This window comes from Streptomyces sp. SA15 (assembly GCF_002291145.1).
Classification (GTDB): Bacteria; Actinomycetota; Actinomycetes; order Streptomycetales; family Streptomycetaceae; genus Streptomyces.
In genome coordinates this window covers 115,344-218,395 of the sequence record NZ_NTGE01000058.1, presented here as the reverse complement: position 1 = coordinate 218,395, position 103,052 = coordinate 115,344, and the positions used below count along the sequence as shown (strand labels likewise).

At 70.1% G+C, this 103,052-nt stretch carries 86 protein-coding genes and 6 pseudogenes (1 of these 92 only partly in view); 37 read left to right on the top strand and 55 right to left on the bottom strand.

What is annotated here, in order from left to right:
* The 7 genes from CLM62_RS49930 to CLM62_RS10690 form a co-directional block, all read right to left on the bottom strand.
* The coding region (locus CLM62_RS49930; protein ID WP_179382039.1) for a hypothetical protein at window positions 1-329 on the bottom strand (329 nt) is incomplete at its 3' end.
* A 245-nt stretch (window positions 330-574) separates the two neighbouring features.
* Entirely contained in the window at window positions 575-1,153 is a 579-nt protein-coding gene (locus CLM62_RS10715) for a hypothetical protein (RefSeq protein WP_095749602.1), read from the bottom strand.
* Between the two features lie 102 nt (window positions 1,154-1,255).
* The gene (locus CLM62_RS10710; protein WP_095749601.1) at window positions 1,256-2,530 is read right to left on the bottom strand and encodes an MFS transporter; all 1,275 of its coding nucleotides are present in this window, start codon (window positions 2,528-2,530) and stop codon (window positions 1,256-1,258) included.
* Between the two features lie 58 nt (window positions 2,531-2,588).
* Complete coding sequence (locus CLM62_RS10705) at window positions 2,589-3,998, bottom strand: CitMHS family transporter (RefSeq protein WP_095749600.1); 1,410 nt, start codon at window positions 3,996-3,998, stop codon at window positions 2,589-2,591.
* 133 nt (window positions 3,999-4,131) lie between these two features.
* Complete coding sequence (locus tag CLM62_RS10700; protein ID WP_095749599.1) at window positions 4,132-6,420, bottom strand: molybdopterin oxidoreductase family protein; 2,289 nt, start codon at window positions 6,418-6,420, stop codon at window positions 4,132-4,134.
* A gap of 242 nt (window positions 6,421-6,662) precedes the next feature.
* A complete protein-coding gene (locus CLM62_RS10695) occupies window positions 6,663-7,280 on the bottom strand; it encodes a TetR/AcrR family transcriptional regulator (RefSeq protein WP_095749598.1) in 618 nt (205 codons plus the stop codon).
* A complete protein-coding gene (locus tag CLM62_RS10690; RefSeq protein ID WP_095749597.1) occupies window positions 7,277-7,885 on the bottom strand; it encodes a hypothetical protein in 609 nt (202 codons plus the stop codon). The genes CLM62_RS10695 and CLM62_RS10690 overlap by 4 nt, the downstream gene beginning before the upstream one ends.
* Before the next feature lie 294 nt (window positions 7,886-8,179).
* On the opposite strand from CLM62_RS10690, the gene hmgA reads away from it, so the two are divergent.
* The 5 genes and pseudogenes from hmgA to CLM62_RS49925 all read left to right on the top strand — a co-directional run bounded on the left by hmgA (window position 8,180) and on the right by CLM62_RS49925 (window position 12,030).
* Window positions 8,180-9,523, top strand: coding sequence for a homogentisate 1,2-dioxygenase (gene hmgA, locus CLM62_RS10685; RefSeq protein ID WP_095749596.1), 1,344 nt, complete (start codon window positions 8,180-8,182; stop codon window positions 9,521-9,523).
* A gap of 88 nt (window positions 9,524-9,611) precedes the next feature.
* Complete coding sequence (locus CLM62_RS10680) at window positions 9,612-10,361, top strand: GntR family transcriptional regulator (protein ID WP_095749595.1); 750 nt, start codon at window positions 9,612-9,614, stop codon at window positions 10,359-10,361.
* Between the two features lie 26 nt (window positions 10,362-10,387).
* Window positions 10,388-11,563, top strand: coding sequence for a type ISP restriction/modification enzyme (locus CLM62_RS10675; RefSeq protein ID WP_179382038.1), 1,176 nt, complete (start codon window positions 10,388-10,390; stop codon window positions 11,561-11,563).
* A gap of 112 nt (window positions 11,564-11,675) precedes the next feature.
* Window positions 11,676-11,786: pseudogene (locus CLM62_RS51350) on the top strand (ABC transporter permease); the annotation flags it as partial.
* 91 nt (window positions 11,787-11,877) lie between these two features.
* On the top strand, window positions 11,878-12,030 hold the full coding sequence (locus CLM62_RS49925) for a hypothetical protein (protein WP_179382037.1): 153 nt from the start codon (window positions 11,878-11,880) through the stop codon (window positions 12,028-12,030).
* A 16-nt stretch (window positions 12,031-12,046) separates the two neighbouring features.
* On the opposite strand, the gene CLM62_RS10665 is transcribed toward CLM62_RS49925, so the two are convergent.
* The 3 genes from CLM62_RS10665 to CLM62_RS10655 form a co-directional block, all read right to left on the bottom strand.
* Entirely contained in the window at window positions 12,047-12,316 is a 270-nt protein-coding gene (locus CLM62_RS10665) for a hypothetical protein (RefSeq protein ID WP_095749593.1), read from the bottom strand.
* A 137-nt stretch (window positions 12,317-12,453) separates the two neighbouring features.
* On the bottom strand, window positions 12,454-13,263 hold the full coding sequence (locus CLM62_RS10660) for an anti-sigma factor domain-containing protein (RefSeq protein WP_095749592.1): 810 nt from the start codon (window positions 13,261-13,263) through the stop codon (window positions 12,454-12,456).
* Window positions 13,260-13,802, bottom strand: a complete 543-nt coding sequence (locus CLM62_RS10655) for a sigma-70 family RNA polymerase sigma factor (protein WP_095749591.1) — start codon at window positions 13,800-13,802, stop codon at window positions 13,260-13,262. The genes CLM62_RS10660 and CLM62_RS10655 overlap by 4 nt, the downstream gene beginning before the upstream one ends.
* Window positions 13,803-14,011: 209 nt before the next feature.
* On the opposite strand from CLM62_RS10655, the gene CLM62_RS10650 reads away from it, so the two are divergent.
* The 4 genes from CLM62_RS10650 to CLM62_RS10635 all read left to right on the top strand — a co-directional run bounded on the left by CLM62_RS10650 (window position 14,012) and on the right by CLM62_RS10635 (window position 21,216).
* Window positions 14,012-15,547 (top strand): DUF4331 domain-containing protein, encoded by a 1,536-nt coding sequence (locus CLM62_RS10650; protein WP_095749590.1) that lies wholly within the window; start codon window positions 14,012-14,014, stop codon window positions 15,545-15,547.
* A gap of 171 nt (window positions 15,548-15,718) precedes the next feature.
* Window positions 15,719-17,818, top strand: a complete 2,100-nt coding sequence (locus CLM62_RS10645) for a tetratricopeptide repeat protein (RefSeq protein WP_306457898.1) — start codon at window positions 15,719-15,721, stop codon at window positions 17,816-17,818.
* Complete coding sequence (locus CLM62_RS10640; protein ID WP_095749589.1) at window positions 17,815-19,533, top strand: sulfite exporter TauE/SafE family protein; 1,719 nt, start codon at window positions 17,815-17,817, stop codon at window positions 19,531-19,533. Before CLM62_RS10645 ends, CLM62_RS10640 begins: the two co-directional genes overlap by 4 nt.
* A gap of 45 nt (window positions 19,534-19,578) precedes the next feature.
* Complete coding sequence (locus CLM62_RS10635; protein ID WP_095749588.1) at window positions 19,579-21,216, top strand: serine/threonine-protein kinase; 1,638 nt, start codon at window positions 19,579-19,581, stop codon at window positions 21,214-21,216.
* A gap of 3 nt (window positions 21,217-21,219) precedes the next feature.
* Here the strand turns inward: CLM62_RS10635 and CLM62_RS10630 are convergent, their stop codons facing one another.
* Window positions 21,220-22,026: an SGNH/GDSL hydrolase family protein gene (locus CLM62_RS10630; RefSeq protein ID WP_095749587.1), complete on the bottom strand. Its 807-nt coding sequence runs from the start codon at window positions 22,024-22,026 to the stop codon at window positions 21,220-21,222.
* Window positions 22,027-22,326: 300 nt separating this feature from the next.
* Here CLM62_RS10630 and CLM62_RS10625 point away from each other — a divergent pair, with 300 nt between their 5' ends.
* From CLM62_RS10625 to CLM62_RS10595, 7 genes are all read left to right on the top strand, one after another.
* Window positions 22,327-23,535: a S8 family peptidase gene (locus CLM62_RS10625; RefSeq protein WP_095749586.1), complete on the top strand. Its 1,209-nt coding sequence runs from the start codon at window positions 22,327-22,329 to the stop codon at window positions 23,533-23,535.
* 178 nt (window positions 23,536-23,713) lie between these two features.
* Complete coding sequence (locus tag CLM62_RS10620; RefSeq protein ID WP_257003791.1) at window positions 23,714-24,148, top strand: hypothetical protein; 435 nt, start codon at window positions 23,714-23,716, stop codon at window positions 24,146-24,148.
* 1 nt (window position 24,149) lies between these two features.
* Entirely contained in the window at window positions 24,150-25,247 is a 1,098-nt protein-coding gene (locus CLM62_RS10615) for a GNAT family N-acetyltransferase (RefSeq protein ID WP_095749585.1), read from the top strand.
* A gap of 393 nt (window positions 25,248-25,640) precedes the next feature.
* Window positions 25,641-26,462: a glycosyltransferase family 2 protein gene (locus tag CLM62_RS10610; RefSeq protein ID WP_095749584.1), complete on the top strand. Its 822-nt coding sequence runs from the start codon at window positions 25,641-25,643 to the stop codon at window positions 26,460-26,462.
* Window positions 26,459-27,454, top strand: a complete 996-nt coding sequence (locus CLM62_RS10605) for a glycosyltransferase family 2 protein (protein WP_095749583.1) — start codon at window positions 26,459-26,461, stop codon at window positions 27,452-27,454. The genes CLM62_RS10610 and CLM62_RS10605 overlap by 4 nt, the downstream gene beginning before the upstream one ends.
* Entirely contained in the window at window positions 27,451-28,251 is an 801-nt protein-coding gene (locus CLM62_RS10600; protein ID WP_095749582.1) for a polysaccharide deacetylase family protein, read from the top strand. The genes CLM62_RS10605 and CLM62_RS10600 overlap by 4 nt, the downstream gene beginning before the upstream one ends.
* Window positions 28,244-32,002, top strand: coding sequence for a hypothetical protein (locus CLM62_RS10595; protein WP_095749581.1), 3,759 nt, complete (start codon window positions 28,244-28,246; stop codon window positions 32,000-32,002). The genes CLM62_RS10600 and CLM62_RS10595 overlap by 8 nt, the downstream gene beginning before the upstream one ends.
* A gap of 15 nt (window positions 32,003-32,017) precedes the next feature.
* Here the strand turns inward: CLM62_RS10595 and CLM62_RS10590 are convergent, their stop codons facing one another.
* Window positions 32,018-33,439: a xylan 1,4-beta-xylosidase gene (locus CLM62_RS10590; RefSeq protein WP_095749580.1), complete on the bottom strand. Its 1,422-nt coding sequence runs from the start codon at window positions 33,437-33,439 to the stop codon at window positions 32,018-32,020.
* Between the two features lie 207 nt (window positions 33,440-33,646).
* Between CLM62_RS10590 and CLM62_RS10585 the strand changes: the two genes are divergently transcribed.
* Together CLM62_RS10585 and CLM62_RS10580 are read left to right on the top strand one after the other, a co-directional pair.
* Window positions 33,647-34,741, top strand: coding sequence for a DUF5925 domain-containing protein (locus CLM62_RS10585; RefSeq protein WP_095749579.1), 1,095 nt, complete (start codon window positions 33,647-33,649; stop codon window positions 34,739-34,741).
* Between the two features lie 45 nt (window positions 34,742-34,786).
* A complete protein-coding gene (locus CLM62_RS10580) occupies window positions 34,787-35,539 on the top strand; it encodes a DUF72 domain-containing protein (RefSeq protein WP_095749578.1) in 753 nt (250 codons plus the stop codon).
* A 58-nt stretch (window positions 35,540-35,597) separates the two neighbouring features.
* Here the strand turns inward: CLM62_RS10580 and CLM62_RS10575 are convergent, their stop codons facing one another.
* Window positions 35,598-35,969 (bottom strand): GntR family transcriptional regulator, encoded by a 372-nt coding sequence (locus CLM62_RS10575; RefSeq protein ID WP_179382036.1) that lies wholly within the window; start codon window positions 35,967-35,969, stop codon window positions 35,598-35,600.
* A gap of 70 nt (window positions 35,970-36,039) precedes the next feature.
* Here CLM62_RS10575 and CLM62_RS10570 point away from each other — a divergent pair, with 70 nt between their 5' ends.
* Complete coding sequence (locus CLM62_RS10570) at window positions 36,040-36,969, top strand: GNAT family N-acetyltransferase (RefSeq protein WP_095749576.1); 930 nt, start codon at window positions 36,040-36,042, stop codon at window positions 36,967-36,969.
* A complete protein-coding gene (locus CLM62_RS10565) occupies window positions 36,950-37,450 on the top strand; it encodes a DUF402 domain-containing protein (RefSeq protein WP_095749575.1) in 501 nt (166 codons plus the stop codon). The genes CLM62_RS10570 and CLM62_RS10565 overlap by 20 nt, the downstream gene beginning before the upstream one ends.
* Window positions 37,451-37,489: 39 nt before the next feature.
* Here CLM62_RS10565 and CLM62_RS10560 read toward each other — a convergent pair whose 3' ends face one another.
* The gene (locus CLM62_RS10560; protein WP_095749574.1) at window positions 37,490-38,131 is read right to left on the bottom strand and encodes a bifunctional 2-polyprenyl-6-hydroxyphenol methylase/3-demethylubiquinol 3-O-methyltransferase UbiG; all 642 of its coding nucleotides are present in this window, start codon (window positions 38,129-38,131) and stop codon (window positions 37,490-37,492) included.
* A 140-nt stretch (window positions 38,132-38,271) separates the two neighbouring features.
* Between CLM62_RS10560 and CLM62_RS51345 the strand changes: the two genes are divergently transcribed.
* On the top strand, window positions 38,272-38,406 hold the full coding sequence (locus tag CLM62_RS51345) for a hypothetical protein (RefSeq protein ID WP_095749573.1): 135 nt from the start codon (window positions 38,272-38,274) through the stop codon (window positions 38,404-38,406).
* Between the two features lie 13 nt (window positions 38,407-38,419).
* Here the strand turns inward: CLM62_RS51345 and CLM62_RS10550 are convergent.
* The 3 genes and pseudogenes from CLM62_RS10550 to CLM62_RS10530 all read right to left on the bottom strand — a co-directional run.
* A pseudogene (locus CLM62_RS10550) lies at window positions 38,420-38,764 on the bottom strand (GNAT family N-acetyltransferase); the annotation flags it as partial.
* A 222-nt stretch (window positions 38,765-38,986) separates the two neighbouring features.
* Window positions 38,987-39,847 carry a triacylglycerol lipase gene (locus CLM62_RS10540; RefSeq protein ID WP_095749571.1) on the bottom strand — a complete coding sequence of 287 codons (861 nt, stop codon included), beginning with the start codon at window positions 39,845-39,847 and terminating at the stop codon, window positions 38,987-38,989.
* A 485-nt stretch (window positions 39,848-40,332) separates the two neighbouring features.
* Entirely contained in the window at window positions 40,333-41,985 is a 1,653-nt protein-coding gene (locus CLM62_RS10530; protein ID WP_257003790.1) for an RICIN domain-containing protein, read from the bottom strand.
* Window positions 41,986-42,009: 24 nt separating this feature from the next.
* Here CLM62_RS10530 and CLM62_RS10525 point away from each other — a divergent pair, with 24 nt between their 5' ends.
* Entirely contained in the window at window positions 42,010-43,992 is a 1,983-nt protein-coding gene (locus CLM62_RS10525) for a beta-galactosidase (protein ID WP_095749614.1), read from the top strand.
* A gap of 27 nt (window positions 43,993-44,019) precedes the next feature.
* Here the strand turns inward: CLM62_RS10525 and CLM62_RS10520 are convergent, their stop codons facing one another.
* From CLM62_RS10520 to CLM62_RS10510, 3 genes are all read right to left on the bottom strand, one after another.
* On the bottom strand, window positions 44,020-44,298 hold the full coding sequence (locus tag CLM62_RS10520; RefSeq protein WP_257003789.1) for an SMP-30/gluconolactonase/LRE family protein: 279 nt from the start codon (window positions 44,296-44,298) through the stop codon (window positions 44,020-44,022).
* 179 nt (window positions 44,299-44,477) lie between these two features.
* On the bottom strand, window positions 44,478-45,281 hold the full coding sequence (locus tag CLM62_RS10515; protein ID WP_095749569.1) for a GntR family transcriptional regulator: 804 nt from the start codon (window positions 45,279-45,281) through the stop codon (window positions 44,478-44,480).
* Window positions 45,282-45,713: 432 nt separating this feature from the next.
* Complete coding sequence (locus CLM62_RS10510) at window positions 45,714-46,016, bottom strand: hypothetical protein (RefSeq protein WP_143659005.1); 303 nt, start codon at window positions 46,014-46,016, stop codon at window positions 45,714-45,716.
* Between the two features lie 115 nt (window positions 46,017-46,131).
* On the opposite strand from CLM62_RS10510, the gene CLM62_RS10505 reads away from it, so the two are divergent.
* The gene (locus CLM62_RS10505; protein WP_143659003.1) at window positions 46,132-46,377 is read left to right on the top strand and encodes an aromatic acid/H+ symport family MFS transporter; all 246 of its coding nucleotides are present in this window, start codon (window positions 46,132-46,134) and stop codon (window positions 46,375-46,377) included.
* 250 nt (window positions 46,378-46,627) lie between these two features.
* On the opposite strand, the gene CLM62_RS10495 is transcribed toward CLM62_RS10505, so the two are convergent.
* From CLM62_RS10495 to CLM62_RS10460, 8 genes are all read right to left on the bottom strand, one after another.
* The gene (locus tag CLM62_RS10495) at window positions 46,628-48,193 is read right to left on the bottom strand and encodes a hypothetical protein (RefSeq protein WP_095749566.1); all 1,566 of its coding nucleotides are present in this window, start codon (window positions 48,191-48,193) and stop codon (window positions 46,628-46,630) included.
* A gap of 165 nt (window positions 48,194-48,358) precedes the next feature.
* Window positions 48,359-49,339 carry an ImpB/MucB/SamB family protein gene (locus CLM62_RS10490; protein ID WP_095749565.1) on the bottom strand — a complete coding sequence of 327 codons (981 nt, stop codon included), beginning with the start codon at window positions 49,337-49,339 and terminating at the stop codon, window positions 48,359-48,361.
* Window positions 49,336-51,039 carry a hypothetical protein gene (locus CLM62_RS10485; protein WP_257003793.1) on the bottom strand — a complete coding sequence of 568 codons (1,704 nt, stop codon included), beginning with the start codon at window positions 51,037-51,039 and terminating at the stop codon, window positions 49,336-49,338. The genes CLM62_RS10490 and CLM62_RS10485 overlap by 4 nt, the downstream gene beginning before the upstream one ends.
* A gap of 352 nt (window positions 51,040-51,391) precedes the next feature.
* On the bottom strand, window positions 51,392-52,315 hold the full coding sequence (locus tag CLM62_RS10480) for an S-4TM family putative pore-forming effector (RefSeq protein ID WP_143659001.1): 924 nt from the start codon (window positions 52,313-52,315) through the stop codon (window positions 51,392-51,394).
* Window positions 52,312-53,199 carry a CBASS oligonucleotide cyclase gene (locus CLM62_RS10475; protein ID WP_095749563.1) on the bottom strand — a complete coding sequence of 296 codons (888 nt, stop codon included), beginning with the start codon at window positions 53,197-53,199 and terminating at the stop codon, window positions 52,312-52,314. Before CLM62_RS10475 ends, CLM62_RS10480 begins: the two co-directional genes overlap by 4 nt.
* Window positions 53,196-53,717: an HORMA domain containing protein gene (locus CLM62_RS10470; protein WP_095749562.1), complete on the bottom strand. Its 522-nt coding sequence runs from the start codon at window positions 53,715-53,717 to the stop codon at window positions 53,196-53,198. The genes CLM62_RS10475 and CLM62_RS10470 overlap by 4 nt, the downstream gene beginning before the upstream one ends.
* Window positions 53,714-54,181, bottom strand: coding sequence for a hypothetical protein (locus tag CLM62_RS10465; protein ID WP_095749561.1), 468 nt, complete (start codon window positions 54,179-54,181; stop codon window positions 53,714-53,716). Before CLM62_RS10465 ends, CLM62_RS10470 begins: the two co-directional genes overlap by 4 nt.
* A complete protein-coding gene (locus CLM62_RS10460; RefSeq protein ID WP_095749560.1) occupies window positions 54,178-55,095 on the bottom strand; it encodes an AAA family ATPase in 918 nt (305 codons plus the stop codon). The genes CLM62_RS10465 and CLM62_RS10460 overlap by 4 nt, the downstream gene beginning before the upstream one ends.
* A gap of 239 nt (window positions 55,096-55,334) precedes the next feature.
* On the opposite strand from CLM62_RS10460, the gene CLM62_RS10455 reads away from it, so the two are divergent.
* The gene (locus tag CLM62_RS10455) at window positions 55,335-55,817 is read left to right on the top strand and encodes a helix-turn-helix transcriptional regulator (protein WP_095749559.1); all 483 of its coding nucleotides are present in this window, start codon (window positions 55,335-55,337) and stop codon (window positions 55,815-55,817) included.
* A gap of 150 nt (window positions 55,818-55,967) precedes the next feature.
* Window positions 55,968-56,396: an ImmA/IrrE family metallo-endopeptidase gene (locus tag CLM62_RS52995; RefSeq protein ID WP_373559131.1), complete on the top strand. Its 429-nt coding sequence runs from the start codon at window positions 55,968-55,970 to the stop codon at window positions 56,394-56,396.
* 66 nt (window positions 56,397-56,462) lie between these two features.
* On the opposite strand, the pseudogene CLM62_RS52665 reads toward CLM62_RS52995, so the two are convergent.
* The 6 genes and pseudogenes from CLM62_RS52665 to CLM62_RS10425 all read right to left on the bottom strand — a co-directional run.
* A pseudogene (locus tag CLM62_RS52665) lies at window positions 56,463-56,620 on the bottom strand (alpha-hydroxy-acid oxidizing protein); the annotation flags it as partial.
* A gap of 91 nt (window positions 56,621-56,711) precedes the next feature.
* Window positions 56,712-56,972 (bottom strand): annotated as a pseudogene (locus CLM62_RS10445) (XdhC family protein); the annotation flags it as partial.
* Between the two features lie 259 nt (window positions 56,973-57,231).
* Window positions 57,232-59,423: pseudogene (locus CLM62_RS10440) on the bottom strand (xanthine dehydrogenase family protein molybdopterin-binding subunit).
* Complete coding sequence (locus tag CLM62_RS10435) at window positions 59,420-60,400, bottom strand: xanthine dehydrogenase family protein subunit M (protein ID WP_095749557.1); 981 nt, start codon at window positions 60,398-60,400, stop codon at window positions 59,420-59,422. The pseudogene CLM62_RS10440 and the gene CLM62_RS10435 overlap by 4 nt, the downstream one beginning before the upstream one ends.
* 12 nt (window positions 60,401-60,412) lie before the next feature.
* Complete coding sequence (locus CLM62_RS10430; protein ID WP_095749556.1) at window positions 60,413-61,066, bottom strand: (2Fe-2S)-binding protein; 654 nt, start codon at window positions 61,064-61,066, stop codon at window positions 60,413-60,415.
* A 297-nt stretch (window positions 61,067-61,363) separates the two neighbouring features.
* Entirely contained in the window at window positions 61,364-62,230 is an 867-nt protein-coding gene (locus CLM62_RS10425; protein ID WP_095749555.1) for a helix-turn-helix domain-containing protein, read from the bottom strand.
* Window positions 62,231-62,471: 241 nt separating this feature from the next.
* On the opposite strand from CLM62_RS10425, the gene CLM62_RS10420 reads away from it, so the two are divergent.
* From CLM62_RS10420 to CLM62_RS10385, 9 genes are all read left to right on the top strand, one after another.
* Entirely contained in the window at window positions 62,472-62,657 is a 186-nt protein-coding gene (locus CLM62_RS10420; protein ID WP_095749554.1) for a hypothetical protein, read from the top strand.
* Between the two features lie 221 nt (window positions 62,658-62,878).
* Window positions 62,879-63,517, top strand: coding sequence for a (2Fe-2S)-binding protein (locus CLM62_RS10415; protein WP_095749553.1), 639 nt, complete (start codon window positions 62,879-62,881; stop codon window positions 63,515-63,517).
* A gap of 12 nt (window positions 63,518-63,529) precedes the next feature.
* Entirely contained in the window at window positions 63,530-64,510 is a 981-nt protein-coding gene (locus CLM62_RS10410; protein WP_095749552.1) for a xanthine dehydrogenase family protein subunit M, read from the top strand.
* Window positions 64,507-66,699, top strand: coding sequence for a xanthine dehydrogenase family protein molybdopterin-binding subunit (locus CLM62_RS10405; RefSeq protein ID WP_095749551.1), 2,193 nt, complete (start codon window positions 64,507-64,509; stop codon window positions 66,697-66,699). The genes CLM62_RS10410 and CLM62_RS10405 overlap by 4 nt, the downstream gene beginning before the upstream one ends.
* 148 nt (window positions 66,700-66,847) lie before the next feature.
* Window positions 66,848-68,014 carry an XdhC family protein gene (locus CLM62_RS10400; RefSeq protein ID WP_095749550.1) on the top strand — a complete coding sequence of 389 codons (1,167 nt, stop codon included), beginning with the start codon at window positions 66,848-66,850 and terminating at the stop codon, window positions 68,012-68,014.
* Entirely contained in the window at window positions 68,008-68,997 is a 990-nt protein-coding gene (moaA, locus tag CLM62_RS10395; RefSeq protein ID WP_095749549.1) for a GTP 3',8-cyclase MoaA, read from the top strand. The genes CLM62_RS10400 and moaA overlap by 7 nt, the downstream gene beginning before the upstream one ends.
* A gap of 546 nt (window positions 68,998-69,543) precedes the next feature.
* The gene (locus tag CLM62_RS52990; protein WP_107483773.1) at window positions 69,544-70,320 is read left to right on the top strand and encodes a transposase; all 777 of its coding nucleotides are present in this window, start codon (window positions 69,544-69,546) and stop codon (window positions 70,318-70,320) included.
* A 269-nt stretch (window positions 70,321-70,589) separates the two neighbouring features.
* Complete coding sequence (locus tag CLM62_RS10390) at window positions 70,590-71,219, top strand: hypothetical protein (protein ID WP_143658999.1); 630 nt, start codon at window positions 70,590-70,592, stop codon at window positions 71,217-71,219.
* A gap of 205 nt (window positions 71,220-71,424) precedes the next feature.
* A complete protein-coding gene (locus CLM62_RS10385; RefSeq protein WP_373559129.1) occupies window positions 71,425-72,600 on the top strand; it encodes an MFS transporter in 1,176 nt (391 codons plus the stop codon).
* Window positions 72,601-73,468: 868 nt separating this feature from the next.
* Here the strand turns inward: CLM62_RS10385 and CLM62_RS10380 are convergent.
* The 7 genes and pseudogenes from CLM62_RS10380 to CLM62_RS10345 all read right to left on the bottom strand — a co-directional run bounded on the left by CLM62_RS10380 (window position 73,469) and on the right by CLM62_RS10345 (window position 79,352).
* Entirely contained in the window at window positions 73,469-73,882 is a 414-nt protein-coding gene (locus CLM62_RS10380; RefSeq protein ID WP_095749546.1) for a cupin domain-containing protein, read from the bottom strand.
* Window positions 73,883-73,918: 36 nt separating this feature from the next.
* A complete protein-coding gene (locus CLM62_RS10375) occupies window positions 73,919-74,686 on the bottom strand; it encodes a glucose 1-dehydrogenase (protein WP_095749545.1) in 768 nt (255 codons plus the stop codon).
* Window positions 74,687-74,782: 96 nt separating this feature from the next.
* Window positions 74,783-75,549 (bottom strand): annotated as a pseudogene (locus tag CLM62_RS51335) (glucose 1-dehydrogenase).
* Window positions 75,550-75,607: 58 nt separating this feature from the next.
* The gene (locus CLM62_RS10360; protein WP_095749542.1) at window positions 75,608-76,864 is read right to left on the bottom strand and encodes an MFS transporter; all 1,257 of its coding nucleotides are present in this window, start codon (window positions 76,862-76,864) and stop codon (window positions 75,608-75,610) included.
* 168 nt (window positions 76,865-77,032) lie between these two features.
* Entirely contained in the window at window positions 77,033-77,569 is a 537-nt protein-coding gene (locus CLM62_RS10355; protein WP_257003786.1) for a cyclophilin-like fold protein, read from the bottom strand.
* Between the two features lie 15 nt (window positions 77,570-77,584).
* On the bottom strand, window positions 77,585-78,250 hold the full coding sequence (locus CLM62_RS10350) for an SDR family oxidoreductase (RefSeq protein WP_095749541.1): 666 nt from the start codon (window positions 78,248-78,250) through the stop codon (window positions 77,585-77,587).
* 85 nt (window positions 78,251-78,335) lie between these two features.
* Window positions 78,336-79,352, bottom strand: coding sequence for a zinc-dependent alcohol dehydrogenase family protein (locus tag CLM62_RS10345; RefSeq protein WP_095749540.1), 1,017 nt, complete (start codon window positions 79,350-79,352; stop codon window positions 78,336-78,338).
* A gap of 182 nt (window positions 79,353-79,534) precedes the next feature.
* On the opposite strand from CLM62_RS10345, the gene CLM62_RS10340 reads away from it, so the two are divergent.
* Window positions 79,535-80,404, top strand: a complete 870-nt coding sequence (locus tag CLM62_RS10340; RefSeq protein ID WP_179382035.1) for a helix-turn-helix transcriptional regulator — start codon at window positions 79,535-79,537, stop codon at window positions 80,402-80,404.
* A 296-nt stretch (window positions 80,405-80,700) separates the two neighbouring features.
* Here the strand turns inward: CLM62_RS10340 and CLM62_RS10335 are convergent, their stop codons facing one another.
* From CLM62_RS10335 to CLM62_RS10305, 7 genes are all read right to left on the bottom strand, one after another.
* Window positions 80,701-81,438 (bottom strand): HAD family hydrolase, encoded by a 738-nt coding sequence (locus CLM62_RS10335; RefSeq protein WP_095749538.1) that lies wholly within the window; start codon window positions 81,436-81,438, stop codon window positions 80,701-80,703.
* A complete protein-coding gene (locus CLM62_RS10330) occupies window positions 81,435-82,244 on the bottom strand; it encodes a DeoR/GlpR family DNA-binding transcription regulator (protein WP_257003785.1) in 810 nt (269 codons plus the stop codon). The genes CLM62_RS10335 and CLM62_RS10330 overlap by 4 nt, the downstream gene beginning before the upstream one ends.
* 167 nt (window positions 82,245-82,411) lie before the next feature.
* The gene (locus CLM62_RS10325; protein ID WP_095749536.1) at window positions 82,412-83,446 is read right to left on the bottom strand and encodes a zinc-binding dehydrogenase; all 1,035 of its coding nucleotides are present in this window, start codon (window positions 83,444-83,446) and stop codon (window positions 82,412-82,414) included.
* 26 nt (window positions 83,447-83,472) lie between these two features.
* Complete coding sequence (locus CLM62_RS10320) at window positions 83,473-84,480, bottom strand: zinc-dependent alcohol dehydrogenase family protein (protein ID WP_095749535.1); 1,008 nt, start codon at window positions 84,478-84,480, stop codon at window positions 83,473-83,475.
* Window positions 84,477-85,361 (bottom strand): carbohydrate ABC transporter permease, encoded by an 885-nt coding sequence (locus CLM62_RS10315; protein ID WP_095749534.1) that lies wholly within the window; start codon window positions 85,359-85,361, stop codon window positions 84,477-84,479. The genes CLM62_RS10320 and CLM62_RS10315 overlap by 4 nt, the downstream gene beginning before the upstream one ends.
* Window positions 85,358-86,320, bottom strand: coding sequence for a carbohydrate ABC transporter permease (locus CLM62_RS10310; RefSeq protein WP_095749533.1), 963 nt, complete (start codon window positions 86,318-86,320; stop codon window positions 85,358-85,360). The genes CLM62_RS10315 and CLM62_RS10310 overlap by 4 nt, the downstream gene beginning before the upstream one ends.
* Window positions 86,321-86,399: 79 nt before the next feature.
* On the bottom strand, window positions 86,400-87,752 hold the full coding sequence (locus CLM62_RS10305) for a sugar ABC transporter substrate-binding protein (protein WP_095749532.1): 1,353 nt from the start codon (window positions 87,750-87,752) through the stop codon (window positions 86,400-86,402).
* A gap of 280 nt (window positions 87,753-88,032) precedes the next feature.
* Between CLM62_RS10305 and CLM62_RS10300 the strand changes: the two genes are divergently transcribed.
* A complete protein-coding gene (locus CLM62_RS10300) occupies window positions 88,033-89,034 on the top strand; it encodes a carbohydrate kinase (RefSeq protein ID WP_095749531.1) in 1,002 nt (333 codons plus the stop codon).
* Between the two features lie 58 nt (window positions 89,035-89,092).
* On the opposite strand, the gene CLM62_RS10295 is transcribed toward CLM62_RS10300, so the two are convergent.
* From CLM62_RS10295 to CLM62_RS10265, 7 genes are all read right to left on the bottom strand, one after another.
* Window positions 89,093-90,610: an FGGY-family carbohydrate kinase gene (locus CLM62_RS10295; RefSeq protein ID WP_095749530.1), complete on the bottom strand. Its 1,518-nt coding sequence runs from the start codon at window positions 90,608-90,610 to the stop codon at window positions 89,093-89,095.
* A gap of 578 nt (window positions 90,611-91,188) precedes the next feature.
* Complete coding sequence (locus CLM62_RS10290; protein ID WP_095749529.1) at window positions 91,189-92,826, bottom strand: carboxylesterase/lipase family protein; 1,638 nt, start codon at window positions 92,824-92,826, stop codon at window positions 91,189-91,191.
* A 138-nt stretch (window positions 92,827-92,964) separates the two neighbouring features.
* The gene (locus CLM62_RS10285; RefSeq protein ID WP_095749612.1) at window positions 92,965-96,006 is read right to left on the bottom strand and encodes an alpha-L-rhamnosidase; all 3,042 of its coding nucleotides are present in this window, start codon (window positions 96,004-96,006) and stop codon (window positions 92,965-92,967) included.
* A gap of 110 nt (window positions 96,007-96,116) precedes the next feature.
* Complete coding sequence (locus CLM62_RS10280; protein WP_095749528.1) at window positions 96,117-99,284, bottom strand: family 78 glycoside hydrolase catalytic domain; 3,168 nt, start codon at window positions 99,282-99,284, stop codon at window positions 96,117-96,119.
* 84 nt (window positions 99,285-99,368) lie between these two features.
* On the bottom strand, window positions 99,369-100,640 hold the full coding sequence (locus CLM62_RS10275; RefSeq protein ID WP_095749527.1) for an ABC transporter substrate-binding protein: 1,272 nt from the start codon (window positions 100,638-100,640) through the stop codon (window positions 99,369-99,371).
* Between the two features lie 55 nt (window positions 100,641-100,695).
* Window positions 100,696-101,517, bottom strand: coding sequence for a carbohydrate ABC transporter permease (locus tag CLM62_RS10270; RefSeq protein WP_095749526.1), 822 nt, complete (start codon window positions 101,515-101,517; stop codon window positions 100,696-100,698).
* Complete coding sequence (locus CLM62_RS10265; RefSeq protein WP_257003784.1) at window positions 101,514-102,461, bottom strand: carbohydrate ABC transporter permease; 948 nt, start codon at window positions 102,459-102,461, stop codon at window positions 101,514-101,516. Before CLM62_RS10265 ends, CLM62_RS10270 begins: the two co-directional genes overlap by 4 nt.
* Window positions 102,462-102,787: 326 nt before the next feature.
* On the opposite strand from CLM62_RS10265, the gene CLM62_RS10260 reads away from it, so the two are divergent.
* Window positions 102,788-103,052, top strand: partial view of a LacI family DNA-binding transcriptional regulator gene (locus CLM62_RS10260; protein WP_095749525.1) — the 5' end (the start) only. The gene runs 773 nt beyond the window's last position; only the first 265 of its 1,038 coding nucleotides appear in the window; the start codon lies at window positions 102,788-102,790; the stop codon falls past the right edge of the window.

Sequence of the window (103,052 nt, the reverse complement as noted above, 5' to 3'; positions counted from 1 at the left end):
TGCCACAGCGCCGGATCCGGGACGCGCCGGGACCGCCCCACCGCCCGTCTGAGTCCCTGCCGGATCGCGCCGGGCACCGCCCGCACCAGCACCAGGCCGCGCGCCGCCCGCACCAGGCCGGACACCCCCAGCCACAGCATCGGATCCGGGCTGCACCTGCGCCGCCCCACCGCCCGCACGGGTACCACCAGCGTCACGCCGAACACCACCCGCACCCGCCCCCGCACCGGCACCGGCACCGGCACCGGCACCAGGCCTTCCACCACCCGTGTCCGCGCCGGACCGGACATCCCCCGCGCCGCCCCGACTTCCGGAAGGCTTCGCCTCACCTCCGCCGCTCCCTTCGGGCGGAGCCCCTTGCCCCCCGGTGCCGTTCACCGGTAGTTCCGGTGCTGCCCCTCGTGCGTCGACGCGGGTGTCCGACGTCCCGGAGAGGCCCGGCGGAGCGGTCGTGGTCGCTGCGCCGGGCTCCTCGTCCTGGGACAACCACACGCTGCCCGCCACCAGGGAGACGGCCAGTACGGCCGTTCTCGTCAGGCGGTAGGCGCGCGTCCGGTACCAGGGCCTGCGGCGTCTACGCCGCGCCATTGGTGCGACGGCGCCGGAACCAGACCGTCCCGCCGACCGCGGCCACCCCCACCGCGGCCGCACCGGCGACCGGCGTGAAGGCGTCGGCCCGGGCGAGGCCGCCGCCGCCGGCGGGCGGACCGCCGTTGGGGGCGATGGCGCCCGCCACTCGGTTCGCGCAGTCCACGTTGAACAGCTTGGTCTTGCGCGGGACCGCCGGCTGGTCGACGACCGTCCAGTTCAGCCTGTATCGGCCGACGGGCAACATCAGGTTGCCTGAGACGCCGGCTCCGTTGGCGAGCGTGACGACGCCGGAGAGCGTGGCGTTGGCGGGGGCCTGCGCGGTCTGCGGCTCGATGGTCCAGTTGATGCCCTCAGCGATGTCGAAGTTGAAGGCATCGAGGTAGAACCTGCAGATCCTGGGCTGGTTGAGCCGGGCGGCGACGGCAGTGCCCGCCATGTGGACGTTGACGTCTCCGTTGTGCCCGGGTTGGGCGACGGCGTTCGGCGCGCTGAGGAGCACGGCTCCGCCGACGGTGAGCGCCGTCAGTACGGCGGCTCTGCGCGGACGGGACGAGGTCGGCATACGGGACCCTCCGAATCAGATGCTTTTCATACGAATCTCACTGTCATCTGACTCAATGTCATATTTGCCGCGAAGACGGTGGGAGCAGCGCCCTACGCCCTGTCAGATATCGCTCTTCCGGCTCAACGACGGACGGAAGCGACGCCCCCGGCCCGGTGCCTCGCCGTGCCCCGTCTCGCCTTGCCCCGTCTCGCCGTCCCCCACCGCGGCCCGCCCCGGTGACCGCAGCGCGATCCCCGCGGACACCAGCAGCAGCGCGCCCAGCATCACGAACGGCGCGGCCACGCCCGCGACCCCCGCGACCAGGCCCGCCGAGGCGGGCGCGGCGACCTGGCCGAGGCGGTTGCCGGTCAGGCGCAGCGCGAGGGCCGTGGAACGGGCGCCGTCGGGGGCCGCCTGGACGACCGTCGTCATGGACAGCGGCTGCCCGACACCGAGGCAGAAGCCGAGGACGGTGAGGATCAGGGCCAGCGCCCAAACCGGAACCGGCAGCGCGATGCCCGCGCACAGCACGGCCGCCAGCAGACAGGTCACGGTGAGGAGAAGGGCCCGGCCGAGCAGCCGCAGCAGGGGCGTGAGCACCAGCCGGCAGGCGATCGTGGCCGCCGCGCGCAGGCTCAGCAGGACGCCGATCACGGACGGGGCGATGCCCCGGTGTTCGCCGACCACCGGGAGGTAGGCGGTGAGGATGTCGGTCGCGGACAGCACGGAGAGGCTGATGAAGATACCCGCGGGCACACCCCGGGCGCGCAGGATGCGCTGGACGGGGACACGTCCGCCTTGTTCCGTACGGGACTTGGCCGCCGTATCGCGATGCTCTATGCGCCACAGCGACGTGCACGCGACCGCCGCGACCGCGCCCGCCACGACGAGGGCGAGCGCGCTGGTGCCCGCCATGTCGGGGCCGCCGATCAGCGCGCCCGCCGCGATCGGGCCGACCAACTGGCCGAGGGAGGCGCCGATGGTGAAGTGGCCGAAGTTGCGGTCCTGTTCGTTCGGGGCGGACTGGCGGGCGACGAGAGACTGGGCGCCGATCACGAAGCAGAGATGGCCGAGGCCCATCACACCGCTCCAGATCGCCATCGCCCAGAGGGAGTTCGCGATACCGCTCAGGGCGCAGCCGCCGGCTATCAGGACCACGCCGACGGGCAGCAGGGGCGCGCAGCGGCCGTGATCGGTACGGCGGCCCAACGGTACGGCGGCGAACAGCGGTAGTAGCGCGTACACACCCGCGATCACACCGATCGCCCGCTCGTCCGCGCCCAGCGCGAGGGCCCGGTAGGAGACGGCGGGCCGGGCCATCGACACCGCCCCCTGCGCGAAGCTGAAGGCGATGACGAGGCGGAGCAGCCAGCCGCGGTTCCCACCGGGCCCCATGTTCGAATCCTCCGTCGAGTGTGCCGAGTACGCGGACGACCGTTCTTCGGGCGAGCGTTCAGATGATCCCGAAGAGCATCCCTGCCCCGAGGATGATGAGGCATGTGAGGGCCGCCCACTTGACCACGAACCGCGTGTGGTCGCCGAACTCGACCTTGGCCATGCCGACCAGGACGTACACGGCCGGGACGAGCGGGCTCGACATGTGCAGCGGCTGGCCGACCAGCGAGGCGCGGGCGATCTCCAGCGAGGACACGCCGTGCGCCTGACCGGCCTCGGCGAGGACCGGCAGGACGCCGAAGTAGAAGCCGTCGTTCGACATGAAGTACGTCAGGGGCAGGCTCAGTACGCCGGTGACGAGGGCCATGTGCGGGCCCATGCCCTCGGGGATGACGTCCACCATCCACTTGGCCATGTGCTCGACCATGCCGGTGCCCTGGAGGACGCCGGTGAAGACGGCGGCGGCGAAGACCATGCCGGACACGTTGAGGACGTTCTCGGCGTGGGCGGCGATTCGGGCCTTCTGGTCGGGGATGTGCGGGAAGTTCACGGTGAGCACCAGCGCGGCGCCGAGCAGGAACAGCACCGGGATCGGCAGCCACTCCATGATCATGGCTGTCAGCAGGACGACCGTGAGCAGCGCGTTGAACCAGTAGAGCTTGGGGCGCAGCGTGGCCCGGTTGGGGTCGAGGGCCTTGAAGCCGTCGTCCTCGCCCTCCTCGGCGTCGGCGTCGGCATCGGTACCGGAGCCGGCGCCACCGGTGCGCACGGGGGTCTTCTCGTCGCCCGAGCCACCCGCGCCCACGAGAACCGTCTCGGCTTCCTCGGGCTCCAGCACCTCGTCCAGCGTCAGCACGCCCAGCCGCTTGCGCTCGCGCAGACCGAGTGCGTACGACAGGACGAAGACACCGAGGAGGCCGACGGCGAGGGCCGGGATCATCGGGACGAAGATGTCGCTGGCGTCCAGCTTGAGGGCGGTGGCGGCGCGGGCCGTGGGGCCACCCCAGGGCAGGGTGTTCATCACGCCGTTGGCCATGGCGGCAACGCCGGTCAGCACGACCAGGCTCATCTTCAGGCGCTTGTACAGCGGGTACATGGCCGAGACGGTGATCATGAAGGTGGTCGAGCCGTCGCCGTCCAGCGAGACGATCGCGGCGAGCACGGCGGTGCCCACGACGATCCGCATCGGGTCGGCCTTGCAGAACTTCAGGATCCCGCGCACGATCGGGTCGAAGAGGCCGACGTCGATCATCACACCGAAGTAGACGATCGCGAACATGAGCATCGCCGCGGTGGGGGCGAGGCTGGTGACGCCGTCGATGACGTAGTCACCGAGGTTGGCGCCCTTGCCGACGAACACACAGAACAGTGCGGGGATCAGTACGAGCGCCGCGATCGGCGACATCTTCTTCATCATGATCAGGACCAGGAAGGTCGCGATCATGGTGAAGCCGAGGATGGTCAGCATGAGTGGATACCTAACGTTCGCCCTTGAACTCCCACCAGGGCCGGCGGTGCGATGACGTTAGGTCCCGTCAAGCAGCGTTAACAAGACGTTGACACGCGAGCAATAAGCGCAAAACTCCAGGTCAGCGCTTTGCTCAGGTCAGAGGGCTGAGCTTTTCGGCCACGGGGGCGGCTTCGGCGGCGGGTACGGCGGCCAGTTCGACGGGCACGCCGTTGAGGACCGCGTTGCCCGACAGCGGGTCGAGCAGGGTCCCGTCGAGGAGTTGGTTGACGTTGACGCCGGGGTCTGCGGAGGCGTGGCTGAGGCGGGTGCCGGGCCGGTCGTGGCCCCAGCCGTGCGGCAGGCTGACCACGCCCCGGCGTACCCCGTCGGTGACTTCGGCCGGGGCGGTCACCTCTCCCCCCGCGCCCTTGACGCGCACGGGTTCCCCGTCCCGCACACCCAGCCGTTCGGCGTCCTCGGGGTGGATGTGGAGCGTGCAGCGGTTGGTGCCGCCGGTGAGGGCGGGCACGTTGTGCATCCAGCTGTTGTTGGAGCGCAGATGGCGGCGGCCGACGAGGACGAGCCCGGCGGGGCGCTCGTACAGGGCCTGCCGGAGGCGGGGCAGGTCGTCGGCGATCGGCTGCGGCAGCAGCTCCACCTTGCCGCTTCGCGTCTTCAGCGGCTGCGGCAGGCGCGGCCGCAGCGGCCCGAGGTCGATGCCGTGCGGGTGGGCCAGCAGTTTCTCCAGGCTCAGCCCGTCCGGTCGTACGCCGAAGCCGTCGCCGTAGGGGCCGAGGCGCAGCATCATGTCCAGCCGCCGCTCGGGGCCGTTGTCGCCGGTGAGTTGTGCGGCGAGTTCACGCGGGTCGCGGCCGTGCACCGGGGAGTGCGGTTCCTCGACCGCCTTGCCGAGGGTCTGGTCGATCACCATCGCGTCGACGGCGGCCGGGTCGGCGCCGTGCATGCCGGTGGCGGCCAGGATCAACCGGGCGAGAATCTCGGTCTCGGCCATGCGGCCGGGTTCCAGGGGGACGGCGGGGCGGGTGTAGCGGACCTGGTTGTGGACGGCGAGGGTGTTGAAGGCGAAGTCGTGGTGCGGGCTCTGGGCGGGCGGCGGCGGGGGCAGGACGACATGGGCGTGGCGCGAGGTCTCGTTCAGGTACGGGTCGACGCTGACCATGAAGTCGAGCGAGTCGAGGGCCTTGTCGAGCCGGTCGCCGTCGGGGGCGGACAGGACGGGGTTGGCGGCGACGGCGACGAGCGCCCGGACCGGCTCGCCCTCCTCTGTCGCGGTGTCGATCTCCTCGGCAAGGGCGGAGAGCGGCAACTCCCCCTTGGCCTCCGGGTGTTGACTGACGCGTGAGCGCCAGCGCCCGAGCGCGAACCCGCGGCCGGGGCCCGGGGGGCGGGGCGTCTTGTCGGTGGCGGCCTGGGGGAAGAGGGCGCCGCCGGGGCGGTCGAGGTTGCCGGTGAGGATGTTGAGGACGTCGACGAGCCAGCTGGCGAGGGTGCCGTGGGGAACCGTGCAGCTGCCGATGCGGCCGTATACGGCGGCGGTGGGAGCGGCGGCGAGTTCGCGGGCGAGGGTGCGGGTCACGGAGGCGTCCACGTCACAGGCCGGCGCGACGGCTTCCGGGGTGAAGTCCCGCACGGATGCCCTGAGTTCGTGGAGGCCCTGGACATGCGGGGTCAACTCGCCGAGATCCACGAGGCCTTCCTCGAAGAGGACGTGGGCCATCGCCGCGAGCAGCAGGGCGTCGGTGCCGGGGCGGATCGCGATATGGCGGTCGGCCAGCTTGGCGGTGCGGGTGCGGCGGGGGTCGATGACGGTGAGGGTGCCGCCGCGGGCCTTGAGCGCCTTGAGCTTGCCGGGGAAGTCGGGGGCGGTGCACAGACTCCCGTTGGATTCCAGGGGGTTGGCGCCGATGAGCAGCAGGTGGTCCGTGCGGTCGAGGTCCGGTACGGGGATGGCGTTGGCGTCGCCGTAGAGCAGCCCGCTGGAGACGTGTTTGGGCATCTGGTCGACCGTGGAGGCGGTGAAGACGCTGCGCGTGCCGAGTCCGGCGAGGAGCACCGGCGGATAGAGGGCGCCGGCCATGGTGTGCACGTTGGGGTTGCCGAGGACGACGCCGACGGAGTGCGGGCCGTGCCGCTCGACGACGGGCCGGATCCCGGCGGCGACCGCGTCGAAGGCCTCCTCCCAGGTGGCCTCGCGCAACTCCCCGTCCTTGCGCACGAGCGGGGTGCGCAGCCGGTCGGGGTCACCGTCGACGGCCCCGAAGGAGGCGCCCTTCGGGCAGATGAACCCACGGCTGAACACGTCGTCCCGGTCACCGCGGGCGCCGGTCACACGGCTCCCCTCGATGGTGAGGGTCAGGCCGCAGGTGGCCTCGCAGAGGGGGCAGATGCGCAGGGCTGTGCGGGAGTCGGTGGTGGGCACGGGTCCTCCCGGAGGGTGGCGGCTACGGTGACGCACGGGCTCGGGGGCGAGCATACCGACCGGTATGCACGGGCGCGAGGGGTCGCGGGGCACGGATACCGAAAGTTACGTACCCCAAGCACGTAACCGCACGTCATGCACCGCAGGTCGCGCGCCGAAAGCCACGCACCGCATGTCACGTAACCGCATGTCACGTAACCGCATGTCCCGCACCGAAATCCACGCACCGGACGTCGCGGCCGTCAGTCCAGGACCCGTGCCAGATAAGCCCGCAGCATCTGCCGCGTCTCCTCGATGATCTTCTCGTCGCCCTCCGGAGCCATCCGGAAGGCGAGATGGACAAGGGTGTCGGCGGTTTCCACGGCGATGAGGAAGACGCGGCGCAGGTCCTCGTCCGGTGCGCGGTCGAGGTAGCCGGAGAGGAGGTCGGTGAGGCGGTCGGCGACGCGGTGGTTGGGTTCGGCGTGGCGGGTGCCGACCGGGATCTGGTTGCCGAAGTCGACGAGGGAGAAGCCGGGCGCGGTGCGCTTCATGGCGAGGTACTCGTCGAGCACGGCGTCCACCGCCGCGCGCCAGCCCGCGTCGCCGGTCTCCTTGAGGCGCTCGGTGACGCGCGCGGTGTAGCGCTCCAGGTTGCGTTGGGCGAGGGCGTCGGCCATCTGGCGCTTGTTGCCGAAGAAGCGGTAGACGGAGCCGATGGGGACGCCGGCGCGCGTGGCGACGGCCCGGGTGCTCAGGGCGTCGTAGCCGACCTCGTCGAGGAGGTCGGCGCAGGCGTCGAGGATCCTGGTCAGCCGTTCGGCGCTGCGCCGCTGCACGGGCGCTCGACGAAGCGATGTCGCTGGGGGCACGGGCTTCATGATGCCTCTCCGCCGGGGCCCGGGGAACCCGGCCCTCCGGTACGCGGACCGGTGCCTGATGCACCCGTCGCGGGGGTCGCCGTCTCGTTCGCCGTCCCGGCCGGTTCCGGCTCCGAGGCCGTGATGTCCGCCGTGCTCTCGACCGGCTCGCCGTCCACAGCCCACACCGTGCCGTCGTCGGCGTACAGACGCACGGTGACCTGGTGCGTGCCGTGCGGGACATAGCGGCCCGAGAGGCGGTACTCGGAGGTGCGCAGGCCGGTGACGGAGCGGTCGTCCACGAAGAGGCGGGCGACGCCGCGTCCGGGTGCGGCCTTGGCCTGCGCGCCGGCGGGCGTGAAGCGGAAGTTGCGGACGGTCAGCCGGACGTTCCAGCTGTCGCCGGCGCCGGGCTGCACCTCGATGCCGACGTCGGGCGCGTCCTCTTCCTTCACCTCACGGAGTTGGCGCCCCTCGTGGTCCGTGTCGTCGAGGACCTTCCCCACCGGCGAGGGCGAGGCGTCCTCTTCCTGCTTGGGCGCATCACCGGAACCGCAGCTCGCGGATCCGGTCAACAGCAGGACACAGACCGCGAGCGCGGCAAGCAGTCCCCGCGTCCACGACATACCGGGGAGCGTAGAACACCGGTGCGACACCTCGAATCCCCCTGGAGTCTGGTTCCGGCCGCCTCCGGTCGTCCTCCGAGAGGAGGTCCTCCCGGCCAGGCCACCCTCGTCAGGAGGATGTTCCGCCTGCCCGGGCCCGTCGCAGTTCCGCGTCGCCGGTCGCCGTGGCCACGTCGGCGGCACCGGCGAGGAGGTAACGCCGGCGCACCGCGTGACCACCTTTCGCTACCTCTTGCGCCCGGGAAAACGCAATCCTACGGTGGAGCATAGGAATAGGACCGCAAGGGAGCGATCATGAGCGGGGACGCGCGCAAGACGGCCGAGGCCTTGACCTACCTCTCCGGTTTCGGCAACGAGCACAGTTCCGAGGCCGTTCCGGGCGCACTGCCCGTCGGCCGCAACTCGCCGCAGCGCGCGCCCCTCGGCCTGTACGCGGAGCAGCTCAGCGGTACGGCGTTCACCGAGCCCCGGGCGTACAACCGCCGCTCGTGGCTGTACCGGATCCGGCCGTCGGCCGCGCATCCGGCGTTCACCCACACGCACAACGGCTGGATCCGTACGGCCCCCTTCGCGGAGTCCGTGCCGGACCCGAACCGGCTGCGCTGGGACCCCCTGCCGGAACCGGTGGAAGGCACCGACTTCCTCGCCGGCCTGTGGACCCTCGGCGGCAACGGCGACGTGACGCAGCGCACCGGCATGGCCGTGCACCTCTATCACGCCAACTCCTCCATGGACCGGGTCTTCAGCGACGCCGACGGCGAGCTGCTGATCGTGCCGGAGCGCGGCGGGCTGCTGCTGCGCACGGAGTTCGGGCTGCTGCATGTGGAGCCGGGACATGTGGCGCTGGTTCCGCGTGGGGTGCGCTTCCGTGTGGAGCTGCTGGATACCGCGTCCGACGGCGGACAGAGCCCGACTGCGCGCGGCTATGTGTGCGAGAACTACGGCGCCCCCTTCCGCCTCCCCGACCTCGGCCCCATCGGCGCCAACGGCCTCGCCGGCGCCCGCGACTTCCGGGCGCCGGTCGCCGCGTACGAGGACGTCGAGGGTCCGGTGGAGGTGGTGAACAAGTTCTGCGGCAACCTCTGGACAGCCGTCTACGACCACTCACCGCTCGACGTGGTCGCCTGGCACGGCAACCATGTGCCGTACATCTACGACCTGCGCCGGTTCAACGTGATCGGGAGCATCTCGTACGACCACCCCGACCCGTCGATCTTCACGGTACTGACGTCCCCCTCGGACACCCCGGGCCTGGCAGGCGTCGACTTCGTGGTCTTCGCGCCGCGCTGGCTGGTGGGCGAGGACACCTTCCGGCCGCCGTACTTCCACCGGAACGTGATGAGCGAGTACATGGGCCTGATCGAGGGCGCCTACGACGCCAAGACGTCCGGTCCGGGGGGCTTCGTCCCCGGTGGCGGCTCGCTGCACAACATGATGTCGGCGCACGGACCGGACCGGGAGACGTTCGATCGCGCGAGCGCCGCCGAGCTGAAGCCGCAGAAGGTCGACGACGGCCTTGCCTTCATGTTCGAGACGCGCTGGCCGATGACGCTCACACCGCACGCGGCCCGGGCGGAGCACCTTCAACAGCACTACGACGACGTGTGGAAGGGCCTTCAGCGCCACTTCCGCCCCTAGGCCCTTCGGAACCTGAGGAGTCCGCCCCGGATTCCGACCCGGATCCCGCCCCTTGCACGGAAGATTCCCTACCGGTACGGATGGCCCCGTGACCTCCTTCGCCCCGGACTCGATCGTCCTGAACCGCAAGCTGCCGCTCTGGTACCAGGTGTCGCAGTCACTGCGCGCCTCGATCCTCGGCCGCTCGCCCCAGGACCCGCTGCGCCTGCCCACCGAGGAACAGCTGGCGGGGCACTACGGAGTCAGCGTGCTGACCATGCGGCAGGCACTGAAGGAGCTGGAGGACGAAGGCCTGATCACGCGCCACCGCCGGCGCGGCACCTTCATCGAGCCGGACGCCCGCAGGGGCGCCCCCGTGCGGCTGCTCGGCTCGGTGGACGCGATCGTGGCCCAGCAGTCCGGCATGGCGACCCAGCTGCTCGACCACGGCAAGGGACCGGTGCCCGTCGAACTCGCCGAGTACTTCCCGGATCTCGACGAGGTGGCGACGTACCACCGCCTGCGCGGCGACGAGAAAACCGGCGAGCCCACCAACCACGCCCGCAACTACGTCCGCCCCGAACTGGCCGCCCTCATCGACCTGGACGACCTGCTCCGCCGGCCGATGACCAAGGTGCTCAGGGACATCGTCGGGGTGGACATCAGCCGCATCACGGACACCGTGGAGGCCCGGCTGGCGGACCCGGAGACGTCCCGGCTCCTCCAAGTCCCGCTGCTCAGCCCGATCCTGCACTACACGGGCGTCACCTACGACACTCAGGGGCGCGTGCTGGACGCGGCGGTCATCCACTACCGGGGCGACCGCTTCTCCTTCACGGTGACCCTCGACGCCACCTGACCCGGCTGTCACTGACAGGTCGTACGATGCCCAGCGTGACGCACGACGACGCTCCGCTGCTGGCGGACCTCATGCCGTGGTCCGTCGCACCGCCGCGGCTCGGCCGGGGGTGGCCGACGGGCCCCGACCCGGCATCCCTGAAGGCCCGCTGGGACGCCCTGATGAAGGCGGAGGGTCCGGACCGGGAGGCCCTGTTCGAGCCCACGCGCTCACGCACCCTGCGCTCCGCGGTGGGGCAACTGCCGGGCCGTTCCGGCGGCACGGAGAAGCTGGTCCGTGCGACGGGCCCCTGCCCCGAGCCCGTACGGGTCCTGCACGCGCCCTTCGACGAGCAGTGGCTGATCGCGGACCACCGGCTGATCGACGCGGCCCGGCCCGAGCTGTGGCGGGTGGCGGACGAGCAACAGATCTTCGTGGTGGAGGCGACGGCGGTTCCGGACGCGACCGGCCCCCTCCTGCTCGCGACGTCCCTGCTGCCGCTCCTGCGCCCCGGCCGCATCCGCCCGCTGTACCGCCGCCCCGGCGGCGAGGAACCGAACCTGGCGCCGGGTCTGCTGGAGCACCTGGGCACGCGACTCGGCCGCTCCCTGACACCCGTGGACGTCCTGGCCTGGGCTCTGGCGACCGTCCGATACGCTCCCGCCGGCCACGCGGTCCCCCTCACCCAGGAGCCCGAACTCTGGTCGCAGGGCGTCGAGTTGGGCCACGGCCTCTTGCGGCTGCTCCGCCGCAACGGCGACCGCCCCAAGCTGCCGGGAGGCCGCCGCCCGTACGTCCGCGCTCCGCTGCCCGCACGGCCACTGACCTTGCACTACGACCGCGAGGAGGAGACCCTGCACCTGGACGAGGGCCGCATTTCCCCGGTGCCGCCGGAGGCGTGGGACTTCGAGGTGAGCGGGGCGCGTGTGCTGGAACAGTGGTTCGCCGCACGCACGGCCGAGGTGGAACCGGGCACGCTGTCGGCGATCCGCCCGACGACATGGCCGCAGACGTGGACGTCGGAACTGCTGGAACTGATCACGGTGCTGGCGTTGCTGGCGGAACTTCGGCCGCAGCAGGAGGAGTTGACCGTTACGGCGCCGATCACCGCGGCGGATCTCAAGAAGGCAGGCGTCCTGCCGGTGCAAGACGCGGCACGTCGACCGGCGTCGGTCTTGGACCACCACGAGGAAGGCCCAGAAGGCCAGTTCGCGTTGCTCTAGCCGACCTCAAGCAGGATCACCCCTGCGGCGAAAAGGCGTCCAGCACCCGCCCCAACATCCGCTCGAAAAATCGCCTCAAGATCAATCGGCCCCGAATCCTCCATGAACGCCAGCGCCGGTGCCGGAGGGGGCGGCCTGGCCGGTGGCGCATCCGGTCGCCGGATCGCTGGCCTGGTGTGCGGTGCTGCTCGCCGTGTTCGTTCCTTCGGCCGTGCGCCGGTAGGCGCACGGTGAGCGGTGAACCGGCACCGACGAACGGTCGTCAAGGGCCGTAGAGCGCGGTGTCGTCGGGCACGTGGGGTGGGGTGTGCCGAATGAGCCGGTTGAAGGGGGACGTGCCCGCGCTCGGGGTGTCGCGCGCCGGTGCGTCGCTGCGTGCCGTGGGGATGACGGACGGCGAGAGCGCAGCGCCGCACCGGAACGGCATGGCGACCGACCCGGGCGCGGGCCCTTGGGGACTGCTCTGAGGAACGCCGGTGTCGCTCAGCGTCCGCCGAACAGCGAACGGCGCAGCCGGCGCAGCGGCGCGAAGAGCGAGACCCGCCTCACGCGCTTGCCCCTGTCACTGCGGTTCTGCGTGGTGTCACGTGCGGTCAGCTCCCGCATCAGCGACGTCGCCTCGGCCGTCTCTCCCTGTGGGACGGCGGGACCCGCCAGCACCGAGAGATGGCGGTCGAGGCGCGAACTGGTCGCGCTGCTCCCGCAGGTGATCGCAGGGACCCTCGCCCTGCTGCGCACTGTTATCTGTTCCATGTCACTCCCCACCCGTACGAGTCCACCCGGCCCGGGCAGGGTAACCCTATCGCCCCCTTGGGGCACTCGTGTATCGCGGTCACAGGATTCACCTTCCCCGTAAGGCGGTTGACGACTCCTCGCCACCCCTTCGCCGGTCACTCTCCGAATCCAACCGATTCCAGGGCGAGTTGGACAACCGGCTGGGTAGTGGGCTGCGGCGATCCACCGTCGGGTTCGACGGTCACAGCGAGTGACGTGGCCGACTTGTTCAGGTCGGACGCCACCAAGGGCGTGTCGCCGTCGAAGAGCCCCAGGGAGCGCGGTTGTGCGTCGGGGCGCATGAGCCACAATTGGTGCACTTGGCCGCTCGGCAGGTCGCCGTATCCGCTCAGGGTGACCACCGCGCTCCCCTCGGATGCGGAGGCGATCACTCCGATACTGCGGCCCCGGTTGTCCTGGCCGTTCGTCGCCCGAGCGTCGGGAGCTGCGAGAACGTGGGCGATCTCACGTGCCTGGGCCCGCTGCGCGTCCAGCTCGTCCTGCGTCTGGCCCGCCTGGACGGCGAACAGGGAGGCGACGACGAGGGCCGCGGCGGCGGTGGCGGTCGCGAAGGGCACGAAGAGGGGGATCCGCCGCCGCTCACGAGTGCGCGGCGGCGGCTCGGCACCCCAGACATGGGGCGGCAGTTGGGGTGTACGCGCGCGTGCCGGTTCCTGCCGCGGGCCGGGCTCCTGCGGAATCGTGCGTACGGCGGACAGCACCCGGTCGCGCAGCGCGGCCGGCGGCGGCGCGGCCGTCGACCAGGCGAGCCGTACGGCGTCCTCGGACAGGGCCCGTACCTCGGCGGCGCAGACGGCGCAGCCCCCCAGGTGCTTCTCGAAGCGGACCCGCTCGGCGGGTTCCAGGGCGTCGAGGGCGTAGGGCGCGGCGAGGGAGTGGAGGTCCTCGCGGCGGAAGAGGCTCATGCGACACCTCCCAGGCACTCACGCATCCGGGTCAGCCCGTCGCGCATCCGCGTCTTGACCGTGCCCAGCGGCAGGGACAGCCGCTCGGCCACCTCACGGTACGTGTAGCCCTCGTAATAGGCGAGCGTGACCGACTGGCGCTGCAGGTCCGTGAGCCGGTCGAGGCAGCGGCGCACCCATTCGCGTTCGAGGCCGGCCTCGACCTCCTCGGTGACCTGGTCGAAGGCCGGCTGGTTGGCGCGCAGCGCCTCCCGCTGCTCGCGCTCGCCGGCCGCGCGGGCGCTGCGCACCCGGTCGACGGCCCGGCGGTGGGCGAGGGTGAGGATCCACGACATGGCGCTGCCCCGCGCCGGATCGAACCGCGCGGCGGACCGCCAGAGTTCCAGCAGCACCTCCTGCGCCACCTCCTCCGACTGCGCCGGATCTCGTACGACCCGTCTGACGAGCCCGAACACCGGCCCGGACACCAGGCCGTACAGCTCCTCGAATGCCTTCTGGTCGCCGCCTGCCACAAGCACCAGAAGCTCGTCCGCCTCCAAGCCGTCTCCCCCTCTGCGCAAGCCGCACCCGGCCCGTCCCGTCCCACGAGGTATTCGCAACGAACACACCTCCGGATGGGGTTACGGATCAGCTTGCCGAAAACGCGGGTCCAGCAGGGAGAAAAAGAGTTTTGAGATTCGACCAATCCGGCCCGGCCCCCGTTCCGAATCCCCCGGCGTCAGGCAATTTGGCACGGAGGACGGACGGCATGACACCTATCTCCAGGAGCGGCGCGGGGCGCAGGAGCGTTGCGACCCTCATATGTGGTGCGCTGGCCGCAGGCGGGCTCGCAGCCGCCGGCGTGACCGCGCTGCAACCGGGGGCGGCCAACGCCTCCAGCCACCGGGAGGCCCCGCTGATCTCGGGGCAGCCCCAGTACGACAACACGGACGTGTACGCGTTCGTCAGCCCGGACAAGCCGGACACGACGACGATCGTGGCCAACTGGATCCCGATGGAGGAACCTGCGGGCGGGCCCAACTTCTTCACGTTCGCCGAGGACGCGCAGTACGACATCCACATCGACAACAACGGTGACGCGCAGGGCGAGCTGCTGTACCGCTTCACCTTCGAGACGCACGTCAAGAACGACAAGACGTTCCTCTACAACACCGGGCCGGTCGAGAGCCTGGACGACCCGGACCTGAACATCACGCAGACGTACGACATCGAGCTGCTGCGGCTGAAGAACCAGCACCTGGAGTCGAAGACGAAGGTCGCGGACGACGTGCCGGTGGCGCCGTCGAACGTCGGCAAGGCGTCGATGCCGGACTACGCCAAGCTGCGCGACCAGGCGGTGCACGAGTTGCCGGGCGGCTCGACGACGTTCGCCGGCCAGGCCGACGACCCCTTCTTCCTGGACCTGCGGGTCTTCGACCTGCTGTACGGCGGGAACCTCACCGAGGTCGGCAACGACACGCTCAAGGGCTACAACGTCAACTCGATCGCCCTTCAGGTGCCGACCCACATGATCACCGAGTCGGCCGAGCAGCCGATCGTCGGCATCTGGTCGACCACGCAGCGCAAGAACGCGCAGGGGCACTTCAGGCAGGTGTCGCGGCTGGGTATGCCGTTGGTCAACGAGGTCGTCAACCCGCTGAAGGACAAGGACAAGTTCAACGCGTCCGCGCCCTGGGACGACGCGCAGTTCCTTCAGAACGTGACCAATCCGGAGCTGCCGAAGCTGATCGAGGCGATCTACAAGATCCCGGCGCCGGACGAGCCGCGCAACGACCTCGTCGACGTCTTCCTCAAGGGCGTCGAGGGCCTCAACCAGCCGCCGCACGTGCGCCCGGCGGAGGAACTGCGCCTGAACACCTCCATCAAGCCGGTCGCCGACCCCAAGCGTCTCGGCGTCCTCGACGGCGACAACGCGGGCTTCCCGAACGGCCGCCGGCTCACCGATGACGTGATCGACGCCTCGCTCCAGGTCGTCGAGGGTGAACTGCTCGGCGCGAAGAACGACCTGGGCGACGCGGTTGACAAGAACGACAAGGACTTCGAGAAGGCCTTTCCGTACGTCGCGCTGCCGACGGAGGGCTCGCGCGGCCCGCTCGCCAAGGGCACGACCGGCGGCAACGACGTCCGCAACGAGATCGGCGACGCCCTCCAGCCGGCCGGCGGCGCCTCCGGCTCCGACGACACCACCCTGATCGCCGCGTCCGCGGGCGCCGGCGCGGCCGGCATCCTCCTGATCGGCGCGGGCCTGACGTGGTGGCGCCGGATGCGGGACCGGGCGTACTAGACCCTGCCGGGCGTCCGACCGAGGCCGGCATAGCGGCTCCGGTCAGGCGCCGGGCCTACGGCCCCGGCCCACCCCACTGACTGGCGCGGCCCGCACATACATCCCCCACGGTGCGGGCCGCGCCGCCCCGCGCGAGAACTTCCGTCCCCGGCAAGCCCATTGAGGAGAGGCATGGCCCCGCGTACGAACGACAGCGCCCCGGAGAGCGAGCACGGCGGCACGAGCCCTGCGGCCACGAAGCGCGAGCGCGGCACGACACCGACCGCCGAGCTGGGCGCCGAGGCCGCGCCGGGTGCTGCGGGGTCGGGGACCGAGGCTGAGCCAGGGACCGCCATACCGGAGACCACCGAGGTGGGACAGAGGGCCGCAGCTCCGAAGGTCGCCCAGCCGGGCCCCGCCGCGCGGGACGGGGACGAGACAAGCGCCGCTTGGCTGGAGGTCTTCGGGGCTGAGGACGAGTTCATGTGGGGGGCTTTCGGGGCTGAGGCGGAAGCTGCCGGGCTCAAGGCCGACAGCGTGGCCGCAGCCGAGTCCGAATCCGAGGCCCAAATCTCGTCCGAGTCCGAGTCCGAATCCGAATCCGAGGCCCAAATCTCTTCCGAGTACGGAACCGGGGCGGGGGCCGCAGCCAAGTCCGGGGGCGAAGCCCCACCCGCGAAGTCTGGGAGCCGAGCCCCGCACCGGATCGAAGCCAAGCCGGAGGCCGAAGCCGAGCCCGGCGGCGAAGTCCCACCCGAAACCGGGCCCCGGATCGAAGCCCGGCCCCAGGCCGGCGTGCCGGACGGCGTCGAGTCGCGAGTCGACGCCGCGGCGGATGACCCGGGGGCGAAGAGCGGAGACGTTCTGGAGAGCTCCGGGCCGGAGATCCGCAGTCGTGGGGCGCGGGCCGTCGACCCTCGGGTAGCTGCCGTGCGGCGGGTCTCCGCTGCTGGGCGGCGTTGGCGTGGGGCCCAATTGGTCGGGTGTGCGGTGCTGTTGGCTGTCGCACTCACCGCAGGTGCCGTCGCCGTCGGGTCCGTGCGGGACGGGGGGAGCGGCGCGGCGGTCGCGTCCGCGCCGGGGGCCCTCTCGCCGGAGCTGCTGACCGGCGGCGACCTCGACGCGAACATCACCGCACTGCAGACCCAGCTCCGCGCCCAGCCGAAGGACTTCGGCGGCTGGGCCACCCTCGGTCTCGCCTACGTCGAGCAGGCGCGGACCAAGGGCGACCCCTCGCGCTATCCGCAGGCCGAACGTGCCCTGAAGCGCTCCCTGGACCTGAAGCCGGGCAACGACCGCGCGCTGGCCGGCCGCGCCGCCCTCGCCGCCGCCCGGCATGACTTCGAGGACGCCCTGAGGTACGCGGACCAGGCCCTGGAACAGAACCCCTACAGCGAACGCGCCCTGTCCTCCCGTATCGACGCCCTCGTGGAACTCGGCCGTTACGACGACGCGTTGAAGGCCGCGGAGCTCGCGGACACCCGGCGGCCCGGGATCCCCGTCTTCACCCGGTACGCGTACGTGCACGAACTGCGCGGCGACGTCAGCACCGCGCGACGCGTGCTGGAGCAGGCGCTCGCCTCCGCCACCGCCCCGGGAGACGTGGCGTACGTCGCCACCGCGCTCGGCCAACTCGCCTGGAACCAGGGCGACCACACCACCGCCCTGCACCACTACGCACGCGCCCTCGCCGCCGACGACACCTACGTCCCGGCCCTGGAGGGCCGCGCCCGCGCCCAGGCCGCGAGCGGCGACCGCGCCGCCGCGATCAAGGGCATGGAGGACGTGGTCGCCCGCTACCCCCTGCCCGGCCCGCTCGTCGAACTCGGCGAGCTGTACGAGGAGCGTGACGGCGAGGGCGATCGCGCCAAGGCCCGCGACCAGTACGCCCTCGTCAACGCCTGGACCTCCCTCGCCCGCGCGGCCGGCGTCAACGCCGACCTCGACACCGCACTCGCCGCCGCCGACCACGGCGACGCCGCCTCCGCCCTGCGCGCGGCCCGCGCCGAATGGGACCGCCGCCACACCGTGCACACCGCGGACGCCCTCGCCTGGGCACTGCACGTCAACGGCCGCAGCGAGGAAGCCCTGCCGTACGCCCGCCGGGCGACGGCAACCGGCTACCGCAACGCCGCGTTCCTCCACCACCGCGGCATGATCGAGGTCGCCGCGGGCCACAAGCAGGAAGGCCGCGCCCACTTGAAGGCAGCGCTGAAGCTGAACCCCGGCTTCTCACCGACCGGCGCCCGCGAGGCCCGTAAGGCGCTCAAGGCACTGGAGGCGGCCAAGTGAGGCCCCGTCGCCTGTTCGCCTCCGCCGCGGCCGTGCTCACCGCCGCCGGCGCGCTCACCCTGCTCCCCGCCACCACCGCCGGCGCGCACCCCCTCGGCAACTTCACCGTCAACCGCTACGACGGTCTCGTCGCCGCCCCGGGCGAACTGCGCGTCGACCACGTCGAGGACCTCGCCGAGATCCCCGCGACCCAGGCCCAGCCGGACATCAAGAGGCTGGGCATGACCGAGTGGGCCCGACAGCGGTGCGCGCAGGCCGCCGAGGACAGTGAACTCACCGTCGACGGACGTGCGGTCGTCCTCACCCCGGGACGCAGCGACGCGCGCGTGCGGCCCGGTCAGGCCGGGCTCGACACCCTCCGCGTGGAGTGCCGGCTGACCGCACCGCTCCCCGAGGGCGACACGACGACCCTCGGCTTCCGCGGCGCGGGCGCGGACGCCGGCCCCGGCTGGCGGGAGATCACCGCGCGCGGCGACCGTACGACGCTCACCGCGTCGGACGTACCGAAAGAGTCGCTGTCGCGTGAACTGACCAGCTACCCGGAGGAGTTGCTCTCCTCCCCCGCCGACACCGCGACCGCGTCGCTCCGGGTGCGCCCCGGCGGCCCCGCCCTGGCCGAGACGGAAGCGGACGCCCCCGCCGCGTCCATCCTGCCGCGCGGCGTCGACCGCTGGACCCGGGCCCTGGACGACCTGGTCGCCCGCCACGACCTCACCCCCGCGTTCGCCGCCTTGGCCCTCCTCATCGCCATCGCCCTCGGCGCGATGCACGCCCTCGCACCGGGCCACGGCAAGACCCTGATGGCCGCCGTGGCCGCCGCCCGGGGAGGCAGGGCCCGCATGAAGGACGTCCTGCCCCTGGCCGCGTCGGTGACGGTCACCCACACGCTCGGCGTGGTCGCCGTCGGCCTCCTGGTCACGGCCGGTTCGGCGGCGGCGCCCTCGGTGATCACCTGGCTCGGCATCGCGAGCGGCGCACTGGTGACGGCGGCGGGGCTGACCCTCGTACGACGGGCCTGGCGCAACCGAAGCCACACGCATGGGCACGGCCACGGGCATGCACGCGGGCACAGCCACGATCACGATCACGATCACCCGCACGCTCATGACCATAACCACGACCACGACCACGGGTCCGGGCACGACCACGGGCACGACCACGGGCACGGGCACGGGCACGGGCACGAGACCGTCGAAGTCCCCGAGCGTGCGCTCGTCCTGGCGGCCGCGCACAGCCATGCCGCCGCTTCGGAAGAGCACACCCACCACGCCACGCCCGCCTCCACGCAAACGCCGCGCTACCACCCCCACCCCGACCCCCACACCATCGAACACACCCACAACGGCTTCACCCACACCCATCCCACCGCCCCCACCGTCCGCGGCACGATCCTCCTCGGCTTCGCCGGTGGCCTCGTGCCCAGCCCCTCCGCCGTGGTGGTGCTGGTGGGGTCGGCAGCGCTGGGGCAGGCCTGGTTCGGGCTGCTGCTCGTCGTCGCGTACGGCGTCGGGCTCGCTCTCACCCTCACCGCGGCCGGCTTCGCGGTCGTGAAGCTGGGCACCGGCGTCACCCGGGTGCTCGACAAACGCCCGCGCTGGGCGACCAGCCCCGTGACGGCCCTGGTCCGCCGGACCGCCCCCCTGGGGTCCGCGCTCGTCGTCGTGGCGCTCGGCGCCGGACTTGTACTCAAGGGGGCGGCATCCGCACTCGGCTGAGCTACTTTTGGGGAGAAATCACGCGGATGCGAAGAGGGGGCGCCCGTGTCCGAAGTACCGGGCAGTGAACGTCTGATCGCGGGCCGCTACCGTCTGTTGTCCCCGCTCGGCGAGGGCGGCATGGGCACGGTGTGGCGCGCCCGCGACGAGCTGCTGCACCGCGAGGTCGCCGTCAAGGAGGTGCGCGCGCCCGCCGGGCTGCAGGGACCCGAGGTCGAGCGGATGTACGCCCGGCTGGAGCGCGAGGCATGGGCGGCGGCGCGGGTCGCCAACCGCAACGTGGTGACGGTGTACGACGTGGCCACCCAGGACGGCCGCCCCTGGATCGTCATGGAGATCGTCCGCGGCATCTCGCTCGCCGAACTCCTGGACGCCGAGGGCCCGCTCACGCCGCAGCGCACCGCGCACATCGGCGCCGAGGTGCTGGCCGCGCTGCGGGCCGCCCACGCTGCCGGGGTACTGCACCGGGACGTGAAGCCGGCCAATGTGCTGATGTCGAACGACGGGCGGGTCGTGCTCACCGACTTCGGCATCGCCATGGTCGAGGGCAGTTCCGCGCTGACCATGACCGGCGAGGTCATCGGCTCGCCCGAGTTCCTGGCTCCGGAGCGGGCCCTGGGCCGTACGCCGGGCCCGGAGTCCGACCTGTGGTCGCTCGGCGTGCTGCTGTACGCGGCGGTCGAGGGCAACTCCCCCTTCCGGCAGAACACCCCGCTCAGCACCCTGCGCGCGATCGTGGACGAGGAGCTGCCGCCGCCGCGCCGGGCCGGTCCGCTCACGCCCGTGATCGAGGGGCTGCTGCGCAAGGACCCGGCCGAGCGGCTGTCGGCGGAGCGGGCCGAGCAGGACCTGCGGGTGATCGGCGCGGGCGGCACGCCTCGCGCGGACGCCGCGCAGGCGTCCCCTCATACGCCCTACACGCCCTATGCGCCGACGATCGCCGCCCCTCCCCAGCAGCCCCAGCAGCCTCCACCGACCGCACCGGGCCCGCAACCGTGGACACAGCCGAGCCCGACGGCAGGGCCGACGACCGCCACGGCCGGAGAGCCGAACCGCAACCGCCGCGCCGCCATCGCACTGATCGCGGGCCTCGCCGCCCTCGCGCTGGCGATCGCCGGGCTGACGTACGCGCTGCTGAACCGCGACGACGGGGACCAGGCCGGAGGCGGCGGCACCAAGAACGAGACGCCCGGGCTGAGTTCGCCCGCGCCCACCGACAACCCCACCGGGACACAGGACACCGCAGGCCCCGAGCCCACTCCCAGCCGGAGCGGCAGCGCCACGACCGCTCCCCCGCCGCAGTCGGTGCAGGTCGCGCTGGCCGGCTCCAACACCGACTACACCGGCAGCTGTCCGCCGCCGCAGGGCGAGGCGCCCGCCTTCACGGCGACGTTCACGGTCGGCAACCTGCCTGCGGAGGTGAGGTATCGCTGGGTGTCGCGGGACGGCGAGGTCATGGACGAGGGGTGGAAGACCCTCTCGTTCCCGGAGGGCGGCGGCCGGACCAAGCAGGACACGGCGTTCGTGACCACGAACGACGACAGCGGCAGCTTCGAGAACGAGATCAGTGTCGAGGTCCGCGATCCGGTGCGCACGACGTCCAACTCGGTGCCGTTCTCGGTGACCTGCGAGACGGAGACCCCGTCGGACGGGGCCTCCGCTTCTGGCTCACCCTCTGATTAGGACTCAGGCAGCGCTGTTCAGCACCGGCAGATACCCGCCGGACTGACCCGCCGCCGTCGGGTGGTACGACTCACCGACGTTGAGCCAGTTGAGGCTGTGCAGCCAGGAGCTGCCCGAGCAGATCTCGTGGCCGGTGAAGGTGGGGCGGACGTCGCCGAAGACGAAGCCGTGGTCTGCGGCTCGCTTGGCGATGGCGGTGTCGAGGTGGTCCGCGGCGTCGTTGATCGCCTTCCGCTTGGTCTCGGAGAGGCCGAGGCACGAGGTGCCCAGCTTGTAGAAGCGGGGGTAGCCGAGCACGACCACGCGGGCGTGCGGGGCCTTGGCGCGGATCGCTGAGTAGACGCCGTCCAGTTGGCCGGGCAGCGTCGTGTCGACGTACGCCTTCGCGGTGTTGATCCGGGACACGCAGGAGCTGTCGGACTGGAGCACACAGGTCGTCATGACGTCGGCGAAGCCCGCGTCGTTGCCGCCGACGCTGATCGAGACGAGGGCGGTGGCGGCGCTGAGCGGGGTGAGTTGATTCGCCAGAACGTCACCCGTTCGGGCGCCCGAGCAGGCGGTGAAGTCGAAGGACGAGGGTGAGTGGGCGGCGGCCCAGAGGTAGGGGTAGGCCTTCGTGCTGCGCTTGCAGTCGCCGCTCGCGGAGAGGTAGCTACCCGCGCCGAGTCCGGAGGAGTAGGAGTCGCCGAGCGCCACGTAGCCGCCGGGTGCGGCGAGTTGGGACGCCTGTGCCGTGGCGGCCCCGGTGAGGGCGGCACAGGCGGCGAGGAGCAGCGAGCTGACGTATACGGCAAGTCGGGAACGTCTCATGGAACCTCCCTTTAGCAGGATCTCTGCCATAACCGTCGTAGCAACTACGCGTGTTGACCGGAAGTGTCCATGCCAATACTTGTCTCAGTGGCGCTTTGGCGACCCTGCTGAATTACGCGGGCATGACAAATGCGTGACAGGGCGTCAAGTCCCTTGATCTACACGGGTGGACCACTGATTCTTTACTCAGCCGTAGGGCGGAACGCGACGCTCCATGGCCGTGCGCGCGACGACGCGCGCACCCCCCACAGACGCGCGCCCCACCCAGGCGTGCGCCGCCAAGAGGAGGACTCCCTCGTAATGGCACAACTGCGTAGCAAGAAGGTCCGGATCGCCGCGATAACCAGCCTGGCGACCGCCGCCCTCGTGGGCGGGCTCACCGCTCTCCCCGCCCAGGCCGCACCGGCCGAGGGCAAGGTCCTGGCCGCCGGTTCTCCTACGGCGGTCAAGGACAGCTACATCGTCACGCTCAAGCAGGGCGCCGGTCTCAAGGCGTCCTCGAGCGCGGGCAAGAGTCTGGTCAAGGAGTACGGCGGCACGGTCAAGAAGACGTTCGGCGCGGCGCTGAACGGCTACTCCGCCACCCTCTCCGCGGCCGAGGCCAGGAGACTCGCCGCCGACCCGGCGGTGGCCTCGGTCGAGCAGGACCAGCGCGTCCAGCTCGCCGACACCACGCAGTCCAACGCCCCCTGGGGCCTGGACCGTGTCGACCAGACCTCCCTGCCGCTGTCCGGCACCTACACCTACCCGGACAGCGCGGGCACCGGCGTGACGGCCTACGTCATCGACACCGGCGTGCGCATCACCCACCAGCAGATCAGCGGCCGCGCCACCAACGGCTACGACGCCGTCGACGGCGACAACGTCGCCCAGGACGGCAACGGCCACGGCACCCACGTGGCCACGACGATCGCGGGCACGACGTACGGCGTCGCCAAGAAGGCGAAGATCGTGGCGGTCCGGGTGCTGAACAACGCCGGCTCCGGCACCACGGCCGGCGTGATCGCGGGAATCGACTGGGTGACGGCCAACCACTCCGGACCCTCGGTCGCCAACATGTCCCTGGGCGGCGGTGTGTCCACCACCCTGGACGCGGCCGTGCGCCGCTCCATCGCGAGCGGCGTGACCTACGCCGTCGCGGCGGGCAACAGCAGCACCACCGCCTCCTCGTCCTCCCCGGCCCGGGTCACCGAGGCGATCACCGTCGGCGCCACCACCAACACCGACGCCAAGGCGAGCTACTCCAACTACGGTTCGGTCCTGGACATCTTCGCCCCCGGATCCTCCATCACGGCGGGCTGGTACACCAGCGACACCGCGACGAACACCATCTCCGGTACGTCGATGGCGACCCCGCATGTCGCGGGCGCGGCCGCGGTCTACCTGGCGGGCCACACCTCGGCCACCCCGGCCCAGGTCGCCACGGCCCTGGTGAACGGCGCCACCACCGGCAAGGTCACCAGCGCGGGCACCGGTTCCCCGAACCGGCTGCTGAAGATCGTGCCGTGAGCGCGCAGCGACTGGCTTGACCTGAACGACAGTTCCCCGGAGGCGCACCCGCCTCCGGGGAATGCCCGTACCAAGTCGGCCACCAATCGGTGTGACCGTCTTCCGCATCTTGACGGCCCCCGCGCGGCTGAGCGACATTGAAGCCCGGCATCCGGCGCTTCGGGGGGCAAAGTCGCCAATGCAGACCATACGCATCAAGACATCTTCAACAGCGTCATCGGACGGCGCCGAGCGGGCGCGGCCAGGGCCGGGGAGGGACCTGTCGCCACTGCTCGCGGGCGCCGCGACGGCGGTCGGGGGATGCGGCGCGGTACTCGCGCTCGCCGACTCGGACTCACCGCTGCGCGGTCCGCTCACGCTGTTCTTCCTGATCGCGGCGCCCACCGCGGCCATCGCGGCGGCCCTGCGCGGGCTGGAACCGTTCGGCCGTCTGGTCGCCGCGGTTGCGGGCTCGGTCGTCGTCAACATGCTGGTCGCCCAGGGCATGCTGGCCGTGCACCGCTGGTCCGTGCGCGGTGGGATCGTGGCGGTGACCGCGATCAGCGCCCTCGTTCTCCTGCTGGTTCTGGTACGGCGGCTGCGCGGCCGTACGGCGAGAAGACAGGGCATCTGACGTGGACATCAGCGTGTACCGCCCCGGCGAGCTGAGCGCCGCCGACCGGGCGGCGTGGACGGCGATGCAGTCCAAGGCCCATCTGCACGGGTCGCCCGAGCTGGCGAACCCTTTCCTCGCACCGGAGTTCGCGCTCGCGGTGGGCCGGTGCAGACGCGGGGTGCGGATCGCGGTCGTACGGGAGGACGGCGAGCCCGCCGCGTTCTTCCCCTACCAGAGATCGGCCGCCGGCGTCGGCCGGGCCATCGGCCTCGGTGTCTCGGACGCCCAGGGCGTGGTGCACCGGCCCGGGTTCACCTGGGACGCCCGTGAGCTGATGCGGGCCTGCGGGCTCGCGGTCTGGGAGTTCGACCACCTGGTTCAGGGCCAGCGGCCGTTCGAGGCGGAGGCCTCCGGCACCTTCCCGTCCCCGGTGATGGACGTCGACCGGGGCTACGAGGCCTATCTGGCCCAACTGCGGGCGCAGTCACCGAAGTTCACCCGCACCACCCTCGCCAAGGAGCGCAAGCTGGCCCGGGACGCGGGCGAGGTGACGTACGTCCACGACGAGCGCGACCCGGCCGCGCTGCGCACCCTGATGGACTGGAAGTCCGCGCAGTACCGCAGGACCGGGCGCAGCGACCGCTTCGCGCACGACTGGATCACCCGGCTCGTGCAGCAGCTGTTCCACAGCCGCTCCGAGCCGTTCGCGGGGATCCTGTCGGTGCTGTACGCGGACGGCAAGCCGATCGCCGCGCACTTCGGGCTGCGCACCGAGCGGGTGCTCGCGTGCTGGTTCCCGGCGTACGACCCGGCGTACTCGAAGTACTCCCCGGGCCTGGTGCTGCATCTGCGCATGGCCGAGGCGGCCGCCGCCGACGGGATCGCGTATCTCGATCTCGGCCGGGGCCAGAAGGAATACAAGGACTCCCTGAAGACACGCGAGCTCCAAGTGTCCGAGGGGTGGGTGACACGACGTCACCCGGTGGCGCTCGGGCATCGGGCCCGCCGCGCTCCGGTACGGGCTCTGCGCAATGCCGTGGTGTCCCGGCCGGAGCTGTTCGAACCGGCCGACAAACTGCTCAAACGGGTGGGGAAGATCCGCTCGGGTCGTTCGTGACAAGCGATCCGCACACGTGACAAGCGATCTGTAACGGTCAAACCAACAAAAACGTGAGGCCTCGTTCCAGGTCTTGCCATACAGGTTCAATCATCAATACCGTCGTACATCTCACCCGCATCGGTCCGTCAGCCAGCGGTTTTAGGGGAGGGCTCAAGGACCGCGACGGCCCGGCGCGGGGCGCGGTAGGGGGGTGCCGTGCTCGGTGACCGCACTGTGTGACCGAGTCGTGCCGCGCGACCGGCTGCCGTTTTGCGGAGCCGGCCAGCTTTGCCAGCTCACCCGGTGGGTGCGGAGATTCATTCCGTCCTGCCGTGCGTGAGATACCCCCCTTTCGAACCGAACCGGACCACCCAGGGGCGGGCGGTCCACCGGACGAGAGGGACCAGACTCATGAGCTCAGCTCTGCGCCCGGCGACATCGGGCCAGGATCCTGTGAAGGCCGGCACCTACCGGCCGATATCCTCTCACCTGGCCATAGCGCCGCCGGTGAGCGTGGTGATCCCCGCCATGAACGAGGCGGAGAATCTCCCTTACGTCTTCAAGACCCTTCCGAACTGGATCCATGAAGTGGTTCTCGTGGACGGCAATTCCACCGACAACACCGTCGAAGTCGCCCGCGAGCTGTGGCCGGACGTCAAGGTCGTCGAGCAGCGCGGCAAGGGCAAGGGCGACGCGCTGATCACCGGCTTCCACGCCTGCACCGGCGACATCATCGTGATGGTCGACGCGGACGGCTCGGCCGACGGCAACGAGATCGTGTCGTACGTCTCCGCCCTGGTCTCGGGCGCGGACTTCGCCAAGGGCTCCCGCTTCGCCAACGGCGGCGGCACCGACGACATGACCTTCATCCGCAAGCTCGGCAACTGGGCGCTGTGCACGGCCGTCAACCGCAAGTTCGGCGCCCGCTACACGGACCTGTGCTACGGCTACAACGCGTTCTGGAGGTACTGCCTGGACAAGATCGACCTCGACTGCACCGGCTTCGAGGTCGAGACCCTGATGAACATCCGGGTGGTGAAGGCCGGGCTGAAGGTGCAGGAGATACCGAGCCACGAGTATCTCCGCATCCACGGCACCAGCAATCTGCGGGCGGTACGGGACGGGCTCAGGGTGCTCAGAGTGATCCTGAAGGAGCGCTCCAACCGGCGCGCCCTGCGCAGCCGTCCGCAGCACTCCCCGATGCTCGACACGGTCCGGGGAGAGGTGTCTTGACCGATCTCGACATCTCCGTCGTGATCTGCGTCTACACCGAGGACCGCTGGGAGGACATCCTCGCGGCGGTCTCCTCGGTGCGGGCGCAGTCACGGCCGGCCCTGGAAACACTGCTTGTCGTCGACCACAACGCGGTGCTCCTGGACCGGCTGTCCAGGGAGTACAAGGACGCCGAGGGGGCCGACGAGGTGCGGGTGCTCGCCAACGCGGGCCCCCGCGGCCTGTCCGCCGGCCGCAACACCGGGATCGCCGCCTCGCGCGGCGACGTCGTCGCGTTCCTGGACGACGACGCCGTCGCCGAGCGGGACTGGCTCAGGCACTTCGCCGAGGGCTACGCCGATCCGCGGGTGATGGCCGTCGGCGGCCGTACGGAGCCCATCTGGGCGTCGGGCCGCCGACCGGCCTGGTTTCCCGAGGAGTTCGACTGGGTGGTGGGCTGCACGTACAAGGGCCTGCCCTCCGGGCTGGTGCGGGTGCGCAACGTACTCGGCGGCAATGCCTCCTTCCGTCGTACGGCGTTCGACGCTGCGGGGGGTTTCGCCACCGGCATCGGGCGCGACGGCGACAAGCGTCCGCTGGGCTGCGAGGAGACGGAACTGTGCATCCGCCTCACCCGCGCCCGGCCCGACGCCGTCCTGCTGATCGACGACCGCGCGGTGATCCACCACCGGGTGCCCGAGGCGCGCGAGCACTTCGGGTACTTCCGCACGCGTACGTACGCCGAGGGCCTGTCGAAGGCGCTGGTGGCCCGAAGTGTCGGTTCCGACAAGGGACTCGAGTCCGAACGCCGGTACGCCACACGCGTGCTGCCCGCCGGGGTGGCGCGCGGGCTGCGGGACGCCCTGCTGGCCCGGCCGGGGGGCGCCTCTCGCGCGGGGGCGATCGTCGCCGGGGTGCTGACGGCGGCCGGTGGGTACGTCGTGGGAAGCGTCCGGGCGCGCCGGGGCGGGACGACCTTCGTGGTGAGGGAGATCGAAGGGGGAAGCAGATGACCGAGGCGCCCGTGCCGATCCTCATGTACCACGCGATCGCGACCGACCCGAACGAGGCCACACGGGAGTTGTCGGTGGCTCCGGAGGCCTTCGCCCAGCAGATGGCGGTGATCGCGGAACTCGGTTTCACCCCCGTCACCACGGCCGCACTCGCCGCCCGTTGGCGCTCCGGCCGGCCGCTGCCCGAACGGCCGGTCCTGATCACCTTCGACGACGGCTACGAGGGCGTGCACCGGCACGCCCTCCCCGTCCTCGCGGAGCACGGCTTCGCCGCCACGCTGTTCGTCTCCACCGGGTGGATCCGGGGCGCGTACGACACCGGGGGCGGCCTGGACACCATGCTCGACTGGGACCAGGTCCGCGAACTCGCGGCGGCGGACGTGGAGATCGGCGGGCACAGCCACACGCACCCGCAGCTCGACCAGCTCGACGACGCCGGCCTGCGCCAGGAGCTGATCCACTGCAAGGAGATCGTCTCGGACGAACTCGGTGCCGTCCCGGTCTCGTTCGCCTACCCCTACGGCTACTCCAGCCGCCGGGTGCGGCAGGCCGTCCGCGAGACGGGGTACGGCCAGGCGCTCGCCGTCGGCAACGGCCTGGCGCGCCGACGCCAGGGGCCGTACGCCCTGCGACGCGTGACCGTGCGCCGCGCCACGGGCGTCGAGGAGTTCGAGCGGCTCGTCGAGGGCCGTGCGATCGCCCGGAACTTCGCCAGAGACCGTGCACTCACCCAGGGGTACGCCCTGGTCCGCAGAGCACGACAGGTCCGCCGGAAGGCCATCCGTTCCCGTGTCTGACACGACCACGACCACGACCGAGGAAGAGTCGCCCGCGACCGAGGCGCCCGAGCGGCCGGGGCGCCGGCTCCGGCTGCCCGGAATGGGCGCGGGGGGCAGCCAGCTGTTCCGCAACGCCTACGCCCTGATGCTCAACACCGGCATCTCCGCGGTGCTCGGCCTCGGGTTCTGGCTGGCCGCGGCCCGCTACTACTCCGAGTCGGCCGTGGGCCAGGGCTCGGCCGCGATCGCCGCGATGAAGCTCCTCGCCGGCCTGACCGCACTCACCCTGACCGGGGCGCTGGCCCGCTTCATCCCGATCGCGGGGCGGGCCACCGGGCGGCTCATCTTGCGTACGTACGCGGGCAGTTCGGTGATCGTGGCGCTGGCCGCGCTGGTCTTCCTGCTCACCCTGGACGCGTGGGGGCCGTCGTACCGCTTCCTGCACGGGCCGGTGCACGGGCTCGGCTTCGTCGTGGCGGTCGTCGCCTGGTCGCTGCTGACCCTCCAGGACGGGGTGCTGACCGGGCTGCGCAGCGCGCTGTGGGTGCCGGTCGGCAACACCGTGTTCTCGGCCGTCAAGCTGGGGCTGCTGGTCGCCTTCGCGGTGGCCATCCCCACCACCGGCGTCTTCGTGTCCTGGGTCGCGGCGATCGCCTTCTCCGTACTGCCACTGGGCTGGCTGGTGTTCCGGCGGCTGGTGCCGCGGCATGTGAAGGCCACCGCGGACCATGCCCGGCCGCCGACGCTGAAGGAGGTCGGGCGGTTCCTGGCGGGCGACTACACCGGCTCGCTGTTCTCGCTCGCCGTGGTGTACCTGGTCCCCGTGATCATCGCCTCGCAGGTCAGCTCCGAGGACAACGCGTACTTCTACATCACCACCACGATCGGCGGCACGGTCAATCTGCTCGCCATCAACATGGGCGCGTCCCTCACCGTCGAGGGCTCGCACGACCCGCGCCGGCTGGCCGCCAACACCCGGGCCGCGCTGAAGCGGATGGCGCGGATCATGCTGCCGGTGGCCGGGGTGCTGTTCTTCGGCGCCCCGTGGATCCTCGGCGTCTTCGGCGCGGGCTACGCGGACGCGGCCACACCGCTGCTGCGCTGGTTCGCGGTCGGGGCGGTTCTGCGGGTCGTCATGGAGACGTACTTCGCGGTGCTGCGCGCGCAGAGCCGCACCGCCGGGCTGGCCTGGCTGCAGGGCCTGCTCTGCGTCATGGTGCTCGGGCTGACGCTGCTGCTGCTCCCCCGCATGGGCCTGACCGGCGCGGGCGTCGCGGAGATCTCCTCGCTCGCGGTGATCGTCGCGATCGCCGCGCCCAAGCTGTACAAGATCGTCCGTGCCTCGGGTGCCCACATCCCCGAGAGCGCGGCGCCCGACGGGGACCTCGCCGACCTGGGGGCGCGCGAGGTCCCCGCCCAGGCGGCACCGCACAGGCGCGGACCCGCCTGGGCGCTCGACCAGGAAACGCTCGCCCTCGGCATCCACGTCGACTTCGACCATCTGGAACGCCGGCCCGACGTGCGGCCGGGGCCGGGGACGCCGCCCGCGGGCACGCCGGTGCTTCCGGACGACCAGCGGCCGGCCTGGGTGCGGAAGCCGGGGCTCGGGTTGCCGGTCGAGGAGAGGGAACCGGGCTCCGAGGCGTCCCTCGGGCCGGCGGAGGTGGACGCGCCGTTCGAGGCGGAGGCCCCCGTAGAGCCCGTGGAGGACGTCCTACGGGAAGAGGCACCGGTGCGCGAAGAGGTGCCCTCGCGTGCACCCACGCGCCTTGGAGTGATCCTCGGCTGTCTCCTGACCGCCGCACTCTTGCTGTATTGGGTGCCCGCGCTGCGCCTCGGCGAGGCCGACCTCGACGAGATGGGCGGGCTCGGGCTGATCTCCGTGCTGCCCCTGCCCACCCTCGTCGGCGCGGCGCTGCTGGTCGTGGTGTTCGCCTCCCTGCTGTGGCTGGGCCGCGAACACCGGGCACTTCTCCTGGTCACGCTGCTCGCGACCGTGGTCTCGCTGCACGCGCTGCCCGCCCTGATCGAGACCGAGCCGCGGTTCGCGACGGCCTGGCAGCACCTCGGCTTCCTCGACTACATCGACCGGACCGGGTCGGCCGTCCCCGACCTGGACGCACGCTGGAGCTGGCCGGGCTTCTTCGCGGTGGCCGCGTTCGCCCTGAAGGCCTGCGGGGTCAGCGACCTCACCGAGGTCATCCGCTGGTGGCCGCTGGCCATCCAGCTGCTGTATCTAGCGCCGATGTTCCTCCTTGTGCGCTCGATGCGGGCGAGCTGGCGGGCGAAGTGGACCGGCATCTGGATCTTCGTGCTCAGCGGCTGGGTCGGCCAGGACTACTTCTCCCCGCAGGGCTTCACGTATCTCCTCTACCTGGTGTTCGTGGCGATCCTGCTCGTCTGGTTCCGGGCGCCGGGCGTGATCTGGACGAAGCGGCGGCCGGGCGAGATCGAGGTCGAGCCGACGAACCGGCGGCAGCGGGCCGTGCTGCTCATGGTCCTGATCGGCCTGTTCGCGGCGAGCGTCCCGGCGCACCAGCTCACCCCGTTCGTGATGCTGGGCGTGCTGGCGGCGCTCGTCCTGATCGGCCGCAGCGAACTGCGCGGTCTGCCCATCCTGTTCGGCGTCCTGGTGGCCGTCTGGATCGGCTTCATGGCCGAGCCGTACTGGTCCGGGCACTTCGACGAGCTGTTCGGCGGGGTCGGCGGGGTCGGCGGCAATGTGTCGTCGTCCGTGTCCGGCCGTATAGAGGGCGGCAGTTCGACGCACAAGCTCGTGCTCTACGCGCGCGTGCTCCTGGCCGGCGGGGTGATGGCCTTCGCCTGCTGGGGCTGGTGGCGGCGGCGCTGGCACAAGTACCGCGAGCGGTCCCTGCTGGTGCTGACCTTTGTGCCGTTCCTGGGCTTCGGCATGCAGTCGTACGGCGGCGAAATGGCGCTGCGGGTCTTCATGTTCGCCCTGCCGGGCGCGGCCCTGCTCGCCGCTCTCGCCTTGTTCCCGCGTACCGGAGTCACGGTCGAGGAGCGCGACAAGGACCGGGCGAGCCTGGCCCCGCTGGCCGCGCTGATGGCGGGTCTGGTGCTCATGGGCGGCTTCCTGGTGGCCCGTTGGGGCAACGAGCCGTTCGAGCGGATCCGGCCCGGCGAGGTCGCCGCCATGGACTACCTGTACGCCCACGACGAGCCGACGGCACGCCTGCTGTGGCTGAGCGAAGACCCGGTGAACACGGTGACGCCGGCGATGCCGTGGGGCGCGAAGGACATGGAGAAGGTCGAGTACCTGCCGACGCTCGCGCCGACCGACCCGGTGCTGGTGTCGGGGCTGGTCAAGGCGTTGAAGGACGCGGGTCCGAACTCGTATCTGATGATCAACCGCAGTCAGGTGATCTATCTCCAGCTGGACGTGGGCTATGCGAAGACCTGGGAGCCGCGGCTGGTCCAGAACCTGGACGCCCGTGAGGAACTGAAGAAGGTCTTCGTCAACGACGACGTGACGATGTACACGCTGCGCAGGCAGCCCGAGGGCAAGGTCCCGGCCGCGGACCCGGGTCCGATCGGGCCGCAGGTGACGTGGACGCCCTGGTCGGTCGTCGGGGCTCTCGCGGCGCTCGCGCTGATCGTGCTGCTGACGACACGGGAGGTCGTGCGGGTCGCGGTTCGGCCGAGCGTGCGGCAACTGCGGTGGCTGCAGAGCAGCTTCTGGTTCGCGCTGCCGCTGCTGGCGGTGCTGCTCGCCTCGCTGGTGCAGCGGTTCCTGACGATGAAGTGAAGTGGCTTCTACGGCTTACCGGTTGAGCCACTTCACCTCGTACGCCTGCATGTCGAACCGCTTGGTGTCGATCCTCGCGTTGATCGGCCGGTCGAGGGTGTTGACGACCAGGATCACCTTGTCGGTCGCCAGGACGCGGACATTGGGTACGTCGTCCGGGGCGACGGACACGGTCTCGTACTCGGTGGCCGGCGGGAACTCCGCGCCGAAGCGGGACACGAGGTCGTACATGGGCAGCCTCTCGCCGCCGCTGCCCTTGTCGGTCGGTGTCCACAGGCAGCCCGCGCACTCGGTGCCCTGCTCCTTCTCCGGGTTCCAGTAGAAGCCGGAGGTGGCGCCGCCCTTGGCCATGGCGATCATTCCGGTGGCCTGGACGGCGACGCGACGGGTCTCGGACCAGCCCTTGCGGTCGTCGTTGCCGTCGGCGGGCTCGACGTAGTACTCGGCCCACCACAGCGGCAGGTCACCGGTCCGCGCGCGCACCCATTCGCTCACCGCCGTGAACTTGTCGGTGGCGGCGAACTCGTCGGGCAGCAGTTCGTCGTCCTTGGTGTAGCTGGAGCCGTCCACGACCACGAAGTCGGCGCCGACCTTGTTCTTGTTCCAGTGGGCGAAGGCGTCGAGGACGCGCTGGTCCATGGCGCCCCAAGGTCCCTTGAAGGTCGGGGAGGCGTCCTGAGACCGTGGGTCGAGGCTGTCCATCACCAGGTAGGGCCCGCCGACCATGATGTCCTTGTCGACCTTCTTCAGGGCCTTGTACACCAGGTTGTAGAGCCTGGTGTACCCCTCGTAGTCCCAGCGGGCCTTCGCGTCGTTCCAGAAGCCCTTGAACTCGTTCCAGACGACGAAGTGGCGTACGTCCGGATAGCGCTTGGCGACGGTCGCGGCGAGGTCGGCGAAGTCCTGGTAGTGGTCGGGCGTCGGGGCGGTCTCCAGGGCGGCCTGGCTCCAGTCGGTGTTGTCGACGCCGCCCCTGCCGCCCTTCATCCAGTCCGGGGCGCAGCACAGGGTGACCACGGGAGTGCCGCCGGAGGAGCGCATGAAGTCGATACGGCGGTCAAGGGCCTCGAAGTCATAACGCCCCTTCACCGGCTCCGGGTTGTCGGCGCCCCAGCCCATGATGTGCTGGTTCTGCGGCAGGCCCCCGGCCTCCGACAGCAGCTCCTCGACGCGCCCGGTGGCCGCGGAGCTGCCCTCGTCGGCGCTGAACTGGGTGTGCGTGAAGCCCCAGCCGACGTCCGGTGTCGTCTGGTCCGGCGGGGAAGCCGGCGTGCCGTGCACCTTGTCGCCGTCGCGCGAGGTGCCCTCGGTGCTCGTGCCGCCGCCGGGAAGCGTGTTGAGCAGGGTCACCACCAGCGCCAGAGCGGCCACGCCCACACCGAGCAGCGCGGTGAGCCGCCAGCGCCCCACCCCCGAATTCCACCCATGACGTCCCATCGAGGGCAACGGTAGCCGGGTGGGGGCACGCTGGGGCAGATGTCGTAGCCGCACAGCTCTGTAACAGGGCGGAGCGGACACACCGGGAGCGCTAGGGCCTGTCTGACAAATTCCCGCCTGCCCCGCGACGCCTGGCACACACGCGACACAACCCGCGCACAACGGAAACCGGGTGCACGAGGCCCGCCCGTGCCGGATCATGGCGGCATGTCTGCGAACCCACACGACGCTCTGCCGATCCGGCTCAACGTCGACGACAGCGACTCGCCGTCCGACGTCGTCGACGCGCTGTTCCTCGGCCGCTTCGCGACGGGCGAGCAGCCGTACTCGCACGCGGCCAACATCGACCGCGTCCGCTCCGGGGCGACCCTGCTGCCGCCGGGCGCCAGCGTGCTGCGCGTGGCGCGCGACGACGACCGCAGCGCGACGCTGGCGCAGGGCGACGGCTGGACCCTGCTGATCTCCCGCTGGAACCGGGGCGCCGACGTCACCGTCACGGCGACCAGCGCCGAACTGGCGGCGAAGATCCTCGACCAGGCCACGGACGGCGCGGCGGACGAGCCCGAGCCGCAGCCGGAGAACGTGACGATGGGTTTCTGGTACGTGTCCCCGAGGCGGGGCCCGCACCGCACCACCCGCCAGATCTCGGCGGGCACCTGGGACGAGGTGCGGGACAACTACACCGCGCCGGTGGCGGACGCCATGGACCGCCTGATGAAGACGACGCCGGAGGACATCGCCGGCCGGCTGCTCCTGCTGCACGGCCCGCCGGGCACCGGCAAGACCTCGGCGCTGCGGACGCTGGCCCGCTCCTGGCGGGACTGGTGCCAGGTGGACTGCGTGCTGGATCCGGAACGGCTGTTCAGTGATGTCGGCTATCTGATGGACATCGCGATCGGCGAGGAGGACTCCACCGGCAAGGGCCGCTGGCGGCTGCTGTTGCTGGAGGACTGCGACGAACTGATCCGCGGGGAGGCCAAGCACACGGCGGGCCAGGCGCTGTCCCGGCTGCTGAACCTCACGGACGGCCTGCTGGGCCAGGGCCGCAACGTCCTGGTCGGTGTGACGACCAACGAGGACCTGGAGCGCCTCCACCCGGCCGTGGTCCGCCCCGGTCGCTGCCTGGCCCGCATCGAGGTGGGGCCGCTGACCCGCCGGGAGGCGGTGAACTGGCTCGGAACCGAGGAGGGCGTAGGCCGCGAGGGCGCGACACTGGCGGAGCTGTACGCACTGCGCCGAGGCACGTCCCCGACGTCAGTGCCGGAGCCGCGGCCCGGGACGGACGCCGGGCTTTATCTGTAAGGGGCTGTCTCGGTAAGAGGGCCTCGCGGGTGCTTTCATGAGGGTATGACCCTGTTCGTCGGCACGTCGGGGTGGCAGTACAAGGACTGGCGCGGCGTCCTCTACCCGGAGGGGTGCCCCACGCGGCTGTGGCTGGAGGAGTACGCGAGGCGCTTCGCGACGGTCGAGGTCAACAACGCCTTCTACCGGCTGCCGTCGCGGGAGAACTTCGAGGCCTGGCGGGAGCGCGTTCCGCCGGACTTCGTCGTCGCGGTCAAGGCCAGCCGCTACCTCACCCACATCAAGCGGCTGCGGGACCCCGAGGAGCCGGTGCACCGCCTGATGAGCCACGCGGAGGGCCTGGGCGACCGGCTCGGCCCGGTGCTGTTGCAACTGCCGCCGACACTGCGCGCCGACGCCGGCCTGCTTCAGGCCTGCCTGGGCTGCTTCCCGTCGGCGACCCGGATCGTGGTGGAACCGCGCCACGAGTCCTGGTGGACGCCCGAGGTGCGCAAGGTGCTGGAGAGCCGGGGCGCCGCGCTGTGCTGGGCCGACGTACGGGCCCGCCCGGTGACACCGTTGTGGCGGACCACCGACTGGGGGTACGTCCGCTTCCACGAGGGCCGCGCCAAGGCGTGGCCGCGCTATGGGCGCCGGTCCCTGAAGACGTGGGCCGAACGGATCGCGCAGACGTGGGCCGAGGGGCAGGACGTGTACGCGTACTTCAACAACGACCCGAACGGGGCGGCGGTGGAGGACGCGGTGACGTTCGCGCGAGCGGCGGGCGCGGTGGGCCTGGCGCCCACTCGTACTCCGTAGTCCTTTCCCGCCGCGACGACGCTCGGCCAGGACGTCGTCGTCCGGCGCCGAACCGTGCTCACCCGTCCCCGTAAGCCGCCCGCAGAGCATCCCGCACCGCCGCCAACGCATCCCCCTCCGAAAGCCCCAGCCGCCGCACACGCTGGGCATACCCCTGCGCAGCCGACGCCGCTTCACGCTCCGCGGCCGAGCCGGCGGCAGCCACAAACGTGCCGTTGCGCCCCCGCGTCTCGATCACCCCGTCGCTCTCCAGCGCCCGGTACGCCTTGGCGACCGTGTTCGCCGCCAGGCCCAGCGACTCGGCCAGCCCCCGCACGGTCGGCAGCCGGTACCCCACGGGCAGCACGCCCGCCCGCGCCTGCTCGGAGATCTGCGCCCGCACCTGCTCGTACGGCGGTGCGCTCTCATCGATGTGGATCTTCAAGGTCACAGGGTGATTGTCCCGCACCCACCGGAAAATGAGAGGCACCCGCGCTCGTCCCGCCGTAGCGTGCGCGTACATGACTGTGACCGTGCGCGACCTCCACCCCGAGGTCCGAGCCGATATCGAGGGCTTCGCCCACGTCCGCCGCCTTGCGCTCCCCTTCTATCTGGTCACTCCCGACTCCCTGGCCTACGACCTCACCCACGCCCACCCCGACGCCCACCACCGCTCCCTCGTCGCGGAGGAGCACGGCGAGGTGATCGGCACGGCACAGGTCGGGATCGTTCACGACAGTCCGGAGCCCGGCCAGGGGTACGTCAACGTGTACGTGCACCCCGAGCGGGCGCGACGCGGCGCCGGCTCGCTGCTGGTCCGCGCCGCCGAGGAGCACCTGGCGGCCCAGGGCGCGACCAGGCTGTTCTCCTGGGTCCTGGACGAACCCGGCAACCGCGCCTTCGCCGAGCGGCACGGCTACCGCGAGAGCCGCTCCGCCCGCTTCCTCCGCCTGGACCTGGCGAACGGCACGCTGCCGCCGCTCCAGAGCCTCCCGCTGGACGTCGAGCTGCGCACGGGCGCCGACTTCGCGGACGACCCGCGCCCCCTGTTCGAGCTGGACGCGGAGACGATGTCCGACGAACCGAGCGACATCGCCTACGAGTTCACCGACTACGAGGCCTGGCTGAAGGGAACCTGGAACCACCCCCTCATCAGCCATGAGCTCACCTCCGTCGCCGTCGTCGACGGCCGCCCCGCCGCGTTCAGCGCGGCCCGCACCGACGGCGGCACCTGGTACGGCACCGTCATGACCGGCACCGCCCGCGCCTTCCGCGGCCGGGGCCTGGCCAAGCTGGCAAAGAACGACTCCCTGCACCGCGCCCGCGCCGCCGGTTTCACGGAGGCGTTCACGGGCAACGATGCCGGCAACGGCCCGATGATCGCGATCAACAAGTGGTTCGGGTACGAGATCTGCGCGACGGAGGTGCGGTATGTCCGCGAAATCGGCTGAGCCGACGCTCCACGTGGACGTCGTCCTCGTCAAGGCGGGCCGCACGAAGATCCGCTACGGCGCCGAACTCCTCGCCGACGACGGCGCGCGCATCGCCGTCCGCGCCCCCTGGGCCGGTGACGGCGTCCGTGACTTCGGCTTCGTCCGCTTCGAGCCCGGCGACATCTTCACCGAGTACTACTGGCGGGACCGCTGGTACTCGGTGAAGGAGGTCCGCGACTCCGCCGGCGCCCTCAAGGGCTGGTACTGCGACATCACCCGGCCCGCCACGCTCTCCGGCACCGAACTCGTCGTAGAGGATCTCGACCTTGACCTGTGGCGCTCCGCCGACGGCACGGCCGTACTCCGCCTGGACGAGGACGAGTTCGCCGAGAGCGGTCTGGCGGAACGGGACCCGGAGGCGGCGGCCGCCGCCATGGCCGCCCTCGACGAACTGGAGGGGCTGGCCCGCGGAGGCGATTTCGAGGCGCTGCTCACGTGACCAGCGGCTCACGTGACCCGCAGCGCACGCCACCCGCCCTCAACCGACCACCGCCACCACCGCATACCGCTCGTCCTCCACGGCCTTCCCCCACAGCAGCGCGTCCCCCGACAACGACTCCACGCGCACGTGCGAGGCGAGCGGCGCGAGGAGAGCCGTGATCCGGTCGGCGGCTATGCCGACCGGAGCGACCGTGCCCCACACGCCCTCGATCAGCACCAACCGTCCTCCGGGCCGCAGCAGCTCCCGCCAGTGCCGCAGCCCCCGGCCGGGATCGGGCAGCGCCCACAGCACGTGCCGGACGAGCACGACGTCGAAGCGCTGCTCCCCCACCGGCGGCGCCGCCGCGTCACCGACCAGGAACACGGCGTCACGCCCGGCCAGCTTCGCGCGCGCGAGGTCCACCATGGGCGGGGACAGGTCCACGCCAGTGACACGGTGCCCCTGCTCGGCCGCGAGGAGCGACAGGCTGCCGGTGCCGCAGCCGAGGTCGAGCACGTCGGACGTGCGCTCGGGCAGCCAGCCGCGCAGCCGGTCGCCCCAGGCCCGGCGCACCTCCGGGTCGCGCAGCCCGTGGTCCGGTTCGTCGTCGAAGGAGGCGGCCTGCGCGTCCCAGTCGACACTCACCGAAGTCGTACCGTCACTACTCACCGAAGTCGTACCGTCACTCTCGTTTGTCATACGCCCAAGAGTGACACCCGCCACTGACAGTCGAATCGTGACAACGGCCACTGACAGAACAGCAACCGATGAGGAACTCTCCCCGAACGGGTCTACCTCCGTGAGAACGCGGAACCCGGTAGATCCTCAAGGAGGCAGCCATGCGCCGTGTGACCGTGCAGAAGCCCCTGAAGAAGACGGACTCCCGCCAGGTCCGCGAGGAGGCGGACGAACGTCCCGCCGGACGCCCGGAGGTCCGAAAGGACATCGCACGCACCTGGTGGCCGGACGGGTGACGGACGCCGTCCGTCAGTCCAGCCGCTTGCGGTAGTGAAGGCGGTCGTACGGCCCGCTTACGCGCCGCTCCACGAGTTCATAGCCGAACTTCGGGTAGAGCCTCTGGTTCTCCCACATCTTCACGTTCGTGTAGAGCCTGACCTCGGGCAGACCGAGCGCACGCGCGCGTGCGTCCACGAACTCCAGCAGCCGTCGTCCCACGCCCCTTCCGTGCGCGTCGGGGTGGACGGCGATGCTGTCGAGGAAGAGATGGTCGTCGTACGCCTCGATCACCACCAGGCCGACGACGGGATGGCCCGTCACGAACACCCGCCCCGCGGCCACGTTCGCCGCGTGGTCCGCCTCCATGGGCGGCGGCTGATGCCACTGAGAACCTCGCCGAGACCGGCGGCGACAGCACAACCCCGTACCTCGCCATGACGGCGCGGCCGCGCTGACCCTCGGCACGGCGACCCTGTTCGCGTCTGTGCGTCGGCGTGCGGTGAGTGGCGGGCGGCACGGTCGCTGAACAGACTTCGGGGCCTGTCCGGCGGCTCAGGCTGGACAGGCCCCGAGGGTGTGCGAGGGCGTGCGGAGGCCTCAGTTGAACGCCGAGGCGCAGGTGGTCGGGGTGGCGCGCGCCGGATCCAGGGCGTTGGCCACTTCGTGGAAGGCGATCCGGTCCAGCAGCCCGATCGCCGCGTGCTCGGAGAGGTCGAGCGGGCACAGGTCCTGCAGCAGGACGTTGCGGACGTTCGATCCGCTGAGGAACTGACTCCGGTACGGCGTGACGACCTCGTCGTACTTGGTGGCGAGGACCGTGTAGCGGACGCCGGGCACGGTGTCGCCGCCCTCGTTGAGCTTGGTGAGGAAGGCGGATCCGGCGACCTGGTCGGCGAGGGCGGGGGTGTTGGCGGAGAGCAGGTCTCCGGCGCCCGGGAAGTAGTCCAGCAGTTGGGTGAGGCTGTTCAGGGTGGTGCCGTGGTTGCTGGGCGCTATGCCGACGAAGGCGTTCACCTTGGCGGCTCCGCCGAGAAACTTCAGGTAGTAGCGGGGCATCATGCCGCCTTGCGAGTGGCCGACGAGATCTGCCTCGGCGGTGCCGGTCGCGGCGAGCACTTTGTCGACGTAGGCCTTCAGTTGCTCGGCCGACTTGTCGATGGGGCCGAGGCCGTTGAAGAAGGGGACACCGGGCAGTTGGCCGTAGTCGAGGGAGAAGACGCAGTAGCCGCGGTTCTTGAGGTACGGCGCGAAGGCCAGCCAGTTGTCGACGGAGTTCGCGAAGGTGCCGTGCACGAGGACGACGGGGCGGGGATGGGCGGCGGAGGGCTTGCAGGAGTAGTTGTTCCAGCCAGTGCTCGGTGCGTCGGCCGCCCGCGCGGTGGCGGTGGGGATGGTGGCGACCGCGGCGGTCAGCAGCAGCGCGGTCAGGGATCTGAGCACTCGTTTCCAGGGCAGCATCGGGTGATCTCCTTGCGGCTCAAGGGAGGTGCGATAGCACTACGCCCTGTGATCCGGATCACGAGGATGCTGTTCACTCGTCAAGTTACGGACGGGTAGTTCACTTGTGAAGTTACGTGTCAGTAAAAACTTCCAGTGGTAACCGCCGACGACTGCAACGGCTGATACGCCGTCACCACGCTGCTGTTTCTGGGCTCTTGGCCCAGCCCCTCCTGAGGGACGGCAATAACCACCGTGACGAGGTAGTCCGTCGTCCACGCATGCAGGTCCGCGTCCCGGAGCTCCGGTGGCAGCGCGGCGAGGCTGGGGCCGTGATGCTCGACTCTCCACACAGCACTGCCGATGATCTGGGCGCGTCAAAATCAGGAGTCATAGCGGCACGGCTGCAGGCAACGCACGCGGTGCGGAACAGAGCCTGCCGGGCTCGCCGACTTGGTCCGCGAGCCCGGCAGGCGGGATGTTGGTCCTCCCGGCCTTTCGTCGGGTCAGTTGATACGGACGATCTTCCAGAGCTGGTCGTCGTTGTTGAGGCTGTTCCACTGGACGACAGCCGCACCGTCGGCGGTGGAAGATTCGGCGACACCGGCGACAAGGTTGCTGTTCACGTTACGGAGTCGGTAGTAGCCGCTGCCCGCGTCAGTGAGGGTCCACTTCTGGGAGTCGGCGCTGGAGGCGGTGTTCTGGACGACGGCCGCACCTGTCGTGCCGGCAGAGTTGCGGATGTCCAGGTTGAGGTTGCTGTGGACGTTCTTGATGGTCCAGGCTCCGTTGCCGGCGGACTGGAAGGTGAACAGCTGGCAGGTACAAGCGGAGTTGCGCCACTGGTTGGCCGCGGTGTTGGTGGCGGTGGAGGCCTGGGGGATGTCGAGGTACTTGCCGCTGTTCTTGTTGACGAGGACGTACTGTCCGGTACCCAAGGGCGGCAGGGCCGTCTGGGTGAAGTCCCAGCGCTGGCAGGCGCAGCCCGTGCTGCTCCACTGGACGGCGGTGGTGCCGGTGGCGGTGGAGGCGTTCGGGATCTCGAGGTACTTGCCGGTGACCCGGTTGGTGACGGTGTAGCCGCCCGAGGGGTGGGGGGCGACGGCCCATTCGTGGTCGAGGGTGCCGTTGTCGTCCCACTGGAGGATCCTGGCGCCGTTGGCCGTGGACTGATTCTCCACTCCGAGGACCTTGCCACTGGCGGCGTTGAAGATCTTGAAGTAGCCGGAAGGCTGCCGCTCGAAGCGCCACTGCTGGTCGGTGGCGTTGGTGGCATTCTGCTGGGTCGCGCTGGTGCCGTTGGTGGTGGAGCCGCCGGCGATGGTGAGCTTCAGGGCGCTGCCCGCGTTGGACAGCGTGTAGGTGGCGCCGTCGGAGATGCCGCCGCCCAGGTCGACGACGCTGTACGTGACCGGGTTGACGCCGGTGCTTCGCGCGCGTCCCCCGCTGAGCACCATCAGACTGTGGCCGTCGGCCAGCGGGAGCATGCCCCGGCTGTACCCGCCGGCGACGTTGGAGCGCATACGGGTCCAGGCGTTCGCGGCCCCGTTCTCCGTGTTGACGAACAGGTCGTCCTGACACTCGCCGCTGAGGACGAGGGTGCCGTTCGGGCCGCCGGCGGGCAGCCAGGTGATGAACGGCGCCCCGCTGGGGATGACGCCGTCGGTCGACCGCAGCACCCGGCCGGTGACGGAGCCGAAGCCCCCCGGGTCGGAGGAGATCTTGTAGTAGACGGAGCACCCGCCCTCGGGGGCATTGCAGTACTCGTAGCTCATCACGTAGTTGCCGTTGGGCAGCCGGGTGACCACCGGCATGCCCGGGCGATCCGCGTACGTGGGCATCGCCACGTCGTCCACGACCGGGCCCCAGTTGCGCACGTCCGTGGAGACCTGGTGCACGATCTTCTGGCCGTGGTCGGTGTCGCGCTGGTCGGAGTAGTAGACGATGAGCCGGTCGCCGGAGACCAGGAAGAACGGCTCCCACACCGGCGTGTAGCCGTTGGTGGAGAATGCCGGGCCGCCGGTGGCGATGTTGGTGACGAAGTCCCAGGTCTGGCCGCGGTCGGTGCTGGCGTACAGGTCGATCTTGCTGCCTCCCCATCGGTCGGCCGGCACGGAGTCGCCCGCGGCGAGGATGGTTCCGGCGGGGAAGCCGCCCATGGCCCTGGGCAGTTCGAGCCCGGCATCGCCTACGGCGGTGATTACAACCCCGAGCAGTGGCCCGAGGAGGTCTGGGCCGAGGACATGCGCCTGATGCGCGAGGCCGGGGTGACCATGGTCAGCGTCGGCATCTTCTCCTGGGCGCTGCTCGAACCGTCCGAGGGCGTATTCGACTTCTCCCGCATGGACCGGATCCTCGATGTCCTCCAGGAGAACGGCATAGCCGCCGACCTGGCCACGCCCACCGCCGCCCCGCCCGCCTGGTTCTTCAGGGCGTATCCCGAGGCGTTGCCAGTCGACCGGGACGGCCGGAGACTGTCGTACGGCAGCCGCCAGACCTTCTGCCCCAGCAGCCCCACCTACCGCAGAGCGTCGCTGCGCATCGCCGAAGCCCTCGCCGGGCGCTATGCCACCCACCCGGCCGTCGTCATGTGGCACGTCCACAACGAGTACGGCTGCCACAACGACGCCTGCTACTGCGACACCAGCGCCGCCGCCTTCCGCACCTGGCTGCGCGCCCGCTACGACGACGATCTGGACGCCCTCAACCACGCCTGGGGCACCACCTTCTGGAGCCAGTGGTACTACACGTGGGACCAGATCCTGCCGCCCCGCGCCACCGGCGCCGTCCCCAACCCCACCCACCAGCTGGACTGGCGCCGGTTCTGCTCCGACGAACTGCTCTCGCTGTGCACCGCCGAACGTGAGGTGCTTCGCCAGGCCGCTCCGGGCATCCCCGCGACCACCAACTTCCTGGTCCTGCGCACCATCGACGCCCTGGACTACTGGCGCTGGGCACCGGAGTTGGACCTCCTCTCCAACGACCACTACCTGATGTCCGACGACCCGGAGGCAGAGATCGACATCGCCCTCAACGGCGACCTGATGCGGTCCCTCGCCGGCGGCTCGTGGTTCCTCATGGAGCACTCGACCGGTGCCGTCAACTGGCAGCCGGTCAACCGCGCCAAGAACCCAGGAGAAATGCGGCGCAATGCCCTGGCCCACGTGGCCCATGGCGCCGACGGCATCGCGTTCTTCCAGTGGCGTGCGGCGAAGGCGGGCGCCGAGCAATGGCACTCCGCGATGCTGCCCCACGCCGGCACCGACAGCCAGATCTGGCGGGACGTCGTCCAACTGGGCACGGACTTGAAGGCTCTGGCCGAGGTACGGGGCTCCACCGTCGCGGCACAAGTGGCCATCGTCTGGGACTGGGACGCCCGGTGGGCACTGGAACTGCCCGCTCAGCCCAGCGGCGAACTGCGCTACCAGGATCTGGTGCGTGACTGGTACACCCCCCTGTGGCGGGCGGGGATCGCCGTCGACTTCATACGCCCCGACGACCCTGAACTCGACCGCTACAAACTCGTCCTTGCGCCGTCGCTGTACCTGGTGACGGAGGCAGCCGCGGCGAACCTCACCCGGTTCACCGAAAGCGGGGGCACGCTGGCCGTCGGCTTCCACAGCGGCATGGTCGACGAGAATTGCCACGTGTACCTGGGCGGCTACCCCGGGGCGTTCCGCGATGTCCTCGGGGTGATGACCGACGAGCTCTTCCCCCTGCTGCCGGAACAGACGACCGGCCTGACCGGCGACGTGCCCGCGGCCACCACGGCCGACCTGTGGTCGGAACGCATACGGCTCACCGGCGCGCAGGCCGTCGCCTCCTACGCCGACGGCCCGCTGGCCGGCCACCCCGCCGTCACCCGCCACCACCACGGCAACGGAACCGCCTGGTACCTGGCCACCCACCCCGACCAGGACACGCTCACCGCCCTGCTCCACCGTATTCACCAGGAGGCGGGCGCCACACCGGAACATGAGGCGCCTGCGGGGATCGAGGTCGTCCGGCGCCGCGGCACGGAGGCCGACTACCTCTTCCTCATCGACCACACCGGAAAGGGAGCCGAAGCACCCGCCGAAGGCATCGAACTCCTCACCGGCACACCGATCACCGGGACCGTCACCGTCCCACCGGGAGGCGTCGCCGTGGTCCGCGAGCCACGCTGACCCGTCTGCCGAAGTGAAGCCACGGACTCATCCTGGCGTTCGGCTGCCCAGGGCGTCCTCCTGCAGGCTGCCTTCACCGTCGCGCAGTTGGGCGAAGGTCTCCGGGCCGCCGGAGAGGTCACCCGAGACGAGGTCGACCCGACAGCGGAGGATGGTGCCGGCGGCCGTGTCGGCGAGGTACATGGTCGTGCCGGCGGCGGTGAAAGCCGGCCCGTTGACGATAGTCAGGCCGTCGAGGGCGCGTACGACCGTGCCGTCGGCGTCCGTACGGTAGAGCGAGCCCGCACCGGGGGTGCCGCCGCGCATCACCAGCACTCACCGACGTACTGGGCCATCGCGCAGTCGTCCCGCACGCCGTCGCCGACCTCCCGCGCGACAGCCACCGGGCTGCCGCTCGTCCTGCACGACCTCGACCACGGGCGGCGGGTACGCGCCCATGCGGCAAGTCCCGATGCCAGAGGCAACAGTGGCCGGGCGGAGCGGCGTCAGGACTGACCGTTGCCCGCGATCCCGAGCGCTGTCCGAGTTGCCGCGGGTTCGTACTCCGGGGCGACGTCCGCGAGCACGCTCAGAGCGGTGCGCGCCAGATGGCGGGCGATCAAGCGTGCGGCTTCGGCCGGGTCCCTCAGGCGCAGTGCCTCCAGGAGCGCTTCGTGATCTGCGTGTGCCCGGCCCCATGAGCTGGGCACACCCAGCTGAGCCAGGCGGATGTAACGATCGCTGTGTTCGCCGAGCGACACGAGCATGCGCTGCAGGTGCGGCCCCACCGTCCGGGTGACGATGCGGTGGAACTCCCTGTGCGCGGCGTGCCACTCGTCCGGCCGGTCGTCGCCCGCCAGCTCCTGCATCCGCTGCAGGAGGTCGCTCATGCGCTCGAGGTCCTCAGCCGTGAGCGACCTGGCCGTCATGCTGACAGCGAGCGTTTCGAGCATGATGCGAGCCCCGTAGACAGCGTCCAGGTCCTCGGGGTCCACCGCCCGCACCCGGGCTCGCTGGTCGGGCCGCGCGTCGATGAGCCCCTCTTCCTGGAGCAGCCGGAACGCCTCCCGCATGGGCGTGCGGCTGACGCCCAGCTTCCGGGCCATTTCGGCCTGGAGCAGGACCGACCCCGGAGGCAGCTCACCGCTGAGGATCATGTTTCGCAGCCGCCCGTGGACGTCGAGAGCAAGGCGGCGACCGCCCGCGGCGGCTGCGGGGCTTTCGTCCGTCGGCACGGACTGGGCCTGCCCCTCGCTGCCGATGTCGGCCGGCCACTGGTCCTCGGAGGACTTGTTTCTGCTCCTGCTCACGCCGGGAGTCTACCCAATGTGTATGCAGCCGCTAGGGAAACCCCTCCAACTGCACAGTGATGACTCGCCTGCCTGCCCCCGGCCAACTTCAGACAGCGTGGCACTGTATTCACCTGGGCCGGCGGGGCCCAGGTCATCAGGCGGGGGCAGGGGCCCTGTCACCTACCGTCCTCCGGCTCCCAGCTCTGATCCTGCTCGGCCCCGTGGGTTCCAGCATGTCCAGCACGCATCCGCGCACCACGGCGCAGGCGCCCGCGGCCACCTCGGGCGAGAGTCCTGTACGGCGCGCAGTTCCTTGGCGTACTCGCCGGCCGCGGCAGGGCTCGCGGCAAGGTGCGTCGGAGGCTCGACCGGCCCCAGCGAGACGAGCGTCTTCAGCCGCACCGCCGCGATCTCCCGCGGGCGGGACTTCCGCCTCCGCGACGGCTTGCTTCAGCGTCCCTGACCGGGACCGATCAGGGACGTGAGCGGGCAGGCGGGCTGCCAGCCCGGATCGAAGCGGCGGCGCAGTCCGGCCACCGCCTCGATGCCGCGCAGGGGCACCTCGGGAGCGGTCGACAGGCCGGCGGGCCCGAGGAGGCCGGGGACAGCGGCCTCGGGCAGACCGTGCCGCAGCAGAGCCGCCTCGATGCCCGGTGCGCCGGAGGACAGCAGTTCCTCGGTGCTGATACGGCAGACCTCGGCGTAGGCGCGGGTGTGCCACGCGGTGGCGGTCTTACGCGGGGTGACCACCACGTTGGTGACGAGGTCGGGTGCGACCTGGAGGTGGCCGCCTACGCGCGGGAAGCCCTGCTCGGCGGCGAGGACGTCGAACGGCGGGTGGAGTGTGGTCCCGTACTACCCGGTACGGATGGGCGCCACAGCGTTGGGCTGGACACTGGGCTTCGGCCGCATCGGCTCCATGCTTGCCCCGCCGCTGCTCGGGCTCATCATCGGGGCCGGGCTGGCGCTCCAATGGAATTTCTACGCCCTCGCCGTACCCGGCGTCATCGGTGCCGCACTGACCGGACTGGTTCCGCGTGCCCCTGGAGAGGAGGTCCCGGTGGGACACGCGAGTACGGACGCGACCGTGCGCTCCCTGCCGGAGCCGACCTGATCCGCACGCCGAGGTCAGCCTCGATACCGACCGGGCACCCGGAACAGGTGCCCAGTCGGTGTCCCCTCCCTGGCAAGCGCCGATGACGTTCAAAGCTCGCTTTCAGACCGTCAGGCGTTGAGCGCGTCGATCAGGGCCTTGGTCACGTCCTCGGTCGTGGCCGTGCCGCCGACGTCGCGGGTGAGGATGCCCTCGGCGGTCGTGGCCTCGATCGCAAGTCTGGCCAACGCCCGAGCAAGGCTGTCCTCACTTAGTTATGCCGGCCACGAAGGCTGCCCACTGTGGACAGTGAGGCAGGAGGCCCATCGGCCAGCCGGGCCGCGAATTGCCTGACATCTTTGTCGGGGTCGGCGCGAGCGGCCTCCTCGACCGCGGCGGCGGCACCGGGCGGCCACGTGTGCCCCGGCCACTTCCAGAGCGCCTGCAGCGCCATATGCCGGTCGAGGTTCAGCGGGCTGCGCAGCCCAGCCAGCAGCACGTCGCCGCCGGTGCCCGGGTGATCTCGCAGCGCCTGCACTGTCCAGCCGAACGTCCTGTGCGCCTGCCATGCCGGGCCGAGTCCTTGCTCGTCGGCCGGGCCGGTGGCGATCTGGTCAATCGGCAGGAGGGTTCTGGCCATGTCCACCAGCTGCCTGGCCCGCTCGGTGTCCGCCTGCAGCCACGCGTCATACCAGTTGCTGGTGTACGGGTTGGCCCGTATCTTCTCGACGAGCGTGTCGAAGATGTCGATGCCGAGGGCCCGCGCGGCCCAAATCGCTGGTCCGTCGTCGGTCTCGGCCAGGCCGGCGGTAATGCGCTCCGGCCACTTGTCCCAGCTGAGGATCCAGCCGCACGTGTCCGCGAACGCCGCCCGTCGGGTGGCGGTCCAGTGGCGCCACCTCCACTCGTCCCAGTCGTCGTTGTCGGCCAGGTACGAACGGATCTCCGCGACGGTCGACACGTCCTGCACCGTGTCCGCTCTCGTTCGCATGTGCCCGAGGAACGCCTCGACGGCATGGGCGCCGTGCTCGTAGTCGTCGATGTCATCGCAGGAGATCAGGCTCTCGATGATCTCCCCGGCCGCGGTCAGCAGTTCCCGGTCGACGTCACCCCGCAGCGCGGACAGCAGGTCGCCGGTGGTGGCGGCGATGAGTGCCAGTTGGTCGCTCCCGTTCAGGTTGCGGAACCCGCCGCGCAGGATCCATTCGCGGATCCTAGGGTCCTCGGTGTCGCGCAGCAGCTCCACGCAGACGACCCGGCCCGCGCCCTCCAGCGACCGAGCCAGCGCCCACAGTTCCGGCTCCGGGTCGGGAAGTATGTTAGCCATGGCCGTCACGCAATAGAGCGTGAACTCGGAGTGGGCACCCAGCAGCCGCAGTACGGGCAGGTCGGCGTCCGACCCCGTGACACCGAGCAGCGTGACGCCCAGCTTGACCGGCTCCCGGTCGGGCGCGGTCGTGGCGAGCCAGTGGCCGATCGCGTGCAGCGCCCGCCGATCGGGCTGTTCCCTGGTGAGCAGCTCGGTGAGCGCGTCGACACAGCCGATCAGGCTGTCGCCCGCGACACCGGCGTAGAGTGCGCGCAGGTTCGTGACCGACGGATGTTGGCACGCCAGCTGCAGCAATCCGGCGACCTGACGGGCCCGGTCGGTGTCGCTCGCTTGGCCGCGGTGGCGAGAGGAACTGTCCCACGCGCCGGGCGCCCATACGTGCCACTGCCGATCCTTGTCGTCGTCCGGCAACGGGAGTTCATCCTGTGTCCGCCCGGCCTCGTCGGCGTGCTGGCGGAGGTGGTCGAAGATCGCGACACCGGGCGCCACGACGGGCAGCTCGAACATGAGACCAGCGTCCCACAACGTTCCGCGAGCCGGTCACCGACGTGTCAGACGATCACGAGCGCAGACAACCACTGACGATCAGCCCGAGCACAAGATCCACGAACAGGAACGCCCTGTCTCACATGACCGCATTCGCCAGGAAGCAGTGGTTCTTGGCAATAGCGGTCAGTCAGCCAGAGAGGCTGGACGTACAGCCTCCGGTCCGAAGCGCCGCCGGGCACGATCGGCGGCGGCTTCGGCTGCGCGGGCGCGATCGTCGCCGGGATCGAGGGAGAGCTGCCGGTAAGCACTGTCGGCCGGCAGCAGATCGTCGGCGCGGATCGTGAAGGCGCGGACTCGCGCTCGCTGCAGCCCCAGAGCGGTCAGCAGACCCAGGGCAGCTGTCGCGAGCGCGAATGAGTGATTGGTGGGCTCCGACAACACGCGCGTACGTGTCGTGGAGCTGCGGTCGGCGTACCGCACCGTGAGGGTGAGCCGGCTGGTGATCTGACGTTCGCCGCGCAGGCGTTGGCCGATCTGGTCGGCGAGCTCCAGGACTGCTCGGTGATGCTGCGCCGGGTCAAGGCAGTCCCGCTCGAGTACTAGGTCGGCGACCAGGTGCTCCGCGGGTTCCGACGGGGTGACCGGGCGGGGGTCATGGCCGCGGGCGCGCTCGGCCAGCAGCCGGGCAGGGCCCGCGCCGAGAAGACGCTGCAGGGTCCCCGCGGGCAGGTCGATGACCTGGCCGATGGTGTGCAGGCCGTACCTGCTGAGCGTGTCCGCTGTGGAGCGGCCGATCCCGGGCAGCGCGGTCACCGGCCGCGGATACAGCCAGTCGGCCGCATGTCCGGCGGGGACCCAGGTGGTGTCACCCGGCCCGGACGCGTCGGCCGCCATGGCAGCCAGCATGCGGTTGCCCGCGAGGCCGGCGCTGCTGTCGATGTCGTAGAGGGCCTTCAGCCTCATCTTCGCCAGCTGGACCACGTCGTAGGGAGACAGTCCGAAGTATCTGAGCGCCGAGGTCAGGTCGAGCTGGACGGCGTTGGGTGGGACGGCCTGGACGTGGGGCGTAATACCGGACATCAGTTCGATTACGTCGCCGTACTGGGCCTCGCTCAGTGCGGCGTGCAGGTAGAGGTGGGCGATGTGCCGCTGGCGCGTGGTCATCCTGCGCTCACCGGGCTGCGGTGGCCGAACTTCTTCAGATCGGCCGAACGGCTGCCGGCGGGCTGCAGGTCGGCGTACGGGTGCAGGCGGGCGCCTGTGGTGCCGTTGGCCAGGGTGCGCTGCGGCTGGGCGGGGGTCGGGTGGGGATGGTCGGCGCCGAGGAGGGCGAGCGCGGCCTCGGGGCCACGGTCGCGGCGGGCGGCGGCGATCTCGTCCAGGTCCCAGGCCATGGTACCGACGACGGTGCGGCGGGTGCCGCGCACCTGGACCGTGCCGCGGACCAGCAGCAGTCCACTGTGGAAGACGGTGTGCGCGCAGGCAGGGTGGGAGTCCTCGAAGAAGGCCAGGTCGACCAGGCCAGCGCCGTCCTCCAGGGTGACGAAGATGATGCGCCGGCCGCTGGCGATCGGCGGGGTCTGGGTGGAGGCCCGTACGCCCGCGACGAGGACCTGCTGACCGGCGCGCAGGCCGGCCAGGTGGGCCGCGTCGGTCGCGCCGATCTCGCGCAGCAGTCGGTGATGGTGCTCCATCAGGTGCCTGGAGACGTCGATGCCGAGGGTGCTCAGCTCGGCGCTCAGGGCTTCGCGTCCCGTCATCTCCGGCAGCCCGCTCGGCTCCGCTCCCCCGACGGCGTCTGTGTCGAGGGGCAGCTGGCCCTTGCCCGCGGACCGGGTGCGGGAGGCCCGGTGGAGTTCGGCGATCTGCAGCAGCAGGTCACGGCGGGTGAGGCGGCCGTCATGGAGGGAGTCCAGGGCACCGATCTCCGCGAGGCGTTCGGCGACCGGCCTGCTGGGACGGGCCCGCTGCCAGAAGTCCGACAGCGATCCGTAGGGCTGCCCCTCCTCGATTCGTGCGCACTCGTCCTCGCTGATGCCGTGCACCTCGGACAGCGCGAGCCGCACCCCCCACTGATCCCCGTCGGCCTTCTCCACGGTGTGCTTCGCCTTGGAGCAGTTGATGTCGACAGGCAGAATCGGGACGCCACGCCGACGGGCGTCGGAGACGAGGACGCGCTTGGGCCACATACCGGGGTCGTGTTCGAGAAGGCCTGCCAGCAAGAATGCCGGGTAGTGCGCCTTGAGCCAGGCGCTCTGCAGGGCCGGTACGGCGAAGGCGACGGCGTGGGCGCGGTAGAAGCCGTAGGCACCGAAGGCTTCGATGTTCTTCCAGACCTGCTCGCGCACTGTCTCGCTGTAGCCGCGAGCGCGTGCCTGCCGATGGAACCAGTCCTTGATCCGGGGCAGCCGACCCTTGTCGCCGAGCGCCCGCCTGGCGACCTCGGCCAGCGCCCGGTCGCAGCCGGTCATCACCGACAGCGTCTCGAGGATCTGCTCGTGCCAGATGGTCACGCCGTAGGTGTCGGCGAGCACCGGCTCCAGGTCCGGATGGGCGTACGACGGTGTGCCGCCGTGGCGGGCGGCGATGTACCGCTCGGGCATGCCACCGGCGACCGGACCGGGACGGAAGAGACTGATGTCGGCGATGACGTCCTGCGGATTGCGCGGCTGCAACCGGGACAGCAGGTCCTGCTGACCGGGCGACTCCAGCTGGAACAGGCCCAGGGTCTGACTCTCCTGGATGAGCTTGAACGCGAAGACATCGTCGAGCGGTACCTGCCGCGGATCGTCCAGGTCGATGTGATGGCCGGTCGTCCGTTCGATCTCGGCGACGGCGTGGGCCATCGCGGACTGCATGCGCACGCCCATTTTCGCCGCAGTCCCCGTGTCCACTCCACATCGTGTCGCGATTACGGGCGAACGGCCACGTGGCGAGCGTACCGGTCGGCCGCCTCTCGATGTCGCGATTCCACTTGAGGAGAGGAGCGCGACTATGACTGGGATCACATGGCCACATGGCGACCAGTCGCCGCGGCAAAGCGGTCGGGATGCAGGCCTGGCCCGCTGCGGGGCAGCGCTGTGCTTTTCGACCCGCATGGAGCTCACATCAGTGCGGCGACGCGTGCCAGGTCGCGTCGCCCCAGAGCCACAACTGCCCTCAACATCCCCCCGTGACGACCACACGGAGGGTGAACGACGCAACGCGGCTGGTCAGTCAGCTGGGATCTGACGATGAGCGCAGCGCTGTGGTGCCATCGTTCGTGACCGCAGCGGTTTCGTGGCGGCGGCGGTCGTAGAACCACTTGGGTACCGGCGGGCCGTCCCTCCGCAGGAGGTAGGTCGCGTCCTGAAGTCGTCGGCATTCTTCGGCTGGGATGTCTCCCGGCCTGGCCTGGTACCTGTTCCATACGTCGTGAATATCGTCCTCGACTTGTCGGCGCTTGGTGGACTGCTGCCAGTGCTCGCGGGCGAGTTCGATGGTGTCGAGAAGCGCCGCGGCGCTGGGCAGGAAGAGCGCCACGAGGAAGGCGAGCAGCGTCATGTCACGTACGAGGGCGAACACGATGATCGCGACAGCCCAACTACCGCCGCCGATCGCCAGGAAGGCGCCATAGGCGTGGTGATCCCGACGGCTCCAGACTGCGCTTTGCCGCTGGCACAGAAGGACGTCGCCGGGCCACGGGGTGTCGCCCAATTCGATGCTGTACCAGTCGAGATATGGGCCCCGCTCGCGGATGTGACGAGCGGCCGAGGAGACATCGTCAGGGACGGGTTGTCGGCCGACGAGGGCTTGGTTCCAGTGCAGATAAAAGAGCTTGGTGTCGTACAGCTCCTGGATGTTGGCGGCCCTCAGGGTGGCGCTTCCCTCCATGCCCTTGAGTACGGTCTTCCCGAGTACCAGCCAGGCGGCGGCGATCGCCCCGCGGGTGCTCGCCCCCGCCGGGAGGAACACCGCAAGGAGCGGCGCCGTCAGGGCCAGAAGGACGTTGCCCCACGTCCTGATGCGGCGCCACCACATCGCTGTCCTGTACAGGTGGGAGTAGGCCAGCAGTCTGTTGAGGTGTTCTGGCTGGTCTTGGCGTTCCTTGATCCGGGCGGAGGCACCCGGTTGCACAGGAGACTGCTGGCCGGCGGTCATGACTTGGTGAAGAGCGGGCCGAAGAGAAGCTGCCACTGCGCCAGCGCGTCGCCGGTACGCCCCGCACGTTCGAGCCGAAGTGCCTCGGTGCACGCAGCCTCTGCGGCTCGCAGGGCCGTCTGGGCGGCCTGGAGCTTCTCGGGTTGGCCGTCGAAGATGTCGGAGACGTCCGGGCCCAAGTGGGCCGGGTCCGGCCACCGCTCCGCGACGGCGTTGACGGCAGTGGCGAAGAACTGTCGCAGCTCCCGTGGGTAGGGCCCGACCCACTCGCCCTTGACGAGTTCCAGGGCCATGACCTCGATGAGGAATGACGCTTCGATGGGGTGGCCGTGGTGCCGATTCCAGGTCTTGATCATCTTCACGAGGGGCTTCCACCGCTCGGAGAAGTCCTTGTTCGCCTGGACCGCAAGATCTTCGTGGACCTTTGGGTTGGTGGGGATCCACTTCGCGAGTACGTCGTCGGGGATCAGGTAGTGGTCGTCCTCGGTGAAGGCGGGCACGACGTCGAAGGAAACCACGTCGCCCGTGAGGTCGTCGACCAGTTTCACGCCGAAGTCGACGCGCACGGCACGCCGGTCACAACAGACGCGGTCCTCGCCGTAGATCGGCGCCAGGATCGCGCGTACGTCCTCGAGGACCTGGTGCGGATGCTTGTCGAGGTAAGTCCTGTCGTCGAGCACGGCCATGATGTCGACATCGGTCAGCGGCTTGGTCTTGGTGGCCCGCCGGTAGGCACCGGTAAGGAACGTGTCGGCGATGTCGAGGATGCTGTCGTCGAGGTGCTCGCGCATCCTCTGTTGACGCTTGCTGGCCTGCACCGACTCGGTCGGTGTGATCTCCAGATTGCCGCTGAAGTTCTCGAAAGCCTCACTGACGCTGATCATGATCCCGTCCGGGTGTAGTAGGAGAGCCCGGCACCGAGGCTGCCGCCGCCGATGGCGGTGCCGACCTCGTGGCGGGTGAATCCGGCGGTGGAGCGCAGGCTGGTCGTGGACCATCCGGCGACGTCCGGACGGCCGGGCTCGTTGTCGGCGACAATGCGGTAGTCGCAGAGGGACGGGAAGGCTCCGGCTTTGCGGACGGTGTAATAGACGGTGTCCGGGTCGAGCCACAATTCGCCGTCGGCGTCCGGGTAGTAGCCGTAGTTGATGGTGAAGTCGAAGCGCCCGACGAGATCGTCGCCGTGACGTCGGCTTGGGTCATGGATCTCCAGCACGAGGGACCGCAGGTGCCTGGAGGTGAGCCAGACCTCGACACCGTTCTCCAGAGTCGGCCACTGGTTGGTCATCTTGGCGGGGTCGAGCCCGCTCTCCTTGATGATCTGACGCAGGCTCCTGATGAGGCCGGTCGACACGTGAGTGACGGCGTGCGCATGAGTGTTGACGTGGACGGCGGTGCTCACGGCAGCTCCAACTCGTCGGTGTTGATGACGATCCGGGCGGAACCGGCGCGGGCCTTGGTCTCGTCAGATACGTCGTCGTCGAGGGCGCGGATACTGATCTGCGAGTTTCCGGCGAGGGCCGCGCGCAGCTCGTCCAGGTCGTCCTCGGCGCAGGGCAAAGACAGACGCCAGCCCGGCTGATCCAGCGGGCGGGACATCAAGGGCGTCTCGTCCCCTGCGGCGTCGACAGCGTCACCGCCGTGGGCCGTACGGATTCTCATACGCGGGCCTTCGGCGGGGAGAACCACGATGGGAGCACTGTTCGTGTACTCCTCAGCAATGATCACCGACGCCGGTCCGGTGACCTCGAGCAGAGCGGTACGGGCCGATCCGGCACTCGGGGCGAGCAGGTCGACGATCGCCTGCCAGGTCTGGGAGGAGGTCCGATGGGGCACCGAGGCGACGCGGCGCGCGATGACACTCATACGGTCCCCCGAGCGTGCTCGATGGCACCCAGGAGATCCTGAACGGTGACGCGGTTCGGGTCGCCCTGGGTCTCCGGCCTGTAGGCGCACGCAGCGGCGACGGCCTTGCGCAGGCGCCGGCCGTCCAAGCCCTCGGCCTGCTCAGCGGCCGCGTCAAGGGCATCGGCGGCGGCCAGTGACTGGGCTCCGGGGAACGCGTGGGCAACGGCCATGACGGTGTGCTCCAGGATCCAGCGCCGAGCACTGCGGTCGGGAAGCGGCACCTGGATGACGTTGTCCGCGCGGGAGGCGAGAGCCGGGTCGATCGCGTCGGGGAAGTTGCTGGTGGCGAGGACGAATACGTCGGTGTGCCGACGTGCGAGCCGGTCGAGTCCGACAAGGGCCGCGTCCACTGCGCGGTGTACGTCGATGGGGTTGGCGTCCATGGACAGGGCCGCGCGATCGGTGAGGAGCGTCTCGACCTCGTCGACCAGCACCACCAGGGGGCCGGCGAACGCCAACTCCTCGATGACGGTGCCGAACAGGGCCTCCACGCTGCGCTGGCTTCGGCCGAGTGAGGCGCTGGCCAGAGCATGCGGGTCAACTTCGATGAACAACCAGGGGGTGGAGGAGCCGAGAGTGCGGGCGATCTTGTCTGCGAGTCCCCGGGCGACGGTGGTCTTGCCGACCCCCGGTGCACCCGTGAGCAGCGTGATGCCGTGCAAGGGCACGGCGTCGAAGGGAACGGCTTTGCGCAGTCGAATGCTGGCCACCGCGCCTCGGAGCATCCGCTCCTTCATGTCAGTGGGCAGTGCGATGCTCGACCAGGCCTCCCGGAACTCCTGGTCCGGCAGCAGGCGGGCATCCGCGATCCCCTGGGTCGACTCATCGGGCAGGGAGCGGGGCAAGGCGTGCAGTCGTGCGGTTTCGCTCATCAGGCGGTCCCTTCCGGATCCACGCGGCAAGGCGAACAGAAGTGCACAGCGGTGCTGGGGGTCCGGAATGCAGCCAGAGAGACCAGCATTGACTCACACTGTACGACGTGTACCGGCAGAGGTACGACTGACTTAGGAGGCACGTTGCGGAGGGGTGGAATGATCACGCCCAGGTGATCGTCCTAGAGTCACCACGCTACGGTGCGCTGGAAGACGCCCGGCGGAAGGAGGTGGCAGGCATGGACGAACCGATCGACATCGAGGCCCTGCAGACGCTTGTACAGCAACATCGCGCTCAGCTGGGGCTGAGCCTGCGGGCGGCAGCGGAGCAAGCCGATGTGCCGTTCAACACCCTGGCCAGGGTGGAGAAGGGGCACTTGCCGGACCTCGCCAACTTCACCCGGATCGTCGATTGGCTGGGACTCCCTCCGGAGCGCTTCTTCCAGCCCACACGGCTCCGTACGGAGAGCACCCCGGACGTCATCGCCTATCACCTGTCACGCGACCCCAACCTCACCGACGCCGCGGCCGAGAAGATCGCCGGACTGGTCAAGGAGCTGTACGGCAGTCTGGCGGCCCGCGAGACCGAGGTGAAGGTGCATCTGCGCGCGGCCTCTACTTTCACGCCGCAGGCCAGCCGTATGCTCGCCGACCTTCTCGGCACCATGCAAACCAAGCTGGTGGCCTCGAACACAGGCCGCTCGCCCCAGGAAGGGGCCTAGGAAGTGCGACGAGGGTTCAAGTCAGAAGCGGAACGGCTGGCGGACCGCGTGCGCACACAGCTCGGTCTGCGTTCCGATGTCCCCCCGGACATTCGTCAGCTGGCTGAGTACCTGCGCGTCGAGGTTGTCGACGCGCAGGAACTGGTCGGCATGGACAGCCTTCGAGAGCTCGAGGCACTGCAGCCCGGCGCGTTCTCCGCGGCCACCTTCCACCTGCCAGGTGGGCGCACCGTGGCCGTCTATAACCCTTGCAACGAGCCCGCGCGCACCAAGAGCGACATCGCCCATGAACTGGCGCATGTTCTGCTCGGTCACGAGGTTCGCGAACTGCAGCAGATCGGCGGGCACGCGTTCTTCACATGCAACCCAGAACAGGAGGAAGAAGCCAACTGGCTGGCCGGCTGTCTGCTGCTCCCCCGTCAGCTTCTCCTCAGGCACGCGTACGCCGGAGCCGACGCCCCGGCCCTGGCGGCCGCAACTGGTGTGAGCGTGCCTATGGCCCGCTTCCGCCTCAACACCAGCGGTGTCCTGCTCCAAGCACGGCGTAGCCGACAAGCCGGTGGCAGTGGACGCCTTTGACCGGCGCGGCAGCGAGGGAGCGTACTACCCCCCTCGTGAGACATGGGCCGGGGCGGGCGGCCACTAGCGGTTCACGTACTCGACTCCATCCTGACCGTCGAGCCCGAGGCCGTACACGGACGGCCGTCACACGAGTATCGCGCGGCGCCGAGTGCGAAAGCCTTGAAGACGCTGTCGCCGGTGCGGATGCCGCCGACGAAGGGCACGGCCAACCGGTCACGGACCGGCACATCACGAAGCTCCTGAGCTCACCTCATCATCGGGCACAGGTTTTGACTATCCAGCAGGCGTGGTGGAAACGCTTCCACACCTGGTACCCACGTAGGCGACGGGCAGGTCGAGTGCCAGGCGCAGCAGGGGGATATCGAACTTGGCGTCGTGCGTGAGGACGCAGATGGCAGTGCGCTCGTCCACGCTCGTGCGCTCCAGGTAGCGGTGGGGCCAGTCCACGACGACGTCGTCCACGTACGGGAAGCGGGCGGGGGTGGCGAAGACGGGGCGGGCATCGCAGACGGTGACGTGGTAGCCCAGGAAGCGGCCGGCCCGGCTGAGAGCGGCCGCGAAGCCGACGGCGCCGCCCTCCAGGCCGCGTGATCGAACCTACCGGACGGTGGATCGGGCCTGTTCTCCGGAAGAGGGGCAGGCCGCTGCCGAGGTTCGCGGAGGCGATGATCTCCGCCACAATGGAGACGGCCGTCTCTTCCGAGTGGGGCTTGGGGCGGGCCGCCGCCGCGTCGACGGGGAGCGCTCACGCGGCGGCGACCCTGGGGAGGTCCGGCAGCCGGACGGGGGGCCTGCTGCCGGACCTGTCAATGGACGTGCCGATGTGCTGGGGTCAGAGCAACGCCTCGGCGGTGATGGGCAGTTGGCGGATCCTGCGGCCGGTGGCGTTGAAGACCGCGTTGCCGATCGCGGCCGCCACACCCACCTGCACGACCTCGCCGAGCCCCTTCACGCCCAGCAGGTTGCCGTCGTTGTCCTCGCCGTCCAGGTAGATCGCCTTGAGGTCGGGGACGTCGGCGTTGACCGGGACGAGGTAGTCGGCCAGGTTGGCGTTCACGATCCTCCCGTCGCGGTGATCGGTGACGGTGTGCTCCAGCAGGGCCGTACCGATGCCGCCCACGATCCCGCCGAACGCCTGGCTCTCGGCGAGCTTGGGGCTGATGATCCGGCCCGCGTCGTACACCCCGAGCATCCGCCGCACCCGTACCAGGCCCAGGGTCGCGTCCACTGCGACCTCGGCGAAGGTCGCGTTGTAAGCGAAGTAGGAGCGCCGCGCGGGACTGGGCGCCCCGGCATACTCACCGCGCGCTTCCAGATAGGTACGCTCCTGGCGGGTCAGAAGGCTGCGGTAGCTCTCACCGCGCGCCGGGTTGCCCTGCACGTGCAGCCGGCCGCCGCGCACCACCACATCACCTCCACCCCGTACAGGGGCGACTCGCGGTCCTCGACCGCCAACTCGATTGCCTGCTGACGCACCTTGTTGCAGGCGTCGACGACGGCCGATCCGACACTGGCCATGGTGGCCGAGCCACCGTGCGGCGAGGTCGGCGGATACAGGGAGTCACCGAGCCGGAAGGTCACCGTACGCATGGTCAGCCCGAGCGCGTCCGCGGCCACCTGAGTCTGCGAGGTGTAGGTGCCCGGTCCCATGTCACTGGTGGCGGCCTCGACCGCCGCGGTACCGTCGGCGTCCAGTCGGGCCCGCGCCTGCGCCGGATAACGCCCGCAGTCATAGACGCCGGTGGCCATGCCCATACCGATCAGCCAGTCGCCCTTGCGTCGCGACCGTGGTCGGGACGACCGCCGCTGCCAGTCGAACTCGCGGGCGCCCACGGTGTAGCACTCGCGCAGCCGCCGGGTGGAGAACGGCAGGTTCGCCGCCTCGTCTTCCGCCGGTTCGTTGCGCCGGCGCAGCTCGATCGGATCGATGCCGAGCCGGTCCGCGAGCTCGTCCATGGCCGACTCGATCGCGATGGATGCCGAGGCGAAGCCGGGGCCGCGCATCCAGATCGGGGTGTTCACGTCCAGCGGCACAGTCCGGTACGCCTGGCTGACATTGGGCATGCTGTAGGTCATCTGCCCAGCGCCCATGACGGCCTCGGTGAACGTCTCGTACGAGGAGGTCTCGGCGTCGATGTCGTGGATCGCGGCGTTCAGCCTGCCTCGCCGGTCGCTGCCGAGGCGCAGCCGGTAGGCGTACGACGGCCGGAAGCCGGTTCCGAAGTACATCTGCCGACGGCTCAGCACCAGCTTGACCGGACGTTTCGTCTCCCGCGCGGCCAGCGCGGCGACCACGGTGTGCGGCCAGCAGCGCAGCCCGCTGCCGAACCCGCCGCCGACGAACGGGTTGACGACGCGCACACTGTCCGCGGGCAGGTCGAACACCGCGGCGAGCTCATCGTGCGTGCCCATGATCCACTGGGTCTTGTCCCACACGGTGAGCCGGTTGCCGTCCCAGCGGGCGATGGTGGCGTGCGGTTCCATCGGGTTGTGGTGGTTGCGGGCCAGCTCGTAGGTCACATCCAGGCGCACGGGTGCGGAGCGCAGGCCGGCTTCCGCGTCACCGCGCGCGTAGTTCGTCGGCTTGTCCGGCTCGGCCTCAGCCAGGTCGGTCGAGGGCCGTTCGGCGTCGTAGCGGACCTTGACCAGGCTCGCGCCGTGCTGCGCGGCCTCCAAGGTGTTCGCCACCACCACGGCGACCGGCTGACCGTGGAAGAGCACCCGGTCGTCCTGGAAGACGCGCAGTCTGCGCCCGGCCGGGTTGTTGGACCCGGAGTTGTCGCGGTACGGCAGCTTCGGCGCGTTGCCGTGGTGGATCACTCGCAGCACACCCGGATGCTTCTCGGCGGCGCCGGTGTCGACGGAGGTGATACGGCCGCGTCCGACGCTCGCGTCGACGATCACGGCGTGCACCGCCCCGTCCATCTCGAACTCGGCGGCGTACCGGGCTTGGCCGGTGACCTTCAGCCGACCGTCCACCCGGGACAGCGACGCACCTACGGCGGCCTGCGGTTGGAGGCTCACTTGGTACCTCCGACGACGCGCAGCTGACGCTCGACGGTCCGCTTCAGCAGCTCGACCTTGAAACGGTTGTGCTGCAGCGGGCGGGCGCCATCGGCAGCTCGCTCAGCGGCTGCCGCCCACAACGACTCCGAGGGACGCTCACCGACCAAGTGCTGCTCGACGGCGGGCAGCTTCCAGGGCACCGTGCCCACGCCCCCGGCGGCCACCTTCGCCTGGCGGATCACGCCGCCACGCACGTGCAGTGCGACAGCCGCCGACGTCAGGGCGAACTCGTAGGACTGCCGGTCACGCACCTTCAGATAGCCGGACCTGAGCGGGCGCGGAAGAGCGGGGATCTCCACTGTGGTGATCAACTCACCCCGACGCAGGGCCTGTTCGTGCTGTGGGGTGCTGCCGGGTCGCAACAGGAAGTCGACGAAGGGGACTTGGCGTGTCCCGTCCGGGCCCAGCAAGTGCACCCGCGCCTCCAGGGCGGCGAAGGCCACGGCGACATCGGACGGGTGCGTCGCCACGCAGGCGTCGGAGGTCCCGAGGATGGCGTGCGTGCGGTTGACGCCGTGCAGTGCAGCACAACCCGAGCCGGGCTCACGCTTGTTGCAGTCGGCTGTCACGTCGCGGAAGTACGTGCAGCGGGTGCGCTGCATGATGTTGCCGCCGATGGTCGCCATGTTCCGCAGCTGGGCCGACGCGCTCAGCTCCAGCGCCTCGGAGACGACCGGGTACGTGGTGCGCACCTTCCGGTTCGCAGCCGCCTCGGACATGGTCACCAGGGCACCGATGCGCAAGCCCCCACGCTCGGTGACGGTGATCTCGCTCAGCGGCAGGCCGGTGATGTCGACCAGGGTCTCGGGGCGTTCGACGGTCTCCCGCATGAGGTCGACCAGGGTGGTGCCCCCGGCGATGTAACGCCCGCCACCGCGACCGGCGTCGAGGGCTTCACGGGTGTTGGAGACACGGGTGTAGGAGAAGGGATGCATGGCGTCCGCTCCTTATTTCCGGCCCGCGGTCTGCTCCACCGCGCGCACGATCTTCACGTAACAACCGCAGCGGCAGATGTTGCCGCTCATCCACTCCCGGATCTCCTCCGGCGAGCCCGTGTGGCCCTCCTGGATGCAGCCGACACCGGAGACGATCTGTCCGGGCGTGCAGTAGCCGCACTGGAAGGCGTCCTGCTCGATGAACGCCTGCTGCAGCGGGTGCAGTTCGTCGCCGTTCGCCAGGCCCTCGATCGTGGTGACCTCGGCACCTTCCAGACGTGCCGCCAGGGTCAGGCAGGAGTTGACGCGCCGGCCGTCGACCAGGACCGTGCACGCGCCGCAGGCGCCGGCGTTGCACCCCTTCTTCGAGCCGGTCAGACCGAAGTGCTCCCTCAGCAGGTCGAGGAGCGAAGTGCGGTTGTCGACGGTGACCGTTCGCCGAGAGCCGTTCACCGTCAAAGAGACACGGCTCGTGGGTGCGGCCTCGTCGGCTGCCGCTTCCTCCGCATCGACAAGAGTCGATCCGGCGATGAGACCGCCGGTGACGACGGCACCACCAACAGCAGTGGTCGTCGCGATGAAGGTGCGCCGGGTCGGCGCTGCCGGGGACTCGATGGAGTCGGTGGGGGGCGAAGCGTCTGGATCGGTGAACTCAGTGGGGGACATACATACGCTTTCGGACTCGGCGGGCAGGGCACCTGGCCTGCGCATCGGCAGGGCCGGGGCGAATCCCGTGACCTCATCACCACCGGGCGCTGGAGAATTCGCACATGCTGCGAGGCCCGCGGTTGGTCACGCCGGGCAGTCTCGCATCATCGGCATCAGTTCTGGGAGGGAGAGTTTTCTCCCTGGATGTTTTTCTCCCAGAGGGAACTCCCCGCCGTCTTTCTCGCCGGATGGAAAGCTGTCGACTACAAGCACCGGAAGCACGGGCCTGGGCAGTAGGCAAAGGCGCGGAACGTGTCAGTGAGCGTCGGATGCACGTGCAGGCGGGTGTGCCGTCCACGAGGAGAGCAAACGCAGGTTGTCGTGCGATGCCGTACCGGGTTCGGAGGTCCAGATCACCAGTTGCTGCTCGGCATCGGTGGTGCAGGTGAAGCTGTCCCAGTCGAGCGTGATCTCCCCCACGACCGGGTGCCGCAGCGTCTGTGTTCCCACGCTCAGCGCCGTGGCGTGCTCGGCACCCCACCATCGCCGGAAGTCGGCGTCGGCCACGGACAGTTCACCCACCAGTTCGGCCAGCCGCGTGTCTCCAGGGCATTTGGCGCCCTCCATCCACAGCTGCGTGACGCAGGCGTGGGCGACACGCTCCCAGTCCGGGTAGAGCTCCTTCATCGTCGGCTCGGCGAAGAGGAGCCGGATGAAGTTCCGCTTCTTCCCCCGCAGCAGGGAGAAGTCGGTGAACAAGTTGGCTGCCGACGAGTTCCACGCGAGGATGTCCATGTACCGCCCCAGTACCAGCGCCGGGGTGAATGGGATGTCGTCCAGGAACCGTTGCAGCTGGGATTGGACCTTCTGCGCCGGCCGCCGACAGACCTTGACCCCCACCTTGCCGGCCAGCTCGAACAGGCGATCCCGCTGTTCGTCGTTCAGGTGCAGGACGCGGACGAGCGTCGCGAGCACGGCCGCCGACGGTCCTGTGCGCCCCTGCTCCAGGCGGGTGTAATGAGGACTGCTGAGCCCGGCCAGCCGGGCGACCTCGTCTCGTCGCAGACCGGGCACTTTTCGTGGCCCTCCGGTTTCCGGCAGCCCGACCGTGCGCGGACTCAACTCCGCTCGCCGGGCTTTGAGGAATTCACCCAGCTCCTTCAAATGTATGCTGCTTTCCATGCATGTAACTGTCGCATGAAACCTTCGAATTATGAGGGGGTCGGTTTCATCCCAGGATGCCTTCCCCACCAGGGCGGAAGGGGGGAGAGTTTCCTCCCTGGATGATTTACTCCCCGGATGAAATTCTCCCTCCTGCGGGCAGACGCAAGTCATTGAAGGGCCGGAGACCAGTTCCGGCCACCGGATCCCTTCCGGACGTCACGGCAAATTCCGAGTGCTACGCACAGGAGGCGACGAGGACGTGAGGGCGGCGGATGTCACGTTCCCCAGCAAGGTGCAGACGGCTGGCCTCTGTGCGCGACGGCCGGCCGCCCTCGGCTTCGCCATGGACCTCTCGCCGTTCGCCGCACGGCTCTCCGTGCTCGCCACCGACCCGAAGCAGGCCGCCGCGCTGCTGTCCGAACCCCGACCAGCCGCCTTCACCTAGCGCTTACTTGCGGGCAGGGAAACCAAGGGAAGGCCAAGGAAAAGCAAGGGGGGACAAAACTCTCCCTGCCATGGGTGATGCCTGTGGTGCAAGACTTCCGGCGTGATCAGCCGCCCTTTCGAGGCGAGCGGTCACCCAGTCTCCCGCGGTGGCGTCGATCTCGTGCTCAGGTCTCCCGCTGGTGTGCACGACTGATCCGTCCGTGATGCAAAGGCGAACGCATGTCCTCTGAACTCTCTGATTCTTCAGTTTCTCCGCCCACCGGAGCCGGTGAGTCCGCCTCGGGGCCCAGTCGGCGCACCGTCATCGCCACCGGTGTCGCGGTGGGCGGTGTCGTGGTGGCTGGAGGGTCGTTCCTGGCCGGTGCCGAGGAGGCGACCGCCACGGGTGCGGCCCCCTCCAGCCGTGTGTCCCTGGCGGTGAACGGCACCCGGCGGACGGTGACTGTGGACAACCGCACCTCGCTGCTTGACCTGCTCCGGGAGCACCTCGACCTGACGGGCTCGAAGAAGGGCTGCAACGCCGGGGCCTGCGGGGCGTGCACCGTGCTGGTCGACGGGCAGCGGGTCAACTCCTGCCTGACGCTGGCGGTGCGGCTGGAGGGCGCCGAGGTCACCACCATTGAGGGGCTGGCGGACGGCGACGAACTCCACCCGCTGCAGCAGGCGTTCGTCGATGAGGACGCCTTCCAGTGCGGCTACTGCACTCCGGGGCAGATCATGTCCGGCGTCGGCTGCATCCAGGAGGGCCACACCGGCTCGCCGGAGGAGATCCGGGAGTACATGAGCGGCAACGTCTGCCGCTGTGGCTGTTACGTCAAGATCGTGCGCGCGGTCGAGCAGACCGCCGCCCGCAAGTAGAGAGCGGCCACCATGCACCCCTTCTCCTACACTCGCGTCGACAGCGTCCGGGAAGCCCTGGCCGCCGGCAGACGCGGCGGCCGCTACATCGCCGGCGGCACCACGCTGGTCGACCTAATGCGCGAGACCGTCGAAACCCCTGACACGCTCGTCGACATCAGCGCCTTGCCCCTGAGCGAGATCACCGCCACCGCGGGCGGCGGCATCCGCATCGGCGCCCTGGTCCCGATGTCCGCGGCCACCGCCGACCCCAAGCTGAACGCCCTCTTCCCGGTGGCCGCCCAGGCGCTGCGGGGCGCCTCGGCTCAGCTGCGGAACATGGCCACCATCGGCGGAAACATCATGCAGCGCACCCGCTGCACCTACTTCCGGGACGTGGGTGCCGACTGCAACAAGCGCGAGCCCGGCTCCGGCTGCGCCGCCATCAACGGCTACAACCGCGGCCACGCGATCCTCGGCGGCTCCGACCACTGCGTGGCCACCCACGCCTCCGACTTCGCCGTCGCCCTCACCGCCCTGGAGGCGACCGTCCACCTCCAGGCCCCGGACGGCAAGGAGCGCAGCCTCCCCTTCGGCGACTTCCTGCTCCGTCCCGGCAGCACCCCGCACCGCGAACAGGCGATCAGGCAGGGCGAGTTGATCACGGCGGTCGAGATCCGGGCTTATCCGCGTCCGCTGAAGTCGGCCTACCTGAAGCTCCGCGACCGGCAGTCCTACTCGTTCGGCCTTGCCTCGGCGGCCGTCGCACTGCACATCCGGGGCGGCGTGATCCGCGAGGCGAAGGTCGCCGCCGGCGGTGTGGCCACGGTGCCGTGGAAGCTGCCGGCCGTCGAGCGGGCCCTGATCGGCGAGCGCCCCTCGGACGGTTTGTGGGCCGAGGCCGCGAGCCACGCCACCGACGGCGCCCGCCCCCTTCAGCACAACCGGTTCAAGGTCGAGCTCCTGAAACGGACCGTCGAACGCCAGCTGCGCACCGTAGGAGAGATGGAATGAGCCCCCAGCCGCAGGCAGCCGTAGGCGCACCGCTGTCCCGCGTGGACGGCGTACTGAAGGTCACCGGCAAGGCGGAGTACGCCGCCGAGCACGACCTCAACGGAGTCGTACACGCCGTCATCGTCGACGCGGGCATCGGCCGCGGCCGGATCAGATCCATCGACACGCGCGCCGCCGAGAAACACGCCGGTGTGGTGCGGGTGATCCACCACGGCAACGCGCCGAAGCTGCCGTACCGCGACAACTCCGGGTCCAACAACCCGGCCGGGCGCAGGCTTCGGGTATTCCAGGACGACCGGGTGCTCTTCCACGGTCAGCCGGTCGCCGTGGTGGTGGCCACCACTCTGGAGGCCGGGCAGCACGGGGCGAGCCTGGTCAAGGTCCGCTACGACGCCGAGCGTCCCTCGACGGACATCACCAAGGCCAAGCCGGGTGAGCCGACGCCCTATGCGCGCGGGGACGCGGAAGCCGGTCTGCGTTCGTCGGCCGTACGGCTGGACCTGACGTATGAGCTGGCCCGCAACCACCACAACCCGATGGAGCCGCACGCCACCATCGCCCGCTGGGACGGCAACCGGCTCACGGTGTGGGACAAGACGCAGTGGGTGATGGGCACGCGCGACGAGATCGCCGCGGTCTTCGACCTGCCGGCGGACGCGGTGCGGGTCATCAACCCGTTCGTCGGCGGCGGGTTCGGCAGCGGGCTGCGCTGCTGGCCGCACACGATCGTCGCCGCGCTGGCCGCGCGGGTGACGCGCCGCCCGGTGAAGCTGGTGCTCAGTCGCAAGCAGATGTACTTCGGCACCGGATTCCGGCCGGCCTACGAGTACCGGCTGCGCCTCGGCAGCGACCGGCGGGGCCGGCTGAACGCCGCGATCCACGACATCGACCACGAGACGTCGTCGTACGAGACGTTCTTCGAGGCAGTCCTGGGCACGGGTCAGATGATGTACAGCATGCCCAACGTCCGCCAGGCATACCGGCAGGTACCGTTGGACGTGAACACCCCGATCTGGATGCGCGGGCCCGGCTTCGCCCCCGCGTCGTTCGTGATCGAGTCGGCCATGGACGAGCTCGCGCACGAACTCGGAATCGATCCGATCGAGCTGCGCCGACGCAACGAACCGGCCGACGACGAGTCGACCAACGAGCCATTCTCCACCCGGCGGCTGAGCGAGTGCTACACGGTCGGCGCCCGCGAGTTCGGCTGGGACCGCCGAAACCCGAAGCCGCGCTCCACACGGGAGGGGAACCTGCTGATCGGCCTGGGCATGGCCGCCGGGGCCTACGACTGCGGGCGGTATCCGGGGCAGGCCAGGGCGCGGCTGGATGCCGACGGCACGGCGGTCGTGGAGGCGGCCACCACCGACATGGGGCCGGGCACGTACACCTCCCAGACCCAGGTCGCCGCGGACGCCCTCGGGCTAACCATGCGCACGGTCACGTTCCGGCTGGGAGACTCGGAGTATCCGTTCACCTCGCCGCACGGCGGTTCGTCGACCATGGCCAGCGTTGGCTCGGCCGTCGTCGACGCCTGCAACAAGGTGCGGCAGCAGGCGATCAAGCTGGCCGTGGAGGACCGGGAGTCGCCGCTGTACGGGGTAAACGCGGACCACGTGGTCGTACGCAACGGCCGGCTGCACGACCGGAAGAACACGGCTCGTGGGGAGACGTACAAGAGCCTGCTGGCCCGCCACGACCGCTCCCACCTGGAGGCGAACGGTTCTTACGAGGGACCTGGCTCCGAGCGGTCCGCCTACTTCGCCTACAGCGCGACCTTCGCCGAGGTCTCTGTGGACGCGGACCTGGGGCTGGTGCGGGTGCGCAGGATGCTCGGCGTGTACGACGCGGGGCGCATCATCAGCCCGAAGCTCGCCGACAGCCAGGCGCTCGGCGGGATCGTGGGCGGCATCGGCCAGGCTCTGTTGGAGCACACGGTCACCGATCACCGTGACGGGAGGATCGTGAACTCCAGCCTCGCCGACTACCTCGTGCCCGTGAACGCCGACGTCCCCGAGATCAAGGCGACCTACCTGGACGGCGAGGACAACGCCGGCAACCTGCTGGGCGTCAAGGGGCTCGGCGAGGTCGTCCAGGTGGGTGTGGCGGCCGCGATCGGCAACGCGGTCTTCAACGCCACCGGCCGCAGGATCCGCCAACTGCCCATCACCGCCGAGACGTTGCTCTGATCCCGGCACGTCCATAAGCCGGTCCGGCAGCCGAACCCCCCGTACGGCTGCCGGACCTCCCCGGGCCGCCGCCGCGCATGCGCCCCCGTCGACGCGGCGGCGGCCCGCTCACCTTCTGCGACAGCGACCGTCTGCTCTGGAGACCCCCATGCTCAACATCGCGGACACACTGCACCGCTGGTGCCGCGAGGAACGCCCCTTCGCCCTGGCCACCATCGTGGACGTCACCGGCAGCGCCCCCCTGCCCATCGGTACGTCGGTGGCGGTGGACGCCGACGGCAATGCCATCGGCAGCATCTCCGGCGGGTGCGTCGAGGGCGCGGTGTACGAACTGTGCCGGCAGGTGCTCGACGAGCATGGTGCTCCACAACGTGCCCGGTTCGGCTACTCCGACGACGACGCCTTCGCCGTGGGACTGACCTGCGGTGGGGAACTCGATGTGCTCGTGCAGCGTGTCGATCCGGCCGTCGAACCGCATCTCGGTGCGGCGCTCGCCGAGGCGGTCGAGGGCCGGCCGGCCGCCGTCGCCCAGGTCGTGGGCGGGCCCGAGGGATTGGTCGGCGCCACTTTGAGCGTCCTCGGCGACAGCTGGATCGCCGACAGCGCGCTCGGCGACGGGCCGACCGGCCGGACGGTGGCGGACCGGGCCACCGCCCAACTGCGCACCGGGCGCACAGCACGCCTCGCCCTCGGCGGAGACGCCGAGACCTGCCCCGAGAAGCTCTCCGTCCTCGTCCACGCCGCCGCCACCCGCCCCCGCATGCTGATCTTCGGCGCCGTCGACTTCGCCGCCGCCCTCGCGCAGGCCGGCCGATTCCTGGACTATCACGTCACCGTGTGCGACGCCCGCCCCGTCTTCGCCACCACGGCACGCTTCCCGCACGCCGACGAGGTGGTCGTCGACTGGCCCCACCGCTACCTGGCACAGACGGCCGTGGACGCCCGTACCGCGATCTGTGTGCTCACCCACGACGCCAAGTTCGACATCCCGCTGCTGCAGCGGGCACTCGACCTGCCCGTCGGCTACGTCGGCGCGATGGGCTCCCGGCGCACCCACGAGGAGCGCCTTCTCCGTCTGCGCGAAGTAGGCGTCACGCAGGAGCAGTTGGCCCGACTGCGGTCCCCGATCGGCCTCGACCTCGGTGCCCGCACCCCCGAGGAGACGGCCATCTCCATCACCGCCGAGATCATCGCCCACGCCGGACGAGCGAGTGGCTTGCCTCTGGCCCGGGTCAGCGGCCCGATCCACCGTGCGTCCGGGGCAGTGGCGGAGCCGGCGGGGCATGGGGCAGGAACGGTCTCAGGAACATGCTGATCGACACCTACGGCCGGCAGGCCACCGACCTGCGGGTCTCGCTGACCGACCGCTGCAATCTGCGCTGCACCTACTGCATGCCGGAAGAGGGCCTGCAGTGGCTCGCCAAGCCCGACCTGCTCACCGACGACGAGATCGTCCGCCTGATCGACATCGCCGTCACCTCCCTCGGCATCAAGGAGGTCCGCTTCACCGGCGGCGAGCCCCTGCTGCGGCCCGGCCTGGTCGGCATCGCCGAGCGCGTCGCGGCCCTCGAGCCGCGCCCCCAGGTGTCCCTCACCACCAACGGCATCGGCCTCAAGCGCACCGCGGCCGCCCTGAAGGCGGCGGGCCTGGACCGGGTCAACGTCTCCCTGGACACCCTGCGCCCGGACGTCTTCAAGACCCTCACCCGCCGGAACCGCCACCAGGACGTCCTGGAGGGCCTGGACGCCGCCCGCGAGGCGGGCCTGACCCCGGTCAAGGTCAACTCCGTCCTGATGCCCGGACTGAACAACGACGAGGCCCCCGACCTCCTCGCCTGGGCGGTGGAACACGACTACGAACTGCGCTTCATCGAGCAGATGCCCCTGGACGCCCAGCACGGCTGGAAGCGCGACGGCATGATCACCGCCGGGGACATCCTGACCTCCCTGCGCACCCGCTTCGACCTCACCGAGGAGGGCTCCGACGAGCGCGGCTCGGCCCCGGCCGAGCGCTGGATCGTGGACGGCGGCCCGCACCGCGTCGGCGTCATCGCCTCCGTCACCCGCCCGTTCTGCACGGCCTGCGACCGCACCCGCCTCACGGCCGACGGCCAGGTGCGCACCTGCCTCTTCGCCCGAGAGGAGACCGACCTCCGCACCGCCCTGCGCTCCGGCGCCTTCGACAAGGAGATCGCCCGCGTCTGGCGCGAGGCGATGTGGGGCAAGAAGGCGGGCGCGGGCCTCGACGACCCGACGTTCGTCCAGCCGGACCGGCCGATGTCCGCGATCGGCGGCTAGTGGCACGGCCGAGTGAACTGCGGGTTCGTCCGTGTCACTCGGGCGTGGTGCGGCGGCGTCTGGGGGCGTGGGGAGGTCAGGGCTGGTCAGTGGGCATGATCCACAGTTCGCCGATGGAGGCGTAGCGGGGGCGGGTGACCATGTAAATCCCTCGTCATCCTCACTCCCGAGCCCGCTTCCCCTTCCGCCGAGGCCCTCGACATCCTCGCCAGTTGGACCGGCACCTCCACCAGCGGACCAATTGTGCGAGGAGAGGCACAGAATCCAGCCGGCTGATACGCGCCGGTGGTGTGACGGTTGAGCAGATGGGCGGGCGGGATGCTGAATTGCCCGCGTTGACTGGTTCATCGGGGTACTTGTTCAACCGGCCGGGGCCTCGGGTGGTGATCTCGCAGTTCATCACGGGGCTGCTGACGGAGCTGCCGAAGAAGAACGGCTGGACACTGTCGGAGCGTGCCGGGCATGTGAGCGCAGACCGATGCGCTGGCTCCTCAACGGGTCGGTGTGGGACGCCGACCGGCTGCGTGAGCGGTTCGCGATTGCGTCATCCATTGTCTGCCCGGGGAATGGACGGACAACCGCGACCGGTGCCGCCAGGCGGGGTGCCCCACGGGATCGCCTTCACCACCAAGCCCGAACTGGCCATCACCATGCTGGAGCAGGGCCTGCGCGGCCCAAGCGCCGTTCTCCTGGGTACCGGCCGACGCCGGCTACGGCCGTGGCCCGCAGCTTCGGGCCTGGTGCCAGGGGCGGAAGGTGCCGTACATGTTCGGCGCCCCGGTCCCCCTCCCGCTCCACGGCCCGCCGGGCAAGCCGCGCCGGCCGGCCGTGAAGCGCGCCGATGACCTGTTCCACTGCGCGAAACCCGTGACCGCTGGGATGCCCCTCCTGCAGCGACGGCGTCGAGGGCGAGCGCCTCTACGACTGGACGGCCTTCGCCGTGCAGGTCAAAGACGGCAACCCGGCCGACGGCTTCACGCACCAACTCCGCCGTGGTCGCCGGACGCCCACGCTACGGCGGCCTCGACCCGCGCGCGACGGTGGCGACTCGATGGACTCCACCGGCCTCGAATGTCCACGAGTCGACGGTCATCTCGCTACGTCTACCGGGATTCGCTCCACCGTCCGCCCCGGCGGCTCGGACGGACCGCTGATGACCGCGGATCAACTGCGGACCCTCGTCGCCCAACGTGCCTGGTCCGACGTACTGCCCGGCAAGGGGGGAGAGTTTCCTACCGGGATGTTCTTCTTCCCGGATGGATTTCTCCTCTTTTCGGGCCCACCCCCGCGTGTGAGGGTCGGAAATCGAGTATTTCTCGCTGATGGATCACGCCCTGGAAATTCCTGTGCATGATCTGGAAACCGTCGACGGAACGCAAGGAAACGATGAGCAAGGTCATCTCTGTCACGAGCGCCGACCGGGACTTCGGGAGGTGCCCGTGACGACGTCGACGCTGGACCGGCCCGCTCCCACGGTTTCCGCGGAACACCGGCCTGCGGCCCCGGAGCGAGGGGCGCCCGCCATGCGGCCGGGGAACCGAAGAGCCCGCAAAGCATTGTGGTGGGTGGCGTGCCTGCTCTGTGGCGGCCTCGTGGGCCTTGTCCTCGCCGTCGTCGGCACGCTGCGGGGGCGGGCGTCGTCCCGGCTGCGGCGCGGGGTGGTCGCGGTCGGGGCGGCGGTGCAGCTGGCGTCTGGCGCTGCATTCGCCGTGGCCGGATCCGAAGGTGACGGAGGTCTGTGGGGGAACACCCGTCTGGTGGTCAACGCGCCGGTCTCCGGAGCGGCCCTGCTCTACGGCCTCGGCAAGGGCGGCGAGGTACGTCAGGGCGACAACGGGACTACCGCTGTGGTCCTGAACGACGGGGTCGTCCGCGCCGGCACCATGTTCGGCACGGTTTTCCTGACCGACCAGCACATGGATGTGGGCTCGCCGCGCACGCAGCGCCTGGCCGAACACGAGGCCCGGCACGCCGACCAGTGGGCGGCCTTCTCGCTCGTCGGCGGCCCTGCCGCCTTCCCCGCGCTGTACGCCCTGGACGAGGCGTTCTTCCCCGGCGCGTTCAACCACTTCGAACGTCAGGCCGGGCTCGATGACGGCGGCTACGACACACCGTCGGACTGCCCGTCCCTCGCCGGCCGGCTCACCCTTGCCTCCCTCGCGCTGTTGGCAGGCTCGGCCGTGGCCGCCCGGCGCAGGCCGCAAAGCGGCGGCCACCGGTAAGGACTCGCCGCTTTCGCCATGAAGCAGGGAGAAATTCCTCCCCCTCACAGAACGCCCATGCGGTGCGATGCTCTACGGGCCGCCACCCCGCCGCGGTCGCACATGACCCTGAAAAAGAGAATCCCATCGAATGTCATCCACGACCGCCGACCGACCCCGCAAACTGCCTTTCGTTGTTCTGGTGTTGTCCTTCGGAACGTTTCTCATGGGCGCCACCGAATTCGTCATCGCGGGCCTGCTGCCCGAGATCGCCGATGATCTGGATGTCTCCCTGTCTCAGGCAGGTCTGCTGATCACGGCGTTCGCGGTCGGCATGACCGTCGGGGCGCCTGTGATGGCTGTCGCGACGCTGCGCCTGCCCCGGCGCTCCACGCTGATCCTCGCGCTCGTCGTCTTCGCTCTGGGGCACCTGGTCGCCGCGCTCAGCTCGTCCTTCGCGCTCGTGCTGGTGGCCCGCGTGGTGACCGCACTGGCCACCGGGACCTTCTGGTGCGTCGGCGCGATCGTGGCCACGACCGCGGCAGGGCCGGCTGCGACGTCACGGGCTCTGGGCATGCTCCTCGGAGGTATGACCGTGGCCACCGTGGCCGGCGTGCCGCTGGGCGCGTGGCTGGGGCAACTGTCGGGCTGGCGAGGGCCGTTCTGGGTGCTGGCCGCGCTGTCAGCCGGCGCGGCGGCGGTCATCGGCCGGTACATCCCTGCCGACGAGCGGCGCGAAGCGCCTTCCGCCCGGGCCGAGTTCGCCGCGCTGCGGGATGTCCGGGTCTGGTTGACGCTGAGTTCCATGACGCTGCTGATGGGCGGTGTGCTGGCGACGTACACCTACATCTCGCCCTTGCTCACCGAGCGGGCCGGCATCCCCGCTGGAGCCGTGCCCGTGGTCCTGACCGGCTACGGCTTGGGCGCCCTGCTGGGCACCACGATCGGCGGGCGCCTTGGCGACCGCCGACCCCTTGCCACGCTCATCACGGCCGCCGCCGCGACCACGCTGGTGCTGCTGTTGCTGACCTTGCTCTCCCCCAGCCCCGTGGCGGCCGTCGTGCTGGTGACCCTCTTGGGGATGACCGGCTTCGCCCCGACCCCGGCGCTCGGCGCACTGGCCCTGCGCTTCGCCGGTTCCGCGCCCACCCTCGCCTCCGGGCTCAGCGGCGCGGCGCCCAACGTGGGCATTGCCCTCGGCTCTTGGACCGCGGGCATCGCGCTGGCCTCACCGCTGGGGCAAGCAGGACCGCCGCTGGTCGGCACAGTAGCGGCAGCGCTCACCCTCGTACCGCTGACCGCGCTCGCGCTGATGCGCGCCACCCGCGCCGAGAGGCCCCGGCCTCACCCCCGAGCAGCCGCAGACCAGTCGATCGGGTGCGGCCCTCAGGCCATTGGCTGACGCGGTAGACGACGGCGCCACCTTTCTGGTCGGCCCAGGAGGCGAGGATGCGCAGCCGCTCGTGGGTGGGAGACCCGGGGCAGGGTCGGCGTCCGGGCCACACAGCGTCGGTTCGGTGGACAGGAGCCGTGGGTAGTTGCGGTGCTTCCCCCGGACACCGGAGAAGTCGGTGACCAGCCCGGCCGCCGCGCGTTCCACACCAGGATGTCACCGCCGCCCTGCACCATCGCATCGCGGCGAAGGAGGTGACGTCGCCCGGCATCCGCTGCAGTCGCGGCTGGATCCGCCGCACGCCGCGGCGCCACGTGCGGACGGGGTTTCGGCCGCGAACTGGAAGAGACAGCCCCCTCGTTGTCGTCCAGCCGCATAACGCGGGCGAGGATGTCGAGCATGGAGCCGACGCCTGCATACGGCCCTGCCGGGAACTGCGGTGCGTGGAAGGCGCCGGGGTCACGGTTGAAGGACTGCGCCGCGAGGAGGTCGCCCAGCCCAGACACGTGTAGTAGTCCGTGCTGATCGAGCCAAGAGACACGGCTGGACGGCGGCCGTCGCCTCTTCCGCGCCGATGAGGGAACCGTACGCCTTCGCATCGCGGAGGGATCGGCCGCACACATCGGCGGGAGGGGAGAGCGGCGTCGTCACCGCGGGAAGTCGGCAACCACGCGCTCTGGCAGCGGCTACCGGTCACTTGGGGAGCCTCGCACCACCGGCAATTCGCGTGGCAGGGAGATTTCCCCCCTTGGCGCTCCCTCGGGAGTGACTGACCGACGTCATCGGGGGCAGGTGCACGCGGGACGAGACATGCGGCCGTCCCCGGGACGCTGTGGCGTCCTGAACGAGCCCGGACGCTTGATCGATGGGCCGGGGGCTACTGGTCGCGGGTGCGGGGGCCGTTGTACTGCCGGTCGGTGACCGGCTCGGCCCAACTGGTCTCGGGGGTGCCGTCGCTTGTGCCCTCCCACAGGGCGATGTGCTCCATGAACCGGTCGGGGGCGGCGCCGTGCCAGTGCTCCTCGTTCGGCGGGCAGGCGACGGTCTCGCCGGGGTGGGCCTCGAAGAGAGTGCCGTCCCGGGTGCCGATGAGGGCGATCCCGGAAACGACGTGCAGGGTCTGGCCCACGGCGTGGGAATGCCAGTTGGTGCGGGCGCCCGGTGAGAAGCGGACCAGGTTGGCACGCATCCTCGACGGGGCCTGGCCGGCCACGATGACGTCCCACCACACGTCGCCGGTGAACCAGTCCGCCGGGGCCTTGCTGCTGGGCTGCTGCTTGATGAATTCCATGGTGTCTCTCCAGAGTTGTCGATGCGTGGGTGGTCCCTAGCGGGCCACGTAGCCGCCGTCCACGGGCAGGGCGATGCCGACGACGAAACCCGCCCCGGGGCTGCACAGCCACAGGACCGCCTGGGCGATCTCCTCGGCGGTGCCGAGCCGGTTGATGGGCTGGTTGGCCTCGGCCTCGGCGCGGTCGAGTTCTCCCTTGGCGATCATGTCGCTGACCATGGGGGTGTCGATGGTGCCCGGGCAGACGGCGTTGATGCGGATGCCGCGCGGGGCGTATTCGAGCGCCGCGCTGCTCGTCAGGCCGATCACGCCGTGCTTGGAGGCGTGGTAGGAGGCGCGGCCGGGCAGGCCGACCAGGCCGCCCAGGGAGGAGCAGTTGACGATCGCGCCGCTGCTCTGGGCACGCATGTGCCGCAGCTCGTGCTTCATGCAGGCCCACACGCCGCGGAGGTTGATGGCGTTGACGCGGTCGAATCGTTCGGCGGGCTCGTCGGCGGCGTCGCTGGGTGGGATCTGGATGCCGGCGTTGTTGTAGGCCATGTCGAGGCGGCCGAAGGTCTCGACGGTTCGGTCCACTGCGGCGGCGACCTGGTCCTCGTCGCTGACGTCACAGGTGAGAGAGAGGACCCGATGACCTGCGTCGGTGAGGTCCTTCGCGGCTGCCGTCAGGGCCGCTTCGTCGATGTCGGTGAGGGCGACGGCGGCTCCGGACGCGGCGAACGCGCGGGCGGTGGCCAGGCCCATACCGGCGCCGGCTCCGGTGACAAGAGCGACCTGGCCGGTGAAGTCGTAGCTGGGATTCACGGGTGGTGCCCCTTCAGGTGAGGAGATGTGGCGGCACGACTGATGTCAGGGGTGCCTGGATGAGCTGCGGCGGCACGACGCCTTGCCGCGCCGCCGTCAGACGGTTTGGCCGCCGTCGACGACCAGGGCGTGGCCGGTGGCGAAGGAGGCAGCGTCCGAGCAGAGCCAGAGCACAGCGGCCGCGATCTCTTCCGGCGTGCCCAGGCGTCCGATCGGCTCGTCCGCGACCAGGGCGTCCCGTCCTCCGGGGGTGCTTTCGGCGAAGCGCTGGATCATCTCGGTGTCGATGATGCCGGGGCAGACGGCGTTGACGCGGACGTCGGACGCCGCGTAGTCGAGGGCGGTGGAGCGGGTCAGACCGATGACGCCGTGCTTGGCGGCGGCGTAGGCCGCCTGTCCCTTGAAGCCCTTGACGCCGGCACCTGACGAGGCGTTGACGATCGCGCCGCCTCCGTTCTGAAGCATCAGGGGATCTGATGCTTCATGCACAGGAACATCCCGGTCAGGCTGACACCGACGGCACGGTCCCACTCGTCCTTCGTGATGTCCGCGGCCGATGTGACCGGTTGTTCGACTCCGGCGTTGTTGCAGGCGACGTCCAGTCGTCCGAACGCCTGGATGGTGTCGTCCAGCGCGGACCCCACCTCGTCTTCGCTGGTGACGTCACGGGTGAGGGCCAGAACCGGTCCGCCCGCTTCCTCGACGAGCCGTGCGGTCTCCCGCAGTCCGTCCGCGGACAGGTCGGCCAGGGCTACGCGGGCACCCGCGCGGGCGAAGGCGACGGCGGTGGTGCGGCCGATGCCGGAGCCGGCTCCGGTCACGAAGGCCACCTTGCCGGTGAAGGCCGTGCTGCTCACAGTCATGTGCGGAGTTCTCTCGCTTGCTGGCATGTCGTCGGCCGTACGCGGATCCAGGCTTGAGTCAGTGCTGCGACGGCACCTGCGCGGGTTCGTCGTGTCGCCGCTGTGTGGGAGAGCTGCTCCGGGCCACGATCCGGCCCTGGCGGGAGGTGCCGTGGACGGCGAGGGCGATGAGGGGCAGCAGCGTCAGGGCGGCGATGACGGTGCCGACCAGGGGCGGGCCGGTCAGGCCGAGGGAGGAGTCCAGGGCCGTACCGGCGATCGCCGAACCGGCGGCGATGCCGGTGTTGAAGGCGGAGGTCGTCAGCGACGAGGTGAGGGTGGGGGCGTCGCCCGCGAAGCGCATGGCGAGGGCGGTGACGACCGGGTTGACGGTGAAGCCGGTCAGGCCCATGAGGAAGACCAGGAGGGTAGCCGTCACCGGATTGCCGGACAACGGGATCATCAGGAACAGGACCAGGGCGGTGGCCGCGGCGGCCGTGATGGTGGTGGCCATCGGACGCCGGTCGCCCAGGCGGCCGCCCGTGGTGGTGCCGCCCAGGGCGCCGACGCCGAAGGCGATGAGGACCAGCGGTACGGCGCCTGCGGGAATGCCCGCGCGGTCGGTCAGCAGCGGCGTGACATAGGTGTACGTCGCCAGGACACCGCCCATAATCAGCATCGCGGCGCCGAGCGCCAGCCACAGCCGGCCCTGGCGCAGAGCCCCGACCTCGGCCCGCAGGGACACCTGGACGCGCTGCTCCCGGGCCGGGATGAAGCGGCCGATGAACACGGCGGCGAGCCCGGAGAGGACGGCCAGGGCCCAGAAGGGGCCGCGCCAGCCGGTGAACTGGCCGGCGAACGAGCCGATCGGCACGCCGACGACGTTGGCCAGGGTCAGGCCGCCGATCATGACGCCCGTGGCGCGGGTGGCGTTGTGCGGGCCTGCGGCGGTGGTGGCGACGACGAAGCCGACGGACCAGAACGCTCCGGTGGCCAGGGCCGTGACGACGCGGGCGGCGAGGACGATCGTGAAGGACGTACTGAGAGCGGCGACGAGATGTCCGAGGCAGAACACGGACAGGGCCAGGACCAGCGTCAGGCGCTGCGGAAGCCGCAGGGTCGCCATGGCCATGGTGGGCGAGCCGACGATCATGCCGATGGCGAAGGCGGTGATCAGCAGGCCGGCATGGGAGACGCTGACGCCGAGGTCACCGGCCAGCTCCGGCAGCAGGCCGGCGACGACGAACTCGGTGGTCCCCATCAGGAACGTGCCGGCGGCGAGCACCCAGACGACGAAGGGGAGCTTGCCGGGGGTCGTCCCGGACGCGGAAGGCATACGTGTGGTCTTTCCTTGCGTGGAAAACGGGGGATCATGGTGGCGGCTGAAGCCGTCGCGGCGGACAGCGGACGGCGCGGCCACGTCTTCGACGGTTCCATGCGGCGAACCGGACGAAAAGGGGAGGATCTCCTCCCCCCTTCCTGCTCGGGCGAGCGGTGGGGCGGGTCAGGGCGCGGCTTCGATGGTGATCTCCTCGGCGGTGGCGAGCCGCTCGGCGCCGCCGTCGGCCATGTGTCCGAGGATGACCAGGCCGGTCGCGTACGGGGCGTCGCGGTAGTAGGTGGCGAGCTGGTTCCAGGGGGCGTAGTACGCCAGGTCCCCGACCTCGGGGTCGGCGCCTTCCGGGGCGCCGGAGGTGGACAGTTTCCGGGGCAGATCGGCGACCTTCTCGGCCTGGTTGAGGTCGCGCAGGGAGAGGGTCATGGGGAGCTGGGCCGCGAAGTCGCGGGCGGTGGGACTGTCGTTCAGGGTGGCGGCGATGTGGTGGCCGTCGAGGGTGAGCCGGATGTTCATCGCGGTTGTCCTGCCGGTCGGTGTGGTGGCTGCCGAGGTCGTCGAAGCATGCGGCGACGCGGGCTCGGAGGACGAAGCGGCGGAGGAGGCGGAGGGGGGCGGGGAATCGTCGGTGCAGGCGGTCATGACCAGCAGCAGGGCGGCGGCCGGGACCACGCGGGCGAGAGCGCGAAAGGGGGCGGGGTTCACGGGGGCGTCCTGTGGCTAGTCGGGCAGGGGCTCGGAGTAGTGGCGGAAGCCGTCCCGCTTGGTGTGGAGGTCGTACAGGCGCTGGGCCAGGACGTCGGGGCTGCTGTGCTCGGCGTCGGGCCGGATCGCTCCGGGGATGATCAGCTGCGCGGCGTGGATGTTCTCCGGGGCGAGCGTGTCGTGCAGCATGCGGGCGTAGGCGCTCTCGGCGGCGAAGGCGATCGAGGTCCCGGCGACCTTCGGATTCGGTCGTACGGCGCTGGAGCCGTTGACGAACAGCAGCGTGCCGCGGCCGAGTTCGCGCATGCCGGGCAGGACGGCGTTCACCGCGGTGACGGGGCCCTTGACGGAGAAGGCGAGCGGGGCGTCGAGGTCGTCGGCGCTGGTGTCGAGGACCTGCTTCATGAAGTCGGCGCGGGGCACGGGGCTGTACTGGAGGATCTCGACGGTGCCCAGGTCGGCCGCGGCTGCGTACAGGGCCGCCGTCAGGGACTCGATGTCGAGGACATCGGCCGTGTAGCCGCGCGCCTGGACGTCGTCACGGGCGAGGGTGGCCGTCATGCCGTCCAGCTTCTCCGCGTCGCGGGCGATGAGGGCGACGGTGTGGCCGGCGACTCCGAAGCGGCGGGCGGTGGCAAGTCCGAGACCGGGGCCGGCACCGATGAGGGCGAAGGTGGTCATGGTCAGTCCTGGTGTGAGCGGGTTGGTTTGCCGGTCCTTGGGCCGCACCGCGTCGGTGCGGCCCCAGTTGTGGACGCGTCTGCGCTCAGGGCTTGAGCAGGGTCTTGATGGCGCGGCGTTCGTCCATGGCCTTGTAGCCCTCGGCGACCTGGTCCAGGGGCAGGGTGAGGTCGAAGACCTTGCCGGGGTTGATCCGGCCGGACAGGACCCGGTCGATCAGGTCGGGCAGGTAGCGACGCACGGGGGCGGGGCCTCCTCGCAGGCCGACCTGGGAGAAGAACAGCTCCTGGCCGTCGATCGAGACCTCGTGGGGAACTCCGACGAAGCCGACGTTGCCGCCGGGCCGGGTCGAGTGCAGGGCCTGGCGCATCGACTCGGCGGTGCCGACGCACTCCAGCACGGAGTCGGCGCCGATGCCGCCGGTGAGGTCCTTGACGCGGGCGATGCCTTCCTCGCCGCGTTCGCTGATGATGTCGGTGGCGCCGAACTCGAGGGCGAGCTTCTGCCGGGACTCGTGCCGGGACATGGCGATGATCCGCTCGGCACCCAGTTCCTTCGCGGCGATGACACCGCACAGGCCGACCGCTCCGTCGCCGACCACGACGGCCGTCGAGCCGGGCTTCACCTCGGCGGCGAGGGCGGCGTACCAGCCGGTGCCCATCACATCGGACACGGCGAGCAGGCTGGGCACCATCTCGGCGTCCGGGTGCTCGTCCGTGGCGACCAGGGTGCCGTGGGCGTTGGGGATGCGCACGTACTCGGCCTGGCAGGTGCTCATGAACTCCCGGCTCAGACAGGAGGACTGCCAGCCGTTCCGGCAGTTCACGCAGGTGTTGTCCGAGGTGGCGAAGGATCCGACCACGAACTGGCCCGGCCTGACGTGGGTGACCTCGCTGCCGACCTCCTCGACGATGCCGACGTACTCGTGCCCCATCGGGTGCGGGTCGCCGATGGGTTCCGCGCCGCGATAGGGCCACAGGTCCGAGCCGCACACACAGGTGGAGACCGTACGGATGACGGCGTCGGTCGGCTGGATGATCTTCGGGTCGTCCAGGGTCTCGAAGCGGACATCGCCGGGGGCGTGAATGACTGCTCCGCGCATGGGGTGCTTCCTTCGGTGCGGGGATCGGTGAGCCGCAGCCGTCGTGAGGAACGACTGCTCACGATCGAGCCTCACACGCGAGGGCGGGCGCGAAAAGCGGAGAGAAATATCCCAGGAGGGAAACATCCGGGGAGGAAATTCTCCCCCCTTACGCAGGTGCGATCGATGTCATCCTGGGAAGCATGACCGCCAACCTTCCCCTCAATGAGCTGGGAGAATTCCTCAAGAAGCGCCGCTCCGAGCTGAGCCCGCGCTCGGTCGGCCTGCCCGAGACCGACAGGCCCCGCCGGGTGGCCGGGCTGCGCCGCGAGGAGGTCGCCCAGCTGGCCAGCATCAGCACCGACTACTACACGCGTCTGGAACAGGGCCGCATGCAGGCATCGGCGCCGGTGCTGGACGTCCTCGCCCGGGTCCTCCACCTGGACGACGACGAGCGGGGCTACCTCTTCCAGCTCGCCGGAAAGACCACCACCCGCACCCGGCGCCGCGGCCGGCAGAAGGTCCAGCCACAGCTCCAGCGGGTTCTGGACGACCTCACCGCCACCCCGGCCATCGTGCAGGGCCGACGCGGGGACATCCTGGCCTGGAACGCGCTGGCCGCCGCCCTGGTCACCGACTTCTCCCGCCTCGCGGAAAAGCACCGCAACTACCCGCGGATCATCTTCACCGACCCCGCCATGCGCACCCTGTACGCCGACTGGGAGAGCTCCGCGCACATCGCCGTTGCCCAACTGCGCATGGAGGCCGCGAAGTATCCCGAAGACCCGCGCCTGATCGAGCTGGTCGGTGAACTGTCCATGCGCGACAAGCAGTTCGCCCGCTGGTGGGGCGATCACCACGTCGCCGCCCGCACCGTGGGCACGAAGACCCTCAACCATCCGGTCGTCGGCGAACTCGTCCTGGACTGGGACACCCTCACCGCCAACACCGACCCCGACCAGCACCTCACCGTCTGGACCGCCGCGCCCGGCTCCCCCACCCACGAACGGCTGCGCATCCTGGCCTCCTGGGCCGCCGACCAGGACCTGCTGGCCTCCTCCCCCGTCAACTGACCGCGCCGGGCCGCCGCCGCACGACGCCCGACCGCCGGAGCGTTCTGTTCGTTACGACCTCGCCTGCCGGGCCCGGGGGCCCTGCTGCGCGCCCGGGCCCCGGGCGGCCGGCCCGGAGTCCCCGACGGTCGGCGGTTGCCCCGCGCGTCAGACGACCATCTCCTGTGTGCAGCGCACCGGCGGGCCGGTGGGTGCGTCCAGAGTCGTCGGGTCCCGGTCGACGATGTCCACCGGCGACCAGTCTCCGTCGTCGAACCCTGGACTCGACCAGCCGGGCAGTTCCTCTGCTGCGCAGCTCAGATCACGAGCCGCCGCACATCCGTCAGGCCGCGCTCGCCGGTGCGGTGTTCCGCCGGCAGGATGTACGTGCGCAGACCGCAGGCGGCCGCGCCGCCGTCGCGGACCGGGTTGTCGCCGACCATGAGGGTGGCGCGGGGGTCCGAGCCGAGGCCGGCGCACGCTTTGAGGAACAGCTGGGGGTCGGGCTTTTCGCGGCCGTGCTCGTAGGAGATCACGCAGGTGTCGATCAAGGCGTTCAGCCCGTGGTGGGCGAGGTGGGTGCGCAGGTCCCAGGCGAAGTCGCTGACGATGCCGACGCGCAGTCCGCGCTCGTGCAGGGCGCGCAGGACCGGTTCGGTGTCGGGATAGGGAACCCAGGCGTCCGGGGCGGTGAGCTCCCGGTAGGCCGCCTCCTCCGCGTCGCGCAGGAAGTCCACCTGCTCCCACCATCCCCACATGGCGCGGCGGTGCTGCGCGGAAGAGAGATCACGGCCTTCCTGGAGGGACACGACGGAGGGCAGCCGGAAGGCGGCGCGCAACTGCTCGGAGATTTCGGCCACTGCGCCGGGCTCGTCCAGCACGGCAAGGCGGCCGGCGGCGGAGCCGACCCGACGCAGCCACGTCTCCAGGTCGATCATCTGGAAGAGCGTGTTGCTGAAGTCGAACAGGACGGCCTGGACCGGGGGCACCGGCGCGGCCATCTCCGCGTCGCTGGGGCGGTAGGCGCTCGGGGTCTCGAACAGGGTGTGGATCACAGGGAAGGCTCTTCGGGTTCGACCGTCTCGACGGGGACTCCGAGGTCGCGTATGGCCGCGAGTTCCGCGGCGGGGGTGGCGGTGTCGGTGATGACGGTGTGGTAGTCGGCCACGGTGCCGTACGCGTACGTGGCGGTCTTGCCGAACTTCGAGTGGTCCACCAGGAGCAGCGCCTGTTCGGCGGAGGCGAGCAGGGCCAGCTTCACCTCGACGTAGTCGTTCAGGGGGTGGAAGAGCCGTCCTTCCAGGACGGCGGTGGCGGACATCAGGACGAGGTCGGCCCGGATCCGGGACAGGGCGCGGGTGACGGTGGGGCCGGTGCAGGAGTTGAAGTCGCCCCGGTAGTGGCCGCCCAGCAGGGTGACGTTCACCGCGGGGGCGGCGGACCCGAGGCGCTGCGCGAGGCCGACCGAGTTGGTGACGACGTGCAGCTGATCCACCTCGGCCAGCGCCGGGACCAGGGGGAACAGTGTCGTCGAGTCCTCCATGAGCACGGTGCTGCCCGGCCTGATCCGGCCGGCGACGGCCGCGCAGATGGCGTTCTTGGCCGCGAGGGCGCTGTTCTCGCGGAAGCGGGTGGCCGTCTCCATGGTGAGGGCGGGGAACGCGACGGCCCGCCCGCGCTCCTTGCGCAGCAGATGTCGCCCGGTGAGGTCGTCCAGGTCCCGGTGCATCGTCATCAGACTGACGTCGAAGTGCCGGGCGAGGTCGTCGATGCGGGTCTCGCCGTGTTCGGCGACGTACCGCAGCACGGCCTGGCGCCGCTCCTCGACGGCCGCCTGGGACAGTCGCGTACGGGCGGTCACGGCGCCCCTCCTTCCCGGTTGCTCCGGTCTCGCAGTTTCCCACACGGGCCGGTGCGGGTCGGGGCCTGTCCGGCTCGCGGGCCTCGGGCCGCCCGTGCGGCGGCGGCTGCTGCGTACGACGTGCGTGTCTGTGTCCATGTCCGCATCCTTGCCTGCGTGGCCGTGGGCTACGGTCCGTCCACCGTGACCAGCACCTTGACCTGCTCGGGGTCGACGGATGCGGCGAACGCCTTGGCGGCGTCCTCCAGCGGGTAGGTGGCGGTGACGATCTCGGCGGTGTCGATCGCGCCGGACGAGATCAGGGACATCGCGGTGCGGTAGTCGTCGCCGGTGTACATCAGCGTCCCCTCGATGCGGATCTCCCGGTCCTGGATCAGGTCGAGGCGGACCGGGGTGGTGCCGGCGGCGCCGACGCCGACGACGATGATCGTGCCGCCCTTGGTGACCAGGTCGGTGGCCTGGGCGATGGACTGTTCGCGCGCCACGCAGTCGAAGACCACGTCGGCCGGTCCGCCGAGCGCCGCGTGGGCCTGGTCGGCGAGGTCGGTGGCGTCGGCGGGCAGAGCCGTGTCGGCTCCGAGACGCTGGGCGCGGTCCCGCTTGCCCGGCAGCAGGTCGGTGACGGCGATCCTCGCGGCGCCGGCGTGCCGGGCGGCGGCGAGGACGAGCAGACCGATGGGCCCGGCGCCGAGCACGACGACCGTGCGCCCGGTGAGGTCACCTGCCTTCGCCACGGCGTGCACCGGGGTGGCCAGGGGCTCGACGAGGGCGGCCTCGATGTCGGTCATGCCGTCGGGGACGCGGTGGACGCGGTCGGCCGGGATGGTGAACAAGTCGGCCATGGCGCCGGGTGTCTGACAGCCGAAGACCTTCAGCTCCTGGCAGATGTTGTAGCGGCCGGAGCGGCACTGGGGGCAGCGGCCGCAGTACAGGTTGGGCTCGATGATCACCCGGTCGCCGGGCGCGAAGTCCTCGGCTCCCTTGCCTGCCGCGGCGACGACACCGACTGCCTCATGGCCGGGGCGGTAGGGCAGGTCGATGAAGGGGTGGTGGCCGGCCGCCGCATGGGTGTCGGAGCCGCACACGCCGACGACCGTGGTGCGCAGCAGGAGTTCGTCGTCCCCGGGGACGGGGGCAGGCACCTCCTCGAGGGTGATGTCGTCGAGGGAGCGGACGAGAACGCGGCGGATCTGCTCGGTCATGTGGGGGTTCCGTTCGGTTCGGGCGTTCACGCGGTGGCGAGGCCGGGCTGGATCTGGATCTTGCGGCCGATGCCTGCCTGGAAGCGGGCGACTGCGTCCGGGAACGCCGCCAGGGGAAGGCGGTCACTGATGAAGACGCGCGGGTCGATGACACCGGTGGCGAAGAGGTCCGCCGCGCGTTCGAAGCTGTGCAGGACCGCCATGGAGCCGGTGATCGTGATCTCCTGGTTGTAGATCCGGTACGGCTCGATGGTGGCCCGGGCGGCGTAGTCGGCGACCCCGAACTGCAGATACGTACCGCCTTTGCCCACCCGGCCGAGGGCGTCCTGAATGGCTTTCGCGTTGCCGGTGGCGTCGACGACCAGATCCCATCCGTAGGGCGGCCGGTCGAGCTCATCGGCGGACGCGGCACCGGCCGAGCAGCCCAATTGCCATGCCGTGGCCAGGCGTTCGGCGTTGATGTCGACGACGTCGACGCTCGCGGCGCCGGTGGCCTTGGCGAGCTGGAGTATCATCAGGCCCATGGTTCCGGCGCCGTAGACGAGCACGCGGGAGGCGAGTCGGCTGCGCAGGACGTCGTAGCCGCGCACCGCGCAGGACAGCGGCTCGATCAGGGCCGCGTCCTGGACGTCCACGTGATCGGGCAGGCGTACGCAGTTGGCGACGGGCGCCACGGCGTACTCGGCGGCGGCGCCTGGGTGGGTGACGCCGATGGCAGCCCAGCGTTCGCAAAGGTTGTTGTGGCCGAGGCGGCAGTAGTGGCACTCGAAGCAGTACAGCGACGGATCCACGGCGACCTGGTCGCCGAGCGCGAGTTCGGTGACCTCGCTGCCGAGGGCCACGACCTCCCCGGCGAACTCGTGGCCGGGGATGATGGGCAGCTTCGGGGCGAACTCCCCCTGGAGGATGTGCAGATCTGTGCCGCACAGCCCGGTGGCCGCGACCTCGACGACGACCTCGCGGGGGCCGGGAGCGGGGTCTTCGACGGTGGTGAGTTCGACGCTGCCGGGCTGGGTGATGACGGCCGCCCTCACTTCACCGCTCCGAGGGAGAGGCCGCGGACGAGCTTGTCCTGGGCGGCGAAACCGGCGATGAGGACCGGCAGCGAGACCAGGGTGGCCGCCGCGCACAGCCGGGCCAGGAACAGGCCCTCGTTGGTGATGAAGCCGACCAGGAAGACCGGCGCGGTGGACGCCTTCGTCGCGGTGAGGTTCACGGCGAACATGAACTCGTTCCAGCTGAAGATGAAGCAGATCAGCGAGGTGGCGGCGAGTCCGGGCATGGCGACCGGCGCGACGACCCGCCACAGCACGGTGAGCAGGCCGGCTCCGTCGACCTCGGCCGCCTCCAGGATCTCCTTGGGGACCTCGGCGAGGAAGGAGCGCATCATCCATACCGCGATCGGCAGGTTCATGGCGGTGTAGAGGATGACCAGCGTCCACACGTTGTCCAGCATCCCGGCGTCCTTGACGATCAGGTACACCGGCAGCAGGGCGGCGATGGCGGGGAGGAACTTGGTGGACAGGAAGAAGAACATCACGTCGGTCCACTTCTCGACCGGCTTGATGGACAGCGCGTAGGCCGCCGGCACCGCCAGGGCGAGCACCAGCAGCGTCGAAAGAACACTGGCCATGACCGAGTTGAGAAGGAACGGGGTGATGTCCCGGCTGAACAGCAGCTCGTACTGGTCGAAGGTGAGCGGCGCGAACGGGGTCGGCGGGTTGGTCGCCGCGTCCGCCTCCTGGTGGAAGGAGGTGAGCACCATCCAAGCCACCGGCGCGAAGAACGCCAGCGTGGCGAGCCAGGCGACGAACGTCCACAGCGGCGACAGCTTGGGCGCACCGCCATGGTCGTCCTTACGGCGCAGGAGCTTCTTGAACCTCGCCCCGGGCGCGGCGACTGCTGCATGGGTCATCGGGAAACCTCCTCGCGGAACAGCGACGCGATGGTGCGCAGCGCGAAGGTCGCGATCACGAACGCGCCGAGGACGACGACGACACCGGCGGCGGCCGCCTCGCCGTACTCGTACTTGCGGAACATGGTCAGGTAGATCTCGTAGGGCAGGTTGGTCGTCTGCTTGCCGGGGCCACCCTGGGTGATGGTGAAGACCGCGTCGAAGGTCTGCACGACGTAGATCGTGCCGAGCAGGACGCCCAGCTCGATGTACTGGCGCAGGTGCGGCAGCGTGATGTGGCGGAAGGTCTGCAGCGCGGAGGCGCCGTCCATGCGGGCCGCCTCCAGGACGTCACCGGGCTGCGCCTGCAGCCCGGCCAGGAGGATCAGCATCATGAACGGGGTCCACTGCCAGACCAGCGACACCACGACGGCGGGCATCGGGTAGGAGGAGATCCAGTCGAGCGTGGGGCCGTTGTCCGCGCCGAACAACCGGTACACGGCGTTGAGGGTGCCGTTGAGCAGTCCGTAGTCGGGGTTGTAGATGGCGTGCTTCCACAGCAGCGCCGCCGCGACCGGCATGACCAGGAACGGGGCGATGAGCAGCGTGCGCGCCAGACCGCGGCCGGCGAAGCGGCGGTCGAGGAGCATCGCCAGACCGAGTCCGAGGATCACACTGATGATCACCACAGACGCGGTGAGCACGACGGTGTTGAGCACGGCTGTGCGCAGCCGCTCGTCGGTGAAGACGAAGGAGAAGTTGGACAGACCGACGAAGTGCCGGTCGCCCGGCCTGAGGATGTTCCACTGGAAGGTGGAGATGATCAACGTGGCCACGAAGGGCAGCTGCGTGACGACGATGGTGAAAATCAGCGCGGGCAGCAGCGGGATGCGGCGCTTCCACTTGGCGGCCGTGCCCGAGGACTTCCGGGTACGGACGGGTGGGGGTGCTGTCTTGGGGGGTGCGGTGAGCGTGGTCATGAATGGTTCCTCTGCCGGTGAAGGCCGGGGTCGGGGAAGCGGCGCCCGGCCGACTCACGGGCCGGCCGGGCGCTGAAGGTCACTTCTGGTAGTTCTTGGCGACTTCCTCGGCCAGCTTCTGGCCGTCGTCGAGCGCCTTGTCCACGCTGGTCCTGCCGGCGATGGCGGCGGAGATCTCCTGGGTCACCTTGGTGCCCAGGTCCTGGAACTCGGGGATGGCCACGTACTGGATGCCCACCGTCGGCCGGGGCTGGACGCCCGGGTTGGCCGGGTCGGCGCCCTCAATGGACTTCAGGGTGATGTCACCGAACGACCCGGCGGCCTTCTTGTACTGAGGGATCTCGTACGTGCTGGCCCGCTTGCCGGCCGGAACGCGCGACCAGCCGAGCTTCTCCCCGACCAGCCTCTCGTACTCCTTGCTGGAGGCCCACAGCATGAACTGCGAGGCGGCGTCGGCGTTCTTCGTGGTCTTGGGCATGGCCCACGACCACGCCCACAGCCAGCCGCTGCTGTCCGTCTTGACGGTCGGGGCGTAGGCGTAGCCGACGTTGCCGGCGATCTTGCTGGAGGCGGGGTCCTCCAGCGACCCGGCCGCGCTGGTCGCGTCGTACCACATGGCGACCTTCTTCTGGCTCAGCGCGTTCAGGCACTCGGTGAACCCGGCCTGCGGGGCGCCCGCCTCACCGTGCTCGCGGACCAGGTCGACGTAGAACTTCGTGGCCTCCTTGAAGCCGCCGCTGTTGACCTGGGCCTGCCAGTCCTCGGTGAACCAGGTGCCGCCGAAGGTGTTGACCATGGACGTCAGCGGCGCGCCCAGCTCACCCCAACCGGCCAGACCACGCAGGCAGATGCCCTTCATACCGGGCTCGGCGCCGTCGACCTCGGCGGCGATGTCGGCGATCTGCTGCCAGGTCGGCCGCTCGGGCACCGTGATGCCCTTCGCCTTCATGACGTCCTTGTTGTACATGAGCATGGAGGACTCGCCGTAGAACGGCAGGGCGTAGAGCTTGCCGTCCGAGCCGGTGAGCGACTGGACCATCGGCTTGAGCAGGTCGGCCTTGTCGAAGCTCTTGTCCTTGTCCGCATACGAGCCCAGGTCGTGCAGCCAGCCGTTCTTCTCCCAGATGGGCACCTCGTAGGCGCCGATGGTGGCGACGTCGTACTGGCCGGCCTGGGTGGCGATGTCCTGGGTGACTTTGTCGCGCAGCTCGTTCTCGGGAAGGATCGTGAAGTTGACCTCGATCCCGGTGTCCTTGGTGAAGTTGTCCTTGGTCAGCTTCGCGATGTCCTCCATCTGCGGGTTGCCGACCATCAGGACGTTGATGCTCTCCCCTCCGCCCGAGGACCCGCCCGCTCCGGCTCCGGAACAGGCGGTGGCGAGCAGGGCGGTGGCGGCGGCGCCGGCTATGAGGGCGTATCTGGTCGATGCCATGTGACGGGGGACCTCTCGTGCGGGTTCGCCGGGACCTCGACTGAGGCGCGGCGGGTCGAGCAGGGGTGTGGATGCGTCCTTGGGGAGTCGGGCGCGTTTCGATGGCCGAATTATTAGCAGGAGACGGCGCCGTTGTTAACACATCTTGCGAGAAAATCTCTTCGGACTTATCGTCAAGCGGTCTCTAAGGGGGCTACCGGAGTCCACCGACCAGTCCAGCTCTACAGGCCAGCCCAAGCTCTCGATCTTGCCGCCGCCGTCCCCGACCCGAGGAACCCCCATGAGCGCGAGACCGGAACCCGCAGATCAGGAACCCGCAGATCAGCCTGCCGTCGTCGTCGCCGGAGACGCGTTGGTGGACCTCACCCCCGCCCGCACGGCCGGTGGTGCCGCGGCCTTCCAGGCGCGCCCGGGCGGCTCCTGCCTCAACGTCGCCGCTGGTCTCGGCCGACTCCGAGTCCCCACGGCACTGCTCGCGCGCATCTCCGACGACCACTTCGGCGATCTCCTGCGCGCGCACCTCGCGGCATCCGGCACCCGGCTCACGCATGTGCTGCCTGCGCCCGACCCCACCACTCTCGCCGCCGTGCAGCTGCGCGAGGACGGGTCGGCCGCCTACTCCTTCCACGCGAACGGAACCGCCGACCGCGGTCTGCTCCCTGAACACCTCGTTGCACTCCCGGACGGCGGCGCGCTGCCCGCGGGGACGGCTCTGCACCTCAGGTCGCTGGGTCTGCTGCTCGAACCCCTGGCCTCCACGCTCGACGGACTGATTCGCCGGGAGGCGGGCCGGCGGCTGGTCTCTCTCGACCCCAACGTGCGGCCGGGCCTGGTCACCGACCGCGCCGCCTATCTCCGGCGATTCGCCGAGTGGGTGGCGCTCGCCGACGTGGTGAAGGCGAGCGACGAGGACGTGGCCTGGCTCCACCCGGGTGAGTCGTACGAGGCGGTGGCCGAACGCTGGCTCGCGTCAGGGGCGGGACTCGTCCTGATCACGTTCGGCTCCCAGGGCGCCTGGGCCATCGGCCGCGACGCCCGCGTCCATGTGCCGGCCCCGGCTGTCCGGGTCGTCGACACGGTCGGAGCGGGCGATGCCTTCACCGCCGGCGTGCTCGCCCATCTGCACCACACCGGCCGACTCAGCCGCGAAGGCGTCGACCACCTCGCCGCCGGCGAGCTTGCCCGGCTGCTGTCGTACGCCGTGGACATCGCGGCCGACACCTGCACGCGCGCGGGCGCCCAGCCGCCGTACCGCTACGACAGCGAGCCGACCCCCGTGTAGCGGCACCGGCCGTGCCTGGGTGCCTGTCGATCCCTCATGTCGCCGGCTCGTCCGGCACTCACTCCTGAGCCTCGGGCGCGTCCAGTCGGGCCCAGACCGGTCCGAGAGCCTCCAGCGCCTCCCGGTACACCGCATACGCCTCGTCGAGTACGGCGACCCGGTCGGGGCGGGGCTCGTGGCGCCTGAGTACGGCGGGGGTGGCGCGCGGGTCCGTCACGTCGTCGAGCAGTCCGACAGCAGTGGCCGCGAGCAAGGCTGCTCCCCGGGCAGCACTCTCCTGCACGTCGGTCACCACGACCGGCCGCCGCAGAGCGTCGGCGAACATCTGGCTCCACACCGCGCTGTGTGCGGCCCCGCCGGTCAGCCGGGCCGCCGCCCCGCTGACCGGCAGCTTCGAGCAGAGCGCGTCGACGTGCCAGCGATGATTGAGGACCACGCCTTCCATCAGAGCCCGCAGCAGGTGGCCGCGGCCGTGCCAGCCACGAAGGCCGAGGAACGTCCCGGACGCGGGATGCGGGTGCGGAGAGCCGTAGACGAACGGGTGGAACAGCACCTGCGACGGACCGTCCAGGCACGCCTCGACCTCTCGGCCGATCGCCTCGTGGATGCCGTGCCGCTGGTCGGTCGGTGCGCCGGTGACCCGCAGGAACCACTCCAGGTTCGCCACCGACGCGGGGGAGGTGGACATGGTCATCCACTGGCCCGGGCGAACGAAGTGACGGACCTGCCATCGCGGATCGACTACCGGGCGCTCGCTGATCACCTGGTTGATGCTGAACGACCCGGCGATCAGGGAGAGTTCGCCCGGGGTCGTGCCGCCGATCCCGAGCGCGGCAGCATCGACGTCATGGGCGCACGTGACGACGGGCGTGCCGGCGGTGAGCCCGGTGAGCGCCGCGGCCTCAGGGGTGACGGTTCCGCTCACCGCGTCGCAGGGCAGCACGGGCGGCAGCAGGCCGGCGAGCGCGCCGAGGCCGTACAGGTCGAGCAGCTCTGGCGAGTATCCGCCGCGCCGCATGTCGGTGAAAGAGGCACTGGCGTCCGTGGGATCGGTGGCCACCGCGCCTGTCAGTCTCAGGCGCAGCCAGTCCTTGCAGGACAGGAGCCAACGCGCCTGCCGAAGCACTCCCGGCTCGTGGCGGGCGAGCCAGGCCAGCAGGGCTGCCGGGGAGCCCGCGAAGGGCACCGTGCCCGACAACTCAAGGGCGCGGGACCAGACCGGAGCGCCCCGCCACTCCTCCAGCACCGGTTCTGCGCGCGTGTCCATTGCCACGATCCCGGCCCGGGCCGGCCGACCCCGCTCGTCGACGGCGTACAGGCCGTCTCCGTGCCCGGCCAGTCCCACCGCGGCGACGGCCCGCCCCGCGTCCGGTCCCGCCTCGGCGAGACAGGCGGCGATGGCCTGGAACGCCGTCCGCCACACCTCGTCCATGTCCCGCTCGACCCAGTGAGGCCGAGGGGTTTCCAGCGGCAGTGTGCCGCTGCCCCGCGCCACCGCTCGGCCGGTGGCGTCGAACAGCACGGCCTTGGTCACGGTGTGTCCCGCGTCGACACCGAGCAGCAATTCACGCGCCACAGCTCACACCCGCCCCGGGCCGCGAACATGGACCACCGCGGCGCACCGGCCGGACGACGCTGCCTGCGGCGACGAACCGCGCCGAACGCAGTGTCCCCGCTGCGCCGGAACCCTCGGGTTCCCGATCAGTCAACGCCGCGCCCCGTCCCGACGCACGGGCCGCACACCGATGCCTCGGCGTCGAGGTACCCGGCAGGGATGCGTCGATCACCGATGACTGGAACGCACACTGCGGTCTCCTCGCGTGCCGAAGCCACCATCCACCGAGCCGATCGTCCCATGTAGCCGGTCGGCGCGCCCTGAACGTCATCTGTCCGACGGCGTGGCCCTCTCCCCTTCCGGGAGCTGTCGGCAACCGATGCCACCAGCTCCGACCATGGTGCCGGGCAGCGGTCAGCCGAGTGGGACGCCGGTGAGCGCAGACCCGTGCGGGTCTGCGCAGTATCAAGAAGCGCTTCCTCCCGGGCGTGAACGCCCGGGGTCCCGCGATAGATCATGCTGAAGAGCGGCCGCGTTACGCGCCCCGGGTTTCCAGGGATCTCAGCAGGCCGAGTGACCGGCGACGCTGGACGGCGAGATCAGGCCTGGCTCTCCCAGAACAGCCTTTCGCTCCGGTCCGGGTCGTTGACGATCCGGCACCTGGCGTCGAGCCACATCGTGGCACGGTCGGTCAGGGTGTAAGCGGGCCATCTCGGCACGCCCGCCGCCGTGGGGCGGCCCGTGTGGGCGAAGCCGGCCCACAGTTCGCTCATGTGCCGTGCGGTCGCCAGCCGTTCCGGCGACTGATCCTTGTTGAGGATGTAGTCGAGATTCTTGTCGGTGTTGGCGAACTTGAGGTTGATGTCCGACGCGTGCGGTGAGCCGATGGGGAAGTCGGTGCCGGGCACCAGGGTCGGGCTGGGGTAGGCGAGCTGGTACATGAACACGGGCGCGGCGTGCTGCGCGCGTTTGGCCTCCGCGATCTTGATGGCGTCCCGCCAGATGGGCGAGGTGGTGATCGCGAAGTAGAGCTGTGCCGGTGTTGCGCCGGGCCGCGACGCATGGAAGGTCCGGATGACCTCGTCGAGTTCGGCGCCCTGATAGGTGCCGCTGAGCCTGCTGCGCAGTCCGGCCTCGTCGATGCTGAAGATGTCGGGCGGTCCGAACAGGCTGAAGAACACCGTTTCGTCGCGGCAGGTTCCGCACATCAGCGGCTTGTCGGCCGAGAAGGGCGGGGCGCCGTCGGCGAAGGGGTGGCGCGGGATGACGGTGCCGTCGACGAAGGCGCCGAAGCCAGGGAGCGGGCCGGGGTCGCCCCACGGCGGGGCGCCGTTCGCCGCTTCGGACTGCTGGATCTCCAGTAGCCTCGAGGCCGGGATGTCGTGGAGCCGGGGAATGTCCGCCGTGGTCAGTCCCAGTAACTCCAGCGTGCGTCTGGCCCGGGCGGTGGCACCGTCGCGGGTGGGGAAGCGCAGTGGCGCGGCCCTTTCGATCGAGGCCTTGTGGAACAGCCGCGAGGCGGCCGGCATGGTGTAGACGGCCGCGGTCTTGGCGCCGCCGCCGCTCTCGCCCCAGACCATGATGTTGTCGGGGTCGCCGCCGAAGTTCTCGATGTTCTCCCTGGTCCAGCTCAGTGCGGCGAGAATGTCCAGCATTCCCTGGTTGGCCGTGTAGTCACCGTCGGCGAGATCGCCCAGGAACAGGTAGCCCAGCAGGCCCAGCCGGTGGTTGGACTCGACCACCACCACGTCGTGTAGCTGCGCCAGGTGGGTGCCGTCCTGTCCGGTGGCTGAGCCGGAGCCGATCATGTAGCCGCCGCCGTGGTTGTAGAACATCACCGGCCGCCGCCTGCGGTCGGCGGCCGGGGTCCAGATGTTGAGGTAGAGGCAGTCTTCGGAGGGAGCTGGCATCCGGCCGTTGCCGCCTGGCCCCATCTCGCCGCCCGCCACCTGGAATGCCGGGTTGGGGAAGCTCACCGCTTCGCGTACGCCGGACCACCGCGTGGGCGGCTTCGGGGCTTTGAACCGGAGTTCGCCGAGCGGCGGCGTGGCGTAGGGCACGCCGAGGAACTTGGCGATGCCGTCCTCGCGTTTCCCGCGGACCTTGCCGTAACGGGTCGGTGCCACGACCGTGCTCCCGGCGGGCCGCGCATGTGCCGGGAAGGGCATGCTCATCGCGGCGACGACGGACAGCGAACTGCCGATCATGGCCCTGCGGTTCATTTCCGAGTCGACCATCAGGCCTCCCTCTTCGAAGAGCGCAGCGATTGCGCTCCGGACGTCCGTGAACGTGTCTTGATGCCTTTCACTTCGTGGCGCTGGGCCTCGTCTCCCACGTGACGGGAAGGGACTTGACGCCCCCTCAGGGGCTGCCCTTCACCGGAGCGTGGTGGTGATGTGGTACCGACCGGACGCCAGCCGGCAGACGTACGCGCCGTCGGTGTGGTCGATGAAGCGCACGCCCTCCGCTCGTGCCAGCGGTGTCCGTCCCTCGCGGACGGAATCGGCCGACGTCGCCGGAAGTCGCAGTAAGGCCTCGCTGTTCGCGGGTACGTCCACGTCGTACACAAGCTCCCTGCCGTCCTCCTCCAGCTTCCATTCGCTCTTGATCACGCCGTACGGCGACTCGTACGAGCCCGACACCTGCGTGATCCGGCCGGTCGGGTCGATGTGGGGTTGGAGCAGGAAGCGCTTGAAGCCGGGGCTGTCCGGGTCGCGGGCGATGCCGGCCATGTACGCGTACATCCACTCCATGATCGCGCCATAGGCGTAGTGGTTGAACGAGTTCATACCGACCGGACCGAAGCCGACGTCCTCGGCGTAGGAGTTCCACCGCTCCCAGACGGTGGTGGCACCGTTCATCACCGAGTACAGCCAGCTCGGCATCGCGTCCTGGTGCAGCAGCTTGTACGCCAGGTCCGCGCGGCCCTCGTCGGTGAGTACGGGTGTGAGGACGTTGACGCCGAGGAAGCCGACGGACAGGGTGTTCTCGGCGTACCGGACCCGGCTGCTGTTCGGGTGCGCCGACTTGTAGGCCGCGTCATTGCCGATGTTGTCCGCCAAGTGCCCTATCAGCGTGCGGCGTTGAGCCTCGGTTTCGTAGAACCCGAGCTTGAGGACCCACAGCAGGGCTGCCTGGCTGTTGTCCTCCGTCTTCTGGTCGGGGTCGGAACCCGGTTCGATCGGGGAGGCGTCGCCCAGGCTGGACTTGACCGTGGCCCGGCCGCCCTCGTCGCTCAGGTACCTGGTGATGAACGCCTGCCTGATGCGTCCGAAGAGCCGCTCGTACGCCTCTCCCTCCGCCGTCCGGCCGGTCGCGCGGGCCATCTGCGCCATCAACCGGGTGACATAGCCGTAGTAGACATCGCTCATGAGCTGGGCGCTGGTCTTCTGCAACCCCAGCCAGTCGCCGGTGAGGGAGCCCTGGCCGGCGTAGGTGTCGCCGGTCTGGTCCTGGATCCAGTCCAGGTAGCGGGTCATCGCCGGCCAGTTGTCGTCGACGATGGTCGCGTCACCGGTCATCTGCCACACGGTCCACGGCACGATGACGCCGACATCAGCCCAACCACTGCCCCCGCCGGGGAAGTTGTACCGACCGCCGGGCGCGACCCCGGTGAACTGCGCTTTGTCCGCGCCGTAGATGAGGGCGGAGTCGACGACGGTGTCCTGGAAGTGGCTGAGGAAGACGCCTGCGTCCGCGTTGTAGAGGGCGGTGGTGGCGAAGACCTGGGTGTCGCCGGTCCAGCCGAGGCGTTCGTCGCGCTGGGGGCAGTCGGTGGGCACCCAGAGGTAGTTGCCGCGCTGGCCCCAACGGATGTTGCTCGCCAACTGGTTGATGTCGGGATCGTTGGTGGTGACGGAGCCGGTCTCGCGGATCGCGGAAGTGGCGACCTTTCCGGTCAGGCCGGTGATCGTGACGGTCTGCGTGGCGGTGACGGACACGTACCGGAAGCCGTAGAAGGTCAGGGAGTCCTGATGAGTCTCCCCGCGCCGGTCGCCCTTGAGGATGTACGTGCTGGTGGCCTTGGCGCTGCGGAGGTTGGCCCGGTAGACGGAGCCCTCGGGGCCGTCCGCGCCGGCGCTGTCGTCGTTGAGCATCTCGCCGAACCTGAACTCGACCTTGGCTCCGGCCGGTCCGCGCAGGCTGTAACGGGCCACTCCGACCATGTTCTGGCCGAGGTCGAAGACGGCGGTCTCGCCGCTGGCGATCGTGACCGAGGCGGAGGCCGCCTGCGCGGGGTCGGTCACCGTCCGGGCCGGGTCCACGACGATGCGGCCCCTGCCATTGGGGCTGCCGTCCTGACCGGTCACTCCGGTGGCGACGGTGATCGACTGCGGTCGGCGGTCCCAGCAGGGCATGAAGCGCGCGGTCTCGCCCGGGTAGGCAAGGAGCTGCACGTCCGGGTACGTGTCCTCGAAGGCGACCCGTGCCACGTCCGACCAGTCGGAGACGTCGAAGCCGGACGCCGTCCAGCCCGGCAGCTCCTTGCGGGCGTCGTAGGTCTGGCCGTCGTAGATGTCGTCGGCCCGGTAAGGGCCGGTGTCGGTGGCCTTCCAGGCGCCGTCCGGGCTGGTGACGACCGTCTGCGACGAGCCGTCGGCGTACCGGATCAGCAACTTGGCCTTGAGGGCCAGGGCGTTGCCGTCGCTGGAGTAGTAGGTGCTGCCGTCGGAGGCACGGCTGTTGTACCAGCCGTTGCCGAGGACGGCGGCGAGCGTGACGGCGCGTTCCCGAGCCACGAGGTCGGTGACGTCGTAGGCCATGTAGTTGAGGCGCACGTCGTAATTGGTCCAGCCCGGGGGCAGCAGTTCGATCGTGCTGCCGCCGTCCTGCGGGACGGTGACGTGGCGTCCGTTGATGTACGCGTTGTAGACGCCGAGGGCGGAGACGTACAGGCGTGCCTCGCGGACCCGGGACCGGTTCTTCAGGGCTGCTTCGGTCCGCAGCATGGGGGCGCCGGCCAAATTGGGGGGCTTTCCCTTCATCGCGATCCACTGTGCGCCGTCCCATCCGGCGACGCCGTCGGTGGTCATCAGGCCGGTCTCGAAGGAGGCGGGGGATGCGGTGCCGACCGGGCGGCCCTCGGCGTCCCACACGGTGACGATCCAGTGGTAGCGGGTTGAAGGCCGGAGGGCCTTACCCGTGTAGCGGACGGCCACCGAGTCGGACGAGCTGACGCGGCCGCTGTTCCAGACGTCGGCACGGGCTGCGGTGAGCTTGTCCGGGGAGCTGGCGACCAGGATCTGGTAGGCGCCCTGGCTCCGCCCCCGGCCGACGGACCGCATGCGCCACCCGAAACGCGGCCGGGCGGCGTCCACGCCCAGCGGATCGGTGCGGTGTTCCACGGTCAGCCCCAGCACCGCGCCGCCCTCCGCGTGGCGCGGCGCTTCCGCCGCCGCGCTCGTTCCGCCTCCCATGGCGTCGGCCCCTACCGACACGGCGCCGACCGTCGCGGCGAGCACGGTACGACGACGGACTCCCGTTCGGTCGTCGCCGGCGCCGTGTGCAATGTGCGCTTTTTCATGGTTCACACCGTCTTCCTCTCGGCTTCGCGGGCCGTGAACGTGTACCGCCCCGAGGACACGGCGTAGGTGGCACGGTCGCCCCGCATGCCACGGAACTCCGCGCCGTCTCCGGCCACTCGGGCCGGGCTTCCGCCGGTGGGCACCCTGACCTCCGCCGTGGTGTTGGGCGGGATCTCGATGTCCAGCCGGAACCTGCCGTCCCTACGGGTCCACTCCGCGGACACCAGCCCGTACGGAGTGCGGTAGCTGCCCTCGACATGGGTGAGTCCGCCGACCGGACGAGGGTCGATCACGAGCTCGCGATAGCCGGCCTTGCCGGGCGCCCGGCGGATACCGGCCAGGCCGCTGTGGAACCACTCCTCGATCTGGAGCAGGATCATGTGGTTCTTGGAGTTGCCCATGTCCCACTGCTCGGGAACCGTCGTCAGGCCGCCCGGATTGGCGGTTGTGGGGGCCATCAAGTAGCCGTAGCTGGGACGGGTGTCTTCCTGGAGGACGTTCCACAGGACGTCGTCGCGACCGCCTTGGTGCAGGGCTCGGACGATCGGGGCGAGGCCGATGGTGCCGCCGCTGAAGTGCGGTCCGCCGCCGAACGGCCGGTGGGCGTAGATGAGTTCGACGAGGGCGTCGAGCACCTTGCCGCGTTCGCTGTCGGGTACCAGGCCCTCGTCGAGCGCGAGCGCCTGCGCGGCCTGGGTCGCTCCGGTGTTCCCCTCGGCGGTGTAGCGGCCGAGCTCCGGGTGGTAGAAGGCGTCGTTGAAGGCGTCCTTGATGTTGGAGGCCAGGTTGCGGTACTCGGAGGCGTCGGCGTCGCGCCCCATCAGCGCCGCCATCCGGGCCATGCGGTCGGCGACCTGGTGGTAGCCCCAGGTCCCGGTGATGCGGCCCGAGGTGTTCTCGCTGGCGATCCAGTCGGCCAGCGCGGCGTTCACGATGTAGGCGTCCGCTCCCGTGCCGGCCTTCTTGGTCCTGATGTAGTTCAGGAAGGCCTGCATCTGCGGGTAGTAGCGGCTCATCGTCTGGGTGTCGCCGTACGTTTCGTACGCCAGCCACGGCACGAGGATGATGCCGTTGCCCCAGTTGATCTCGTCGCCGAAGCGGCCGGTGTAGCCCCAGTCGTAGACCGGGGCCTTGAGGGCCACGTTGCCGATGTTGTCGCCGGCCTTGGACTGGCCCTCCGCCAAGTGCCGCTGCATGGTGCGCAGGTAGGCCGCGTATCCGAAGGTGCGGTGGATGGAGCCGAAGGGCTGGACGTAGTCGGCGGGGTAGGCGAGCTTCTCGCGGCCGGGGCAGTCCGTGAAGGTGGACATGGTGTTGCTCATGATCGAGTAACGGGCCATGCGGTGAATGCGGTTGATCCGGTCGTCGGAGGTACGCACGGAGCCGGTCTCCGGCACGTCCGCGTGGATCTGCAGGCCGGTCACCGTGTCCAGGGTCGGTACATAGCCGTCGGGTAGGCCGGTCACCTGGAGCCACTGCATGCCGAAGTAGTGGAACTGTGGGTGCCAGCTCTCGCCGCGCTCGTCGCCGTACGTCGTGTAGGTGGCGAACACGTCGGTGCCCCGGGCGGCGCCGCCGCCCATGATGGACGCCTGGTTGACGGTGCCGTCGGCGTTGAGCGACTCGGCGGGCTGCAGCTTGACGGTCGCCCCGGCCGGGAGCGGGCCGTCGAGCTGGAGCAGCGGCCAGCCGGCGAAGTTCTGCCCGAAGTCGAAGACCCACACGCCGGGTCGGGGCTGGGTGACGCCGACCGGGCGGAGCCTGTCGGCGACCCTGAGCGGTTCGGCCACCCGCCAGACCAGTTCGGTGGTCAGGTTGGGCGGTGGGGCGATTCCGGCGGCGGTCCAGCCCATGGGCGTGCCGTCGCGTCGCTTCGCCGACGCGCCGAGGTCCGCGCCGGGAGCGGTCCAAGCGGGCTGCTCGCGGCGGGCGTCGTAGTCGGAGCCGGAGTACCAGTTGGCCGTGGTGGTCGGGCCGAGGGCCGTCCGCCACGAGCCGTCGCTGACGACGGTCTGGACCGTCCCGTCGGCCTTGGTGAGTTCCAGGCGGGCGATCAGACGCGGCGTGACGGCGGCGCCCGCGCTCGGGTCGGTGCTCGCGAGGGAGTTGCCGGAGGCGGTGACAGTGACCCCGCTCTCGTGCGCCGAGCCGAGCGCGGGCTGGAAGCTGATGTCGGCGCTGCCGATCGCGGTGATGGTGCGGGACTCCAGGCGCTTGCCGCCGTCGCCGGTGTCGATGTTGACGGTGCCGCCGACGTGGTAGTTGGCCACGCTGCTCACCTGGACCGTGGTGGCGCCCGGTTGAGCCGCCGCGGTCAGGGTGCCGCTGCCCTTGAACTGGCTCTGCCACCAGCTGTACGGGGCGGTGCGGCCGGTGGCGGGATTCGTGACGGAGCGGGTCACCAGTGCCGTGCCGTGCCCCAGTTCGACGCCCAGGGTGTTGTCGCCGGAGCGGACGAGGCGGGTGACGTCGTAGACCCGGTACTCGGTGGAGAGCTGGTAGTTGGAGTTGCCAGGGGCGAGGACCTCGTCGGTGACGGGCCTGTCGTTGAGCCGGGCCACGTGCAGTCCGACGCCGGACAGGTACAGCCTCGCCTTGACGACCCTGCCGCTGGCGCGGAAGGCGCGGGCGAACAGGGGCAGCGGCTGGTCGACGCCGCGGCCCGGGTACTCGATCCAGCGGGCCTCGCCCCAGTCGGAGCGCTTGAGGAGCCCCATCTCCCAGGCGGCGGAGCGGCTCCACGGTGTCGTGTCGCCGTCGATGCTCCAGACCCGTACCTGCCAGACCACGCGGTCGCGTGAGGCCGGCGCGGGGCCTCGCCAGGCCACATCGGTCTGGGCCGAAGAGCGGACCTTTCCGCTGTCCCACAGCAGCCGGCCCCGGTCGAGATCCTTCTCCGTGCGCGCCGCCCGGACCTGGTAGGCGGACTGCGTCCACCCGGCACCGGCGCCGACAACCCGCCAACTCAACCGCGGGGCAGGGTCGTCGACACCGAGAGGGCCGTCCTCGCGGCCGTCGACAGCGAGGCCGCTGACCCGCGCTCCGTGTCGGTCGCCCTCCTCGTCGGCGTGGGCGGCCTGCACGGGGAACCCGGCCAGTCCTGCTGCGGAGACGGCCATGGTGCCGACCACCTGTCTACGGCTCAGCTCGACGCTGGGGATTTCGGGCATGCCAGAATCTCCGTCCATGTGAACGTTTCGATGCCGTGCCGGAAGAACGCCGTCGGCCACTGCGGGCGGCCGACGGCGCGATGCTCAGCTTCCGGCTTTGTAGTCGGCGTCCATCTCGCCGAGGAGCTTGTCGGGGGTGGACTGGCCGCTGAAGATCTCCTGGAGCCCGCTGAGCATGGTCTGCTGCACCTTGGCGTTGGGCCACAGCTGGTCCATGAACGGCACCGTGCGGTCCGCCTGGATGAACGTGGAGAGTTCGGTCAGAGACGGGTCGACCGCATAGCCCGTGTCGGGGAGTGCCGGCAGGCCGCCCTGCTTCTTGACGAACAAGGTCATGCCCTCGGGCGACATCACGAAGTTCACGAACCTCAGCGCGAGGTCCTCGTTCTTCGTCTTGGCGTTCACTCCGTAACCGGCGCCCGCCGCAGCCGGAATGAGGGTCGCCGATGGGTCGTCAGTGGCCGGCAGCGCCTTGAAGGTGAATGTCCCCTGCGGGTTCTTCCCCTTGAGCAGGGCGATCACCCAGTTGCCCTGGATGATGCCGAGCGTCTTGCCGGTTGCCGCGAGTTGCTGACTTGCCTCGTAGTTGGTGCCCAGCGGGTTCTTCTGGAAGCAGCCGGTCTTGTCCATCGTCATGTACTTGTCCAGGGCGGTGGTCCACTGCGACTTCGCGAAGGTGGCCCGGCCGGCCTGCATCTTCTGGTCGAAGTCGCGGTCCTCGCCGTAGACGGTCGTGGCGACCATCGCGTACAGGGCCAGTTGCGTCACCCAGTTGTCCTGGTTGCCGAGGGCGAAGGCGGGAGTTCCCTTGGCCTTCGCGTCCCGGCAAAAGGCCAGCAGCTTCGTCCACGTGTCCGGTGGGGTGAGTCCCGCCTTCTCCATGGCCTGCTCGTTGTAGACCGCACCGATGCCGTTCTGCCCGAAGATCGCGTTGTACGTCTTCCCCTCGTACTGGGCGACGGTCTTGATCGCGTCGGGCATCTTGGCGGCCCACGCCTGGTCCGAGAGGTCGCGCAGATAGCCGGGCTTGGCCAGGACGACCGTGGCGGCCGGGTTGCCGTTGCCGGGCCAGACCGACATCACATCGGGTGCGGTGCCCGACGACAGCTGGGTGCGGATCTGCTGCTGGTACTGGTCGGCGCCGCTGGTGGTGTAGCGGACCTTGACACCGGGGTTGGCCTTCTCGAACGCCTTTACCACGTCCTCTATGGAGCCCTGGTCGACCGAGGCGAGCGTCAGGGTCTTGGAACCGCCACCGCCGCCGGACTCACCCGCCTTGGTTCCGCCGCTGCATGCGGCGAGGAGTGCGGTGGCTGTCACGGTGGCCAGCAGGACCGCTGGTGTGCGTGTCTTCATGATGTCTCCCTCGAGGAAGGGGCCACGACCGTGGGTGTCGGGCGGGTGTCGTGTGTCATCCCCGCAGCCCTCCCGCGAAGCCGTTGATGATGCTGCGCTGCAGCAGGAAGTAGATGAGCAGAACGGGCAGGATGCTGATCACCAGCGCGGCGAAGATGAGGTTCCAGTCGGTGACGTACTGACCCACGAACCCGGCGATCGCGACCGGCATGGTCTGCTGGGCGCTGCCGCTGAGGTACAGCAGCGGGGTGAAGAAGTCGTTCCAGACGGCGACGGTGTTGAGCACCAGGGCCGTCACGGTGACCGGCTTGAGCATCGGCAGCACCACGTGCCGGAAGCCCTGCAGAGGGGTGCAGCCATCGATCAGGGCGGCGTCCTCGAAGTCCCGGGGCAGGGCGCGCAGGAAACCGACGTAGAGGAAGACGGTGAACGGCACCTGCAGACCGGAGTAGAAGAGGACCAGGGCCCAAGGAGTGCCGAGCAGCCCCATGTCGCGCATGGTCTGGTAGAGCGGCAGTGAGGCAAGCTGAAAGGGCAGGACCAGGCCCAGGAGGACCAGCAGATACGTGCCGCGCGACCACCGTGCCGTGACGCGGGCCAGCGGATATGCGGCGAGCGAGGAGACGGCCAGCACGACGGCGACGCTGCAGACCGTCACCAGCAGGCTGTTGGCCAACGCCCCGCCCAGCGCGCCCTGTTGCCAGGCCTGGGTGAAGTTGTCCAAAGTCGGGGAGGAGGTCGGTTTGATGGGTGAGGAGGTGTCCGATGTCGGCCGCACCGCGAGGTTGACCAGGACGTACACGGGGAAACCCACGAAGAGCGCGGCGGCGATCATCGCCAGTTCGAGGGCGAGCGTGCGGGGACGGTAGCGGTTCATGACACGGCCCTCTCGTTGCAGGACAGCAGCAGGTACTGACCGCTGGAGACGACTGCGACGATGACCGTGAGAACCACCGCGAGGGCGATGCTGTAGCCGAACTCGCCCAGAGTGAAGGCGTCCTTGTAGATCAGCGTCGAGATGGTGTCGGTCGCATGCCCGGGCCCGCCGCCTGTCAGCGCGTAGACCTGGTCGAAGAGCTTGATGCCTCCGATGATCGACAGCATCAGGTTGACGGTGAACGCCGGTGCCAGCAGCGGTCGGGTCACCGACCAGAAGCGCCGGGCGGGGCCGGCTCCGTCGATGGCCGCGGCCTCATGGATCTCCTTCGGCACCGACTGCAGTCCGGCCAGGAAAATGACCATGGAGTAGCCCGCGAACTGCCACACGATCACCGCGACCACGGACCACAGCGCGAGGCTCGGGCTGCCCAGCCAGTCCTGTTGCCAGCCGTCCAGTCCCACGGCACCCAGCAGGCTGTTGACGGCACCGTCCGGACCAAGCAGGTTTCGCCACAGGTAGGCGGTCACGATCGGGGTGATTACGGCCGGGGCGAACAGGAAGACCCGCAGTACGTTGCGGGACTTGATGGCCGCGTTGACCCCGAGAGCCAGCGCCAGGCCCAGCGCGTTCTGGATGACGGTGATCGACACGGCGATCAGCAGCGTGTGCCAGATGGCCTGCTTGGCATCGGCGTCGCTGAACATGCCGGCGAAGTTGTCCAGCCCGACGAAGGAGAAGTCGGGATCCAGGCCGTCCCAGTCCGTGAAGGCGTAGTACACACCGCGCACGCTCGGCACCAGGACGACGAAGGCGAACAGCAGCAGTGCGGGCAGCGCGAACCACCAGGGCGGGTTGTTGCGCGGACGGTGCCCCTTGGCCACCGGCATCGTGCGGGTCATGCGGTCGTGGTCCGGAAGTTGCTCGTGCGGGGCGAGGGTCACAGGCGGACCTCTTCCTTGAAACGATTCAACGCGCGCTGTCGAAACTTCGGTCTACTTGACGCCGTACGGCGGCCAGTCGGCTGTCATGACGTAGTGATGTGGTCGGGGTACCGGGTGCGGCCGACCCGATCCCTGTGTGTGGGTAACGTTTCCCATAAGGTGCTGCCAGACCATAGAGAGCGTCCTGCATGACGTCAAGATGCCGCGCAAGCTGCACTTCTGTTATGACGATTAGTGCAGCTCGACCAGGGACATCGCCCTACTCATCCGTGCCTTGGTCCGTACACTCTGCGGCAACGTTCCCCACTACACCGGAGGGCGCCCGGATGGAGCCACCAGCACCGCAGCGCCGCGTCACGATCGTCGACGTCGCGCGTCACGCCCAGGTGTCCACGACCGCTGTGTCCAAGGTGCTGCGCAACGCCTACGGCGCCAGCCCCGAGATGCGCGCGAAGGTGCGCCGGGCAATCGACGAGCTCGGCTACCGGCCGCATGCGGGCGCTCGGGGCCTGCGCGGACAGACGTACACCATCGGCGTGATGCTGCCCGACATCCGCAACCCCTTCTTCCCCGAGATCCTCGACGGGATCA

Excerpts from the sequence above, each read along its gene's own strand:
- CLM62_RS10715 (WP_095749602.1), bottom strand. The coding sequence starts at position 1,153 with ATGCCGACCTCGTCCCGTCCGCGCAGAGCCGCCGTACTGACGGCGCTC.
- CLM62_RS10710 (WP_095749601.1), bottom strand. The coding sequence starts at position 2,530 with ATGGGGCCCGGTGGGAACCGCGGCTGGCTGCTCCGCCTCGTCATCGCC.
- CLM62_RS10705 (WP_095749600.1), bottom strand. The coding sequence starts at position 3,998 with ATGCTGACCATCCTCGGCTTCACCATGATCGCGACCTTCCTGGTCCTG.
- CLM62_RS10695 (WP_095749598.1), bottom strand. The coding sequence starts at position 7,280 with ATGAAGCCCGTGCCCCCAGCGACATCGCTTCGTCGAGCGCCCGTGCAG.
- CLM62_RS10690 (WP_095749597.1), bottom strand. The coding sequence starts at position 7,885 with ATGTCGTGGACGCGGGGACTGCTTGCCGCGCTCGCGGTCTGTGTCCTG.
- hmgA (WP_095749596.1), top strand. The coding sequence starts at position 8,180 with ATGAGCGGGGACGCGCGCAAGACGGCCGAGGCCTTGACCTACCTCTCC.
- CLM62_RS10675 (WP_179382038.1), top strand. The coding sequence starts at position 10,388 with ATGCCCAGCGTGACGCACGACGACGCTCCGCTGCTGGCGGACCTCATG.
- CLM62_RS49925 (WP_179382037.1), top strand. The coding sequence starts at position 11,878 with ATGAGCCGGTTGAAGGGGGACGTGCCCGCGCTCGGGGTGTCGCGCGCC.
- CLM62_RS10665 (WP_095749593.1), bottom strand. The coding sequence starts at position 12,316 with ATGGAACAGATAACAGTGCGCAGCAGGGCGAGGGTCCCTGCGATCACC.
- CLM62_RS10660 (WP_095749592.1), bottom strand. The coding sequence starts at position 13,263 with ATGAGCCTCTTCCGCCGCGAGGACCTCCACTCCCTCGCCGCGCCCTAC.
- CLM62_RS10650 (WP_095749590.1), top strand. The coding sequence starts at position 14,012 with ATGACACCTATCTCCAGGAGCGGCGCGGGGCGCAGGAGCGTTGCGACC.
- CLM62_RS10645 (WP_306457898.1), top strand. The coding sequence starts at position 15,719 with ATGGCCCCGCGTACGAACGACAGCGCCCCGGAGAGCGAGCACGGCGGC.
- CLM62_RS10630 (WP_095749587.1), bottom strand. The coding sequence starts at position 22,026 with ATGAGACGTTCCCGACTTGCCGTATACGTCAGCTCGCTGCTCCTCGCC.
- CLM62_RS10625 (WP_095749586.1), top strand. The coding sequence starts at position 22,327 with ATGGCACAACTGCGTAGCAAGAAGGTCCGGATCGCCGCGATAACCAGC.
- CLM62_RS10620 (WP_257003791.1), top strand. The coding sequence starts at position 23,714 with ATGCAGACCATACGCATCAAGACATCTTCAACAGCGTCATCGGACGGC.
- CLM62_RS10610 (WP_095749584.1), top strand. The coding sequence starts at position 25,641 with ATGAGCTCAGCTCTGCGCCCGGCGACATCGGGCCAGGATCCTGTGAAG.
- CLM62_RS10600 (WP_095749582.1), top strand. The coding sequence starts at position 27,451 with ATGACCGAGGCGCCCGTGCCGATCCTCATGTACCACGCGATCGCGACC.
- CLM62_RS10590 (WP_095749580.1), bottom strand. The coding sequence starts at position 33,439 with ATGGGACGTCATGGGTGGAATTCGGGGGTGGGGCGCTGGCGGCTCACC.
- CLM62_RS10585 (WP_095749579.1), top strand. The coding sequence starts at position 33,647 with ATGTCTGCGAACCCACACGACGCTCTGCCGATCCGGCTCAACGTCGAC.
- CLM62_RS10580 (WP_095749578.1), top strand. The coding sequence starts at position 34,787 with ATGACCCTGTTCGTCGGCACGTCGGGGTGGCAGTACAAGGACTGGCGC.
- CLM62_RS10570 (WP_095749576.1), top strand. The coding sequence starts at position 36,040 with ATGACTGTGACCGTGCGCGACCTCCACCCCGAGGTCCGAGCCGATATC.
- CLM62_RS10565 (WP_095749575.1), top strand. The coding sequence starts at position 36,950 with ATGTCCGCGAAATCGGCTGAGCCGACGCTCCACGTGGACGTCGTCCTC.
- CLM62_RS10560 (WP_095749574.1), bottom strand. The coding sequence starts at position 38,131 with ATGACAAACGAGAGTGACGGTACGACTTCGGTGAGTAGTGACGGTACG.
- CLM62_RS51345 (WP_095749573.1), top strand. The coding sequence starts at position 38,272 with ATGCGCCGTGTGACCGTGCAGAAGCCCCTGAAGAAGACGGACTCCCGC.
- CLM62_RS10540 (WP_095749571.1), bottom strand. The coding sequence starts at position 39,847 with ATGCTGCCCTGGAAACGAGTGCTCAGATCCCTGACCGCGCTGCTGCTG.
- CLM62_RS10530 (WP_257003790.1), bottom strand. The coding sequence starts at position 41,985 with ATGGGCGGCTTCCCCGCCGGAACCATCCTCGCCGCGGGCGACTCCGTG.
- CLM62_RS10520 (WP_257003789.1), bottom strand. The coding sequence starts at position 44,298 with ATGCGCGGCGGCACCCCCGGTGCGGGCTCGCTCTACCGTACGGACGCC.
- CLM62_RS10505 (WP_143659003.1), top strand. The coding sequence starts at position 46,132 with ATGGGCGCCACAGCGTTGGGCTGGACACTGGGCTTCGGCCGCATCGGC.
- CLM62_RS10495 (WP_095749566.1), bottom strand. The coding sequence starts at position 48,193 with ATGTTCGAGCTGCCCGTCGTGGCGCCCGGTGTCGCGATCTTCGACCAC.
- CLM62_RS10490 (WP_095749565.1), bottom strand. The coding sequence starts at position 49,339 with ATGACCACGCGCCAGCGGCACATCGCCCACCTCTACCTGCACGCCGCA.
- CLM62_RS10480 (WP_143659001.1), bottom strand. The coding sequence starts at position 52,315 with ATGACCGCCGGCCAGCAGTCTCCTGTGCAACCGGGTGCCTCCGCCCGG.
- CLM62_RS10475 (WP_095749563.1), bottom strand. The coding sequence starts at position 53,199 with ATGATCAGCGTCAGTGAGGCTTTCGAGAACTTCAGCGGCAATCTGGAG.
- CLM62_RS10465 (WP_095749561.1), bottom strand. The coding sequence starts at position 54,181 with ATGAGTGTCATCGCGCGCCGCGTCGCCTCGGTGCCCCATCGGACCTCC.
- CLM62_RS10460 (WP_095749560.1), bottom strand. The coding sequence starts at position 55,095 with ATGAGCGAAACCGCACGACTGCACGCCTTGCCCCGCTCCCTGCCCGAT.
- CLM62_RS10455 (WP_095749559.1), top strand. The coding sequence starts at position 55,335 with ATGGACGAACCGATCGACATCGAGGCCCTGCAGACGCTTGTACAGCAA.
- CLM62_RS52995 (WP_373559131.1), top strand. The coding sequence starts at position 55,968 with ATGGACAGCCTTCGAGAGCTCGAGGCACTGCAGCCCGGCGCGTTCTCC.
- CLM62_RS10435 (WP_095749557.1), bottom strand. The coding sequence starts at position 60,400 with ATGCATCCCTTCTCCTACACCCGTGTCTCCAACACCCGTGAAGCCCTC.
- CLM62_RS10430 (WP_095749556.1), bottom strand. The coding sequence starts at position 61,066 with ATGTCCCCCACTGAGTTCACCGATCCAGACGCTTCGCCCCCCACCGAC.
- CLM62_RS10425 (WP_095749555.1), bottom strand. The coding sequence starts at position 62,230 with ATGGAAAGCAGCATACATTTGAAGGAGCTGGGTGAATTCCTCAAAGCC.
- CLM62_RS10415 (WP_095749553.1), top strand. The coding sequence starts at position 62,879 with ATGTCCTCTGAACTCTCTGATTCTTCAGTTTCTCCGCCCACCGGAGCC.
- CLM62_RS10410 (WP_095749552.1), top strand. The coding sequence starts at position 63,530 with ATGCACCCCTTCTCCTACACTCGCGTCGACAGCGTCCGGGAAGCCCTG.
- CLM62_RS10405 (WP_095749551.1), top strand. The coding sequence starts at position 64,507 with ATGAGCCCCCAGCCGCAGGCAGCCGTAGGCGCACCGCTGTCCCGCGTG.
- CLM62_RS10400 (WP_095749550.1), top strand. The coding sequence starts at position 66,848 with ATGCTCAACATCGCGGACACACTGCACCGCTGGTGCCGCGAGGAACGC.
- moaA (WP_095749549.1), top strand. The coding sequence starts at position 68,008 with ATGCTGATCGACACCTACGGCCGGCAGGCCACCGACCTGCGGGTCTCG.
- CLM62_RS10385 (WP_373559129.1), top strand. The coding sequence starts at position 71,425 with ATGGGCGCCACCGAATTCGTCATCGCGGGCCTGCTGCCCGAGATCGCC.
- CLM62_RS10380 (WP_095749546.1), bottom strand. The coding sequence starts at position 73,882 with ATGGAATTCATCAAGCAGCAGCCCAGCAGCAAGGCCCCGGCGGACTGG.
- CLM62_RS10360 (WP_095749542.1), bottom strand. The coding sequence starts at position 76,864 with ATGCCTTCCGCGTCCGGGACGACCCCCGGCAAGCTCCCCTTCGTCGTC.
- CLM62_RS10350 (WP_095749541.1), bottom strand. The coding sequence starts at position 78,250 with ATGACCACCTTCGCCCTCATCGGTGCCGGCCCCGGTCTCGGACTTGCC.
- CLM62_RS10345 (WP_095749540.1), bottom strand. The coding sequence starts at position 79,352 with ATGCGCGGAGCAGTCATTCACGCCCCCGGCGATGTCCGCTTCGAGACC.
- CLM62_RS10340 (WP_179382035.1), top strand. The coding sequence starts at position 79,535 with ATGACCGCCAACCTTCCCCTCAATGAGCTGGGAGAATTCCTCAAGAAG.
- CLM62_RS10325 (WP_095749536.1), bottom strand. The coding sequence starts at position 83,446 with ATGACCGAGCAGATCCGCCGCGTTCTCGTCCGCTCCCTCGACGACATC.
- CLM62_RS10315 (WP_095749534.1), bottom strand. The coding sequence starts at position 85,361 with ATGACCCATGCAGCAGTCGCCGCGCCCGGGGCGAGGTTCAAGAAGCTC.
- CLM62_RS10310 (WP_095749533.1), bottom strand. The coding sequence starts at position 86,320 with ATGACCACGCTCACCGCACCCCCCAAGACAGCACCCCCACCCGTCCGT.
- CLM62_RS10305 (WP_095749532.1), bottom strand. The coding sequence starts at position 87,752 with ATGGCATCGACCAGATACGCCCTCATAGCCGGCGCCGCCGCCACCGCC.
- CLM62_RS10300 (WP_095749531.1), top strand. The coding sequence starts at position 88,033 with ATGAGCGCGAGACCGGAACCCGCAGATCAGGAACCCGCAGATCAGCCT.
- CLM62_RS10290 (WP_095749529.1), bottom strand. The coding sequence starts at position 92,826 with ATGGTCGACTCGGAAATGAACCGCAGGGCCATGATCGGCAGTTCGCTG.
- CLM62_RS10285 (WP_095749612.1), bottom strand. The coding sequence starts at position 96,006 with ATGGGAGGCGGAACGAGCGCGGCGGCGGAAGCGCCGCGCCACGCGGAG.
- CLM62_RS10280 (WP_095749528.1), bottom strand. The coding sequence starts at position 99,284 with ATGCCCGAAATCCCCAGCGTCGAGCTGAGCCGTAGACAGGTGGTCGGC.
- CLM62_RS10275 (WP_095749527.1), bottom strand. The coding sequence starts at position 100,640 with ATGAAGACACGCACACCAGCGGTCCTGCTGGCCACCGTGACAGCCACC.
- CLM62_RS10270 (WP_095749526.1), bottom strand. The coding sequence starts at position 101,517 with ATGAACCGCTACCGTCCCCGCACGCTCGCCCTCGAACTGGCGATGATC.